Origin of the sequence: Chryseobacterium binzhouense, assembly GCF_007474545.1 — a bacterium.
Lineage (GTDB): Bacteria > Bacteroidota > Bacteroidia > Flavobacteriales > Weeksellaceae > Chryseobacterium > Chryseobacterium binzhouense.
Genome location: NZ_VKOG01000006.1, coordinates 1 through 115,343, shown reverse-complemented (window position 1 = coordinate 115,343; position 115,343 = coordinate 1). Strand labels below are relative to the sequence as shown.

Here is a 115,343-nt window from a genome sequence, read left to right as displayed (position 1 = left end):
TTTAATGGCAAGAGCTTTATCTTCTTTTCTGATGGAATTTACATCATATCTTAAATTTCCTGTAGGTCTGAATCTGCTGATGACCACTTCCTGAATGTCATGATATGCCACCTTTAATTCTATCAGGTTTTTTGAATTCAGCATTTGTGGAGTAAGTGTGATATCTTTCCTCTCGGTAACAATAGAAGTAAATCTGATTACGTCACCCGGCTCAGCATACAGCTTAAAATCTCCGTTATAGCTTGTAAGCACAGTTTTGTGCTTATTAATATTGGTAACATAAACCTGATTAAGGTACAGTACCGAATTGTCTCTTAAAAAGACCTCTCCAGTAAAAATCTGCCCTTGAAAGTTGCTTACCAATACAAGTAATAAAATTGTAATGAGTTTATTCATATCTTATGCAAAAGTACATAAGATTACAGTAGTCTTTGCTGATATTATTCAACCGAAGGGTTAAAATTTTATTAAACTTTAAAAATAACTGTTAAGGAATGTTATAAAATTATCTGTCCCAAAGACTATTGTTTCTATGCTTTACCAAAAGCCAGCTTGAATATTTTACGGTCGTTACGCCTCCAAGTTCTGTCCAGCTTATAAAATACCAATAGGTTGCTGTAGGAACAGGTCTTCCTTTCATTGTTCCGTCCCAGGTAAACTTATTAGTGGGTGTACCTCGGAAAACTTCCGCTCCGTAACGGTCAAAAATTCTGAACTCCAGATTTTTCTTATTCATTAACGAAGAATAATTGATTACATCATTTCTGCCGTCATCATTTGGTGTAATAGTATTAATCAGGTCAATGATCACAAATTCTTCTTTTACAACTTCACATTTCAGGGAATCTCTTACATAAACGGTATATGTTCCTCTGGTTACATTTGTGAAAACATTTGAAGATTGCCAGTTGAAGCCATCCAGAGAATATTCATAGGCAGGATTTCCTCCGCTCACGCCTATTGTTACGGTAGATCCGTTAATTTCAATAGAAGTAATCACGGGCAATATAGATTCTGCAACTGTAACAAACTGTTTATAAACACAGCCGTCGAAACTGAGCTCTACCCAATAATTACCTGCTGATACATTTGATATGGACTGAGTTGTTGCTCCTGTACTCCACATGTAAGCCGTAAATCCGGGACCGGCATCTAATGTTGTCTGTGTTTTTGCACAAATGATCTGGTCTGTGAGTATATCAGATTTTTTAGGCGTTTTAAGAGTGATTCTTAATGTTGCCACATCGGGACAAATTCCTGCTTTTTCAAATCTGATGAAATAAGTATGTGTTCCGGTGAGAGTAACAGTTCCATTAATAGGCGAGACATCATTTTGTGCATCTGCTAAAGTAGCGTGATAGCTTACAGAAACCTGCGGATCTGTCGTAAATTGACTGATGAACTGAGAAAGATTAACTTGTTTGCTGCCATCCAGATCATCATCACAATAGGTTGTTACCAGCAAGTTTGTCAGCAAGCTGAGCTTAGCTCCAACCGTAAAATTTACAGGTTGAATGACAGGTGCACATCCATCGGGAGAGTCTACGCGAATATATATTGTTGTATTGGCACTGAAACTCCAGTTATTTGGAAGTGTGTTATTATTACCAAGATTGGCATCTGAAAGCTGAGCATAATATCTTACAGTTGTAAAATAGGTCGGATTGTTAAGGATTTGCTGAGTAATATTTGATAATACAACATTTACCACTCCGTCTAAGTTGTCATCACATTGAATTCCTATGTTTGCTGCGTTTACAACAGCTAACGGAAATAAATTTAAAGTAATCTGAGCGATGTTTTTGCATCCCGTAGGATTTTTAACAACAACATAAACGAAGGTTCCTGCTGGAGCGGAATGAATGGTCGGATTGGTAATTTCTCCGGCAGCATTTTCTGTTTGTGCCGCCAGCAAACTCGTATAGTAAGTTTTCACAACGGGAGTATTCACAGTTACGTTTGCCGTAGTCAGGTCAAATATTCCTACACTATTGACATTGCATGATGTTAGTGTTGTATTGGTAACTGTTACCGGCTGTATATTGATGATAACTGTTATAGATTCACAATCCGGAAAATCGGGATCGTTACCGCAGAATGTGTAAGTAAAGGTATCTGTTCCTCCGGCAGAAGGGTTTGTTGCATTATAGGTAATAATTCCTGTTGTTGTATTTATTGTAGCAGTTCCTAACGAAGGCGGCGTAGTAATAGCAACGGTTGAAGGCACCGGAGTCTGTGTAGAAGTACTAAAAGTAGGCGGTATAGTTTTTACATCACATATATTTAAAGTCTCAGTCGTTTGTTTTAAACAGTTTAGCACCTTATATTGTACTGTAACGAGCGGAGCACAGCTTCCCATCGTTACTGAGCATGTATAGAAACCCGATTGTGTTGGAGTGAAGGTAGGAGAGGTGGCGCCAGGAATTATAATGCCATTTCGGTACCACTGATAAGTTTCGTAAATAACAGGATCTACAGTAAGGACAATTCCCGGAACGCAGTCACCACCTGATTTTAGAATAACTGGTTGAGTAGGGAATCCGGCAAAAAATCCGCCATATCCTACTGCATCACTTCCTGCATTGATTCCTGCCGTAATGGCTTTGGTGGAAGTAATGGTGATTGTTCCTGTAGTGTTTGGGATTCCATAAGTTACCCAATTGTTTGTTCCTGTCATATTGAAAGGTCCTGTTCCTGCAGGTGGGGGAACTCCGTTTACATTTACTACGGCACCTCGTTCTGTGATTAAATTTAGTTTTGTCGGTATGTTAAGTATTCCCGAAGGATTCACATTAGTATGAACAAAATTTTCATTAATGAATCCCAGCTCATCAATTTGTTTTGGAAGATAGCAGTTGAGTCCGGGAATAAAATTAAATCCGCCGGTTGCCACTTCATTTCCTGTAGTAGAGGCTCCTGCAAGCATTTGATAAACATAAGCATTTTTATTGCTTACAATATACATATTATAGTGTCCGTTACCCTGAAGGATGTATTTAGAATCTGGAATAACGAAATATTGTCCTGTATTGATTGTAGCAATAGGCAAGGTCTCATTGTTTACAAAGATGGTTGTATTGTCTTCGGTTGCAATAACCAGAGCACCTTCCATGTTACTTCCGATGTTACCGTTACCTTTTACCAGGGCAAAAGTATTTCCAAGCTGTGTCACCGGTATTGATTGATCCATTAAAATATCTGAACTCAAAGGCTGATTTCCTGCATATTGACCATTGAAATTTCCGTTGGTGACATTGACCGGTTTTGTAGCAACTATCTTGGCACCGATAAATCCGTCAAAGTTTCCTGTGATATTACCAATTCCGTCCAAAATATAGGATTGCCCTTTATTTAATGTGAAAGTTAAAGTAGGATTGGTAAGACCGGTTGTTCCGTTGGAAAACTGTACGGTTGGTTTATAACCTGAAATAGTAACACTAGTATTATCTTCTGTTGCAAGTATACTGGTCATAAAATTGAGAATTCCATTGCTGACAGTAATTGGAGCAGATGCTGCGTAAAATGTATTGCCCTTTGATGCTGTACCTTTCGACGTGATAATTTCAGCATGATTAAAAACTGAAAACCTCAGATTAGCATAAAAAGGAAAATCTGCCTGAAGATAAAGTCCCTTGGTACCTGGCGTAAATAAGTCTGATTGCTGGGTTGTTATAATGTAATCTCTCAGAACATCAAATCTTTGCGGATTCGTTTTACTGATTGTTACCGTTCCAATTAATACATTATTATTGTAGATACTTACCGGAAAGGGAGTGGTCCGGTTGGTAGACAGATATAATTTCTGATATGGATTTGGATTTCCTGTTCTATCTATCATAGGCGCAAACCAATGTTCTCTATCCAGCTGGGCAAGGGTTGTAGAGAATATATAAAAAATAAGGAAAAAAGATAGAATTTTCTTCATTTTGGATTTGAGTTTATCACAAATTTAACAATAAAATATAGTATTGTTTTTAAAAATAATAAAAAAAACCGCAAAAAATATTGCGGTTTTTATGTGAATAAAAATTTTAAGCTGATTATTCTCTGTTTTTTACTAAAATCCAGCCCTGGAATTTAATTGGAGTCTGGTTTTTGTTATTTTCGTTCCAGCTGATGCTGTACCAGTAATTTCCTGTAGAAACTCTCTTTCTGCCATTTGTAGTCCCATCCCATTTGTATCCGTTTTCTTTATTACCTTGATGGATTCTGTTTCCGTATCTGTCAAAAATATCAAACACAAGATTTGGTTTGTTTGCCAGTGAAGAGTAGTCTAAGACATCGTTTAATCCGTCTGAGTTTGGTGTAATAACATTAACAATATTTGGAATCGTAATATTAACTTCAATTGGAACACATTTGAATGTATCTCTTACGTATACTTTCACATCTCCTCTCGGTAAATCTGTAAATACATTAGACGCTTGCCAGTTTGTATTGTCGATAGAATATTCATAAGGAGCAACACCTCCGGTAACATTCACAGTGATATTATTAGTTGATATATCAATGCTGGAAATAACAGGCTGCTCAGAAGCATATACTTTTACCGTTTGCTTGGTTACACAGTCTCCGGTTTTTAGTTTTACCCAATATGTTCCTACTCCAACATTTGTGATGGTCTGTGTTGTTGCTCCTGTGCTCCATTCGTAGCCATTGAAGCCAGGTCCTGCATCCAAAGTAGTTCTGGTTTCCATACAAATTACTTTATCTTCTAAAACAGTAGATTGTGTTGGCGGAAATACAATTAAAGTTACTTTCGCAACACGGTAACATCCGTTAGCATTGCTTACTCTTACATACACTACTCCATTTGGAGCAACGTAACTATCAGGAGTGGTAATTTCGTTGGTTTGGTTGTTGGCGTCAGTTAAAGAAGGGTAATATTTTTTGGTAACTCCTGGCTGGATGGTAACATTTGCCTGAGTTAGATTAAATAATCCCGTAGCAACATTATCTTCAAGGAAACATACTCTTAAAGTAGCTTCGTTTACAACAGGACTTTCACTTACTGTCAGAGTAAGGGTGATTTGCTCGCAATCCACAAATTCAGGGTCGTTTCCGCAGAATTTGTATACAATAGTATCATTACCTGCAAAACCAAAATTTGGGGTGTAAGATATAACTCCTGTGGTAGAATTTACTAATGCTGTTCCATTAGCAGGAGGCGTTACAATTTGTACTGTACTTGGAACAAATGTCTGCGATGATGTTGTAAATTCTGGTACGATATTCAGATAACCTTCACAAACTGTTTTTGTCTGTGTTGTTTCTTCTAAACAAGTGAATACTTTATATACGGGTGTTGTAGCAGGCAAACATGATCCTACAGTAATTCTTACGGTATAGTTGCCCGATTGTGTAGGTGTATATGAGTTGCTATTGGCTCCCGGAATAGGGATGTCATTTCTAAACCATTGATAAGTGTCGTAGCTGTCATCCACTTCAAGAACCAATCCCGGTATACAGTCTCCGGTTTGTTTTGCAATTAAAGGAATTGATGAGAAGCCTGCAAAATATCCGCCATACCCTGCGGTACTGAATCCTCCGTTGATTCCTGCAGTAACTGCTTTATCAGATACAACAGTTACATTTCCTGTAACTCCTTCCAGACTGTAGGTTACCCAGTTGGTATTTCCGGTTACAGGAAAAGGACCTTGTGCTGCTGTAGGAGCAACATTATTTACCGTTACTGTTGCACCTGCTTCAGTAAGAATATTCAATTTAATAATTGTTCCTGATGGAGTTGTACTTATACCTCCTGTTCCGGCAGGCATTTCATTAATTTTTCCAATTTCATCAATTTTTCGGGGTAAAAAACAGTTTAATGGCGGAATATAATTGAAACCACAGGTAGCGTTGCTGTTATTTACAGATACAAATTGGTATAGGTATACATTTTTGGTTGTGCTGATAAACATATTGCTGTGACCAGAACCCTGATTAATATAATTACTTCCGGATATTCTGTATGATTCACCCTGATCTAAAGTAGCGGCAGGAGTTGCAGATCCGTTTAAATAAACTTGAGTTCCGTTCTCTGTAGCAATAATCAATCCTCCTTCAATATCATTAGCCGTAGCAGATCTGGTTCTTACCATTGCGAAAGTATTTCCAAGTCTGTCTAAAGGTACAGACTGATCCAGAATAGAATCAGAACCACTGGATGATCCTGTTCCGAAATTACCGTTAATGTTTCCATTAGTTAAGGTAATTGGTTTATCTGAAACAATTTTTGCCCCAGTAAAAAGAGACATGTTGGAGGCAGGATTTCCTAAACCTGCAAAAATAAATGACTGACCTTTATTTAAAGTAAAGGTATGCGTATTAGTTGCCGGAGTTGCGCCAATAAATGTAATATTTGCAGTAGGGCTCCATGTAACTGTAACATTGGTATTATCTTCTGTCGCTAAAACGCCCGCTGTGAAATTGTTGCTTGAGCTGTTGAAAGGTGAAGGAGTTGTAGCCACAAAAAACTCTTTTCCAATACCAGCTTTCCCTTTACTTGTAACAATTTCAGCGTGGGTAGTACTGCTCGCAATTCTCAGAGTACAGTAAAATGGCTTTTCGCCTTTTAAATATAACCCTTTGTTGATTACTGTAAATGCTTCACTTGTACTAGATGCGCTGATAAATGCCTGAGAAACGGTAAAGGTCTGAGGTGATCCTTTACTGATGGTCACTGTTCCCCGAACGATATTGTTACTGTATATGGTAACATCGAATGGTTGTACTGAATCTGTTGAAAGATACAGCATTCTTCCTGAATAGGATGTAGATTCATAGAAGGGTGCAATCCAGTGATCTGTATCTCGCTGAGCGAATGTTAAATTGCCCCCTAAAATAAAAAGTAGAAAAATAAGTAGAAATTTTTTCATAATGTAGAATTAGGATTATTGCAAAAATAAAAGAAAAATTTAGATATATTACAAAATAAGTGTGTAAATATTTGGTCTCAATCAAAAAAAAACCACAATTGTTATATTGTGGTTTTTTTAATTTTAATTATTGTCTGTCTATTCTCTGTTTTTCACTAAAATCCAACCCGTGTATTTTATTGGGGTCTTAGCAGCATTTGGTTCATTCCAATTAATATGATACCAATATGTACCTGTAAGGATTTTTTTGTCTTGATGAGTTCCGTCCCATCTGTAATTATTAAACCTGTCGCCTTTGAAAATAAGGTTACCATATCTGTCATATACTGTAAACGTAAGATTTTCTTTATAAGCTAATTCTTTATAATCAACATAATCATTTACTCTGTCACCATTTGGTGTAATGGCATTTACTAAGTTTGGAATTGTAATTTCCACCGAAATTGGTGTACATTCGAACGAGTCTTTTACAAAGAAAGTGTGCTGTCCTCTTGATAAATTAGTAAATACATTGGAGTCCTGCCAATTGGTGGTTCCGTCTACAGAATATTTGTAAGGTGCAGTTCCGCCATTCACCATTACGGTAGCAGTATTGTTTGAAATTTCAATAGATGTGATTACCGGATCTTCTGCTTTTTTAACGCTTACATACTGCGTCACGTAACACCCGTTGCTTTGAAGTGTAACCCAGTACTCCCCAACTCCAACTCCCTGAATAGACTGAGTGGTTGCTCCGTTGCTCCATAGATAAGACTGATAACCAGGTCCTGCATCTAAAGTAGTTCTGTCATCAATACAGATGGATTGATTTTTTAAAACGGTAGATCTGTTTGGTGGAGTAACCTGAAGGTTAATTTTTGCAATAGCATAACAGTCATTAGAGTTGAAAACTCTCACATATACAGCTCCATTTGCTGAAATATAGTTGTCTAAAAAAGTTGTAATTTCATTAGTTCCATTGCTTGCATCTGTGAAAGTGGGGTAGAATTTTTTAGTTACGGGACTTTCTGCCGTTACATTTGCAGCGGTTAAATTAAACTTACCTTTTGTTTCATTATTTTGAATAAAGCATTCTGTAAGAGTAGCTTCATTAACAACTGGTGTCGGATAGAAAGCTAGTGTAATTTTTGCATTACCAACGCAGCCTTCAACAGTAGTTACATTTACATATACAGATCCCGCTCCCGAGAAATAATTTGTAGGGTTAGTTATCTGATTGGTTCCTGCATTAAGATCTGCAAGAGTGGGGTAAAATTTCTTTGTAGTCTGTACTACGCCATCAGTTACCGTAGCACTTGTAAGGTTAAAATATCCTTTTCCTGCATATTGACAAGCATAAATAGTGCGGTCGTTCACTACAAAAGGGACCAAGCTTAAGTTTAAAGTTACTTGCTCACAGTCTACAAATTCAGTTGCATTTCCACAGAATCTATATACAATAACATCCGTTGTACCAGGAGGATTACCAGGATTTGGAATGTAAGTAATAACACCAGTATTTGGGTTTAAAGTTGCTGTACCTTTTGTTGGCTGAGTGAGAATTTGTACTGAGTTTGTCTGTAATGCCTGTGATGAATTGGTGAAAGTTGGAGTAATAGTTTTAGCTCCGCAAATGAACAACGTTTTTGTGGTCTGTTGTAAACAGCTGAAAACCTTGTAAACAGGTGTAGTTACCGGAGGGCATGTTCCCATGGTTACTTTTACCGTATAATTACCAGCTACCGTTGGAGTATATGTATGAGATGTAGCACCTGCAATTGGAGCATTATTTAGAAACCATTGATAAGTTTCATAACTGTCATCTACCTCTAATATAATTCCCGGAATACAATCTCCTATTTGTTTAGCAATGATAGGAATAGAAGAGAATCCTGCAAAATAACCTCCATATCCTGAAGTGGAGTAGCCGCCGTTAATACCTGCAGTAACAGCTTTTGTAGATTCAATAACAAGATTTCCTGCCACTCCTTCAATACCGTAGGTTACCCAAGCTGTATTACCCGTAAGAGGGTGAGGTCCTTGCGCTGCAGTTGGAGCAGCATTATTTACTAAAACTGTAGCTCCAGCTTCAGTAAGAATATTTAATTTAATTAATGTTCCAGATGGTGTAGAGCTTGAATTATTCAGAGGCATTTCATTAATAAGCGGAATCTCATCAATTTTTCTTGGAAGAAAACAATTTAACGGCGGGATATAATTAAAACCGCAGGTTGCACTGCTGTTATTTACAGAAACAAGTTGATATAAATATACATTTTTAGATGTTGATACCAACATATTATAATGGTCAGAGGTTCCTTGCTGTAAATAATTGTCTCCTGAAATTCTGTACCATTGTCCTTCGTTTAAAGTAGCTATAGCTACTCCTGATCCGTTTAGAAAAACCTGAGTGTTATTTTCAGTAGCAATTACAATGGCTCCTTCCAAATCAGATGTATTGGATCTTGTTCTTACCATTGCAAAAGTACTTCCTAATCTTTCTACAGGAACAGATTGGTCTAATATGGCATCAGATCCTGCAGCAGTACTGGCTCCGAAATTACCATTTACGTTTCCATTTGTAAGTGTTATAGGTTTGTCAGAAACAATCTTTGCTCCCATAAACGGAGCAGTTGCAGTGGTGTTTCCGGCAAATATAAAAGACTCACCCTTATTCAAAGTTACAGTATGCGTATTCCCAAGACCTGTAGGAGCTCCAATGAATGTAATACTTCCGTTCCACGTAACTGTTACCACAGTATTGTTTTCTGTAGCAAGAATCCCGGATGTGAATGTGTTGAATGTTGCAGTAGATGGGGTGTTAGCAACATAAAATAATTTTCCAATTCCAGCCTTTCCTTTACTGGTCACAATCTCTGCGTGTGTGGTAGAACTTACCATTCTCATAGTACAGAAAAATGGTTTAGATCCGTTCAGATACAAACCTTTTGATATTACATTGAATGCCTCTGATGCAGAGTTGGTTGCGATATAAGTATTAGGCACCTGAAAAACAACAGGGTTACCTTTACTGATTGTTACAACTCCACCAGGCAAAACAGCATTGTTACTGTAAATTGTTACATCAAAAGGCGTAATAGAATCAGTAGATAAATACAGAGCCTGTGTGTAAGAAGTAGAGTAATAGTAGGGTGCAATCCAGTGTTCGGTATCTCTTTGGGCAAAGAGAGAACTGAATGACAAAAATATTAATACTAAACTGAGTAGAAATCTTTTCATAAGTTAAAGAATTAGGATTTCTACAAAATTAGTATAATATTTAATATATTCTTAATAAATCATAAATAAATTGAAAAAATTATTCTCTATTCTTAATTAAAAGCCATCCTGAATAAGAAACTGGCAATTTTGTATCGGGTTCAATCCATTTTATTATGTACCAATAAGTTCCGGTAGATAAGTTGCGTCCTCCCGATTTTCCGTCCCATATATAATTTTTCCCTGAAGATTGATAAACGGCAGCGCCATATCTGTCAACTACTTCTATGCTTACCTGATCTTTGATTTTAAGATCAGAGTAATCTAAAACATCATTCTTACCGTCATTATTAGGAGTGATGGTATTAATTAAATTTAATAGTAAAAAATCTTTTGTAACCGGCTGACATCCATCTCGCCCGATGACATACACTTTATAAGGACCTCTTACCAATCCTGTGAAAACATTAGAGCTTTGATAATCAATTCCATTTAATGAATATTGATAAGGAGGAGTTCCTCCTGTTACGTTAATCGTTGCTGTATTTCCTGTAACCGTTACGCTGGTTACTACAGGTAGTGGGGCATTGGTTACTGTAACTGTTTGTCTGTAAACGCAACCATTAAATCCTAGATCTACAAAATAAACACCTTCTCCTGCACTGATGGATTGCGTTGTTGCTCCTGTGCTCCATGAATAAGAAGTAAAGCCTGCTCCTGCATCCAGTAAAGCTTTTTGATCTGCGCAAACTACCTGATTTTTTAGAACCTCAGATTTCTTTGGAGATTTTAAATTAACTGTTAAAACTGCTGTATTTGGACATCCATTATTGCTGGTGAATCTGATGTAGAATGTTGAAACAGAACTGATGTTTTGATTGGGAGTAATGGTATTTGTACCTGCCTGCGCATTGGCTAAAGTATTGTAAAATGTTAATACAACGGAAGGATCTGTACTGAATAGATTTTTATAATCATTAAGATTAACGGCTTGAGTTCCATTCAGATCATTATCACATACATCTGTAGTGGCATTGGTTGCCAATAAGGTTATTCGGTTTCCAATCTGAAAGTTGATCTGCCCAAAAGCAGGAGTACAATTGGTGCCGATTCCGTCAACTCTTACATAAACTGTTGTATTGGCAGTATATGTCCAGTTATTAGGAAGTGTATTGTTGTTTCCTGCATTTGCATCTGTTTGGTTCAGGTAATATCTTACAGTAAAACTTCCTGAATTGGTAACAATTTGAGGTGAAACTGTTGAGAAATTTACATTGATTATTCCGTCAAAATTATCATCGCAAAGTACAGCGTTGTAATTAGCTGTATTGATATTAGGTAACGGATTGATGACTAAATTGATCTGTGCTGTTTTTGTACATCCGAAACCTGAACTCACCTGTGCATAAACTATTCCCCCGGAAGAATTGTAATTTGTAGGCGTTGCAATAGGAGCAGTGAGCAAAGCATCTGAAAAGAACAAAACTGTTGCTCCCGGAGTTGCTGTAACAGTAGCTGTAGTCAGATTAAAATTTGCTGTTCCGTTGGCATTGGCACAAGCAGATAAGTTAGCATTGGATGTTGAAAGCTGATCCAGTGATAAGGTAATCTTTGCTATATTAGGGCAGCTTCCTGAAGCCTGAAATCGAATAAAAAACACCTGAGAAGGAGCAATGATCTGATTTGAATTGATAGCGTTGGCCGCATTTTGCGCATTAGCAAAAGTGCTGTAAAAGTTCAATGTAACAGCAGGATCTGTAGTGAAATTATTTTTATAAGTATTTAAGTTAACGGTTTCTGTTCCGTCCCAGTTGGTATCGCAAACTAACGTGGAATAATCTAATGTGGATAAAGATATTTTTGATCCTACAGAAAAGTTGATCTGTCCAAAAGCAGGAGAACAATTGGTATTAATTCCGTCGACTCTTACATAGACTGTTGTAGCTGCAGTATACGTCCAGTTGTTGGGAAGAGTATTGTTATTTCCGGCATTTGCGTCTGTTTGATTCAGATAATATCTTACGTTAAAACTTCCTGAGTTGGTTACGATTTGAGGTGTAATCGTTGAGAAATTTACATTAATAATTCCATCAAGATTATCATCACAAAGATTTGCGTTAAGATTGGAAGTATTGATATTTGGTAACGGATTTACTGTCAATGTAATCTGTGCGGGTTTAGAACATCCGTAAGCAGAAGTTATATTAGCATATATTGTTCCTGCAGGACCTGTGTAATTGTTTGGAGTGTTGATCTGACCTGTCAGGTTAGAATTGGTATAATATACAACCGATGCGCCTGAATTTGTAGTAAGATTAGCCGTGGTTAAATCAAATGTTCCGTTACCTGCAGAATTGGCACAAGAAACCATACTTGCATTATTGGTCTGAAGAACGTCTGTGTTAATAATAATTTTAAAATATTCAAAATCAAAAGGATTACCATTTCCCTGAATATAATAAATGAAAGTATCTGTTGTATTACTAGTTAAAGTTGAGTTTGGAGTATAGGTAATCTGACCGTTTGCCGGATTTACAGTTGCTGTACCGGAAGTTGGCTGCAAAATAATTCCTGTAAGCGACGGAACAATATTCTGAGTTGAATTGCTAAACGAAGGAGTAATTACTTTTGTATTACAAGAACCGATTGTATATGTTGTTGTAGTAATTGGCGGACATAATGTGTAATTATAAATTGCAGTCAGCTTGCTTTCGCAATTGTTTTTTGTAATCTGACACGTGTAATTTCCTGCTCCGTAAAGTTCTGGGTTTATTGAGAAAGAAGTCGCTCCCGGAATAGGATTTCCATTTAAAAACCATTGGTAAGAGTCATAAGAATTATCTACCTGTAAAAGTATGCCGGCATAACAGTCACCTGTTTTAGAAATTGCAGGAACGGACGAGAACCCCGCAAAGTAACCACCGTAGCCGACAGCACCGCTTCCTGCTGCAATTCCTGCAGTTACAGATTTGGTAGAATTTACAGAAATAATTCCGGAAACATTCGGTACAGAATAGGTCACCCAGTTAGGGTTCCCTGTTACGGGATAAGGTCCGTTGTTGGCAGCAATAGGATTTCCGTTTAAAGTAACTATAGCTCCGGTTTGGGTAATAATATTCAGTTTTGTGTTAAAAGCTTGTCCTCCAATCATATTGATGAATCCGATTTCATCTACTTTGTTGGGCATGAAACAGCTTAATGGCGGAATAAAATTCATTCCTCCTGTTGCAAATTCGTTATTAGATCCGCCGCCCATAATTCCGGCAAGCAATTGATAAACATAAATATTTTTGTTTGAAGTAATATTCATGTTATAATTTCCGCTTCCCTGATTAATGTAATTACCAGTCGGAACCATGTAATATTGTCCCGCATTCAATGTGACTGCAGTTCCGGCTCCGTTGAAAGCAATTTGAGTATTATCTTCTGTGGCAATGATAAGTGCCGTTTCCATTTCATTAGCTACATTACCGTTTCCTTTCACCATGATAAAATCTTTTCCCAATCTGTTGACAGGAACAGCCTGATCCATCAGAACATCATTATTGCTGAAATTAAGATTGGTATAAATTCCATTAAAATTACCATTGGTCACCGAAATAGGTTTTGTAGATACTATTTTTGCTCCTACAAGTCCGGTAGGATTAAAAGGGCTGTCTGTACTTCTTGCATCTACAATATAAGATTGTCCTTTGTTTAATGTGAAAGTTTTGGTTGGAGAAGATGTGCCGTCAGAAAACACTACATTAGGATTATATCCTGATATTACAACAGTTGTATTATCTTCGGTTGCGGTAACTCCGATTGTAGAGTTTACATAAGTTGCGCTTCCTGTAATGGGAACTGTTCCTGCAAAAAAAGTTGTTCCGAGTCCTGCCAAACCTTTTGAAGTGATGATTTCAGCGTGATTTTGCAGTGAAAATCTATAATTTGCAAAAAATCTTTTAGTTCCTTTTACATTCAGTCCCATAGAATTGGGCGTAAAAAGATCAAACTGATTTGAGGTAATCAGAAAATTGTTTGGAATAATAATCTGCGCAGGATTTCCTTTGCTGATCTGAGTACTTGTATATAAAGTATTGTTGTTGAATATCTGGACTGTAAAGGGAACTGTTTCGTCGGTTGAAAGGTAAAGATAACCTTCTAATCCGCTATTTCCTGCCTTTGATGCCATTGGCGCAAACCAGTGCTCGGTATCAAGCTGGGCATTAAACAATAAACATAAAAATGTGCATATTAATAATAAAACTCTTTTCATACAAAAATTTCAGGGCGACAAATTTAAGTATTAATAATCAAATTTTTACGTTATTTTTTTAACATTATGTTAATATTTTTGAAATTATAAATAATGAATGAATATTGCTATGTTATTCATATTATGTGAAATATAGCATAAATAAAAATCCCGATGAAAAAAATCACCGGGACAGTATTTTAAAAATTTAAAAAGATTATAAGCTAACTCTTATAAATCCTGTTACTTTAAGATCTGAGCTTACAGATTTTACGTAGTCTGCAACAGAAATAGCGTTATCTTTAATGAAAGATTGGTGTACCAAAGTGTTGTCTTTGTAGAATCTCTGCATTTTACCTTTCAAAATATTATCAATAATATTTTCTGGCTTACCTTCTTTAGTTAATAGTTCTCTTTCAATTTCCAATTCTTTGTCAATTGTTTCCTGAGAAACCTGAGTTTCATCAAGAGCGATTGGGTTCATCGCAGCAACCTGCATAGAAACAGATTTTGCAGCCTCATCAGCTCCGTCTACTTTTGCAGAAAGAGAAGTGATGGCAGCAATTTTGTTACCAGCGTGGATGTAAGCTCCAAGGAAAGGTCCTGTAATTCTTTCAAATGCACCGATTTCAATTTTCTCACCGATAACACCTGTCTGCTCAATTAATTTTTCAGCTACAGTCATTCCGTGGAAATCTGTTGCCAATAATTCTTCTTTAGTTGCAGCAAAAATTGCCATTTCAGCCAATTCGTAAGCCAATTCAACGAAAGCTTCGTTTTTAGCAACAAAGTCAGTCTCACAGTTTAAAGAGATGATCGTACCTAAAGTATTATCTTCGTTTACTCTTGCGATTACTGCTCCTTCTGCAGATTCTCTGTCAGCTCTGTTAGCAGCAACTTTCTGACCTTTTTTTCTAAGGATGTCAACTGCTTTTTCAAAATCTCCTTCTGCTTCAACTAGAGCTTTCTTGCAGTCCATCATACCTGCACCTGTTTGGTTTCTTAATTTTGCTACGTCTGCAGCAGCTGGTGTATAAGACATAATATTTATTGTTTATTTATTTAAAATTATGATTAACTTTAATAGTTTATTTTTAAGTCGTGCAAAGATAATGATTTTAATGATAAACTAAAAAATGACTTTTAGCGTTATAGTATTTATTTAATAAATTTTTAAAGATTAATTTGATGAAAAAACTTTTTCTCATTATATTTCTAAGTATTTTCAGTTTGGGTATTGCCCAGAAAAAGAAAAAAAGCACCTCTAAAACAAAAGCAGTTGCTGAAAAGGAAACAGTAATTATTTATACTCTCGAAGAAGCGGAAAGTTCTTCCGAACCCCGAATTATTGCCGGGTTTATTAAGCAGAATCCTGGTCACGAAAAAACAGATGCTCTTAAAAGGAGACTGATGGATATCATCATGGCAGATAATTCTATTGAAGCTAAACCTACGATAAAGCCTTTAAGTAAAAGTAAAGTTGAAAAAATTGTAAGCAATAATGAGCTTAATAAAGGTAAAAATCTTGCAGTTAACACATCTTCTGAGCAAAATGTGAATTTAGCATCTACAGGAAGCAGCAAAAAATCTGAGCCGAGTGAGCATGCCAAAAAAACGGCTTCTATGCTGAGTCATATTTTCAATCATGACCCCAATGATAAAGAAGCCTACATCAATATCAAAAATAAATCGAAATGTAACCTCATCGTTAAGATCAGCGGAAACAAATATTACAATGTGGATGTTCCGGCGAGAGGGCAGAATTTTATTATGGTAGATAAAGGAGAATATGTTTTGACGACTCAGGTCTGCGATGCAAAATATTCTTCTCTGAAGAAAATCCAGCGGGATATTCAGATTGAGCTGAATGTTGCGGATTAGGATTAATCAAATAATTTTAGATCAAAAAAAACCGGTACGCTCATTAAGTGTACCGGTTTTTTATTTTATCCTTTAAATTGCCCCATAGCAATAAATTTTTCTTGTCTGTGAGTTTCAAGCTCTTTTCCTGTGAATTTTGAAAAGGCTTTGATGTTTTGAAGAATAGAAGCCTTTAAATTCAGATAAGCAACTTCCGGATCGTAATGTGCGCCACCAAGTGGTTCTTCAATGATTCCGTCGATGAATTTTTCTCTTAAGGCATCTTTCGGAGTTAGATTTAAAGCATTTGCAGCATCTTCTTTATGATCCCAGTTTCTCCAAAGGATTGATGAGCAGCTTTCCGGTGCAATTACAGTATACCATGTATTTTCCATCATGTATACTTTGTTTCCGACACCAATTCCTAAAGCTCCACCGCTTGCTCCTTCACCAATAATATAAGTGAAAATAGGAGTTTTAAGCATGGTCATCTCAAAAATATTTCTTGCAATAGCTTCACCCTGTCCTCTTTCTTCAGCTTCAAGACCAGGATAAGCTCCCGGAGTATCTACTAAGGTAACTACAGGAATTCTGAATTTTTCTGCAAGCTTCATCAGTCTTAAAGCTTTTCTGTATCCTTCGGGATTCGGCATCCCGAATCTTCTGTGCTGTCTTTCTTTTGTAGTTCTTCCTTTTTGGGTTCCTATGATCATCACTTTCTGGCCGTCTAAAGTTGCCAAACCACCGATCAATGCGGGATCATCTGCAAAATTTCTGTCCCCGTGAAGTTCCAGAAAACTGCCTTTGTCTACCATTCCGTTGATATAATCCAATGTATAAGGACGATCCGGATGACGGGAAAGTTGTACTCTTTGCCAAGGGGTAAGATTTCCATAGATTTCTTTTTTCTTTTCTATGATTTTATCCTCGATCTGGCTGCATGCTAATTTTACATCAACACCACTTTCTTCTCCTACTAAAGAACAGGTTTGGTATTGATCCATTAATTCTTTTATAGGAAGTTCGAAACTTAAATATTCCATTCTTGAAGTAAATTAAATCTTTCAAATTTATGAAAAATTATCAAAATCTATTTAAAATTATTTATTGCATTGTTTATTCTGGAGGTAGTTTCCTCTTTTCCAAGAAGTTCCATGATGTCCGGAACATCCGGTCCTTTAAGTTCTCCTACTAAAGACAAACGCAGCGGCATCATTACTTTACCCATTCCCAAACCTCTGTTTTCCGCAAAATCATGAACGATCTGCTTTAGATTTTCAGCATTAAAATCTGCTTCCTGAAGACTTGAGGATAATTCTCCTAAAATTGCCGAAGTTTCGTCATTCCATGCTTTTTTAGATGCTTTTTCGTCATAGGAAGTGGGAGCTTCGAAGAAAAATTTTCCGCTTTCGTAGATATCTTTCGGGAAGGTAGCTCTTTCTTTCATCAGCTTGATTACTTTTAACAGTTTCTCGTCTGAAAGTGTTAAATGTAAGTTTGAATTTTTAAGAATATTCAACAGTGCTTCATCCGAAGTTTTCTGAATATACTGATGGTTGAACCATTCTGCTTTTTCTTTGCTGAATCTTGCTCCGGCTTTATGAACTTTATTAAGATCAAATTCTTTTGCCATTTCATCCAAAGATAAAATTTCTTTATCGTCTGCAGGAGACCAACCCAAAAGTGCCACCATATTGATGAATGCTTCAGGAAGATAACCGCTTTCTCTATACCCTTTAGAAACATTTCCTGTTACAGGATCTGTAAAATTCAAAGGAAATACAGGAAATCCGAACTTGTCGCCGTCTCTTTTGCTTAATTTTCCTTTTCCTTCAGGTTTTAAAATTAAAGAAAGATGCGCAAATTGAGGTGCTTCCCAACCCATTGCTTCATACAATAAAGTGTGTAAACCTAAAGAAGGCAGCCACTCTTCACCACGGATTACGTGAGAAATTTCCATTTCGTGATCATCAATGATGTTGGCGAAATGATAAGTGGGCATTCCGTCATTTTTTACCAGAACCTTATCGTCTAAAGTATCTGTATTGACCGAGAAATTCCCACGAATAATGTCCGTAAGTCCTAAAGTGCGGTCAACCGGCATTTTGAATCTTACAACATAAGGCGTTTTTTCATCCAGTAATTTCTGAACTTCTTCTTCAGAAAGCGTTAAACTGTTTCTAAGCTGATTTCTTGTTCTGTTATCATAAGAAAAAACATCTCCTCTGGCTTCGTATTTGGCACGGATGGCATCCAGTTCTTCAGCAGTATCAAAAGCAATGTACGCATAATCTGTTTTTAAGATCTGTGCGGTATATTTATCGTAAATATGTCTTCTTTCAGATTGTCTGTAAGGTGCAAATTTGCCTCCTTTTTTCGGGCTTTCATCGGCGATAATGCCGCACCATTCAAGAGCTTCCTCAATATATTCTTCTGCTCCTTCCACATATCTTGCGGTATCTGTATCTTCAATTCTCAACACAAATTCGCCTCCTTGGTTTTTAGCAAAAAGATAATCGTATAATGCAGTTCTTACGCCTCCCAAATGTAAAGGTCCCGTAGGACTTGGAGCAAAACGTACTCTTACTTTGTCCATTTTTAAATAAAATTTTTGCAAATTTACTCAAATTAAATGTTTTTGATGAGCTTTAATCTAAATGAGATTTGGATTTTTAATCTTATTATCTACATTTGTAAAAATTTAGAATTCACAGATTATGCTAGAAATAGGCGAAAGACCTTGGGGAAAATATTATGTTTTGGCAGACGAACCCAAATATAAACTGAAAAGAATTGAAGTAAATCCGGGGCAGAAACTGTCTTATCAGTATCATCATCAAAGACAGGAACAGTGGACAATTGTTGAAGGAGATGCTACTGTGGTTTTGGATGATAAAGAAATTCATTTAAAATATGGCGAAAGTATTTTCATTCCTTTGGGAGCTAAACACAGAATGATGAATCTTTCTCAGAAGCCGGTTGTTTTTATTGAAGTTCAGACAGGAACTTATTTCGGTGAAGACGATATTGTAAGAATTGAAGATGATTATGATCGACAATAATCTGATAATATTGTCTAAATGAATTGTAAAATTTGCTCTTCAGCTGCCGAAACTGTTTTTTCTAAAATGATACTGCTTAAATATAAAGTAGATTATCACCAATGTCAAAACTGCGGATTTATACAAACAGATCAACCTTTTTGGTTAGAAGAGGCGTATAATAGTGCAATTACTTCGTTAGATATTGGTATTTTGAAGAGAAATAATGAATTGGCTGAAGCAATACCAAAATATATAGATACATTTTTTCCAGATTCTCAGAAATATCTTGATTTTGCTGGTGGTTATGGCATATTTGTCCGTTTAATGAGAGATTTGGGTTACGAATTTTACAGACAGGATTTGTATTGCGAAAATATTTTCTCAAAACATTTTGATATTACCGATACTAAGCTTAAAAAATTTGATGTAGTAACTGCATTTGAAGTTTTTGAACATCTTGAAAATCCTTTACAACAGATTGAAGAAATTTTTGAATATTCTGACAATCTTATTTTTTCGACCGATATAGTTCCGCAATCGGAATCTGTTGAAGATTGGGTTTATATAGCCAATGAAACAGGGCAGCATATTGCTTTTTATACTGAAAAGGCATTAAAAATAATTGCAGAAAAATTCAACAAAAATTATTACAGATACAAAAACTACCATATTTTCTCCAAAGAAAAATTTTCTCATGAGCAGATAAATTTTGCGTTTTATGGTATCACAAAGTACAGGAGTTTTTTCGGATTGAAAAAGAGAAGGGTTAATTTCAGAATTATCAGACAAAGTCTTTTAGAAAAAGATTATGCTAAGATTCAGCGGATTTTGCAAAGCCAAAGTTCTCACACTTCTAAATGATTAACAGTGTGTTATATAAAACCAGTCAAATCCAATTAAATATTTAATGAAAATATTATTAGATCCACAGATCTTTGATCAGCAAACTTACGGCGGAATATCGCGATATTATACGGAAGTTTTTTCGGTATTGTCAACAAGAAATGATATTGAGGTAATACTCCCTATTTACAGTTCTGATAATGCTTATGTAAATGAAACTGATTTGATGGTGAAAAATAAAAGTCTTCATCTTCTGTACGGGGTTTTGGCTTTTTTTAAAATAAGTACCAGAACATTAAGAAGAAAAAATTCTGAAAAATTACTCAATCAGGCTTTTGAAAACAAGAATTATGATGTATTTGTGCCGACTTATTACAATCCTTATTTTTTAGATAAAATCGGTGACAAGCCATTTGTCCTTACTGTTTATGACATGATTCATGAGATTCTGCCTGAATATTTTATTGATGATCCGTTTAAGGTAGTAGAGCGTAAGTTATTATTGATGGAGAAAGCTGCAAAAATTATTGCCGTTTCACACAATACCAAAAAAGATATTACTAAAATATATCCGCATATTGATCCTGCTAAAATAGAAGTAGTACATCATGGAAGTTCCATAAAAATACACCCTGATGTAAAGGTTAATCTGCCTGAAAATTATATTTTATATGTAGGATCCCGCTCAAATTATAAAAATTTTCAGTTTTTTCTGAGAGCAACAGTTCCTTTGTTGAAACAGAATCATGATCTAAAGATTATCGCAGCTGGTGGAGGGAAATTTGAGGAAGAAGAAGTTAAGCTTTTAAAGGAATTTAACGTTGAAAAACAGGTTTTTCAAAGAAAATTTAACGAAAATGAATTGGGACACTTCTACCAAAAAGCCAAATGTTTTGTTTTCCCGTCACTATATGAGGGTTTTGGAATTCCTGTTCTGGAATCTATGGCATGCGGATGTCCGATCATTTTAACCAAGCACGGTTCATTTCCAGAAGTTGCAGGAGATGCCGGAATCTATTTTGATTCTGATTCCGAAGAAGATTTGCGTACAAAAATAGAGATGCTGCTTTTTGATGAAGACCTTAGAAAGCAATACATCCAAAAAGGATTGGAACATGTAAAGATATTTGACTGGAAAGACGCTGCAGAACAATGTTTGAAGGTTTATTCTGATGCTGTGAAACAATAATTTAAAATAATGCAGGTAATGAGCATGAAGTTAACCATAATTACAATCAATTTTAATAACAAGGAAGGATTGGTCAAAACTTTTGAATCTGTCAAAAGCCAGACGTGGTCAGATTTTGAATACATTGTTATTGATGGCGGAAGTACAGACGGAAGTAAAGAAATAATTGAAAATAATTCTCAGGTAAATTATTGGATCAGCGAAAAAGATTCCGGAGTTTACAATGCTATGAATAAAGGCATCCGTAAAGCTTCTGGTGATTACATTATCTTTATGAACAGCGGAGATTTTTTCTACGATTCGCAGGTTTTGGAAAAAGTGCAGCAGGAGCTTAGCTCTGATGTGGGAATTCTCTATGGAAATTCAATATACTTTAATGATGAAGGCTATCGAAGAGAAGAAGTTCCGCCAGAAAAACTGACTTTTAGTTTCTTTTACTATGGAGGAATCAATCATCAGGCTGCTTTCATCAAACGAAAACTTTTCGATGAGTATTTTTATTACAGAGAAGATTATAAAATCTGTGCAGACTGGGAGTTTTTTATTGTTCTTATATGTTTGCACAATGTAAGCTATAAACACTTAGAACAGACCATCTGCTATTATGATTATTCGGGAATTTCAGCAAAACCTGAAAACTTAGCTCTTTATCACGCTGAAAGAGAGATTACGCTGAATAGATATTTTGGTGCGTTTCTTGAAGATTTGGCGTTAAGTCATGAAGCTAGAGCAAGAAGAATTCAACATGTACTTCATATTAAAAAATTTCCTGCTGCCTGGAGAATTCTGAAATGGATGATCAGCCTTGTGTTGCTTTTTGTACCTAAATTTAAAATGAAAAAAGATTGATTTTAAGGTAGAATTCTGTTGATATAATTTATAAAATAAAAAAAGTGACTTACAGGCTTTCCATAATTACGATCAATTATAACAATGCAGAAGGTTTAAAAAAAACTTTGCAAAGCATTGTCAATCAGAATTCTAAAGAATTTGAATATATCGTTGTAGACGGAAACAGCAGCGACGGAAGCAAAGAACTAATTTCCCAAAACAATCCATACATCAGTAACTGGATAAGTGAGCCCGATACCGGTGTTTATAATGCGATGAATAAAGGAATCAGAATGTCAAACGGAGAATATCTTTTGTTTCTGAACAGCGGAGATCAGCTTGCCAATGGAAATGTAATTGAGAAAATTCTTCCTTTTCTGCAAAATGCAGATCTTATTTCAGGAAATTTAATTTACAGTTTAGATGGTATTCCTCAAACACTTTTTACGCCGCCGGAAAATATTAATCTGACTTATTTCCTTCATTCATTCTTACCTCATCCGTCTACTTTTATTAAAAAAGATCTTTTTGAAAAAATAGGTTTTTATAATGAAAATTTAAAAGTTGTTTCAGACTGGGAATTCTTTTTAAAGTCTTCAGTAATTCAACAGGCAAAATATATGCACATTGATTTGGTAGTGAGTGACTTTGATAATTCAGGTCTTTCCAGTAATCCCCAGAATGAGCATCTTATCCAACAGGAAAAGCAATCTGTATATGAAACGCTTTTTCCTCATTTGAGAGAGGAAATTGAGATGATCAAGTTTGCGGGCTCTAAAAGAATGCTCCAGATCCGGTATATCCATAAAAACCATTCTTTCTTGTGGAAATTACTGAAAGGATTTTTAAATATATTAAATCTTTTTTCTTCGGAAAAACAAGTGAAGCAGTTTCAGAAGATTAAATAAAATGGTTATTCTTTATTGATAACCTCCGTGTAATAACTCACTGTTTCCTCAAGCATTTTCTCCAGAGAAAATTTTTCAACGATTGTCTTTCGGGCATTCTGAGAAAGATACTGAGCAAAAGGCTGATCAGAAAATATTTTAAGGATTTTTTCTGCAAAATCATCTTCTGACTTGGCAATTAATCCATTTTTGTCATTTTCTACAATTTCTTTGAAAACTTCGAGATCAGAACATACAACAGGTTTTTCCAAAGCCATTGCTTCGGTAAGCGCTAAACCAAAAGTTTCGCCTTTAGACGGAAATATTACAACTTCAGCTTCCGAAAGCAGTTTTATAACTTGATTTTTATCTTTTCTTCCGTGAAAAACAACTTTATTATGAAGGTTATTTTGCTTAATTTTTTCTTTTAGTTTTTCAGAAATTTCAGTTTCTCTGCCAATAAAATGCATGCTGGCTGCAGATTCACTCTGATTAATTTTTATAAAAGCATCCAATGCTGTTTGCGCACCTTTTTCCACAGAAACATTTCCGATGTAGAATATAGATTTTGGCTTGACAGGATTATTTTGTTGAGGTCTAAAAAAATCTGTGTCGATTCCGTTGTAAATAAGATGGTAATTTTTAGATCCGAAAACCTTTCTTACGATATTTTCATTGCTTTCAGAAATCGTGATAATATAATTTGCTTTTTCAAAAGCCTTTTTCTCATTATCAATTTTACCTTTTGCAGCACCATATCCAAAAAATTTATGTAAAACCGACCACGAACCGTGACAACGGATGATGTATGGAATATTTAAATCTTCTGTTACCTGGCTCATACCTTCCCAGTCATGAGTTTCTATGACGTCAATTTCTTTATCTCTGATGAAATTTTTAAGTTCTTTGTGTAAATAATTTATTTCCCAATTATAGATTTTGAAATGTAAATTTTGCAAAAAAGAAATTTTTCCGGTAACAGAGCGCAGCAGTTCTGCAAGTTTATTTTTCTTAAAATAATCTTTCACAAAAAACACCGAAAGGTTCTCTGCTGTTTGTTCAAAAGGCTTTTTAGATGAACCGAAGACAGAAACTTTTATCCCTTTTCTTATAAGACCTTCAGCAAGGTTTTGATAAAAAACACCCGTTCCTCCGCTATTAACCTGAAATTCTGACTGAAATTCTTTTGTGACAATCAATACATGACTTACTTTTTTCATCTATAGCTTTTATTGTTTTTGAAGGTCAATATTATTGTCAATTTTTGGAATTTATTGTTGGCTGTCATGACGATTTTATAAGCTGAAAACAGTATTCACCCAATTATCCAATGTGTATTTGTAATAAATTTCATCTGGAAGCTTTTCATAATCAGTTTCAAAAAAACTTTTATCAATGTTGCTGAAATCCTCGTTGAGGATTAAAATATTGTTGGGATTATAAAAATCGTAGTTTTTAATATTTTCGTTATCAGCAATAATTTTTTTCTCCAAAGCCATAGCTTCAAATATCCGGAAACTCAGCCCGCTCTGGTTTTCACGTTGCAGATCTAAGATTGCTTTAGAATTGCTGTAAAGTTTAGGCAGAGATTTTTGCGGAATATTGGTTCTTCTGAATTTCAGAATATCAATGTTGTTTTGATTAATAGCCTGACTGAAATGTTTTTTCCAACCTTTTTTACCGGCAATAATTGTTTTAAATGAAATCTGAAGCGGCTCCAGTTTATTTATCAGCAGATCAAGCTTTTCCAGACGTAACTTATCATATGAAGTAATATAAAATAAATCCAGTTCGGGATTTTGTTTTTCGGCAGGAAGATATTTCAGATAATTATAATTGGTGATTTTTTTGAAACCGAACTGTTTTACATCATGATCATCAAAAGAATAAATTTCGTCAAAGAAATGCAAAATATGTTCTGCAGGGTTTCTCAACATACTGTCATACAGATACGCAATATTTTTTACAGTATATTTTCTTATCACTTCATGCACGCGTTCTTCGATAGCTTCGGGATTAATCACCAAAATCTGATCCTGCTTACCTATTTTTTCTAAAGACTCTATAATGAAATTCTGTCTTTTTTCGTGCTTTGGATTTTTACCTGTAAACACTTTGCTCATCGTGTTTTTCACTCTTGCCCTGAAATCTTTATGAGTAAAGGCTCCAATGTTGATATGGTGAGCTTCTATGCCTTTTTCTTTTAGTGTTCGGACAATGTGCTCATCGTAATGCCAAAAATCAAAACTTATTAAACAAATTTTCATATAACAAAAGTAAAGATTTTAAAGATTAAATTTCTATTTTTGACAAAAAGCCATTTCTTAGTGAAAAAAAATATTTTAATAGATGTTGAAAGACTAAAATATCCGCATTCGGGTATTGCTAATGTCTGTCTTGCTCTTATTAAAGGATTAGACGAAAAATTATGCCGTTTTGATTATACTTTTTTCGGTCCCGAAAAGAATATTCCTTCTACTGAGAAATTTTTCAGCATTATCAACTGGCATTTCTGGCATAAGTTTTTCCCGGCAAATACAGCCAGATTTTCTCTTGTTCATGTCACGCATCAGCTTTCAGATTATTTTCATTCAATTAATAAAAATCAAAAAAAAGTTGTTACCCTTCATGATCTGAATTTCCTTCATGACAGCAGTTCTGAAAAGAAGATCAAAAAATCTATCCGGAAAGTTCAGAAGAATATTGGTAATGCTGATGCAATTGTATTCATTTCTGAGTTTGTGATGAATGATTTTTTAAAAAATAAACATTTGTTTAAAATAAAAGATGAGGTGAAATTTCAGGTAATTTATAATGGACTGACTTTTCCCGAAAGAAAAGAGTTTCAGTCTCGCCAGCAATATAATTTTATCAACAAAAAATATATTTTAAATATCGGGGTGCTTTTTCCTAAAAAAAATCAGGAAGTTCTGCTGGATCTGATTTCTGCTAATGACCGTGACCTTGTTCTGGTTACATCATCTGCAAAATCAGATTATAAAGAAAGATTTTTACAAAAAATAAAGGATTTGCATCTGGAAAACAGGGTTCATATTCTGGAAAATTTAGACAATGAAGAGAAATATTATCTTTTACAAAACTGCGAATCTTATTGTCATCCTTCACTGGCAGAAGGTTTTGGAATTCCGCCTGTAGAAGCCATGTTTTTTGGTAAGCCGGTATTTCTGAGCAATCTTACAAGTCTCCCGGAAATTGGTGGCGATCTGGCTTTTTATTTTGATGATTTCAGTACGGAGACGATGTATAATATTTATGAATCCGGAATGAAAATTTATCATCAACGTGTTGATGATTATAATGATAAGCTGAAAAAAAGAGCCATGAATTTTGGCTATAGAGAAATGGCAGTTGCTTACGAGAAACTATATGAAAGCTTGCTGAGTTAGAACCTTATTTTCCCTAGTTTTAATTTCCATTTAAACACAGGAAGATTATCACTTCCTTTGATATCTATTCTTTGGATCTCATATTTGTTTTTCCATGGATAAGAATCAATATTGTTACCGATTCTTAAAGCAGCAATGATTCCTGCATTTTCAAGCATATTAAAGAATTCATTCTTTTTTTGCTTTGGAAACTTGCCATAAGGATAAGCTAAAATTTTTGTAAAACTTATCTCGTGTTTTTCCAAACTTCTTATATTTTCCATAATGTCCTCTTCAGCTTCCTGTAAAGAAATTTGAGCATAATTTCTGTGAGAGTGGCTGTGAAGAGCAATTTCGATCAGATCAGGATTTAGATCTTTGATCTCCTTAAAACTCATAAAAGAGCGGTTCGCATCATCATGAACGAGTTGTGTAGGGATGAAAATAGTAGCTTTTAATCCATATTTTTCAAGGAGAGGGACTACATGCTGTAAGTTATTATAATATCCGTCATCAAAAGTTAAAATAAGTTTATTTTCCAGAGACGCATTGTTTTCCAAATCTTTGAAAAAAATGGTCCTGTAGTGGTTTTTGATGTATAGTAATTGTTTTTCCAGATTTTCTTTGCTTACAATAATATCATTTTTTTCTTTGATTTCTTTTTCTGGCAAAACACTGTGATACATTAGGATACGAACACTTTTAGTCTTCGAAAACCGCAGAATTTTATTGGTCAACCTAAACACGGTTACTTAGTTTTAAGAATCTCATTCATTTTAATATATTTTAAAAAAGTATAGAAAGCACCGGTGATGGATATGTAAAATCCCGCAATGCCGTCTAAAAACCCCAGTCTTAGAAAATATGTTTTCAGAAACTCATAAAAAGGTGAAAGCACAATTTTAAACAGTGAAACACTTTTCTGATGCAATACTTTTTTTTCTGCCATCAGCTGAGTATAATTATTAATTTTCTCAACATGATGAGCAATGCTTTCATAAGTATAATGGTTGATGTTTCCATCAAGTTTTCCTTTTTTATCTTTTGTTATAAAAGTTTCATGAACCAGATCATCAGAGTATTTTCCATGTCCTTTTCTGAAAAATCTTTCCCGCCATACATTGCCCCAGCCTCCGTAGCGAATCACCTTATTCAGCAAGATATTATTAAAGTGAATCTCAAATACATTGAAGGAAGAATGATGGCTGTGTAAAACCTTCTTGATAGATTTTATGGCATCTGCATCCGGAATTTCATCTGCATCTAAAAACAAAATCCAGCTGCCACTGCAATTGTCGATCGCAAAATTTTTCTGTTGACCGAAACCTTCAAATTTTTTCTGTATAAACTTTACTTTTGAATATTTTTCACAGATTTCTCTTGTTTTGTCGGTAGAAAAACTGTCAACAATAATGATTTCATCTGCTAAAGCATCAATGGCTTGCAGGTTTTTTTCTATTATCCTTTCTTCGTTATAGGTAATTATTGCTACAGAAAGATTCATACACTTTTTGTTGTAAATGCAAAAATACTGTTTATTTTAAGATTGCAGAATATGTTATAAGACAGTTTTTCTTACAATGAAAAAGCACTCCGAATAATAAAGGAGTGCTTTAATTTTTTATAAAAAAATTTAGTTACGATACTCTAAAACAGTTTTTTCAATAATTTTCACACAGTCAAGAAGCTGTTCTTCTGTGATTACCAAAGGCGGAGCTAGTCTGATGATATTTCCGTGAGTAGGTTTTGCAAGAAGACCGTTTTCTCTTAACTGTAAGCAAAGATTCCATGCTGTAGAGCTTTCAGGCGTATCATTGATCAGAATAGCGTTTAGTAACCCTTTTCCTCTTACTTTCGTAATAAGATTGGTTTTTACGATTACTTTTTCAATTTCGTTTCTGAATAATTTTCCTAATTCTTCAGCTCTTTCAGAAAGTTTTTCTTCTTCTACAACGTCCAAAGCCGCTATTGCAACCGCACAGGCAATAGGATTTCCACCAAATGTAGAACCATGTTGTCCGGGTTTTATCACATTCATGATTTCATTGTCTGCCAAAACTGCCGAAACGGGATACATTCCGCCTGAAAGTGCCTTTCCTAAAATCAAAATATCAGGCTGTACCTCTTCGTGATGGCAGGCAATTAACTTCCCTGTTCTTGCGATTCCTGTCTGAACTTCATCTGCAATAAAAAGAACATTGTGTTTTTTACATAATTCAGAAGCTTTTTTAAGGAAGTTTTCATCCGGTACATAAACTCCGGCTTCCCCTTGAATAGGCTCTACCAAAAATGCTGCAATATTTGCTGAGTCTCCGTTTAAAACTTCTTCTAAAGCATTGATGTCATTATAAGGAATTTTTACAAAACCAGGAGTAAAAGGTCCGTAATTCTGGTTGGCATCTGGATCGTTTGAAAATGATACAATCGTGGTTGTTCTTCCGTGAAAGTTGTTTTCACAAACTACAATTTTTGCTGCATTTTCTGATATTCCTTTTACTTCATAGCTCCATTTTCTGGCTAATTTTACGGCTGTTTCTACCGCTTCAGCTCCGGAATTCATCGGCAAAACCTTATCAAAACCAAAAAGTGTTGTTATTTTTTTCTCATACTCTCCCAACTTGGAGTTGTAGAATGCTCTTGAAGTCAATGCTAATTTTTTAGCCTGATTTACTAAAGCATCAACGATTTTTGGATGTGAATGTCCTTGGTTTACAGCAGAATAAGCTGAAAGGAAATCATAATATTTTTTGCCTTCAACATCCCATACAAAAACACCTTCGCCTTTGTCTAAAACGACAGGAAGGGGATGGTAGTTGTGAGCACCGTGTTTATCTTCAAGATCTATAAAATATTGTGAATTTTTTGTTTGTTCTGCTGTTGACATATCTTTTTTACTTTTGACAAATTTAATAATTCCTGATCAAATGTTACGACAGAAGATTAAGATTGAATGTTTCCGGATTGTAGAAGGATATTGCATTAAAAGCTTAGAAATCAGTAATGTTTTGTAAGGTGCTGATAAATGATAGTTTTTATATCTTTTTTTATTCTGAAATTTTTTTAACAAAAAAACCGCCTCAATTTGAGACGGTTAAATTTTATTTAAAGTAATCTTAATGATTATCATACTTTCTGTCCATTACAAAATCCTCCATGAATTTTGTAGTGTAATTCCCTGAAAGATATCTTTCGTCTTCCATGAGCTGTCTGTGGAAAGGAATAGTGGTTTTTACACCTTCAACATAGAACTCTTCCAAAGCACGTTTCATTTTTGCAATCGCCTCTTCTCTTGTCTGAGCTGTTGTGATTAACTTCGCAATCATTGAGTCATAGTTGGAAGGGATTGTATATCCTGAATATACGTGTGTGTCAACACGGATTCCGTGTCCTCCCGGAATGTTTAATCCTGTAATTTTTCCCGGTGAAGGTCTGAAATCTGTATAAGGATCTTCCGCGTTAATTCTACATTCTATTGAGTGCAGTTTCGGATAATAATTAATTCCTGAAATCGGAGTTCCTGAAGCTAATAAAATCTGCTCACGGATCAGGTCATAATCTACAACCTGCTCTGTGATAGGATGTTCTACCTGAATTCTCGTATTCATTTCCATGAAATAGAAATTTCTGTGTTTGTCAACCAAAAATTCTATGGTTCCAACACCTTCGTAACCAATAAACTCAGCAGCTTTTACAGCAGCTTCGCCCATTTTTTCACGAAGCTCATCTGTCATGAATGGGGAAGGGGTTTCTTCCGTTAGTTTCTGATTTCTTCTCTGAACCGAGCAGTCTCTTTCGGAAAGGTGACAGGCTTTACCGTATTGGTCACCTGCAACCTGAATTTCAATATGTCTTGGTTCTTCAATAAGTTTCTCCATGTACATTCCTCCATTCCCAAATGCAGCTACTGCTTCCTGAATAGCAGATTCCCAATGTTCTTTAAGGTCTTCTGCCTTCCATACGGCTCTCATTCCTTTTCCACCGCCACCTGCAGTTGCTTTGATCATTACAGGATATCCAGTTTCTTCGGCAATTTTTACAGCGTGCTCATAAGATTCAATCAATCCGTCAGAACCAGGTACACAAGGTACACCTGCTGCTTTCATGGTAGCCTTAGCATTAGCCTTATCTCCCATTTTTTCGATCTGCTCCGGAGAAGCACCAATAAATTTGATGCCGTTTTTCTGACAGATTCTTGAAAAGTTGGCGTTTTCTGATAAGAAACCGTAGCCTGGATGAATCGCGTCTGCATTGGTAATTTCTGCAGCTGCAATAATATTTGGAATTTTAAGATATGAGTCTTTACTCATTGCAGGGCCTATACAAACCGCTTCATCAGCAAATCTTACATGAAGACTGTCTTTGTCTGCAGTTGAGTAAACTGCAACGGTCTTGATTCCCATTTCTTTGCACGTACGTAAGATACGCATTGCAATTTCGCCACGATTGGCAATTAATATTTTTTTGAACATCTTCTTTAATTTGAAAATTAGATAATTTGAAAATTAGACATGAGTACGAAACTTAAAAGTTAGCTATCTAACTTCTAACTTCTAACTTCTAACTTCTAACTAAATTATGATGGGTCTACCAAGAATAAAGGTTGATCGTATTCTACAGGAGTAGCGTCATCTACTAAAATCTTCACGATTTTTCCGCTTACCTCAGATTCGATCTGGTTAAATAGCTTCATTGCTTCAATAACGCAAACTACTTTTCCGTTAGAAACTTCGTCACCAACATTTACGAAAACATCTTTATCCGGTGATGGCTTTCTGTAGAAAGTTCCGATCATTGGAGACTTGATAGTTACATATTTACTATCATCTGCAGCAGCTTCTGTTTTTTCTGCAGCGGCAGGAGCAGCAGGAGTGGCAGGAGCCGGAGCAGCTTGCTGTGGAGCCGCCTGATACATTGCCGGCTGAGCAACATAGCTTACCTCATTACCCCCAAGTGGAGTTTTAATAGTAATTTCGAAATCTTTAGTTTTATATTTTACTTCTGAAACTTCAGCTTTAGATACAAACTTGATAAGATTCTGTATGTCTTTAATGTCCATAAAATTGATATTTGATTTGTTGCCAAAGATACCAAAAAAACATAAAAAACAACAAAAAACCGCCAAATTTTATCAAAATTGAGCGGTTTTTGTATTAAAACGAGTGTTTTCGGATGAAATCTACTCTTAGTTTTCTTCTGTAGCTGTTACTTCTTTTTCCAATACTACTTTTCCTCTGTAGTATAGTTTTCCTTCATGCCAGTGAGCTCTGTGATAAAGGTGAAGCTCACCTGTTGTAGCATCTTTAGCTAATTGAGGAACTACAGCTTTGTAGTGAGTTCTTCTCTTATCTCTTCTTGTAGACGACTGTCTTCTCTTTGGATGTGCCATTTTCTGATAACTTTTTTAATTGATGAGCGATGAGATTCATCATCTCATCATTAAACTATTTAATTTTTATTCTTTAAATTTTTCAGTGCATCCCATCTTGGGTCGCTCTTAGGTTCTTCATTCTCTTCAGACTCTTTAGGACTGAATTTTTCGAGAATTTTTAAATCTTCTTCACTGAGATCAGGTGATATTTTTTTCATCGGTATTGCCAATGCTACGTTTTCGTAAATAAGCTGTGCTACGTTGAAATCGTGATCACTGGCTAGAATGGTAATAACGTCTTCTTCGCTGTCATCATATTCTTCCCCAAACTTTACCAGAATATCAATCTGGTTTTCTATGGGATGGCTGAAGATTTCGCTCGAAATATCACATGCCAAATCTACTGTACCATTCACTTTTATTTCAAATTCTAAAAAAGTAGTGTGCTTATTAAGAAAAACATCTACGGTTATTTTAGGATTTGTAAATTCCTGATCAGTGTCAAATAATTGAAAGAACTCTTTATCTATCTCAAATTTGAACTCGTGTTTCCCGGTTTTTAATCCGGAAAAGCTTATGTCATAGTTTCTTAACTTGTCCATAAAATGAGTGTGCAAAAATATGCATTTTTTTTAATATTACAAATAAATTCAAAACAAATTATTTTATTTGTTTTTATGATTACTTTTCTGTTTCTACAGGCAGATCTTCATCTACGCCGTTATCCGAAGGCATTCTTCTTGGCTGTAGTCTGTTGCTCATCAAATCATTATAATCATTTCTGTTGTTAAAGATTTTAATGGCAGTAAAGATAGCTTCCATAAAACTTTGCTCGTCGGCTATGTTTTTTCCGGCAATATCGTAGGCAGTTCCGTGATCGGGAGATGTTCTGATGAATGGCAGTCCTGCTGTGTAATTCACTCCCTCTTCATACGCAAGAGTTTTGAACGGAGCAAGACCCTGGTCGTGATACATGGCTAAAACAGCATCATAGTTCCTGTATTTTTCTGGCTGAAAAAAGCTGTCGGCTGGGTATGGTCCAAAAGTAAGAATTCCCTGGTCGGAAAGTTCTTTAATTGCCGGAGAGATGATTTCGATTTCTTCATTTCCGATCACACCACCATCTCCTGAATGAGGATTGAGCCCTAAAACCGCAATTTTTGGTCTGGAGACAGAAAAATCTTCTATCAGACTCTGATTAAGAATTTTAATCTGTTTTTTGATTTTTTCTTTTGAAATATTTTCAGCAACCTGAGAAATAGGAATGTGATGTGTAGAAACAGCAACTTTTAAATCTTCAGTTACCAAAAACATCAAGCCTTTTTTGTTGAATTTTTCTTCAAAATATCCGGTATGTCCTGCGTGTTTAAAGCCCATTTTCACCATTTCATCTTTGTTGATAGGTGCTGTCACGAGTACGTCAATTTCTCCTTTGATTAAAGCTTCTGTTGCTGCTTCCAGAGAATCAATAGCCATTTTGGTAGATTCTTCTGTGGGAGTTCCAAGCTCTACATTCACATTTTCTTTGGTAAGATTTACCATATTCAACTTTCCATTTTGGGCTTGAGAAGCTTCTGTGATGTAGTTGAAATTAAGATTTAATTTAAAAATATTTTTCTGGTACGTAAATAATTTGCCCGAGCCAAAAATAACAGGAGTAAAAAAATCTGTAATGGTTTTGTCTTTCAGACATTTCATTATGATTTCCGGACCGATGCCGTTAAAATCACCTATTGAAATTCCTACTCTTACTTTATGGTTTTTTGAGCTCATTTTGATTATCTTTGAAGATTATAATTTACAAATTTAGCAAAAATAATATGTTCACAGGAATTATTGAATCAGTAGGAGTTATTGAAAGAATACATCAGAACGGAACCAATATAGATTTCACTCTCAGCTGCCCTTTTACACATGAGCTAAAAATAGACCAAAGTCTTGCTCATAATGGATGTTGTCTTACGGTAGTTGATATCAAGGAGAATCAATATGTAGTAACCGCCATCAATGAAACTTTAGAAAAGACAAATTTAGGTAAGTGGCAGGTTGGAAGTGTCGTCAATCTTGAACGTTGTACGGTGATGAATGGAAGGCTTGACGGACATATTGTGCAGGGACATGTGGATAAAACCGGAGAGATTATCAGTATTGAAAACAAAGATGGCAGTTATTTTGTTACTGTACAGTATGATTCAGAAGGTAACTTTGTTACGGTTCCGCAGGGTTCAATTACCATGAATGGAATTAGTTTAACGGTGGCAAAAAGTGAGGATTATCAATTTTCAGTAGCCATCATCCCGTATACTTGGGAATTTACCAATATGAATACATTGAAAGTTGGAGATAAAGTCAATCTTGAATTTGATATTATCGGTAAATACATTACAAAACTAATTAGCAGGCAGAATGGCGTTTAATATTTATAAAGGATACAGTTTAAGAAACCGCGTTTTTTTCGGTTTTTTGCTGGTTTGCCTTTTAAGTGTTGCTGCATCTTCTCTTGTTCCTTATTTTGTTTTGCGAAATAATGCACTTCAGCAAAGCAAAATTGATATGCAGGAGAAAACCAATGCTGTAATACGTTTTTTAGATTATGCCGTAAGTTCTACTACTATTCAGACCAATGATCTGCAAACGGTTTTAAAAAATAAAATCTTTGAAATTGCTGATATTAATCAGCATGATATTGCCATTTATGATCTTCATGGGAATTATCTTGTCTCTAGCAAAGATAATGATGCAATTTTGAGAAAAAAAATTCCGCTGAAAATTGTTAATAAGATTTTATCGGACGGTGCGAGATATGATGTCCGCGGATATGATGAATCTAAAGATGCAGTATATACTTCATCGTATTTGGTGCTTAAAAATAATGTTCTGAAGCCTATCGGCATTGTATATATTCCTTTGTATCATAATGAGTCTGCATATTTGGATGTACTTCACAAATATGTAATGTATATTTTGATTGTAGATCTTCTGATTATCATTTTCAGTATATGGCTCAGTTGGGTAACCTCTAATAATCTTGCTAAAAATATCACTAAGTTTTCTGACATGATTACCAGAATCACGCTGTTTGAAAACGAAATGCGCCCAATTAAGTATTATAAAAATGATGAGTTGAATGCTTTGGCGCGTGCTTATAACCGTATGATTTTGCAAATTCAGGATCAGAAAGAAAGATTGAGGTTTAAGGCTTCAGAAGAAGCCTGGCGTGAAATGGCAAAGCAGGTTGCTCATGAAGTAAAAAATCCGTTGACACCTATGAAGCTTACTATTCAGAATTTTGAAAGGAAATTTGATCCTGAAGATCCTAATGTAAGGGAAAGGGTAAAACAGATGAGTAAAACTATGGTAGATCAGATTGATGTCATTGCGACCGTAGCTTCTGCGTTTTCTGAATTTGCCAAACTTCCGGAAAAAAACAACGAAGTAGTAAATCTTAATGCAGAAATTGAAGATATTCTAAGGGTTTTTAATGATGATCAGATTTTTATTCATGCGAATAAGAATAATATCATGATGACGATTGATAAGGTTTTTCTTTCAAGAATCATTACCAATCTGGTTACCAATGCAAAACAGGCAAAAAGTGATGACAGGGAATTGATGATTAATGTTGATCTGGAGCAGCATCAGAGAAGAGTGATTATTTCTGTTCAGGATAACGGAACGGGTATTCCTGAAGATATGTTTGAGAGAATTTTTGAACCGAATTTTACGTCTAAAAACAGTGGAATGGGATTGGGGCTTTCTATGGTTCGGAAAATGGTGGAAGATTACAAAGGGGAAATTACTGTGAAATCTGAAGTAGGAAAAGGTTCTACATTTACAATTACTTTACCTACAAATTTATAGTGAAGCCTTTTCGTTTTAAACAATTTGAAATTCAACAGTCTAAAGATGTTTTCCGGGTAGGAACAGATGGTGTGCTTCTCGGAGCTTTTTCAGATGTTGTTAATGCTTCTCATGTTTTAGAAATTGGAACCGGTACAGGTTTGATTTCTTTAATGCTTGCACAGAGAAATCTATCAGCAGAATTTTTGGGAATTGATATCAGTCAGGAAGCTGTATATCTTACCAGAATTAATTTTGAAAGATCACACTTTGCATCAAGACTAAATAATGAATGCATTGATTTTAAATATTTTCAAACAGAAAATAAATATGACTTAATTGTTTCAAATCCTCCATATTTTGAAGTTTCCGGCTCTGAAAAAGATAAAATCGCAAGACAAACCATAGAATTAAATTTCAGACAGTTAATTTCAAAATCATCCTCTTTGTTATCTGAAGAAGGGGTTTTATCGGTAATCATTCCGGTAGAATCCGGGACAGATTTTATAAAAACAGCAAAAGAAAATAATTTATATTTGGTCAGAAAGATTAATATCCGAGGAATAAAAAACTCAAAAATTAAAAGATTGATTCTTGAATTTTCTTTAGCTGAAAAAATATTGCAGGAGATTGATTTTACGATAGAAAAAAGTCCGAGAATGTACTCGGACGAATATCTTGAACTCACTAAAGAGTTTCATGTTTTTAAAGAAATTAGAAATAAGATTTAAAAGTTAGTAAGATCACAAACTCTAAATTTCTTCATTTTCCATCATTCAAATAATTCTGAAGTATCCAAAACTGAAACTTTACCGTCTTCACATCTTATGGCTTCTCCCGGAAAATTCTGAATCATGTGATAGTCATGAGTTGCCATCACTACTGCAGCGTGATTGTCTTCAGCTACTTTTTTCAGAAGGGTCATAATTTCATTAGAAGTTTCAGGGTCAAGATTTCCTGTCGGCTCATCTGCCAGAATAAGATCAGGATGATTCAATAGAGCTCTTGCAATGGCAACACGCTGTTGCTCTCCGCCTGAAAGCTCGTGTGGCATTTTATGTTTCTTTCCTTTCATATTTACGCTGGATAGAACTTCATTGATGCGATCGTCTATTTTATGCTTGTCGTTCCAGCCTGTTGCTTCCAATACAAATTTCAGGTTTTTTTCTACCGTTCTGTCTGACAGAAGCTGAAAGTCCTGAAAAACAATGCCGAGTTTTCTTCTCAGATTTGGTATGTCTGAAGCTCGAAGTTTGGCAAGATCAAAGCCCACAACTTCACCCTTTCCCATTGCTAAAGGAATGTGACCGTAAAGCGTTTTCAGAAGAGAACTTTTTCCGGAACCTGTTTTACCGATAAGATAACAGAATCTTCCTTTTTTTATATTTAAATTCACATCGGAAAGTACTGTGAAATTTTTTTGGGAAATTTTTGCGTTTTGCAGATGGATGATGCTGTCTCCTGAGATATTTGTATGTGGCATAATCTTGATTTTAAGAAGCTTTTCAAAAACTTTTTTTCAGATTTTAAAAGTAAAAAAAGATATTTTATAAACCTAAAGAATTAGCAAATTTTAACAACAAAAAATGCCTGAAAAAGTACTTTTCAAGCATGATTTGTATATTGTAAAACTAAAGAATTATCTTTTAGCTCTTGCAGAACTTACAGTAAGGCTTTTTCTGCCTTTAGCTCTTCTTGCAGCCAAAACTCTTCTTCCGTTTGGCGTAGACATTCTTTCTCTGAAACCGTGTTTGTTTCTTTTCTTTCTTTCTGATGGCTGGAATGTTCTTTTACTCATTACTATATGTTTAAATCGTAATTATCTATTATTTTTTCAGGTTGCAAAGATATAGATTTTTTTATAAGATACAAATTTCTTTACTTTTTTTTTATAATTATCATCTTTTCATTTAAGGTTAAATTATTACAATAAATATTCTTCTGTATTGAAACATGTTATTTAAAACAATAGTTCTATAATTATAAGAATCAACTTGTAAAAGTTACTAAGTTACAGTATCTCTTGTTTTTAAAAACTTTATCTTTGGAAACTCAAATTTAAAGAAAATGTTTACACCTGCAGAGCTTTTAGAAATCAACACACTTCTTATCCCGGAAAATAAAATCGTAATTCTCACCCACTATAATCCGGATGGTGATGCTATTGGCTCAAGCTTAGGATTGAAACATTATCTAAAGGCAAAAGGCATTGAGGCAGATGTTGTCGTTCCCAACGACTTTCCGAAATTTCTTAAATGGATGCCTGAAGCGAAGAAAAGTGTGATCGGAGAATATAAAAGGAAATTTGCTTTTGATCTGATTAATGAGGCAGATGTTATTTTTTGTCTGGATTTTAATTCTCCTTCCAGAATCGGACTTTTAGGAGACTGGCTGATGAAAGCAAAAGCAAAAAAAATTCTTATTGATCATCATCAGCAGCCTGAAGATTTTGATTTTGTTTATTCTGATACTGTGATTCCGGCAACCTGTCAGATGATTTATCATTTTATTGAAGCCATGGATGACGAAAAGCTTGTCAATAAAGATATTGCAGACTGCCTGTATACCGGAATAATGACAGATACGGGCGGATTTCGTTTCCGGTCAACAAGTGCAGATACACACAGAATTGTTGCAAATTTGATTGAGAAAGGAGCTGATCCTTCTGTTATTACTTCAAACACATGGGATACCAATACGGTTTCCCGACTGCATTTACTGGCTTTGATTTTAGGTAGGATAGAAGTGGTAAACAACGGAACAGTTGCCGTTTTATATCTTACCAGAAAAGAATTACAGGAGTACGGTTTTCAAAAAGGAGACACAGAAGGTTTTGTTAATTACGGTTTGAGCATTTTGGGAGTGAAAATGGCGGCCTTTTTCATGGAAGACCTATATGAAGACTTTATAAAAATATCTTTCAGAAGCAAAGATGATATGGATGTTAATCAGTTTTCGAGAAAGTATTTTAACGGCGGTGGTCACATCAATGCAGCAGGAGGTAAATCTCACGAAAATTTAATGGATACTATTGAAACCTTTAAAGAGAAAATAGAAGCCGAAGAAAGTTTATAGTTGATTTAGGAAACACGTTTATAGCCTTTTTCTTCGAGTTCCTTACATGTATATTCAAAAACTTCCTGAAACATTACATCCAGAAATTTTTTATTAAAAAGACTGAATTTGGTCATTTTTGGAGGATCCAGAAATATATCACAGGATTTAGCTTTAGAATAAACAGATTTTGAAATGGCAAGATGCAGAATCCGGTCAAATTCTTTCATCAGGCTCATGTTTTCAAGTTTGTCATAGCTGATTGAATTTACATGTGAGCCAATCAGAAAATCGCATTTATCAATAATGGGTTCTATAGGAAGATTGTCTAAAACACCACCGTCAACATAGATTTTTTGTCCTATTTTTACAGGCGGCAATACAAAAGGAACACTGGATGAAGCCAGAAGCGGAGCAAACAGTTCTCCTTTCGAGAAAAAATCTACAATCCCATGCGTCATTTCCGTAGCAGCAACATAGACGGGTATTTTCAAAACTTTGAAATCGTCTTCGGGAAAATGATCCGTAAAAAGTTTTAGGATAAATTTTGAACTGAAAATTCCGTTTTTTGAAAGCTTCAGATAAGATCGGGAAAAAAAAGTAGTCTGTTTTACGATTTCAAACATTTCGTCAGGTGTTTTACCCAACGAATAAAATGCGGCAACAATAGAACCAGCACTTGTCCCTGAAATAATATCAGGCTTCAGGTTATATTCTTCCAGAGCTTTGAGAACAGCGATATGGGCAATTCCGCGCATTCCGCCACCTGATAAAGTAAGACCGATAACCGGTTTCTTTTTTTTGAAAGAGAATATTCCCATTTACAGAACAAATTTTTTCGGTAGATGATGAAGAAGCTCTGTATTGATGATTTCGGCACAGATTGATGGCTTTTCCCAATGACCATTATGTCCGCAATCCAGAACATAGGATTTTATATTGGTTCTGTCCGGAAGATTCTTAATCATGGTTTCAGTTTTTACTGCATTGTCATGCTTGCCGGCAATAACCAGAATTTTAGAATCAAGCTTTTCCAGAATATGTTTTCTTTCAGGTCTTTCTACCATTCCTTTTACGCAGGCTAAAGCTCCGAGATTATTCGTAGAAAGAGCAACTTCAAGAGCGGTTTCTGTTTTACCTTCAAGAACATCTCTTTCATTGGGATTAAATAAATTAGGAATTCCCGCTTTTGCATAATGTGTGAAAGCATCTTTTATAATGCGGTAGCTTTTTCTGCGCTGCTCTTTTTTTTCTTCGTCATCTGCTAAAAAAGTTGAGAAAAACAAAGTTAAAGTTTTCAGGTCTTGAGGGAACTTTTCAGCAAATGCAAGGGAAACATATCCTCCCATTGAGTGTCCCAGAATATGAAAATTTTTTATTTTTTCCTGATCCAGAACTTTTTTTACCTCATCTGCCATTAGCTCCATAGTGTGGACTTCTGCGATGGTTTCAGACTTTCCGTGTCCGGGAAGGTCTATTTTAACCAAAGTAAAATCTTTGGAAAGCTTTTTTTCCAGATCATTCCAGATGGAAATATTTTCCATAAAACCATGAAGTAAAACGAGGGTTTCTTTTCCTTCTCCTTTTTTTTCAAAATTGAGCATGAGTTACAATTTAAAAGTGAATGTCAATGTAGTCTACAAATCCCGAACCGTTTACCATATCCTGTAGACGATAAGTTTTGCCTCCGTTTTTAGACATGAATGTTTTAGTACCTTTTCGGGTGTAGGATTTGCCATTGTCATTCACCGAAATCTTTTGTGTAATTTCTCCTGTGAAATTCATGTGTTTTGGTGAAACAACCTGAACAAAACCTTTGATGTTAACCGAGTTTTCTCCCGAATTTATACTTCCTGACAGATTATAATTATCTCTTTCTCCTTCAATTTTATCAAAAGTTACGGTACCCGAAATGGTGTTGAATGCCTGAGTTTCGTAGGTGAAACGGTGATTTCCGCTAAAGTCTTTGAAACGGTTTTTGCTGTTGAGAGTTTTTATGCTATCGTTACGCTTTGCCAGATTCACTGAATCAGCAATTTTAAGGCTGTCTTTTTGTTGATGTGTATTTTCGTCCGGACTTTTTTTTGAACATGAAAAACCAATGGTTAGAACGAATACAGGAAATATTATTTTTTTCATTCAGGATTAAAAATTTATTCTCAAATTTAAATAAAAAAAAAGAGCATTCTGAAAATGCTCCGGTTAATTTTATTTTATCATGTCTTCATATACTTTCTTTTCCCAGTGTTTGATGTCGGCAATTCCGTAGCGGTCTTTTTTTGCGAGCGAAATATTATCCATCATATCCACAAAATTTTTGTAATTAGCTTCATCGGTGAGTTTGACAATAATGGTGAAAATTTCTTTTTTCGGAGCATTTTCATACGCCTGAGAAATGATTTTGGCAACCTTGATGCCATTATAATCGGTTTCTGTTAAACCTGATTTTTCAATGTCCTTTTCATTGCTTTGATGATAAAAAATACGGTTGTTTTTACCGATAATAAAAGTGATTTGATTTTTATCACCAATTACACTGGTCGATTCAACAGGATCTTTTGCGGGTAAGCCAAGATCCATCACATTAGGTTTTGTAAAATTCGTGGTAAACATAAAGAAAGTAATCAGGAGAAAACCTAAATCTACCATCGGAGTCATGTCTATACCGATTCTTTTCTTTCTTTGGCGGGATTTTCCGCCTTGCTTTTCTTGGGCAATAATTTCAGCCATAATTCAGTTTTTTTAATGTTAATAAATTTTTGATAAAACTCAGTTTCATCTGAATTGGGAGCAAAGTTTATACCTAAATTTTATTTTAAATGTTAAATAGATGTTTTTGTTGAATTTTATAAAATAAATTCGGCATAAAATTGAAAAAGCCTTATCAATTGTCTGATAAGGCTGTGATTTTTGTAAATAAAGAAATTTTATTTTTTGTTCTTGTAATAATTAACTCCGCATTCAAGGAATTTTTTAAATTTTTCTTTTTCCATATATCCGGATACAGGATTATTGATCACTTTTCCATCAGGAGTCAAAAGCACGTAATGCGGCTGGGAATTGTTGTTGAAATTAGCCGTCTGAAACAGGCTCCATCGGTCACCAATGGTTTTTACTTTTTTTACCTGTCCGTCTCCCAAATCAATTTTGGTTTTCTGATCTTCAGGAAGCTCTTCTTTGTCGTCGACATAAAGAGAAGCCAGCACAACATCATTTTGAAGAATAGGTAAGATATCCGGCTCGCTCCATACGAACTCTTCCATTTTCCGGCAGTTTTCACAACCGTAACCCGTAAAGTCTATTAAAATTGGCTTATTTTCTTTCTTGGCTAATTCTATGGCATTAAAAAAATCATGTTCAGGCTTCATTCCCAAAATTCCGTCATTTTCATTGTGGAAATAGCTGACATTTAACGGAGGTAAAATTCCGCTCAGTAATTGCAGTTTTGGTCTTTCTGCAGGAATTAATCCCTGAATCAGATAAATTATAAAACCAATTCCTAAAACCCCGATGAACTTTCGTGTCGTAGAAATTTTAGGTTTTTTATCATCATGCGGAAATCGTATCAATCCGAATAAATAAATAACCAATCCGATCGCAATGATAATCCAGATCGCAATAAAAAGTTCTCTTTTAATAAGGAAGGTTTTAGAAACCAAATCAGCTTTTGATAAGAATTTTAAAGCTAAAGCCAATTCTACGAATCCTAAAACTACTTTCACGGTATTCATCCAGCCGCCGGATTTTGGTAAACTCTGTAAAGCTTGTGGAAATAATGCCAATAATCCGAAAACAATTGCCCAAGCCAATCCAAAACCTGCCAAAGCAAAAGTCAGCAGCATCGGAACATTTGCCGAACCTGTAATTGCACTTCCCAATAAGCTCCCTAAAATAGGACCTGTACATGAAAATGAAACGATAACGAGGGTCAAAGCCATGAAAAAAATACCAATCATTCCGCCTGCTTCTTCAGCTTTTGAAGATTTGTTGGCAATAGAACTTGGCAGTGTAATATCATAGTATCCGAAAAAACTTCCGGCAAAAAATATGAAGATCAGGAAGAATACGATATTCAGCCATACATTGGTGGAAATTTCATTGAAAATATTCCCTGCAATTCCGTCGATTAAATGAAAAGGCACGCTTAATAAAACAAAAATCAGTAAAATGAAAAATCCGTAGATGATTGCGTCTCTTTTTCCTTTTGCCGGATTTTTGTTTCCTTTGGTGAAGAAAGATACCGTAAGCGGAATCATCGGGAAAACGCATGGCGTTAGTAAGGCAATTAAGCCTCCGATAAATCCTAATAAAAGATATGTCCAATAATTTTCACTGATTTTTGACGAACCCGTTCCGCAGTCGGTTAAAGGATTGGCAATGTCAATTGAAGAAATTTTCAATTGTTTGGGATCAAGTTTAGGTGTTTCTGCAGATGTAATTTCTGTAGTTGCAGGATTTTTTGGTAAAAGCTGTGCAGCTGCAGAATCTTCTAAAGGTTTTGTTTCTTCTTCGGTGGCCGCTTCATCAGTGGCGCCTTTCGGAATGATTTTTTGATTAAATTCTAACGTGTTCGGCGCGAGACAAACCCTGTCGTCACAAGTCTGATACGTAATTTCAGCAATAACATCTCCCGGTTTTGTACCGTCTTTCAGTTTAAATTTCTGCTTAAACCCTGCGGAATTGGAGTAATAAATAATTTTTCCGCCAAAAGCTTCAGAAAATTCTTCATGCTTTTTCCCTACTTCCTGAAATTTACCGATCAGTTCGATATTTTTACCCGAAACTTTATATTCTGTAGGAATTCCCGTATCTTCAGGAATATCTCTGGAATAAATGTGCCATCCGCTTTCTAAAGTAGCATTCAGAACGGCTTCGTACTGATTGTTGCCGATTTCATTAATGGTAAACTTAAATTTTACGGGGTTTTTAATTTGTGCCGAAAAACTAAAAGTAATAAAGAAGAAAAGGAGAAACGAAATTTTATGAATAGAAGAGAATCTCATATTTTTATTTTATGTAAATACTATGATACAAAAGTAATTTTTTTTTGCAGATTAATCAACCGAAGAAATCCTTCTCAGTTTTTTTTCAATGGCCAGATTGCTTTTTAACGCCATGAATCCCTCTTTTATATCCAGATAAGGAAAACCTTTCTCGTGGTTTTTTCTGCTAATTTCTGCCATAATGTTCCAGTGTTTGGTGATTTCTTTCCACGCAAAAAATAAGGAATGTTTTGGGTCGTACATATGCGTTGGTTCACTTTTAGCACCGTTTATTTCTATGATTTTAAAGTTTTCTCCGTTTTTCAAAAGCTCTATATTTTCGTACATTATATCTAATCTTCCGAAATAAAAACCATTCACTTTGGTGCAGATTTCATCTATTTTCTGTGCTAAATTTTCTGTGATTTCATTTGAAATATCAATAAATTTTGCTCCTCTTGTATGACTTCCGAACGGAATTAAAACAATTTCCTCGTTTTCAGAAACTATTTTCTGCATTTCGCTTTCTAAGTTTTGTTCAATTGCTTTGATTTGAAATGCGCTTCTCGGATTTTCCATCACCAGTTCTCTCAATGTTTTTTTGCCGTCTCCTTTTACGGAAAGAAATTCTTTTTTTACCATTCCGGTAATTTTACCTTTCTTTTCATCTGGAAAGCGGTGGTAAAAAATCCCGACTTCATTTTGGAAATTTATTTTTTCCTGAATTAAAAAATCGAAACGGTTGTTTTGATGATACTTTTCTAACTCAGCAATATTTTTGATTTCGACAACGCCCAATCCTTTTAATCCTATATTAGGTTTTGCAATAATGGGAAAGTTGATGGTTTGTGATTTTAATTCAGATAAAATTTCGCTAAATGAAATTTCTGAAGACGCAAAAATGGTTTTTGGAATCCAATTTTCGGGAATCAGATCGTAGATTTCTTTTTTACTTTCCATCGCCATTCCGCCGTATTTTATCGAAGGATTTGCACCGTGGAAAAACAAAAGCGTTTTGGCGCGCCAAGCGCAATACAGCCAAACCGGAAAAAGCGGCAAATAAATGGTAGGAGTGGACCAATATTCCCAATGTGCAATTTTATGAAGCCGATGTTTGAGTTTCATTTTTCAGGAAAATTTTTTCAGTTTTTGAAGATAAATTCAGTCGGTCGTAGTGTTTCAGGGTAATTTCATCAGCAATGATAACCTGTGTTGTACTGATGGTTTGTATGGTATTTTGTCTTTTGATGGTAATTCCGTTTTCCAAGTCATCGGTTTTTTGCTGATGAAAATCCCAGATTTTTCCCTCGTTGATGGTTTCGTTTTCCAGAAACTTCTTAAAAATAGCGTTTCTTTTTTCTTGAGCTTCATTATCATACAAAGTTGCGGAAGACCAAATATAAGGCAGATTAGAATCTAATATTTTAAAATATTTTTCAGTTCCGTCCCAACGAAATTCTGCCAATTGTGTTTCCTGAAAAATCACCAACGTAAAAGGTTCAATATTTTGTAAATCAATTAATTCTAAAGATTTAAAAACATTTTTTGTTGATATTAAATCCAAAACAATCAGTCCACGACTTTTTCTGTATTCTGTTTTTCTTTGATGATTTTCAAAAGCACCATTCAGTAAAACAATAGCATTTCCACTTTTGGTAACCGCAAACCACGTTCCGTTTTTGGTGGCATCTTTCGGGTAAAAAATACCTTTTTCGTTATGAATTTCCTGTGCAGAACGATTGGGTTTTTCGTCCCGATTGGAAGTGAGAACAATTTTGTCTTTCAGCGGAAAATACGTTACCGTGCACATTTAGTTTAAATTTTGAGTTTCTCTGTATTGAATCGTTGATGGCGCAATTCCGAAATTTTTGTTGAGTAAATGACTCATTTTAATCTCGTTAAATGCCACTTTTATCAATGCCTGATGATGAATGCAATGTTCGATATTGTACAATAATTCCCGAAAGAAATTGGTCGGAATTTCCAAAGAAACAGTTCCCACGGTTTGCTTTAACATTAAATTTTTGTTCGGCAAGTCGATGTTGGAAAGTAGTTTGGAAATCACTTCTATCGCTTTTTCAGGATTTTCTTCTAATTCCAGATTTCTTTTTCTGTCGTCATAATTAATATCATTCGTATCATAAGAATGGAGTAGGATTTCCAGGAACTCGATAATATGTCTCGTGTGACCGCCAATCGTAGCATTGTCTAAAGAAGGTATTTTATAAATGTAAATTTCCGTCGAAATTTTTTGCAAAAGTTCTTTTTGTTCAGTTAGAATCTCGTGTAAGATGGCATAAACCGATTCGTCTCTGTTCATACTTTATTTTTTTTAAATTTAAACAAAAGAATTCCACAGAAAATAATAACGATAACGGCAAGATAAAACAGCTTTCCACCATCATTATTCGTTTCGATTCCTAAGATAAGCAAATGTGAAGCAATAGCACCTATCATTGTAAAAAATCCTAAAACAGCGCCCCAAAAAGTAGTTTTCGGGTTCAGAATTAAAACTGCCGTAATGAGTTCCAATACTCCTGAAAAAATCCTTCCGAAAGGTTCTGCGTGAAGTTTTGAAAAAATAGCAACCGATTCTGGATGTGCTGTAAATTTGAAAAATAGCGTTTGTAATAAAATGATTGCGGGAATTAATCGTAATGCCCAATTGATGTAATTTTTCATCGTGATAAATTATTGTTTTTGAAGTAATGCGTAAGAAAACAAATGGTTGTATTGTTGGCAATGAACAACGGCGTATTTGTATTCCTCAAAATTGACTGTACTCGTGAATGTGTACGTTTGTCCGCCATTTACCGATTTCAGTTTTCCTAAAGAAATAAATTGCGAAGGTTGCTGCTCTTTGCTTACATAAACGTATAGATCAGGACCATTGCTTACTGTAAACTTATCGTCGAAAACTAAAGTGTAGGTTCCATTTTTCTCGTAAATTTCGGCTTTTCCGTTCACATTATTTCCGTAAGGACCCTGCATAAAATTTCCGGAATATTTTAAGACCGAATTTTCGGGAGCCATTTCCATTAAATCTTCCGTAGAAGTATTTTCTCTGATGCAGGAAACCAAAAGAATGGCTGTAATGAAGGTAATGATAATTGTTTTCATAATTTCTGATGTTTTTATTTGTTATAAATTTTCTGATTGAATGATTTAAAATTTCACTCTATATTCTACATTGGCAATAAAGCTTCTCGTCAATCCGTCGGGTCTGGCTGTTCTTACAAGAAAAGGAACGCCCACATTAAGCTGAAGTCCATTTCTTCGGTTGATTTCGTAGTCCAGATAAACATTTCCGTTCAGCGTAAGTCCTTTTGAATTGTTAATCTCTAATTCTACATTATTTTGGTTCGTAAAACGGTCGTTTTTCAAGTGATAAATCGGCAAAATACTTGGCGTAAGTTTTATTTTTGAATTAATATTTAAAGGATAAGAAACTCTCAGCAAAACATCACCGCTTCTTTGGAATTTGTTGGTAGATAAAAACCCTCTCAACGGCGAACTTGCCGGATATTGCGAAGCCAGAAACTGATTCTCGTTCTGCGTTAAAGGCTGTTGAAGAGCAAGAACTAACTGTAGTTTTTTGACTTCATAACCCACTCCTGCAATCAAATCAAGCGTTCCTAAACTAGACTGATAATCCATTGGCAACGGCAGATTATTTTCAGAATTCCCGGCATCTGATAAAGGGATTTTCGCGCCCAAAGTAAACTTTAGTTTTTCATTAGCTCTGTAATTGGCATTCAAAAACAAGTCAGACAGTCCGAAAGAGGAAACATCGTTGCCGCTTTGCGCCAAAGTCGTCAGTTTTGCGTCAACTCCGAATTGATCATTGATTTGTCTGTTATATTCCACATAATTCCCGAAAACAGAAATAGAATTGTCTGCTTTACCAAAGAAAATTCCGGTTTTGAATTGATTTTGATACGCTTTTATGCTGTCATTATTATTCGGCTGAAAACTGCTTACCGTACAAAATCCGGCATCACTGCATCCCTGCGCAAAAATAAAATCATTTGACAGAAATAATAAAAATGCCGTTCCCAGTAAAATTTTAATTGTTTTCATAATTTTAATTTTTAATGAATTAATTGGTTAGTTTTTTCCAGTTTTGGTCGGCGCTTTTTTTAAGTTTGCCTTCGTTTTTATTCCAAGAAGTAAGGGTATTGTTGAAAAATTTGTTGTAAAACAGATGAGTTTTTCCGTCAACTATTTTAAAAGTGGCAGGATTTATTTCTACTTTTTCGCCATAATCTCCCAGTGCAAAAGCGCACCAACCACCGTAAACAGGCTCATATTTGGCTGGATCTTTTTTCAGAAGTTCCTTATTTTTTTCCGAAGAAGTGTAATAAATGGCTCCATTTACATTAACTGCAAATTCTTTTTTGCCTTTTACCGCTTTTTTCTGTTCGATGTAAGAAACAGGATCGTATCCCTGAATTGCCAGTTTATTTTCTAAATTTCGGTGTTCTGCTTTTTGAGAAAATGCAAAAAAAGGAAGCAGAAAAACGAGAATAAGTGTGATTGTATTTTTCATATCAAATGTTTTTGTTTTTATTGTTTGTTTTTGTTTACGATTTGCAGCCCGACTTGAGCGGAAATCCTTTTTTGCTGCTGGAAATGCTTTGGCAAAAAGATTGGAGCGGAAGGCGGAAAAAGCTGCCATAAAAAAATTAAAGTTGTTTTAGAATATCTTCCAAAGAAGCTCTTTCTTTGTAATCGGGACTGAAATGCCGCCAGATAATTTTTTGATTTTCGTCTAAAATGTAGGTGGCAGAAACGGGCAATCTTGAAGAATCATCGGAACGGCTTTTTTTGAAATCGTTTCCTAAGTGTTTTTCATACAAATCAATCGTATTCTTTTCGGGCGTGTAAAGCACATCAAAAAGTTCTGCAATTTTATAGTTTTCATCAAACAAAATGGAATAATGAGTTTTGGTTTTGCTAATGGTTTTTGCGATAAATTCCGGCTTTTCAGGTGAAATGATGACCAATCTTATATTTTTAGATTGCAATTCGGGAGCAAGACTCTGGAGGCTTTCGATGTATTTATTACAATAGGGACACCACTGTCCACGAATGAAAACCAACACCGTTTTCTTTTTTTCCTGAGACAAAGAAAATGTTTTATCAAACTGGTCTTTCGCCGTAAAATTGGGAATGGTTTCGCCCACCATTTTACCTTTTACTTCGTCTAGTGTTGGCGTTTTTTTGTTCGGATTTCTCTTTTCCAAAACTGATTGTCCGACCGTCAGAAATTGTTTGGCGTTGTAATATCCGTAATCGTATTGAACCAATTCTCCGTTTTCGTCTAAGAAAAGAAAGGAAGGATAATTAACGATTTTGAACTTTTTCGCAAGTTCAATTCCTTCTTTTTCGGCATCAATATATAGGCTGATGAAATTTTTATTGAAAAATTCTCCCAGTTCAGGATTCGGGAACGTATTCTTTTTCATCAGTTTGCACGGACCGCACCAAGTGGTGTAAAGGTCGATGAAGATAAGTTTGTTTTCCTGTTTTGCCAGTTTTTTAGCTTCTTCCAGATTTTTCGTCTGAAAGTTGATTCCGGTTTTGCTTTGCGCATTGAAGGAAATGGCAATTAGAAAAAGGAGCGTATAAATTGCTTTTGTGAACATAAGATAAAGTATTTACTTAGAAGTTCCCAAAAACAAAAAAAATCACCCAATGAAAAGGTGATTTTTTGAAAATTTTATTTAAAATATTGATAATCAGCTTAAAAATTATCCTCTTTTTTAATTTTTCTAATCTGTTCTACACATTTATGCTTCTGATTTTGCGCATTATGCTTGCTGGAATATTTATATTTTTCCTGAATTTCATCCATATTTTTATTCTTCATAAAAATATCCTGAATAAGGGTTTGGCAATGGGAAGAAATTTTGTTGATATAGTCATTGAGTTTATCATAATAATCCCGTTCATTTTCTATCGCTTGGTTGATTTCTTCTTTGTTTTCAAAATAATAACTTTCGTGCATTTCTACAAAAAAGTTTCGGTTGCGGAGTTTTTTTAGCCACAAGTTTTTAGAAATTCCGGTAACATAATTGGCAAGACAAGTGTAGGCTTTGAAATCGTCATCGTACAGTTTTTCGTACAGAATAATCAAAGCATCCTGAAAAACATCTTCCGCATCTTCCAGATTTCCTTTGTTTCCAAGAACAAACTTACGCGTGTAGCCGAAATATTTTTGATAGAGAACACCAAAAGCAACATTGTTATCTTTTTGGAAATCTTCTATCGCTAAGGAATTGGTTGCTCTTTTATTCATACAATTCTAAGAACTTTTTGTGTTTTTTCTGTCAGAATATATCTTTTATCCTGTCGCAATGGAATTACACCTAAAACAGCATCATTTCCATCCGTTAAAAGCCAGACTTTTTCTTTAGCTAAAATAGATAATTTTTCATCTCTAAAAAATTTAGAAACTTTCTTTTTACCTATCATTCCGATAGGATAAAAACAATCACCTTCTTTTTTTCTGCGTAGTTTTAATGGAAAAGTAAGTTTTTCTGCATCAAATTCCCATTGAAATGTTTTTTTCATTTCCTGAGCTGAACCTGTCCTTTCCGAAATATTAATTTCAGTTGTGTTTTCGTTAAAATCAAATGATTGAATTATAATTAATTCTTCTTCTATGATTTCTGTTTTCTTGTTTAATTCTTTAAAGATTAATTCGTTTCTATTAATGATTAATTGATAATCTGAAGAATAAAAAGAGCTTCCGGTTTCTGCGGTGAAAATTTTCTGAATTTCTTCACTCTTGTTAAAACCATATTTTTTCAGGATTTCAAATTTCACCAAATCACCCTCCTGACGAAGTTTTTCTTTATCTAAAATTATATTTTCGTTTTTTGAAATCCATATTTCATCTTCAATTTTTTCAATCTGCTGCTGAACAAAATCTTTAGTTTGATTAAGATACAACAATGATTTTTGGAAGTTTTCCAGAAAATGATCATTTGTTTCCAAAAGTTTCGGCACAATTTCATTTCTGATTTTATTCCTTAAATATTCACTTTTTTTGTTGGAAAGATCTTCCCGGAATTCAATTTTGTTTTCTTTGGCAAAATCATAAATTTCTTCTTTAGAAAAATTTAAAAGTGGTCTTACAATATGATTGTCATTTGCCGGAATTCCGCTCAGACCATTTATTCCTGAAGCTTTGGATAAATTAATAATAAATGTTTCCAGCTGATCGTTCAGGTGATGTGCAGTTACCATAAAATCAATATTTTCCTGTTCCTGAATGTGTTTGAAAAAATTATATCTCAATTCTCTCGCCCAAAGCTGAATAGAATTTTCAGGTTTTTGATCTTTTTCTGAAACTTCATATAAATGAAATTTAATATTATTTTGCCTGCAAAAATCTTCTACTGTTTTTTGATCAAGATCAGAATCTTCTCCGCGCAGTTTGTAGTTGACATGAGCTACCTGAAATGAGCCACCTGAAATTCGTAACGCATTAAACAGGTATACCAAAACCATAGAATCTGCTCCTCCGCTCACAGCTAAAAGATAGGTTTTTTTCTCTGGATTTTTTATGAGCTTCTGAAGCTGATTTTGGAACGATAATTGTGTAAGCATAGAGCTTAGGATTTTCTTTAAGCAAAGATAATCCTTATTATTAAAATGAATTTTGTTACCTTTGAAACGTTTAAAAAAGTTTATTTATGAAGATTTTTAAAATTTTAGCGGCTTCGGCAGTGGTGTTGGGAATGACATCTTGTGTAAGTAAAAAACAGTATGACGCATTAAGCGGAAATTACAAACAGTGTATTGAAAATATCGGTGAAAGACAAAGAGAAATTCAAGATCTGAAAGGTCAGAATTCTAGTTTGATGGCAGAAAATAACTTATTAAAAAGTCAGCATGATGCTTTAAAATCATCATTGGATGCTTGTCTTTCAAACACAGGGAAAAGTTCTGCAAATATTGATAAGTTAGTGGGTGAGATTAATGCTTCCAATTCTTATATCAAGCAGCTTATTTCTGCTAATGCAAAAAATGACAGTCTTAATCTGGCGTTGTCAAACAAGCTGAAGAGATCTTTGGATAATGTAGCTGATCAGGATGTTCAGGTAAAAGTTCTTAAAGGTGTGGTAATGATTTCGCTTTCAGATAAAATGTTGTACAAAGTAGGAGATTACAATGTATTGCCTGCAGCTCAGGAAGTTTTAGGTAAAGTGGCAAAAGTAATCAATGATTATGATAAGTATTCTGTTTTAATTGAGGGTAACACAGACAACTCTCCTTTAAATTCTTCGAATTTACCGAGAGACAACTGGGATCTTTCTGCATTAAGAGGTACAGCAGTAGCTAAAGTTCTTCAGACTCAGTTTGGAGTAGATCCTGCAAGAATTACAGCGGGTGGACGTTCAGAATACAATCCTAAAGCAACCAACATGAGTGTTTCCGGAAGAGCTGAAAACAGAAGAACGGAAATTATCATTATGCCTAAACTTGATGAGTTTATGAAATTGATGGATATTGCTCCTAAGAAATAAATTATTTTTCAAATAGTCATAAAAAATCCCGGATACTTCCGGGATTTTCTCTTTTCTAAAATTAAAAATAAGTTAAAAGAAATCCTGCTTGTTTCTTTTTAAAAATTAATCCGTCAGAAAGGTAATGCAAGTAAGAATCTTTGCAATAAATTTTTTCTCATCATCTTTATAGCATTTTTACCTCATTTTGACGTTGCAGTATGGCAAATGTAGAACGTTTTTTTTAGCAAGACAATCCGTTTTTTTACGGATATTATTTGTTTTTTAAACGACCAGCATATTTTTAATTAATGTAAATTTGAAAAATAAATACTATCATGAGCTTTTTTGAAGAAAAAAATCCTGAAATGGATCGGTATCTGGAAAATCATGCTTCTTCGGAACCTGATATTCTGAAAAAACTGAGAAGAGAAACTTTTCAGAAAACGACACAGCCACATATGATTTCAGGTTACCAGCAGGGTAGATTTCTTACCATGATTTCCAAAATGCTGAATCCTGAAAAGATTTTGGAAATAGGAACTTTTACAGGATATGCCACTCTTTGTCTGGCGGAAGGTTTACCGGATCATGGAAAAATTACTACACTGGATGTAAACGAGGATTTGGCTTATCTTCCCAAAAAATATTTTGCCGAAAGTAAATTTTCTCAGCAGATTGATTTTAAAATTAGTGATGCTAAAGAGTTTTTAAAAAACTCCGAGGATTTTTTTGATCTTATTTTTGTAGATGCTGATAAAGAGAATTATGCTGAATATTTCAGATTAATAAAGCCAAGAACAAAATCAGGTTCTGTAGTTATGTTTGATAATGTATTATGGTACGGGAAAGTTTTAGAAGAAAATCCTAAGCAAAAATCTACCCAGGCGATAAAAGAGCTCAATGATTTGATTGCAAAAGATGAAGATTTTGAAAATCTTATTCTACCTTTGCGAGACGGAGTAAATTTTCTTAGAAGAAAATAATTTGAGGCTGAAATTGAGTTTTTTTAACCTGAGCCTTAATCTTTTAATTAAAATATAAATGAATAAAGGAATTTGTATTGTAACAGTAGCACCCGTACGGGCGGAAAATTCGGATAAATCTGAAATTGTTACAGAAATTTTGTTCGGTGAAAGTGCTGATATTTTGGAGGTCAATAAAAACTGGACCAAAATAAAAATGCACTATGACGGCTACGAAGGCTGGATGGATACTAAACAGATTAAGCCTGTTTCTGATGAATATCTTGCGAATAGAAAGACAACCATTATTACAGAAGACTTTGCGTCAATAATGACCAATGATGGAAAAACACTTTTATCCATGGGTTCAGAAGTTGAATATCCTGCTGTAGCTTCCCGCAGAAGCCATGATGTGAGAGAAAGTATTGCATTAACGGCAAAAGAGTTTCTCAATATTCCTTATTTGTGGGGCGGCAAAAGTTTTTTTGCAGTAGACTGCTCCGGCTTTACACAGTTGGTATACAAAATTCATAATATAAAACTTCCACGTGATGCTTATCAACAGGCTGAAGTAGGAGAACTGCTCAGTTTTGTAGAAGAAAGTCAGCCGGGAGATCTGGCGTTTTTTGAAAATTCTGAAGGAAAAATTATTCATGTAGGAATTATGCTTGACAATCAGAAAATCATTCATGCATCAGGAAAAGTGCGAATTGATACACTTGATTCCAGCGGAATTTTCAATAAAGAACTTAATAAACATACCCATAAACTGAGAGTTATCAAAAGTGTCATTTAAACAATGAAAGTTTCGTCTCTGTTATTAACGATTAATATCATTCTGCTTATTTTTATCTGGATTTTTGTAGGAATAAATTATTCAGATTTACCTGAAATAGTTCCTTCCCATTTTGCAATAAATGGTAGTGTAGATGGTGTGAGCGAAAAAAAAGCAATCTGGATTTTGCCAGTAATTGCTACATTTTTGTTTTTACTTTTGGCCGGCATTTCGAGAAATCCTGATTCCCCAATGCTCAATGTTCCCAATAGCTATAGAAATAAAGAAAGTCTGAAATTTTTTGCAAACAGTACATTGCTGCCGATTTTGCTTTTGTTGGCAGATACTGTTGTGGAAAGTACTCTTATTGCACAGGCTAAACTGCAGGAAATGAGCAGCGTTGTTTTTATTTTATTAGCGCTTGTCTTTATTGTAATAAGCATCCATATTTATAAAATGATCAAAGAAAGTAAATCCGAAACATCAAAAGCCTAATATTGAGTTTTCTTTACAATATATTTATTCATCTTCTCATTTTCGGAATGAGGTTTTTGTCATTGTTTAATGATAAAACTAAAAAAGGCGTTGAAGGCAGAAAACATTCTTTGAAAAAAGTTCAGGAAAAATTTTTATCATCAGATAAAATCATTTGGATGCACGCTGCCAGTTTAGGAGAGTATGAGCAAGGGTTGCCTGTTTTGGAAAAATTGAAAGAAAGCTTTCCACATCATAAAATTCTGATTACTTTTTTCTCTCCTTCAGGTTATGAAAATGTAGTAAAAAAAAAGCATATTGCAGATGTTGTTTGTTATCTTCCTTTTGACCGAAAAAAAACTGTTAGTAAGTTTTTATCTCAGTTTGATTGTGAAATCTTCTTTACCGTAAAGTATGATTACTGGTATCATCTTTTAGCCGAACTTAAAAACAGAAAGGTAAAGACATTTGTGATTTCTGCATTGTTTTATGAAAATCAGTCTTTTTTTGCTACGTATGGAAAATGGTTTACGCAACAGCTCAAAAGAAATATTACCTGGTTTTTTCACCAGACACAGCAATCTTATGTTTTGGCTAAAAGTATTGGTCTACTAGATTCTTCGGTGAGTGGGGATACGCGTTTTGATAGGGTAAAACAATTGAAAATTAGGGATAATCATGTAGATTTTGTTGAAGACTTTATTTCAGGCAAAAAAACAGTTGTCTTTGGAAGTTCGTGGCAGGCGGAAGAGAGAATTGCCCAAATGATTTACCTTGAAAACAATAATGTTAAGCTCATCATTGCTCCACACGATTTAAAAAGAGTAGAAAACTTAAAAGAAATTTTTCCAGATGCAATTCTCTACAGTAACCTAAAAAACTATCAAACTCAAAAACTATCAAACTCAAAAACTCTCATCATCGACAGTATCGGTTTGCTTTCAAAAATATATTCGTATACAGATATTGCCGTTGTCGGAGGTGGTTTTCACAGTTCGGGATTACACAATATTCTAGAAGCCGCTACTTTTGATGTTCCTGTTGTTTTTGGCAATCAATACAGGAAAAATCCCGAAGCAGATAATTTAATTCAGTCCGAAGGCGGAAAATCTTTTGAGCATGAGAATGAAGCTGCTGAATTTGTCCTTTTTCTTTTAAATAATGAAGAAGAACTCAAAAAAATGTCTGAAAATGCGGGAAATTTCGTTGCTGAACAGCCAGATTCTTCAAAACTTATTTTGAAGAAAATATTATCATTTTAAAAATCCCTGGCTCTTAATATCTTTTATGATGAGGTCAAAATGTTCCGGAATTCTTTCAACATTCAGCCAGTTGAGATCTATACCGTTGTTGATAAAAAGCTTTTCAAGATAAATATTGCCGGTAATTTTATTATAAACTGCGGAAAGATAGTCGTCAATTTCCATCCAGTAGTCTTCGTCTAGTTTTTTCGTTAAAATTAAAGCTTTTACCACTTTATTAATTAGGTAAAGATATAGTTTGTAAACATCATTAAATCTCAACCGGCTGAGTTTATCATTAAATTTTAAGATTTCGGTTACTAAGACAAGATTAAGAGAAACGTCACCGAACTTGTCAGATGTTACCTTTACGTGTTCTGTAATTTCTGCACTGATTTTTCTGATCAGAATAAGAAAATATTTTTGGTTGCTGAGATATTTAGATGCATATTCAACTTTGTCTTTTACCGTTTTTTCCATTTGATCCCGCTTTTGGTCAGCGGTTTCTTCATCTATTAATTCAAAGAATAATTTTTTTGAGAGAATTTTGTCTTTTTTAAGCAATCTGAAAATAAGCCGGTCTTTTTCAATGCCGGAAAGCTGGCTTAGCGCAGTTTTAAACTCTTTAGAATATTCCATCAGTTAAATATTTTTGAATATTTCAGAAATCCGTTCAAAGCCCAGTTTCCTGTATAATACAAAGATTTTATAGTAGAGAATTTCATAAAATCCTTATAAACAAGATATTGATCTTTTACGATATTTTGTTTTTTTCTGGAAATACTTGTTGGGTGCATTCTGTACTTTGCCATGGTTTTTGGAAGAGGCTTTCCGACCGGAATTTTTTTCAGCAGGTTGAGCCACATCACATGATCTTCGCGTTTGCTGCCTTCCGGGAAAAACTCTTTTCCTACTCTTTGAGAATCATACATAGATGAAAGTAAGGAAAGTCTGCATGTTTTTAATAAATTATTAAAAGTAACTTCTTTATCTGCCTTAAAGTCTTCAATTTTCGGAATCAGATTTTCGTCACATCTGGCGTAATTGGAATAGGCAATTTCGGCATTATGCTTTTTCATAAAAGCCACCATTTCTTCCAGAAAGTTTTTTTCCCAGAAATCGTCGGCATCCAGAAAAGTAATAAACCTTCCTTTTGCTTTTTTCAGAGAAATATTTCTTGCGTGTCCTGCACCTCCGTTTTTTTCGGCAATGATAAGCTGTATTCTGGGATCAGAAATTTTTTGAATGATTTCCACAGAATTATCGGTAGACTGATCGTCGGTAATGATCCATTCCCAGTCGGTAAAAGTTTGATTCAGAACAGATTTGATCGTTTCTTCCAAAAATTGGGAAGAGTTGTAACAAGGTGTAATGATAGAAACTTCCGCCATGTGTTTTTTTGCAAATATAAGGCTTTGAATTGGCACTGTTGGGTAGATATTTTCAATAATTTACAAATTATACTTTCAAAATGTAAAAAAAATGAGGTGATTTTTAAAAAAAGTCATAATTTTAAGCCTTGAAAAATTAGATCTATGAAGAAATTAGCCTTAATATTTGCCGGATTATCATTATTAGCTTTTACGGGATGTAATGATGACGAAACTCCAGAGCAGGTATTTCCCCTTGTAGGAACGTGGTCTCCTACCAAGGAAGTGAGAACGCAGGTTCCTGCTGACAACGCAGGATTTTCAGATGAAATTGCATATACAGACTGCCAGAAAGAATCAAGATGGGTTTTTAATGAAAATTCTTCGGGACAAAGAACCAATAAAGATTTGGCGGGTTCCACTCCTACATGCAGCACAATTTCCCAACGCAATTTTTCATACGTATATAATCCATCAACCAAAGATCTGGAAGTAAAATATCAGGGAACAATAGTTGTAGAAAGAGCTAAAATTATTTTACTGGACGCCCAAACCATGAATCTTAAGTTTGAAGATACAACAGATCCTACAGTTTATAAATCGACAACATATACTTTTAAAAGAATTGTACCTTAATATATTAAGATACTCAGCTATATCATCCCGTTTTTCCAGCGGGATTTTTTTATGCTAATCTTAGTATTTAATTTTAATTCTATTTCCATTTCTTTTAAAATCATTATTTTTGTGAAAATTAGAATGGGAATTAATGAGAAAAATTAAATCTAATTTCTAAAGTCTAACATCTAACATCTATTATAAAAAAGTGTTTTACGATCATCAGCAGATAGAAAAAAAGTGGCAGAAATACTGGAAGGAAAATCAAACCTACAAAACTTCCGACAACACAGACAAACCTAAATTTTACGTTCTCGATATGTTTCCGTATCCATCCGGAGCGGGACTTCATGTGGGGCATCCACTTGGTTATATTGCTTCTGATATCTATGCGCGATACAAAAGACATCAGGGTTTCAATGTGCTTCATCCGGTTGGATATGACAGCTTTGGGCTTCCTGCTGAGCAATATGCAATTCAGACAGGGCAGCATCCTGCGATTACGACTGAACAAAATATTACGAGATACGAAGAGCAGCTTAGAAAAATTGGTTTTTCTTTCGACTGGAGCAGAGAAGTAAGAACTTCTGATCCTTCTTATTATAAATGGACACAGTGGATTTTTATTGAATTGTTTCATTCATGGTATAATAAAGCTACCGATAAAGCTGAACCGATTTCATCTTTAATCAAACATTTCGAAGAAAAAGGAACGGAAGGGTTAAATGCCAATCAGAATGATGAATTAAATTTTACGGCTGAAGAGTGGAATGCAGCTTCTGAAATTGATAAAGAAGATATTCTTTTAAATTACCGCTTGGCTTACCGGGCAGAAACAACTGTGAACTGGTGTCCTGCATTAGGAACTGTTCTGGCAAATGACGAAGTGAAAGACGGAAAATCTGAAAGAGGAGGTTTTCCTGTTTTCCAAAAGAAAATGATGCAGTGGAGCATGAGAATTTCTGCGTACTCTGAAAGATTATTGCAAGGCCTGAAAACTCTTGACTGGCCACAGCCGCTGAAAGATTCACAAGAATATTGGATAGGGAAGTCTCAAGGCGCACAAGTGAAATTTTTAATTGATGGTTTACAATCATCAGATGAAAACTCCGCCAACCAACAACCGACAACCAATAACTATATAGAAGTTTTCACAACAAGACCTGATACAATTTTCGGAGCAACTTTTATGGTTTTAGCTCCTGAAAATCCTTTAGTGGAAACAATTACTACAGATGCTCAAAAGGCTGAAGTAGATACTTATATTGAAGAAACTTCAAAGAAAACTGAACGTGATAGAATGGCAGACGTGAAAAATGTTTCAGGAGCGTTTACAGGAAGTCATGCGATCAATCCTTTCAGCGGAGAAAAAATGCCGATTTATATTTCAGATTATGTTTTGATGGGTTACGGAACGGGTGCTGTAATGGCAGTTCCTGCACATGACGAACGTGACCACAGATTTGCAAAGAAATTTAATCTCGAAATAAAAAAAGTGGTGGAAACGGACGAAGACGTTCAGGAAGCTTCTTTTGATTCTAAAGATTCGGTTTGTGTGAATTCTGATTTCTTGAATGGATTAAATTATAATGATGCGAAAGCAAAAATAATTTCTGAAATCGAAAACAAAGGAATTGGTCACGGAACAACGAACTACAGACAGCGTGATGCGATTTTCTCAAGACAACGATATTGGGGAGAGCCGGTTCCTATATATTATAAGGATGGCATGCCTTATACATTGCCGATTTCTGCTTTACCTTTGGAACTTCCTGAAGTTGAAAAATATCTGCCGACTGAAGACGGAGATCCACCATTAGGAAATGCAAAAACTTTTGCGTGGGACGAAGCCAACCAAAAAGTTGTTGATACAAATTTAATTGATGAAAAAACGGTTTTCCCTTTAGAATTATCTACCATGCCGGGATGGGCGGGAAGCTCTTGGTATTTCCTTAGATACATGGATCCAAACAATGATGAGGTTTTTGCGAACAAAGAATTATCAGATTATTGGGGACAGGTAGATTTATATATCGGAGGAAGCGAACACGCAACTGGTCATTTATTGTACTCCCGTTTTTGGAACATGTTCTTAAAGGATAGAGGATATATTAATCATGGCGAGCCTTTTCAAAAATTGATCAATCAAGGGATGATTTTGGGGATGAGTGCGTTGATTCATAGAATAGATGGAATTAATAAAATTGTGTCGAAGAATCTTGCTGGTGAATATCAAACTCAACGAATTCCTGTAGATATTTCAATGCTAATTGGAGCTACAGACGAAATTGATGTTGAAAAACTTAAAGTTTGGCGACCTGAATTTAATAATGCAGAATTTATTCTTGAGGATGGAAGATTAATTACAGAAAGGGAAGTTGATAAAATGTCTAAGAGGACATACAATGTGGTAAATCCTGACGATATTTGTGAAGAGTACGGAGCAGACGGTTTAAGATTGTATGAAATGTTCTTAGGACCGCTGGAACAATCGAAGCCTTGGAACACGCAAGGTTTGAGTGGAGTTTACGGTTTCCTGAAAAAATTCTGGAATTTATATTTTGACGGAGATACTTTCTCGGTTTCTGATGAAGAGCCGACCAAAGCGGAATATAAAGTTTTACATACCTTAATAAAGAAGGTAGTTTACGATATTGAAAACTTCTCTTTCAATACTTCGGTATCTTCTTTTATGATCGCTGTAAACGAATTGCAAAAAATAAAATGCAACAAACGCAATATTTTAGAACCATTAGCCGTTATAATCTCTCCGTATGCTCCACATATTTGTGAAGAGGTATGGAATTTGCTGGGACATCAGTCATCAATAGAGTTTGAAAAGTTCCCTGCTTTGAATGAGGAGTATCTGGTTGAAGACGAAATAGAGTATCCGGTGAGTTTTAATGGTAAAATGAAGTTTAAATTAGCTCTTCCGGCAACATTATCTCCTAAAGAAATAGAAGATCTTGTAATGGCAGAAGAAAAAACAAAAGATATTTTAGCAGGAAATTTACCTAAAAAAGTGATCATTGTCCCCAAAAAAATTGTTAACATTGTAATGTAAAAAAAAATTAACATTGATAATTTAAAAAAATTAGATAGTTATTTTTTTAAATTTTTTAATGTATTTTCCAATTGAGACAATAATTAATAATTATTTTTAATTTAATTACAATATCGAAACCGGATTAAATTATCCTTATCAAAAAAAGGTAAAATCTTATTTGATGCTATTGCATTTTAATTAATTTTGCCTTTATTTTACAACTTTAAAAATTTAAAACAATATAATTTAGTTAAATATGGAAATGAATGTTTCAAAAAGTGATGAGCAAGTAGTTGCTAAAAAAGCAGGAGGTCTTAACCCTGCAATTATTTTACCAATTCTTTATGTAATTGCATTAGCAATTTACTTATTCTTATTTGGTAACCCAAGTAATTTTAAAGCAGATCCTAATATCAGTGGAGCTTCTGTGGCATTTGCAGATGTAGAATCAAAACAATTACATCCTGAGTCTTTCATGGGAATTATTTATATGGGAGGTCCTGTAGTTCACATTTTGGTTTTGTTTATGATTACTGTAGTGGTTTTCTCTTTAGAAAGATTCTTTATCCTGGGTAAAGCAGCTGGTAAAGGTAACTTAGACAATTTTGTTGTAAAAGTAAGAAGCCTTCTTAACCAGAACAAAATCAATGAAGCTTTAGAAGAGTGCGACAGACAAGAAGGTTCTGTAGGTAATGTTGTGAAAGAAGGTCTTACGACTTATAAAGCTCTATCAACAGATACTACGCTTAACAAAGAGCAGAAAATGGTGGCTTTAAACAAAGCTATTGAAGAAGCTACAACTCTTGAAATGCCAATGTTGGAGAAAAACATGATGATTCTTTCTACATTAGGTACTGTAGCAACATTAGTTGCGTTATTGGGAACTGTAATCGGGATGATTAAGGCATTCTTCGCTTTAGGTTCTGGTGGAGGTACTCCGGATGCAGCAGCGTTGTCAATTGGTATTTCTGAAGCTTTGATTAATACTGCTTTAGGTATTGGTACTTCTGCAATTGCAATTATACTTTATAACTTCTTTACTTCTAAGATCGATGGATTAACTTATAAGATTGACGAAATCGCGATGAGCATCCAGCAGTCTTTTGCTGAATTCAACTAAGATTCAGGAATTGTAAAAGTATAGTAATAAAGTTCAATTTAAAATAAGTAAAATAATGGCGAGAGTCAAACCAAAAAGACACGGAGTAGTAACCGACATGACAGCGATGTGCGATGTTGCGTTTCTTCTACTTACGTTCTTTATATTGACCACTCAGTTTAAAAAACCTGATGTGGAGCAGATAAAACCGCCATCTTCAATCTCTGAGAAAATTCTTCCTGATGGTAGTTTGATGACTATCAACGCAACACCAGACGGAAAGTTTTATTTTCAGCCTGTAGACAACGCTGCTGAAAGAGTACAGCTGTTGGAAAAAATGGGTGAAAAATATAACATGACTTTTGATAATACTCAAAAGGCAGCATTTCAGAGAGTTCAGGCAATAGGTGTTCCTATGAATCAGCTTAAAAGCTACTTAGCATTGCCTGAAGATGAGCAGAAAGATTTTAAGAGTCCTACTGGGATTCCTATGGATAGTGTAAATAGACAATTAGTAGATTGGGTACAACAAAGTTTAAGCGTAAATCCGGATTACAAATTAGCTGTAAAAGGAGACGTTACTACAGAATACCCTAAGGTTAAAAGTCTATTTGAGGGTTTAAGAGATATAAAATTCTTAAACTTTTGGTTGATAACGTCACAAGAAGGTAAACCTAATGAATAATATCATTTAGAAATGGCAGAAGTACAAGTACAGGAAAAAGGCGCCAAAGGTGGCAAGGTACGCTCCAAGAAACAGAGTACCAGAGTTGATATGACTCCGATGGTGGACTTGGGTTTTCTATTGATTACCTTCTTTATGTTCACAACCACATTCTCTAAACCGAATGTTATGGATTTAGGGCTTCCGGCAAAACCGGATCCAAATGCGCCTAAACCACCTCCTACAGAAATTGATTTATCAAATTCAGTAACAATTTTATTAGGAAAAGACAATAAAATTTTTTGGCACCAACAGGATCAAACTTCCCTTAATGATGAAAATCTACAGGAAACAACGTTTGACAGAGAAGGGTTGAGAAATGTAATAAAGCAAGCAAAAAGTAGAGCAAAAAAACAGGATTTATTTACTGTAATTATTAAGCCTACTGATGATGCGGTATATAAAAACTTTGTGGATGTTCTTGACGAAATGGCTATTACCAAAAGTGAAAGATATGGGGTAACTGATCTTAAGCCTTGGGAAAAAGCAATCTACGACAAGAAAGTTGGTAACTAATGAGTCCAACAACAAAGTAGTTTTAATTATAAAATTTGCAGAAAATGGCAGATGAAAATGTTTACAATCAAAATCTTAGCTTAGACGAGATTGTATTTGAAAATAGAAATAAAGAATACGGTGCGTATGATTTAAGATTCAATTATTCCAGATTGCTGACTAAATCTTTTATCATCGGAACTTCAGTTTTCTTGGTTGCTGCTTTAACTCCTTTTATTTATATCACCATTCAGAAAATGAATGAACCGCCACCGCAAGAGGTAAAGGCTGATTTGGTAGAGATATTAGAAGATGATCCAATCATTGAAGAAGTAAAACCTGAAGAACCACCTCCACCACCTCCACCAAAAGAAGAAGAGCAGATTGAGATTATTCAGAATGTTGTACCGGAACCGGTAAAAGCTCCTAAAATTGAGACTCCACCGCCTCCGATTTCTAAACAGATAGAGACAACAACTGGTTTGGTAGCTCAGGAAGGTATTAAAGCTCCGGCTTACACACCACCGCCGCCACCGCCGTCTACAGGAACAAAAGCTTCAACTGCTGAAGTAAAACCTCAGGTAACAAACGATGTATATGAATCGGTTGACCAGGCAGCTGATTTTACTGGTGGAGGACTAGCTGGTTTCAGAAAGAAATTTGAAAATAGTTTTGATCCAAGTTCTGTGGAAGGTGAAGGATCTCTAAAAACTCAGATCACTTTTGTTGTAGAAAGAGATGGTACTTTATCTCAAGTAAAAGCAACTGGTTCTAATGCTGATTTTAACAGAGAAGCTGAACGAGCAGTTAAAAGCATTAAGATCAAATGGAATCCCGGTAAGGTGAATGGAGAACCTGTGCGTTCAAGATTCAGATTCCCTGTTTCCATGAATTTTGAATAACTTTGTATATATTACAAATTATAAATAAAAAGAGAAGTAATTGCTTCTCTTTTTATTTTTTTTATATTTTTGTTGTATGATGTTTAATTGGTTATCAATAGTCACAGGATTGTTCTATATCGTTTTAGGAATTGTTGTCGTTACCTACAAATTTTTCTTTATTGTACTAGAACCTTCGGTTGCCTACGCTCTTGGAGCTATTTTAGTACTTTACGGTGTTTTCAGAATAGTAAGAGGTATATTAAGATTAAAAAAGTCTAAAGATGAATAAATTTTTTATAGCAACTATTCTGTTTCTAAGCATAATAAGCTGTTCAAAAAAAGAAGAATCTGCCTCTTATCATAAAGGTCAAATGAATATTATCACAGATGAAGCTTTTAAGAGTGTAGTCGAGGCTTTAGCAGAGGGGTATATGATTAGCTACCCGGAGGCAAAAATTAATGTCATTACCAAAAAAGAAGATTTAGGATTTATTGATTTTCTAAATGATAAAGCAAAAATTGCGGTTATGTCTAAAGATTTAACACCTGAAGAGATAAAAGCATACGAAGACAAAGTAGATTTGAAAGTTTTACCGGCAAAATTTGCTGCGGATGCGGTAGTATTTTTTGTACCTAAAGACTCTGAAAAATCCCAAATTACGTTTGAGGAAATACAACAAGGATTACAGTCTGACGAAAAAACTTTTGTTTTCGATGGTACCAATTCCAGCAATCTTAATTTTGTGGCTCAGAAACTAAATAAAAAACCGGGTGAACTTAAATTTTCAATCATACCGGGAAGTACTAATGTTATCGAAGAGCTTAATAAGTATCCTAATAAAATTGGAGTAATTGGTCTTAATACGATTAGTCGTCCTTATGATAAAGATGCCGAAAAGTTAAGGTCTATGATCAAAATTTTGCCCGTGAAAAAAGATGGAAAATCTTTTTTGCCCGACGCTGACGGTTTGCGCGAGATGAAATATCCATTTACTAGAGTTTTATATTTCTTAACAAATGAGGGGAGTTTCAATATTGCTAATGGATTTATCAGATATTCGTGTACACAACTTGGTCAAATGATAGTCGAAAAAGAGGGGCTTCAGCCATACAACATCTACAGACGCGAAGTACAGATGCGTTAAAAATTCTTAATAATGCCTTTTAACCAAAATAAAACTCTTATTTTGGTCTGAAAATTGTGTAAATATATTTCGTTCAACGAAATAAGGTATAAATATAAATGAAAGATATAATGATTATGAATGTTAGAAAGCTTGCTATAGGAGCTTCGGTAGTTTTTTTCACCAACTTTGCATTTGCTCAGACTTTGCAGGATGGTATCAATAGTTTAGATAGTGATAAATATGCAGCAGCAAAAAATAATTTTTCTCAAATGATTGCAAAAGAGGCAACTGCGGAAAATTATTTTTACTTAGGAAATACTTTTTTGAAACAAGGTGAGCCTGATTATGCTAAAGCTACAGAAAATTTTAATAAGGGTTTGGCAGCTGACAGAAAAAGCTACTTAAACCAAATTGGTTTGGCAACAGTTAAACTTGGTAAAGGAGATAAATCGGCTATTGCTGAAATTCAAAAAATTGTAAGTGATTCAAGAGAAAAAGACGCTGAAGTTTTATTCAGAGCAGCTGAAGCTTTAACGTTGTTTGAAAAAAATAATTCTCCGGATCTTGCAATACAATATCTTAATAAAGCAATAGAAAGAGCTAAAAAAGACATTCCGGCTTATTACTACTACACATTAGGTGATGCTTACAGATTGAAAAGAATTCCGGGTGATGCAATGACTGCTTATGATAAAGCACTTCCTTTAGCTAAAAATAAATCATCTGTATATACAAGAATGGGTACTTTATGGATGGCAGCTCAACAATGGCAACAAGCTAAAACAAATATAGATAAAGCAATTGCTACCGATCCTACATATGCTCCGGCGTACAAGGCTCTCGCAGCTTATAATATAAAGTATCAGGAAAATGCTAAAGCAACTCAGGATTTGATTAATTATACAAAATATGCTGATGAAGATCCGTATACTCAACTTGAGATTGCAAAATTATATTTCACGAATGAGGACTATGCCAATTCAAAAGCAATTCTAGATAAAATCTTTGATAAAATAGATGATCCTATTAAATTTAAGTTGAGAGCTTATGTAAACTATGCTGATGGTGAATATGCTATGGCTAAGCAAAACATAGATACCTTTGTATCTCAGGTAGAAAAATCAAGAGTTCAGCCTGCAGATCAGGGTTTAATGGGACTTATCGCAGCAGGTCTGGCAAAAACAGAAACTGATGAAGCGAAAAAGGCTGCATTAAAAGCTGAAGCTCAACAAAAAGTAGGTTTAGCGAAAGCTGCTAAAGACGAGACATTGAAATGGGATATGGAGTTGGTAAAAATTAATGGAGGAGGAGCTTCTCAAGCATCTGTTGATGCAGGTCCTACAAGTCCGGAAGTTGAATCATTGAAGAAGTTAGTCGCTTCAAATCCTCAGGATTCAGACGCTTTGTACAAACTGGCGAATGCATATCAGGATGTAAAAAACTGGAACGGGGCAATCCTTACTTGGCAGAAAATGAGCAATCTTCTACCTGATTGGGCACCTGCATATTACAGTCAGGGGTATGCTTATCAGCAGTCAGGAAATAATGATGCAGCAAAGTTGGCATACGAGAAGTATATCTCGACCTTAAAGCCAGCTGATGTTGAAGCCAACAAAAAAACATTGGCGTACGCTTTGTTTGCAGTGGCATTTCTGGAAAAAGATAATGATGTAGAGAAAGCAAAAACATATCTATTAAGATCATTAGCGCTAGATCCAACATATCAGGATGCTATTAATCTTAATGCAGAGCTTAACAAGTAATAGATTTTTTCCTAATAATACACTTCCCATTCATGAATGTTTGGGAAGTTTTTTTTAAACACTTAATTTTATAGTATGAAAATAGATATACTCGCTATTGGAGCTCATCCTGATGATGTGGAATTGGGTTGTGGAGGAACGATCGCCAGATTGATTTCTGAAGGAAAAACTTGTGCCATTGTAGATTTGACAAAAGGTGAACTTGGAACACGGGGTACAGAGCATATAAGAAAGACAGAAGCTGAAAATGCAGCAGCAATCTTGGGCGTTACATTTAGAGAGAACTTAGGATTAAAAGATGGTTTTTTAGTTAATTCCGAAGAATATCAATTAGAAATTGTAAAAGTTATCCGTAAATACTGTCCTGATATTGTATTGTCAAATGCAATAGATGACAGGCATCCTGATCATGCTAAAGCTTCTAAACTGGTTTCTGATGCTTGTTTTCTTTCTGGCTTAATCAAAATAGAAACTCAATTGAGTGGATCTGAGCAGAAAGCATGGAGACCTAAACATATTTTTAATTATATTCAATGGAAAAATATAGAACCAGAATTTGTTATAGATATTTCTAATCATCTGGATAAGAAACTTGAAGCCTGTGCAGCCTATAAAACGCAGTTTTACAACGCTGATTCAGAAGAACCGATAACTCCTATTGCTACAAAAGATTTTTTTGAAAGTTTAACTTATAGAGCGCAGGATTTAGGAAGATTGTCTGGAGTAGCGTATGCAGAAGGGTTTACTTCAGAAAAATTAATTGCATTGAAAAATTTTGATGGAATTGTTTTGTAAATAAAAAAATATTCCTATATTTGCACTCACAAAACGGTGATTGTAGCTCAGTTGGTTAGAGCGTCGGATTGTGGTTCCGAAGGTCGTGGGTTCGAGACCCATCATTCACCCAAAAAAGTACACTTTTAAAGTGTACTTTTTTTATGGATTATTGTTTCGATTATATAAAAAAAGCATCCGTAAAGATGCTTTTGGTGATTTATTCTTTAAACTTCGTCGTCAGAATCTATTGTATAAGATCTGCTTTTGAAGTCTTTGTCATGTCTTTCTGATATTACATCTTCACCTTTTTCATTGATAATGAAATCTGTTGACTCATTAAACATCTCCTGAAAGCTTTTAAAATCTTCTTTGTAAAGATAAATTTTGTGCTTTTCAAATGTAGCCTCTCCGTTTTCCCCGAAATTCTTTTTGCTCTCGGTAATTGTAAGATAATAATCTCCCGCTTTCGTCTCGCGCACATCAAAGAAATAAGTTCTTCTTCCTGCTTTTAGCACCTTCGTGAAAATTTCATTTTCATGGCGTTCCTTGTATTCACTCATTATTAGATAATTTTTAATCTTGTTAAGAACAAATATAAAATTTTTCTTTTAATCACAAAATTTTTTTTATGATTTATTTAACAATTCCGAAGTTTTTTGTTAAGCCGTTGCAGAATCGTCAATATCACTTAAGTTAAGTATTTTATCTGCTCTTTGTGCGCTGGATTCTCTATGGGTTATAATAATAGAAGTAGCGTTACTTATTTTTGAATCTATATTTTCAAGGATATTCTGCTCAGTTTCAGTATCTAAAGCGGAGAGTGAGTCATCAAAAATAATAATATTCGGTTTTTTGATTAATGCTCTTGCAATGCAGATTCTTTGCTTTTGTCCGCCAGAAAGCATTACGCCACGTTCTCCCACTAAAGTTTTATACTGATCTTTAAATTCAACAATGTTTTTGTCTACATCTGCAATTTTTGCATATTCAACTACCTTTTCATGGGAAGGATTGTCAATAGAAAAACCAATATTATGCTCAATCGTGTCAGAAAAAAGATAACTTTCCTGTGGAATATATCCGATAAACTTCCGGTAGTTGGTTAAATTATGATCTTTTAAATTCTTACCGTCTATTAAAATTTCACCTTCTGTAGGATCAATCAGGCGGCAAAGAAGCAGTGCAATGGTAGATTTTCCGCTTCCGGTTTTCCCCATAATCGCTAAAGATTTTCCGGCTTCAATTTTAAAACTTAAATTATCAAGCGCTTTAATTCCTGTATTGGGATAAACGTAAGAAACATTCCGGAACTCAATATTTCCTTTTATTTCGTATTCTTCAAAGTTCTTATTGTAAATTTCAGATTGTTTATCTAAAAATTCATTAATTCTCTGCATAGAAGCTTCTGCTCTTTGATTGATAGATGTTACCCAGCCTACCATAGAAAAAGGCCAGATCAGAATATTGATATACATAAAGAAATCTGCGATTTTACCAACAGACAATTCGCCCTGAATGTATTTCTGACCGCCAATGAAAATTACCACAACATTCAGCAGACCAATCACAAAAAGTATGATGGTAAAAAAATAAGCTTCTGTTTTTGCTAAATCTAATGCCTTGTTTTGATAATCACTTACTTTTATTCCGTAATTTTTTTCAATGTATTTTTCTTTTGCAAAATATTTTACCACTCGTATTCCTGAAAAACTGTCCTGCACAAAAGTTGAAATAGCAGACTGGCTTTTCTGCATTACTTTAGACTTTTTATTGATGATAGAACTTACTTTGAATATAATGTACGATAAAACCGGCAGCGGAAGCAATGTCCATAAGGTCATAGAAACATCAGTTTTAATCATATAGACGCTGGTTATCAGCAGTAGAACCAGTAAATTTACAACATACATCACACCCGGACCAAGGTACATTCTTACCGCAACAACATCTTCGCTGAGACGGTTCATTAAATCTCCTATGGTTGTTTTCTTATAATCAGTAAGAGATAGATCCTGATAATGTCTGTAAATTTTATTTTTCAGTTCATATTCAATCCTTCTGGAGGCTACAATAATAGTCTGCCGCATCATAAAAGTAAAAAATCCGGTAAGAAGCGAGCATCCTACAATGATGGCAACATAGATTAAAACCTGTTTGTTGAAACCCAGATTTCCCTGTTGCGCAAGTTCATCTACAGACTTTCCGACAAACTGTACTTTGTATATGTTAAAAAAATTACTGGCGATGATGAATAGTAACCCCCAAAACAATAGTATTTTGTGCTTCCAAAAATAAGGGTTGAGTGTTTTCAGTGCTTTCATAAACTTTCACAAAATTACAAAAATTGAAACACTTCCGGAATTTAGTAAATTTTAAATTTCATATCTTTGCACCCATAAAAAGCTCTTTGAATGTTAGGAAGAAGACAAATCCGTGAAAAAGTGGTAGAAACCGTTTATTCGTACTACCAAAATCCTGTAAAAACAGATGTTTTAGAAAAGAATATGTTTACAGGAATAGAGAAAATCTATAATCTCTATATTTTTCAGCTTAATTTTCTGGTAGGTTTAAAGCAACTTGCCGAAAATCAAATGGAAATTGGTAAGAATAAATATTTCAAAACTGATTCTGACGTAAATCCCAACCAGAAATTTATCAACAATCAGGTTCTGAAAAAGCTTGAAGAAAATCCTGAGAGATTATTTTTTACAGGTCAGCACAAAGATCTTAAATGGGATCTGCATGATGATATGCTGGTAAAAACATTTCAGAGAATGACTGCGGGAAAGCGTTATCAGGATTTTATGAAAGAAGAAGGGTATTCTTTTGAAGAAGACCAGAAGTTCATCGGAAAGCTTTTCCTGCGTTACGTTGCGGAAAATGATGATTTTCATGATTATATCAGCGACAGGGAACTTACCTGGGCAGATGATATTCATATTGCCAATTCGATGATACAGAAAACGATTGGCTTTATGAAGGAAAATGAAGAAAGCCGTACGCTGATTAAAATGATGAAAGATGAGGATGATAAAAATTTTGCAAGTAAACTTTTGAGAGATACTCTGAATAATTGGGAAGCCAATGAGAAGAAACTCTCTGAGCGTCTTGAAAACTGGGATCTGGAAAGAGTTTCACTGATGGATAAAGTGATTTTAACAACCGCTTTTTCTGAGCTGGATCATTTTCCTCTTACCCCTTCAAGAGTAATTATCAACGAATATATTGAAATTGCTAAAGTTTTTGCAACCGATAGATCCAATATATTCATCAATGGTATTTTAGATAAATATTGTAAAGATTTAAACAGAATTTAAACAAAATAAAAATGAAAAAAACGGTATCAATATTAGCTTTATCCGTAATCGGATTCGCATTGGTTTCTTGTAAAAAAGAAGAGAAAAAAGAAGTTGAAAATGCAGAAATTATGAATGTAGATTCTACAAATGCTCCTGCAGATACAACTTCTATGCAACAGATGAACCCGGCGAATGCTGAAATGTCTGCCAATACTGCCGTTACAGGAGATGCTGCTGCACCTGCGAAATCAAACCAGCCTACTACAACAGTAGCACTTTCTGAAAGTAATTTTGATTTCGGAACTATTAAAAAAGGTAAAAAAGTAGATCACGTTTATGAAATTACCAATACAGGGACTAATCCTTTGATTATTTCTGAAGTAAAGCCTGGATGCGGATGTACTGCTCCTGATTTTACAAAAGATCCGATCATGCCGGGCAAAAAAGGTAAGATTACTTTAAGTTTTGATTCTACCAATTTTGACGGTGCTGTTAACAAATACGCAGATGTTTTTGCCAATGTTGATAAAGCTCCTATTAAATTGACATTTACTGCGAACATTCAACCATAATATAATGAATTTACAAACAATATTTTTGCAGGCTGCACAGGGAGGAAACTCTTCAACGATGCTAATCATGATGGGGGTAATGTTTGTCGGGTTTTATTTCCTGATGATCAGACCTCAAATGAAAAAGCAAAAGCAAGAGAAAAAATTTCAGGATGACTTAAAAGTAGGAAGCAGAGTAGTGCTCACTTCCGGACTGCACGGAAGAATTGCTCAAATTCAGGAAGACGGAGTTGTGATTGAGACTCTTTCCGGAAAACTGAAATTTGAAAAAGCTGCGATCTCAAGAGAATTTACCGAAAACCGTTTTGGTGAAAAAGCAACGAAAGCTGCAGCTGAAAAAACAGCAGATAAAAAAGAAATTGAAACCGAGAAAAAATAATTTTCCGTTTTTAAAATATTCGTTTCGGCGGGGTGAGCAAAGTTCACCCCGCCGAAATTTTTATACTGATTATTCATTATTGTATTGTAATATTCTTCATTTAAAGATCAAAAAAAATATCTTTGTCACATGAATCAAAACACAAACAAAACGGTTCTTATTTTAGGGGCGAATTCTGATGTAGCAAAGCAATGTATTCTGCAATATATTGAAAAAGGATTTTCCGTTATTGCAGCATCCAGAAACACAGCATCATTGAAAGAATTTGTTCAGAGAAATAATCTTGATAGAATAGTGACGGTTTTACATTTCGACTCAACAGATTTTGATTCTCATCAGAAATTTTACAATGAACTTCCAATAAAACCTCATATAGTAGTGTATGCTGCTGGATTTTTAGTTGATAACGAAAAGGCTTTAAGAGATTTCAAAGGTGCTCAACAGATGATGCTGGTCAATTATATGGGAGCAGTTTCTATTTTGAATATTATTGCAACGGATACAAGCAATCAGAATTTAGAAAGAATCATTGGTTTGTCTTCGCTTTCGGGAGTGAGAGGACGAAAAAGTAATTTTGTTTACGGAAGTACAAAAGCTGCGTTTACCACTTATTTAGCGGGTTTAAGACAGGAATTAGCTCAACAAAATATCAAAGTCAACGTTTTGATAAGCGGATATATTAATACCAAAATAAACGCAGGATTAGATTTGAATAAAAATCTTTTAATGGAACCCGATTATGTGGCAAAACATATCGTAAATGCAGGAAATTCTTTCACAATTGTTCCTAATTTTAAATGGATAATCATTTATCTGATTTTGAAAATATTACCTGAAAGTTTGGTAGCGAAACTTCCGTAATATCTTTTTCTATATTGAATTTTCAGACAATCGGCGATCTGTTTGTCATTCCGGTAGGAATCTCAACAACGTTTCATAAAGTATAATTTAGATTCCTACGGAAAGACAAACAGACTGTTAATTGATTGCTTTGTAAAACTCATAAATCAAATTACATATTCTGCAACAATTCCAAAGCCTTCATCATATCAATTCCTTTTCCCAAAACTGGCTTAAACAAATCTCCTTTTTCTTTAATTCTTTCTAGCGCATTATGAATCGTATAATCAGTAGGTTTCAGACCGGGTTTCAGTTCGTCCCACTCCAGAGGCATAGAAACGGATGCTCCTTCTTTCGGACGGATGCTGTAGACGCTCGCTAAAGTCTGTCCAGATCTGTTTTGAAGATAATCAAGATAAATTTTAGTATCGTCTCGTTTCTTTAAACTTCGTTCTAAAGTAGTAAGTTCAGGAAGATGGGTGTTTACCTTCTTCATTAGAATATGGGCAAAATCTTTTACCTGATCAAAATCGTACTGCTTTTTCATCGGAATATAAACATGAATTCCTGTACTTCCGGAAGTTTTGCAATAACCTTTCACTTTAATTGATTTTAAAACTTCATTTACCTGTAAAGCTGTTTCTATGACATCATCAAAACTGTTTTTCTTTGACGGATCAAGATCCAAAACCAGAAAATCAGGATTTTCTAAATCCGGAACAGAAGCATTCCAAGGATTAAGATCGATACAGCCCAAATTATTGAGATACGCTAAAGTTGCTTTATCATTACAGATGACATAATCAATGTATTTATCGGTAGAATCTGAATGTACTTTTGTTGTTTCAATCCAATCCGGAAGAGAATCTCCTGCATCTTTTTGATAAAATCCCGATTCTTCAATTCCGTTGGGAAAACGATTGAGAGAAAGCGGACGGTTTTTCAGATGGGGTAAAATATATTGTGCGACAGATTGATAATATTCAATCACATCACCCTTTGTAATGCCGTCTTTTGGGAAATATACTTTATCCTTATTGGTGAGTTTTACTTTGTGTCGGTTGAGGGTGATTTCTTTATCAGATTCAGAATCAGACTTTTTTACGGGTTTTTTTGTCATTTTTTCAGGTTTTTGAGGTGTGGTGTTTTGAAGGTCGTCAATTGTTTTATCTTCTCTTATAGCGACAAATACAGGATGGCGGAACATTCCGTCTTTGGTGATTTCAGAAAATTTTACTTCACAGATAAGCTCTGGTTTTACCCATGTAACGGGCATATTTGTTTTTGGAGCGGTTTCAAAAGGAGATTCTTTCTGTTCTATTTTTGTTAATTTAGAATGAATTTTTTTCAGCAATTCAGCATTGAATCCTGTTCCGGTATGTCCGGCGTAAATTAATTCTCCATCAATATATTTTCCTAAAATTAAAGCTCCAAAGCCGATTCTGGAACCTTTAGGTTCGGTAAAACCGCAAATAACTGCTTCTTCAGTGTTGGTAAATTTTATTTTCAGCCAGTCTGTACTTCTGCTGTTTTCTGTATAAATACTGTCGGCTTTTTTAGCAATCATTCCTTCCAGATTCATTTTTTTCATCTGATCGAAGAAATCAATTCCGTTTTCCGGAACATGATCACAATATTTAATCAAATTAGTTTCTACCAATGCATCTTTCAAAAGTTCTTTTCGTTGAAATAAGGGAAGTTCTTGAGTAGAATATCCATTCAGCCAAAGCAAATCAAAAACCTGATAAGTAAGTGCTAAATCAGGATTATCGCCAATCTGCTGAAGCAATTGAAAGCTTGGTTTTCCGTTTTCATCGTAAGCTACAATTTCACCATCAAGAATCATATGGTGCTTCTGTGCCTTAAAATCTTCGCTTATTTTTTTGAATTTACTTAAAAAAGAAATTCCGTTTCTGGAATAGAATAGAGGTTCTTTCTTGCTGAGATCAGCAACAGCTCTGTAGCCGTCCCATTTTATTTCGAAGATCCAGTCGGGATGATCAAAGGCTTCCTCCGAAAGTTTTGCAAGCATAGGTTTGATGTAGCTTGTCAGCTTTTTCTCTTCGCCTAAAGTATTGAATTTTCTATAGTGGGATTCGGTTGTGATAGAGCTTACTTTTTTTTGCCTGTTTTTGGGCTTTTTTTTTCCTCTAAAAATTTTGACACCTGAGAGTTTTTTGAAACATTCTCCTCTGCATCATATTCTTCTTCAGCGAATTTATCTTTATGTTTAATTAAAAGCCATGCATTGTTCTCAGCATTTTTCATTTTAACCAAAGCAAATTCTCCTTTCAGTTTTTTTCCGTGCAAAATGAATTTTAATGAGCCGTCTTTTAATTCTTTTAACAATTCTTTTTCGTTTGAAAGTTTACTTGTTTCGTCTAAAGCTTCATAAGTTCCGCTGTCCCAGACTTCCACTTGTCCTGCTCCGTAATTTCCGTCAGGTATATTTCCTTCAAAATCTTTGTAATCATAAGGATGATCTTCCACCATCATTGCCAACCGTTTGTCATCAGGATTTAAGGAAGGACCTTTCGGAACTGCCCAGCTTTTCAAAACACCTTCCATTTCAAGCCTGAAATCATAATGAAGTCTGCTTGCTGCATGTCGTTGAACAACAAAAATTAACTTGTCGTCGCTTTTTTTTGTCGTTCCCTTCGGTTCGGTGGTTTCATCGAACTTTCTTTTATTATTGTAATCTTTTAAAGCCATAATTATGAAGCATTTTTAGATTTAGAACCTTGCAGACTGGCTTTCAGCTGAGCCATCAGATCAATTACTTTACCTTGTTTTGCAGGTTCAGATTTTTTGACTTTTACCGTTTTTCCTTTTGCTTTTTTCTTGATAATTTTCAAGAGTTCAGCAGAGTAAGTGTTTTTATAAACAGTTGGATCAAATGTTTCAGATAATTGTTCGATTAAATTTTTTGCCATTTTGAGTTCGGCGGGTTTTGGTGCTTTTTTAGCCGGAATTTTGAGATCTTTGTAATCCCGTATTTCTTCTGAAAAGCGGAGTCTGTTCAAAACCAGAATTTCATCATTATAAGGACGGATAAGACCGATTGCTTCGGTATCACGAAGGACAAATGTCCCGATTCCTACCATTTTGGTTTGCTCTAAAGCTTTGATTAATAATCTATAAGCGTTTTCGCCGTTTTTTTGCGGTTCTAGAAAGTAGGGATTCTCAAAATAAACCGAGTCAACTTCAGCTTCTTTTACAAAATGCTCAATAGAAAGAATCTTTGTTTTCTCAGGACTGGCGGCTTCGTAATCTTCTTCATCAAGAATGATGTATTTATCATCCATTAAATAGCCTTTCACAATATTCGCCCACTTAACTTCCTTTCCGGTTTTTTCATTGACTCTTTTGAATCTGATATTAGAATAATCTGATTTGTCAAGCATATCCAAATCCAGCTTGCTGGTTTCGGTTGCAGAATAAATTTTCACAGGGATATTAACTAAGCCAAAGCCGATGGCGCCTTTCCAGATTGCTTTCATTGTAATTTGATTTAATTAAAATCTACAATCATTGTGCCGAGTATTGTTTTAGAAAAGGTTATATTTTACGCTGAGACTGTAATTTTTTTATTTTATTACCTTTGTAACTTCTTCAGAATAGTCACTTTCTGTAAACATACACGGTTTCGGTGTATATTTTGCCTTTCATATGCCGGAATTCTTACTAATCAATGTAAAACTAAAATATTTTATGAAAGATTTAGATTTAACGAATGTACAAAACAACTGGGAAAACTTTGTTTCATCTGCGGTCACAATGGCTCCAAGACTTATTACAGCGCTCTTATCTGCTGTGCTTATATTTATTGCCGGACGATGGATTATCGGAATTTTGAAAAAACTCATCAGAAAAGCTTTCGTTAAAAAAGGAGTTGAAATTTCTTTGCAGAAGTTTATGCTGAATGTCATTACTTGGGCACTGAATATTTTGTTGTTTATCATTGTTGTTACCCAGCTCGGAGTACAGACTTCAGCTTTTGTAGCCATGATTGGTGCTGCAGGGTTGGCTGTAGGTTTAGCATTGCAGGGATCGCTTGCTAATTTTGCAGGCGGAATATTGATACTGCTTTTAAAACCTTTTAAAGTAGGCGATTATATTGAAGTGAAATCTGGTGAATCAGGAACAGTACATGAAATTGATATTTTCCATACCCGATTAATAACGCCTCAAAATCAGATGGTTGTGATTCCGAATGGTGATGTTTCCAACAACAGTATCACCAATTATACTCATTTAGGAACTCGTCGTACCTGGTTTAATATCGGAGTTTCATACGATACAGATCTGAAACAGGCTAAAGATATTCTTCTTGATGTTATTAAAAACAACCAATATGCTTTTGATGATCCTGCACCACAGGTGGTAGTTACAGAATTGGGAGACAGCGCAGTCAATCTTTCTGTAAGAGCAACAACTTCTCTGGATAATTTTTGGACAATGAATGAGGAGTTAATCATCAGCTGCAAAAAAGCACTTGACAATGCCGGGATTGAAATTCCTTTTCCTCAAAGGGATTTGCATGTTTATCAGCGTTCTTAAATTTACATTATCATGTTTGGATGGAGGAAATATTAATTGTGGTGTAATATTATTTGATTTTTGCAGAAAATGCCTCATTGGTTTTAAAGAAGTCAAAACCTATATCAAAAGTGTACAATTGATGATTTTTGCTTTCTAACTTAAAGTATCTTCCATCACTTTCTATATTTCTTTTCATTTGTGCATAGTCATCATAATCAAATTTTTCCGGAAGAATTAAAATTCCTCTTTGTTTATATTTTGATTTGAATTGAGTTTCTGTTTTCTTTGAATTCAGGAGTAAAGTTTGAAGATAGAATATCTCTGATTTTCGAAAATGATAATTTGAAAAAATGGGACTGAAAATGGGAAAGTCGTAGTCAATCTTTTTCAGGTTCGCATTCTGATATAGATATTTTATTTTAGTTAAAATAGATTTTAGTTGACGGGGTTCACTATGTCCATAAGCGTAGATAGTTTTGATAATTTTTTTATCATTTAAAAAAGATACGCTTATATCTGGCAAATCTGTTGCATCGATGCTGTATTCGTTTTTTAGTTCTGCGAACCTAATTTTATTTAGTTCTGAAACTAATTCCTGAAAAATTTCTTTATTGATATTTCCTTTAAATAATCCATTATATGGAGTATTGCTTTCTCCTAAATAGACAATGTTTCCATTGTTATCAACAGATATTGAACTTATAGGACAGTCTCCGAAACAAGGACCCAAAGATAAAGTGATTTGAGATAATTTAATTTTAGAAGAGGCTTCTGCTTTTCTTTTTCGAAAATAAAATGTTACTTTTTCCTCCTTATTGTAAAGGGCTAGAGTATTTTTTGATAAATATGAAATTTTTTGCGAAAAATAATGCTGAGTGATTGTATTAAGTATATAAAGACTATCATTTTCAACGTAAAATTTGCTTTTTTGTCCCATGTATTTATCCTCATTGTCCCTTTCTTCTCTTTGGAAAAATCCGTCATTTAATACAAATATTGAATCTTTACTGAACCTGAAATCAGATTGAATATAGACCATCGACGAATCAGAAACTCCTACAGTATTTGCAAATTCCCAATCACCTAAAAGCAATTCCGGATTAACTGTATTTTTTTTACAGCTTACAAAACAAAGAAAGCTTAAAAGGTAAACAAAATATTTTTGCATAAAAAAGCAGGATTCACTGTAGAATCCTGCTTCTAATATAATTAATTTTATATAAAATTTATCCTTTTAAATTCAATTTCAGTTCCAGTTCATCGAGCTGTTCATCAGCAATCGAAGAAGGAGCATCAATCATCACATCACGTCCCGAATTGTTTTTAGGGAACGCAATATAGTCTCTGATCACTTCGTTTCCGTCCAAAATAGCTACCAAACGGTCAAATCCGAAAGCTAAACCTCCATGAGGCGGCGCTCCGTATTTGAAGGCGTTCATTAAGAAACCAAACTGTGCTTCCGCTTCTTCTTTTGAGAATCCTAAAAGGTCGAACATTTTAGACTGCAAATCTCTGTCAAAAATTCTGATGGAACCACCACCGATTTCGTTTCCGTTTAAGACCATATCATAAGCGTTAGCTCTTGCTTTTCCGGGATCTGTTTCCAATAAATGAATATCTTCAGGCTTTGGAGAGGTAAAAGGGTGGTGCATTGCGTGGTAACGTCCGCTTTCCTCATCAAATTCCAAAAGAGGGAAATCAACGACCCAAAGTGGAGCGAATTCGTTTCCTTTTCTTAATCCCAAACGGTTTCCAAGTTCCATTCTTAAAGCCGAAAGTTGGGTTCTTACCTTATTTTCGTTTCCGGAAAGAATCAACATCAAGTCTCCTTCTTTAGCTCCGAATTTTTCGATAATTTTTGCCAGATCTTCTTCGTTATAGAATTTATTAACCGAAGAAGTTTTTACTCCGTCATTCTGGAATTTAACCCAAACCATTCCCGAAGCTCCGATCTGTGGTCTTTTCACCCAGTCAACAAGTTCATCAATTTGTTTTCTTGTATAATCTGCACACCCTTCTACATTGATTCCGACAACCAGTTCTGCTTCATCAAATATTTTGAAATCTTTTCCTTTTACTAAATCATTCAGTTCCACGAATTCCATTCCGAAACGGATGTCCGGTTTATCGTTTCCGTATTTCTGCATCGCATCAGCAAAAGTCATTCTCGGGAAATCTCCGAATTCCTGACCTGTAATGTCTTTCAACAAGGTTTTCGTCATTCCTTCAAAAACATTCATTACGTCTTCCTGCTCTACAAAAGCCATTTCGCAGTCAATTTGTGTAAATTCCGGCTGTCTGTCGGCTCTTAAATCCTCATCACGGAAACATTTCACGATCTGGAAATATTTATCCATTCCACCGACCATCAATAACTGTTTGAATGTTTGTGGAGACTGCGGTAAAGCGTAAAACTGTCCCGGATTCATTCTGCTTGGAACCACGAAATCTCTTGCTCCTTCCGGAGTGGATTTAATTAAAACCGGAGTTTCAACCTCGATAAAACCGTTGTCTGAAAGATAATTTCTCACTTTCTGCGCCATTTTGTGACGGAAAATCAATTTATCTTTTACAGGATTTCTTCTGATATCTAGGTAACGGTATTTCATTCTCAATTCTTCACCGCCGTCCGTTTCATCTTCAATGGTGAAAGGCGGAAGTTGAGATTCGTTAAGAACTTCTAATTTTTCAACTAAAAGCTCAATTTCTCCTGTAGGAATATTAGGGTTTTTGCTTACTCTTTCGATAACTTTTCCGGTAACCTGAATCACAAATTCACGTCCCAGTTTTTTAGCATTTTCCATCAGTTCCGCTGAAGAACGATCCTGATCGAAAACGAGCTGTGTAATTCCGTAACGATCCCGAAGATCTATCCAAATCATAAATCCTTTATCACGAATGGTTTGTACCCATCCTGAAAGTGTAACTTCTTCATTAAGATTTTTAAGAGATAATTCTCCGTTGGTGTGCGATCGAAACATTATAATTTAAGGTTTAAAGTTTATGGTTCAAGGTTTTGAACCTTTGACAATTTTTCGTTGGCAAAGATAAGGTTTTTGCAGGTTTTTAAAAACAAAAAAACTTCCCGAAGGAAGTTTAAATATTTTTAAATATAATGATTAAAGAATCGCTGTTATGGCAGACTGTTTAGATTCTGATGCGTAATCTTTTGCCGTTTTACCGTCATTATCTTTTGCGTTTTTGTTAGCTCCTTTTTTAAGAAGATTTTTAGCAGCGTTCATATTGCCGTATTTTGCAGCAGTCATCAAAGGAGTTACGCCGTCACAAGCTTTATTTACATCAGAATTATTGCTCATCAGAAAATTGGCAATATTGTTTTTCTGGTATTTTATACTGTAAGAAAGCATTGTTGTGGAAAGTTCTTTTACACTCATGCATTTATCATATTCTGCATTTGTGAAAGCTTTTTTGAAGGTTTCTACGTTGTCTGTCTGAATTGCTGCTCTTTGGTTTTTATTTAACTGTTGTGCAGAAACTAAACTTGTAAAAGCAATTAATCCGAATAGCAACGTTGAAGTCAATATTTTTTTCATGAATTTTATTTTTAATTTTATACAAATCTAAATAAATTTTTTGATACATTATCAATCGTTAATCCATTTCATTGCTTTTTCTAAAACTTCATCTTTACCATTTTTTATTCCGTCAATAGTAGGTTTTATTTCCTCGTCAGGAATGATCCCTATTCTTTGGGTTTCTTTTCCATCCGGATAATAAACTCCTATTCCGGTGATCATAGTTTTGATGTTGCCCGGAAGTACAAATTCGGAAACATTGCCATCTGCTCCTGCTGTATGGGAACCAAAAACTTTTGCATTTGGAGCTGTTCTGAAAGCCATGGTGTGATATTCTGCACTACTTTGAGTAGTCTCATTAATCAGAATTGCAATTTTTCCCTGATAAGCGCTCTTCTCTGATCCGGGAACTTCTAAATCTGAAGTAAATGTAAAAAGTCCTGGTTGATAATTTTTTGTTTTTGTGAATTTTACAAAATTGGAAGCGTTAGGCTTTAGTAATTTTCCCATCTTAAATACTACAAAGTCTGAAGGATAGCTTCTGAGATCAATAATTAATCCTCTCGTGTCTTTTATCTTATCGAAAATGGAAGGCACTTCATCTGCTTTTACACTACCCATGTAAAAATAAGCAATATCATTGTTAAGAGTTTTGAAAAATTCTTTTACCTTTTTCTGATAGTTTAATTCTTTGATTGTATATGTTTTAATTACTTTTTCTTGTGATTTTCCGTCATGTATGAATTTTATTTTAATTGACTCATTATTAGTTCTTAGCAGATAACTTGAAATATCTCTTAATTGAGCAGCATAATTTGAAGCAGGAACGTATTTTAGAATGTTTTTGATAAAGTCTTCAGTTTTTACACCATCAATTTCTGTAATAATGTCACCCTTCTGAATTCCGGTTTCTTTGGCTAAATTTTCGTTATAAAAATCATTAACAATAGCTTTGTCCTCAACAAAATTCATCTGTAAAGCTGAATAACGAGTTCCAAAAAATTCGTAAATACTTTTATTATGATTAATTACATAAGCATGCGAATCACGTACTCTTCCGATAATTTCGAGAGATACCAAAGCATATTCAGTCTCGTTTTCTGCATTGATAAATTTGGGAACAAATTCTTTCAAAACATCTTTCCAGTCTTCTTCAATAAGATATTTGTAAGGAAAATAATATTGAATAATATTCCAGTATCTGTAAAGAGAAAGTAAACGGAAACCTGCATCGGGATAGATCATGTTTTGATAAGACTTTTCGTTTCTGAAATCAGGATTGCCCACATTTTTAAAAAAATCTACGTAATAGTTAGCATGAGGTCTTTTCGCATATTTTAATTTGAGAAGTTCCTGAGAAAGTTCTTTTGAAAATCCTGAATTGGTAATCCAGTCTAAGTCTGGTTTTACTTTCACGTTTTGGATCTCTGAAGCTTTAATAACCTCATATTTGCCCAAATTTTTGATCCATTCAGTAATTACTGCGTCTCTTTCGTTTATTGGGATATTTTTTGTTTTTTCATATATTCTGAAAAGTTCGTAATCCCAGTTGTAATTTCCTTCTGCAACTGCCGGATGATAATATTTCAGATATCCCCAAATAAGACCTAGTTGAGTAAGTTTTTCCACATTATTTTTGTCTGTAGGGATATTTGAAATTTTAGAGCCAGAGTCAAACTCTTTATCTAAATCAACTTTAGTCATTTTTTTCTCAAAAACTTTAGCTTTACTTACGTCTTTTCCGTCAATAGAGATTTTTAAATTGTCAAACCATGCTTTTCCTTTTCCTGTAATCAAAGTTCCAAAAACAATTTTTTGAGTATTCTCAGGAGACATATTAACGGTTATCTCATACTTCTTCCAATCATTAGTACCTTTTAAATCTGTCTTTTTCATATTGTCAAAGGCGATGTCCGGATCAATCCGAATCCAAAGACCTGCAAATCCGTCTGTAATATTTTCAGTTTTGATGTACCCGGAAAGGGTAATTTTTTTTCCTTTATAATTTTCAGGAAGTGTATACATTAATGCTTTAAATTCAGAACCTTCTTCTGCATGAAAAACTACTGAAGTTTTTCCTTCCTGCTTTTCTTTATAATCTGAAGATATTGTTGCTGAACCATCTCCAAATGTTTCCCACTGTGAAGGGAAATTATTTTCAAATTTCTCAAAATTTAAATTGTCTATTTTTTTTTGAGCAAAAGAATTTAAGCTTAAAGATAATAAGATTGGAAGTAAAAACTTATACATTGATATTTTTTTTCCAAATCTAGTGATTAATATTATAAGTAATAATTTCTTAACATTTTTTATAAAAAATCAATCAGAATTGTATCGTGAAATCTTTTTGTTAATTTCTTTTTTGAAAATTTTAACAGTCTGAATTGTTGATTTTAGAAGAATGTTTTCTAAATTCGTGATAATCATCAAAAGAAATTTTTTATTATGGGAAAAGGAGACAAAAAATCAAGAAGAGGTAAGATTAATAATGGTAGCTATGGTAAAAGAAGACCTAAAAAAAGTGCCAAATCTCATAAATCCTCTGAAAGCGAAAAAGCTTAAAACAAAAAGACCGAATTTTCTTCGGTCTTTTTATATTGTAGATCAATTGAGTTTATTTAAACAAACCACCAAGTAAGTCGCCGATTCCGCCGCTTTGCTGCTTCTGCTGTTGTCCGCTTCCAAGTACGCTTCCTAAAATATCATTCAGCGGATTTCCCGACGATTGAGATTGTCCGCCACCTAAAACACTTCCTAAAATATCATTTAAAGGATTTGATTCCTGTTGTTGAGCATGGTTTTGTGCGCCGCCTAAAATGCCGCCTAAAAGATCGCCAAGTCCTCCGGCTCCTACATTATTTTGCTGCTTTTCCTTACCTATGTAACCCATAATGACCGGAGCAAGCATTGCGAGAATTGGTCCTATTTTGTCGATAGAAATTCCTGTGTTTTGAGAAAGCTGATTTTCAACGGTTGATTTTTGGTTTCCGAAAATGTGCGACAGAATAGAGCCTCCTTCATTTTGTCTGGATTCAAGCTGTGCGGTATCATCCAGAATACTTCCGTCATGATCTTTATCCAAAGCATTATTCAGTGCTTCTGCTTCTTTGGCATCCTGAGATTTGTTTCTCAGATAAGAGATAATCAAAGGAGTAGCTACTGCTAAAAGCGCGATGATCTGATTTTTGCTGATTCCGAATTTATTTTCAGCCTGTTGTGCTACCTGATTTCCTGTGTTTCCTGTTAAAAGGTCGATTAAGTTCATTTTTTGTGTTTAAATTAATTGTTACAAAACCAAAGGTATTAAATTTAGTTCATTAAAACTTAAATAGAGAAAAATTACCGTTAATTTTTCAAAATAGGAACGTTTGAACAAGCTTCGCCAAACATCAGAGATTTTACGACAGGCTTTAATTTTTCTACCAGTTCAACGTATGCATTTTCAGGAATAGCCTTGTCTGTGCATCCTTTCACTAAAACACGCTTTCCGTTCATTTCAGAAAAATCATAGTTTTGTATTGCATCGTGCATGAGGATGATTTCAAGATTTTCTGCATCCCCAAATACAATTTTTTTAGCAGTATCTGCAAGTTTTGCCGTGATGAGAAAATACGCCCAGAGTGGTACAATAGCATCTGCGGAATTATAGATGTATACGTAGCTGTCTTTATATTCTTCTCCATTGATTGCTGCTACTTTTTCCCGGAAATCTTTTTCTTTTAAAACCATTTCCATGAATAGAAAGTCTTTCAGGTCAATACCTCTTCTTTCACCTTTCGAAACCAGATCGGCAATATCAAAATTGATCAGTCCGCTTTCTGCAACTTTGTTTCTGATTTCAAATTCTTCTGACATTTTTATCATTATCTTTGGAACAAAATTAATTAAATATAATCTTAAATCTGAGGTCTGATAGGTAGAATTGATAAAATCACTTATCATTCGTCACTCATTTTTTATGAAATATTATATCATTGCCGGTGAAGCTTCCGGAGATCTGCATGGGAGCAATCTGATGAAAGCTTTAAAAGAAAAAGATCCGTCTGCAGAATTCAGATTCTGGGGCGGTGACCTGATGCAGAAGCAAGGCGGAACTTTGGTAAAACATTACCGCGATCTGGCTTTCATGGGATTTCTTGAAGTGGCTATGAATCTGAGAACAATTCTTAATAACATTAAGTTCTGCAAAGAAGATATCAGAAACAGTAAACCAGATATTTTAATTTTGGTAGATTATCCCGGCTTCAATCTGAGAATTGCAAAATTTGTCAAAGAATTGGGCATAAAAGTGGTTTACTATATTTCTCCACAACTTTGGGCGTGGAAGGAAGGCCGTGTGGAAATCATCAAAAAATATGTTGATGAAATGATGGTTATTCTGCCTTTTGAAGAAGATTTTTATAACAAGCACGGCGTAAAATCTCATTTTGTAGGACATCCGTTATTGGATGCGCTTTCTTCGCTCAAGGAAATCAATACAAATGATTTTAAAACTGAAAACGGCTTAAACGAAAAAGAAATTATTGCGCTTTTACCAGGTTCCAGAAAACAGGAAGTCGAAAAAATGCTGGAAATCATGCTTTCTGTTCGTCCGAATTTTGAAAATTATCAGTTTGTGATTGCAGGCGCCCCGAGTTTGGATAAAGAATTTTATCAAAAATATGTAGATGAAAATGTGCATTTTGTTTCCAATAAAACGTACGATCTATTAAGGTGCTCAAAAGCCGCTTTGGTCACTTCGGGAACGGCAACTCTGGAAACCGCTTTGCTGAATGTTCCGGAAGTGGTTTGCTATCGCGGAAGTAAAATTTCTTATGCTATTGCCAAAAGACTGGTTAAAAATATCAAATATATTTCTTTGGTCAATTTGATAATGGATAGGGAAGTGGTGAAAGAATTGATTCAAAATGAACTTAATACCCAAAATCTTATCAAAGAGTTAAATTCTATTCTGAATGGCGAAAAAAGAAATCAGATGCTCAATGATTTTGATCTTTTGCGCGAAAAATTAGGAGGAAAAGGGGCAAGTGAAAATGCAGCAAATGTGATTTTGAAACTGAAATAGTAAAAACAGTTTTTCGTTTCATAAAAAATTTCTAATTTAGTTTGCTCAAACACAAATGATTTGAACAAACAGCCATTTCTCATTGCGGTTTTTTGCTTTATTCTTGGGATTTTCTTTCAGGATTATTTTCTTTTAACAGAAAAGATTGTTTTTATTATCGTTCCCATTATTGCCACTTTCTGTGGATTATTTTTCATCAATCGTTCTGATCTTTTTAAAATCAGAATTTTGCTTTTCTCAGCCATGTTCTTTTTATCTGGAATTGCCTTTCATGGTTTTAATATCCATCATTCTCAGTCTTTTAATTTACAAGCAAATGAGGTAATTGTATTTAAAATATCAAAAAAGCTCAATTCAAACGAAAAATATAAAAAATATGAGGTCTTAGCTGAAGCTGACAATCAAACTTTTAAAGCAATTGTAAATATTAAAAGAGAATCGGAAGATTTAGATTTTAATCATTACTATAAATCGCAGGCTTATATTACTCAGCCTCAGAATCCTGAATATGATTTCCAATTTGATTACAAAAAATATCTTTCAAGAAAAAACATTTTTTATCTGGTCTATGTGAATGGGGAGGTTTCATCCGTAGCCAGAAATGACCTCAGTTTTGCTGAAAAGTCCAAACAAAAAAGATTAGAAGTTCTACAGGAAATCAATAATTCGAAAATGTCATCAAAAAGCCGTGAGTTTTTAAAAGGAATTATTTTGGCAGACCGCACCGAAATTGATGCTGAAACTGTTAAGGACTTTAACCGCTCAGGATTGGTGCATTTGCTGGCAATTTCGGGAACTCATATTGCGGTTATTTTCGGAATTTTTTATTTTTTGTTGACTAAATTTTCGCCTTTTAGCCTTAGGAGATATGCGGTTCTTTGCAGTCTTGTCTTTATATGGATTTTTGCATTTTTTATTGGTTTTGAAAATTCAGTAGTTCGGTCATGCATTATGCTGAGTATCTATTTCATCTATGTAATTCTGCAAAGAAAGCCTGATCTGCTTCACTCTCTTTCAGTTTCGGCGTTCATTATTTTGGTTGCTGATACTCATCAGATCTTTGATGTTGGTTTTCAGCTGAGTTTTCAAGCGGTTTTAGGGATTTTTTGGCTGAATCAGCCTATTTTAAAATATTTTCCCAAGCAGGATTCTTTTATGAAAAAACTTTTATACAATACCGTTTCCATCTCCGTATCTGCACAATTGGCTACTCTGCCTTTGGTTTTGTATTATTTTCACCAGTTTTCGTTTGTTTCTATTGTTGCCAATTTTGTTATTGTTCCTTTTTCTCAGTTGATTATCATCTTTTCTTTTGTTATGACGGGCTTAATTGCTGTAGATCTTGAATTTTATATATTAAATACCGTTTATGACAGCCTGATCAAGATTTTATTGAAAGTTATCCATTGGTTTGCAGAATTCGATGTACTATTTTTTGAGAATATTTCTTTTAATTTAGCTGAGGTTTTTGTGTTCTATATATTTGTTTATTATGTGAGATTTTATTTTAATAAAGCATGTCTTAAAACTGCCTATAGAGTAATTTTTGTCGTTTTTGCTTTTCTTTTTGTGAGAATTTCATTTCAAATTTATTATAATTTTCAGAATGAAATTCATACTTTTACCTATAGAAAATTGAATGTAGTGGTAATAAAAAACGGTGACAATGCTGTTTTTCTGTTGAAAAACTCATCTGAAGAAAACAAGATCAGGCAGTTTATTATTAATCCTTACATTTCGTCCAGAAGAATAAATAATTTTGAAATAAAACATATTCCCGATTCTGTAAAAACAGTTAAAATTGGACATAATCAGTATGATGTAGATTAATAGATCTGCTTTCTCAAGAGTTCTTTTTTTGTTCTTATTTAGAAAGATTACAAACTATCTAATAGTGAGATTTCTCAGTTTCTTGTATTGTTAACATTTCCTAATTTTGTGGAAAATCAAATTTAAACTTAATATGGCAGGTTTAACAAGTTCTACAATTGGTAGAAAATATGCAATGGCATTGTCAGCAATGTTTTTGCTAATATTTCTAGTGATGCACCTTTCTGTAAATCTATTATCGGTTTTCGGACAAGATGCTTACAATAATGCTTCTCAGTTTATGGGGTATAATCCTCTGATTCAGTTCTTAATGCAGCCTGTTTTAATGTTTGCTGTGATATTCCATTTTGTAATGGGATTTGTGCTGGAAATAAAAAATAATAAAGCACGTCCTGTAGGTTATAACGTAAACAACGGATCGGCAAACTCTACGTGGATGTCAAGAAACATGCTGATTTCAGGAGCTGTAATTTTAGCTTTTATTTTTCTACACATGTACGATTTCTGGGTACATGAGATGAATTATAAATACATAGACGGATTGCCTGTAGAGGAGACACGCTTTTGGGGAGATTTGCACGCTAAATTTGCAGATCTTTGGAGAGTAGTACTATATGTAATTTCGTTTATTTTATTGGGATTGCATTTGGCTCACGGTTTCCAGTCTTCTTTTCAATCGATAGGAGCAAGACATCCGAAATATACTCCGATAATTAAAGCTTTTGGGAACTGGTATTCTATTCTGATTCCTCTAGGTTTTATCTTTATTGCAATTTTTCATTACGTAACTCAATAATATCACTATACTAATATGAGTAAATTAGATTCAAAAATTCCAGCAGGTCCTCTAAAGGATAAATGGAAAAATCATAAAGACCATATGAACCTCGTTGCACCAAACAACAGAGATAAGATTGATATTATTGTTGTTGGTACAGGTTTGGCAGGTGGTTCTGCTGCTGCAACTTTGGCAGAGCAGGGATATAATGTTAAGGCTTTCTGTTATCAGGATTCTCCAAGAAGAGCGCATTCTATCGCAGCTCAGGGAGGTATTAATGCAGCTAAAAATTATCAGGGAGACGGTGACTCTACTTACAGATTGTTCTATGACACCATCAAAGGCGGTGACTACAGAGCAAGAGAGGCAAACGTTTACAGATTAGCTGAAGTTTCTGCAAATATTATCGACCAGTGCGTTGCTCAGGGTGTACCTTTTGGGCGTGAGTACGGAGGTCAGTTAGATAACCGTTCATTTGGTGGGGTTCAGGTAAAAAGAACATTCTACGCAAAAGGACAAACGGGTCAACAGCTATTGTTAGGAGCCTATTCTGCAATGAGCCGACAAATCGGTAAAGGCAGAATTAAAATGTACAACCGTCATGAAATGATGGATCTTGTTATCGTAGACGGAAAAGCAAGAGGAATTATTGCAAGAAATCTGGTAACAGGTGAAATCGAAAGACATTCTGCACATGCAGTGGTTATTGCTTCAGGAGGTTATGGGAACGTATATTTCCTTTCTACTAATGCAATGGGTTCCAATGTTTCTGCAGCATGGAAAATTCACAAAAAAGGAGCGTATTTTGCAAATCCTTGTTATGTTCAGATTCACCCGACATGTATTCCGGTTCACGGGACTCAGCAGTCTAAACTTACTTTAATGTCTGAATCTTTAAGAAATTCCGGAAGAATCTGGGTTCCTAAAAAGATTGAGGATGCACAGGCTATCAGAGAAGGGAAACTAAGACCTGAAAATATTAAGGAAGAAGACAGAGATTATTATCTGGAAAGAAGATATCCAGCATTTGGTAACCTTGTACCTCGTGACGTTGCTTCAAGAGCAGCTAAAGAAAGATGTGATGCCGGATATGGAATTGAAAATAACGATACTCAGGAAGGTGTTTACCTTGATTTCTCTACGGAGATCATGAAAAAAGGTAGAGAAGCTGCTATTGAGAAGCATATCAATAATCCTACAGATCAGCAGATTTATGATTTAGGAAAAAGCTGGGTAGAGGAGAAATACGGAAACTTATTCGTCATGTACGAAAAAATTACAGCAGACGATCCTTACAAAACTCCAATGAAAATTTATCCTGCGGTTCACTATACTATGGGTGGTGTTTGGGTAGATTACAATTTACAGTCTACAATTCCGGGATGTTTCGTTATCGGTGAAGCAAATTTCTCAGATCACGGAGCCAACAGACTGGGTGCTTCTGCCTTGATGCAAGGTTTGGCTGATGGATATTTTGTGCTTCCTTACACGATTGCAGATTATCTTTCTGCGGATATCAGAACGGGACAGATTTCAACCAATTCTTCGGATTTTGAACAGTCTGAAAAAGAAATTAAAGAAAAAATTGATTTCTTCTTAAATAATAAAGGAACGCATTCAGTAGACTATTTCCACAAAAAGTTAGGAAACATTATGTGGAATAAAGTAGGAATGGGAAGAACTCCTGAAGGTCTGCGTGAGGCGATCAAAGAAATTGAAGAAGTAAGAAACGATTTCTGGAAAAACGTAAAAGTTCCGGGAGACAATAACGGAATGAATACAGAGCTTGAGAAAGCTTTCAGAGTTGCCGACTTCTTAGAGTTAGGACAACTGATGGCAATTGATGCACTGCACAGAAATGAGTCTTGCGGAGGTCACTTCCGTGAAGATCACTCAACTCCGGAAGGAGAAGCAGAAAGAGATGATTTAAATTTCAAATACGTAGGAGCTTGGGAATATAAGGGTGGAGACATCAATCAGGAAGTGCTTCATAAAGAAGATCTGGTTTATGAAAACATCGAAGTTAAAACAAGAAGCTACAAATAATCTCCAACCTATAAATATATCATTATGAGTGCAAAAAAAGGATTACATCTTACACTGAAAATTTGGAGACAAAAAAATAATAAATCTAAAGGTCAGTTTGAGACTTATAAAATATCGGATGTTTCTACAGATTCTTCATTTTTGGAGATGTTGGATATCCTTAATGAGAATTTAATCAACGAAGGTAAAGAGCCCATCGCTTTCGATCACGACTGTCGTGAAGGAATCTGCGGAATGTGTTCTCTTTACATCAACGGTAGAGCACACGGTCCGGATACGGGAATTACCACTTGTCAGTTGCACATGAGAATGTTCAAAGACGGTGAAACGATTGTTATTGAACCTTGGAGAAGTGCAGCATTTCCTGTAATTAAAGATTTAATTGTTGACAGAAGTGCGTTTGACAGAGTAATGGCAGCGGGTGGATTTATCTCGGTAAATACATCAGGAAATACTTTGGATGCCAATGCAATCCCGGTTCCGAAAGAAGATGCAGACAAAGCTATGGATGCTGCAGCTTGTATCGCTTGCGGAGCTTGTGTGGCTTCTTGTAAAAATGGTTCAGCAATGTTATTTGTGGGAGCTAAAGTTTCTCAGTATGCATTGTTGCCACAAGGTAGAGTAGAAGCAAAACGCAGAGTTTTGAATATGGTAAAAGCAATGGATGATGAAGGTTTCGGAAACTGCTCTAACACCGGAGCTTGCGAGGTTGAATGTCCTAAAGGAATTTCTTTGGAGAACATTGCAAGAATGAATAGAGAATATATGTCAGCTTTTGTTGACCGAGGATAAAACCACTTGTCAAAGTTCAAATCTTTGACAAAATTTTATAAAAAATCGTCTTCACAAGCTGGAGACGATTTTTTAGTTAATCTTTCATAAAATCAGACCTTGTTTTATCTTTAATACAGTATAAAAACCTATTTTTGCTAAATTATTTAAATTAAAATGAAATCGAAGATTCAGTTATTCAAAAAAAATATTAATACAATAATGATTAAAAAATATCTTTTGTTGTTTGCCATTGCACTATTTGTAATGTCTTGTTCAAAAAAAGTTGAAGTTAAAGGAAAAATTGCAGGAAGCTCTCCGCTGGAAAGAATAGAATTTGTGGAAGCTTCAGGAGTAGCTACTTTGCCTCTTATAAATATGAGTCTTGATAAAGACGGTAATTTTGCAGGTGAATTTGAAGCTCCTAAAAACGGAATGTATGTTATAAACTACGCTGGAAAGCAAAATCTTATTTTCCTGAAAGGTGGTCAGAAGGTAAACATTTCCGGTTCTGCAATGACTTTCCCTAATGAATATGTAGTAACCGGCGATGCCAAAAATGATAATGACTTCTTCCAGGCGAGTCAGAAATTCCTTACGAGTTATGGACAAACCTTAAATATTCAGGAGCTTATTTCCGGAGATGAAGCAAAGTTTGTAAAAGGAATGCAGAAAATTGAAGCAGACATTAATAAAAATATTGATGAAAATGTAAAAAAATTCAATCCAGGAAAAGAAGTGATAGAGTGGAAAAAAACAGATGCTAAAGTTGCAATTCTTAATTTGATGGTCAATTATGAAATGAGTAAAAAGCAGACTTCAGGAAATCCTTCTTTCAAAATGGGAAAAGCTTTTACAGATTATGAAAATAAGCTTCAGGAAAATAAAGATGCGATGGTAAAAATAAGTCCTTTTTACAGACAGTATCTATTAACAAAAATGAGCAGCGATTTCCAGAAATTTGCGCAGTCTAAATCACAGGGTAAAACAGATATTACCACTTCAGAATTATTCAGCCAGTTTTTAAAAAATAAAAAAGAGGTTTCTCAGACAGAGAAAGATTATTTATTGGCTTATGTAATTGCTCAGTCTGATATTCACCCACAAACTCCGGCTAAAACAACAGATAAGATCAAAAAAATTATCGAAGAGGAAATTAAAGATTCAACCATAAAGTCCGACCTTAAAAAGATGCAGTTTACGATCAACGGATTTAAAGTTGGGGATGATGCTCCTGAAGCATCATTGGTAAAACAGGATGGCAAATCTTATAAGCTGAATGAAAATAAAGGGAAACCTTATATGTTGGTTTTTTATGCATCATGGAATCCTTACATTGCGGAAGGTACAGTTCCTGTGCTAAAAGAAGTAGCAGATTTTTATAAATCAAAAATGAACTTTGTATATGTGAACCTTGATGACACAAAAGAGCAGTTTGTAAAAACAAGCAATGCAATGCTGAAAGGAATTCCGGGAACTAATGTATATGGAGAAGGAGGTTTGAACTCTGATATTGCTAAAAAGTACGGGATTTATGGATTTAAACTACCAAACTTTATTATTGTTGATAAAAACGGTAAAATTGCAAGCAGACCATTTGTAAATCTTGGTGATCCTGAACTGGTAACTATTTTGGATAAACAAACAGGTCTTTCTGCTCCGAAAGTAGAACCACAGGCACAACTTCAGCTTGATCCATCGGCTTTTCAGCAGGCTCCGCAAACAGAAGAAGCCCCAAAAGCACCTCAGACAAAATAATTATTAAAATAGTATAAACAAAAACCTTGTCTTCGGATAAGGTTTTTTTTATTGTACTTTTGCAGTCAGTAAAAAACTGGCTTTTAGTTTTTAAAAATTAATTTTTTAAAGTAGGTTATAACCTGATATCATCAATGAAAAGAAATAAAAAGAATATCATTCTTGAAAATATACAATTAGTTTCTGCAGGTGCAAAAGGAATTGCCATTGGAAGAACTGAAGAAGGCAAAACAGTAATGGTTTCCGGAGCAATTCCGGGAGACATTGTGAATGTAAGAGTAAAAAAGGCAAAATCAAAATATTTTGAAGGAGAAGCTTTGGAGGTTATCCAAAGATCACCTTACAGAGCTGAGCCTAAATGTATTCATTTTGGGACTTGCGGTGGCTGCAAATGGCAGAACATGAGCTATGAAAAACAGCTTGATTTTAAGCAGGAAGAAGTTTATAACAATATTAAAAGAATTGGCGGAATCGATAATTTTGATACTTTGCCGATTTTAGGTTCAGAACAGCAGTATTTCTATCGGAATAAAATGGAGTTTTCATTTTCTAATTCACGCTGGCTTACCCAATACGAAATCAGTTCTGAAGAAAATTTTGGAAACCGTGATGCGCTTGGTTTTCATATTCCCGGAATGTGGAGCAAAATTTTAGATCTAAAAGAATGTTTTCTGCAGGAAGATCCTTCCAACGCTATCCGTTTGGCTGTGAAAGAATATGCTGTTAATGAAGGATTAGATTTCTTTGATGTAAAAAATCAGGAGGGTTTTCTGAGAACTTTAATGATGAGGCAAAACTCAAAAGGAGAGTGGATGGTTCTTTTTCAGCTGTACAGAGAGGAAAAAGAAAACAGGGAAAAGCTTTTCGCTTATCTGCTTGAAAAATTTCCGCAGATTAAAACATTAGTATATGCCATCAATCCGAAGCAGAATGACTCAATCTATGATTTAAACATCAATATTTATTTTGGTGAAGGCTTTTTAATGGAAGAAATGGATGGTTTGAAATTTAAAATCGGACCTAAATCTTTTTTTCAGACCAATTATAAACAGGCTTTGGAACTATACAGGAAAACACTTGAGTTTGCTGACCTGAAAGGGGATGAAGTAGTATATGATCTATACACAGGAACAGGTACAATCGCACAATATGTTGCAAGAAACGCCAAGCAGGTGATCGGTATCGAATCTGTGCAGGAAGCCATCAATGCAGCAACAGAACACGCACAGTTAAACGGACTTACCAATACAACATTCTATTGTGGAGATATGAAAGATGTTTTCACCGAAGAGTTTTTGGCAAATCATCCTAAAGCGGATGTTTTGATTACAGATCCGCCAAGAGACGGAATGCACCAGAAGGTAGTAGAGCAGATTTTAAAGCTGGCTCCGGAAAAAATTGTGTACGTAAGCTGTAATTCAGCAACTCAGGCAAGAGATTTAGCTCTGATGAAAGAGCAGTATACGTTGGTTAAAATCCTTCCTGTTGATATGTTTCCTCAGACACATCACGTAGAAAATATTGCGTTGCTGATAAAGAAATAATTTAATTACATTTGTTTAATTCCAAATATCACATATATGACCCAATTCTGTAAGACTGTTTTCCTTTTTGCTTTTTTGTTATTTTGCCAGCAAAATGCTTTTTCACAAACTAAAGATTCTGCTGCGGTAAAAAACGATACAATTAAAGCAAAAAAGGATGATAAAGACAAAAAGAAAAGCCCTGTAAAAGCGTTCAAGGAGATTATTACTGATAAAGCAGTTTCGGATCAGGGAGTTTTTACAGTACACAAAGTGGATGATAAATATTATTTTGAAATTCCCGATGCTATTCTGAAAAAAGAATTTCTGTTGGTAACAAGACTTACAAAAGCAGCTGCAGGAATGCGTTCCGGTACTTCTGGCTATGCAGGAGACCAGATTGGTCAACAGGTAATTGCTTTTGAAAAAGGTCCGAAAGATAAAATCTTACTGCGTTCAATTTCTTTTGTCGATTATGCTAAAGATTCTACTTCAGATATGTACAGCTCGGTGACAAGAAACAATGTGCAGTCGATTATAAAATCATTTGATGTAAAAGCTTACGGAATCAACAAAAATTCTTCGGTAATTGATGTGACAGATGTATTGAACTCCGATAACGAACTGACTTCTTTTTCTGTTTACACAAAAGACAACTATAGAATTGGTGCTTTTCAGAAAGATATGTCATTCATTAATTTTGTAAAGTCTTTTCCTACGAACGTAGAAATCAATACTACCAAAACTTTTGCGAGAACTTTAGGCACGCCCTCAACTCCGGCTGTTCCAGGAAGACCTGCTCCTAAAGTGAGCGGAAATTACACCGTAGAAATCAATTCTTCTTTTGTGCTTTTACCTGAAAAGAAAATGCAGGCAAGATATTTTGATCCCAGAGTTGGTTATTTCACAGTTGGCTACACAGACTTTGATTTGGATCCTCAAGGTGTGAAGAAAATTTCCCTGATCAAAAGATGGAGACTGGAACCAAAACCTCAGGATGTTGAAAAATACAATAAAGGCGAATTGGTAGAACCGGCTAAACCTATTGTTTTTTATATTGATCCTGCAACTCCTAAAAAATGGGTTCCTTACTTGGTTCAGGGTGTGAACGACTGGCAAAAGGCTTTTGAAAAAGCAGGTTTCAAAAATGCCATTTATGCGAAAATTCCAGATCCGAAAACAGATCCGGAATGGAGTCTCGAAGATGCACGGTTTTCGGCTATTGTTTATAAACCTTCGGATGTTCCGAATGCTTCAGGACCTTCAATATCTGATCCTAGAACGGGGGAGATTTTGGAAAGTCATATCAATTGGTATCACAATGTGATGATGCTTTTGAGGAACTGGTATTTTGTGCAGGCGTCACCAAATGATCCGAGAGCCAGAAAAATGGAGTTTGATGAAAAACTGATGGGTGAGCTTATTCGTTTTGTATCTTCACATGAAGTAGGACATACTTTAGGTTTAAGGCATAATTACGGTTCCAGCTCTACAGTTCCGGTAGAGAAACTGCGAGATAGAAAGTGGCTTGAAAAAAACGGACATACGCCGTCAATTATGGATTATGCAAGATTCAATTATGTGGCGCAACCGGAAGACAAAATTGGTGATTCCGGAATTTTTCCAAGAATTGGTGATTATGACGACTGGGCAATTGAGTGGGGTTATAAGAGATTCAATCAGTTTAAAACTCCTGATGCTGAAAAAGAGTTTTTGAACCAGTGGGTGATGAAAAATCTTAAAAACGAAAGATTATGGTTTGGAACCGAAACTAATCCTTTAGACCCCAGATCACAAAGCGAACAGGTAGGAGATAATGCCATGATTGCAAGTACATACGGAATTAAAAATCTGAAAAGAATTGTTGATAACCTGAATGACTGGACAAAAACTCCTAATGAGGATTATGAGAATCTGGGCATGATGTACGACCAGGTAACGACGCAGTTCAGAAGATATTTAGGTCATGTTTCAAAATATATCGGCGGACAGATGGAAACGCCTAAAACTGTAGAGCAGTCCGGAAGTGTATATGAAGTAGTCGCCAAAAAAGACCAGCAGGAAGCCATGAGATTTTTATCTGAAAATATATTTACCACTCCTCAGTGGCTCATTAAAAATGATATTTTCGAAAAAACAGGTAAAACTCCTGTAAAAACGGTTGAAGAAATTCAAAATGGTGTTTTCGGAAGGATTTTGAGTCCGATGGTACTTCAAAGTCTTTATCAGACATCGGCAATTGATGAAAAAGCATATTCACTGATGGATCTTTTCTCCGATCTGAATAATTCAATCATCAAAAAAGATAATGTGGATATTTACGGAAGAAATCTTCAGAGAAATTATGTGGAACACCTTCTGAAATATTCGGATTTGAAAAATATGGATAAATCTGATGTTTCTTCTATTGTGAGAGGAAATTTAAATACCATTAAGAAAGATCTTTCGGCTAAAGCATCTTCAGGTGATTTAGTAAATAAATATCATTATGAAGATTTGGTTTTCCGCATAGAGAAAGCTTTAGATCCCAAATAATCAGTTAAGCTGACTATAATTTTTTATATAAATTATGAAGTATTCTAAGTTTATCATATTATTTTTTATAATCTTATCTGTAATTTCCTGCGGAGGAGATGATGATATTTGTGAGAGCGGAGAAGGCACCCCTCGAATGAAGATTATGTTTAAAACAGGCGGAAAGATTACTGTTGTAGATTCTATAAAAATCTTTGCAGATCTCGGAACTTCCATTGTCGATTTTGGCTGGAACAGGAATGTAGATTCGGTATTTGTTCCCCTTCGTGTAGATGAGTCTCCTTTTACAGATATCTACATAAAAACATCCGCTAAAGAAGATTCATCAAAAGTTCGCGTAAACTACACTACCAAGTCTATTTATGTTTCCCCCGGATGTGGTGTTAAAAGAAATTATGAAAACCTGAACTCAGTATTATTATTGCCAAATTCAGTGAAAGGTGTTGAGCAGGGACAAAATTTTATACAAGATGAAGAAAAAACCAATTTATATCTTAATTTTTAGCATTTTAATTATTTTCAATGCTTTTGGGCAGGAAAAAGAAGAATCTGTAAAAGTAAAGCGGAAATATGAACCCAACTTTATGGTGGGGGTAGATGTCCTGAATGCAGGAGTTGCTTTTTTTTCAGATAGACAGCTTTTTCAGGGATTTATTTCGTCGAAAGTCAAAGACAATTTACACGGAGTTATTGAGGCGGGTTTTGAAAAGAATATTTACCAGAATAATGGTTATGATGCAAAAGTGAACGGGCCTTTTATGAAAATCGGAGCATTTTATATGTTGGCTCGTGACCGTGAAAATGACTTCAACGGGTTCTACGGTGGCGGAAAAATCGGAGGGTCTTTTTATAATCAGGAATATATGGCGATACCGGTTCGTGGTTTCGGGGGAAACAGTTCTTCGGTTTCTATGCCTTCATCTTCTCAATCTTCTTTCTGGCTTGAAGCCAATTTGGGAGGAAGGGTACAGTTGTTTGAAACTAATTTTTATATTGATGTGAATATGCAGCCACGTTATTTGGTTTACACAACCAAGCAGGACGAAGTTGTTCCGATGATCGTTCCGGGATTTGGAAGAAGCTCATCAAAATTTAATATGGGCTTTGCATGGAATATTGCCTATAAGTTTTAATCCAAAATACAAAAGAGCAGTTTTAATTGCTCTTTTTTGTTTTTATCAGCTTTTTCATTTCAAAATATAGATTTTTTAATTCTGCCGGAGGATTTCCTTCATCAAATGAAACGGACTCAAATTCTTTATTTTCATTCTTAACTTTTATGGTAGACGCTAAAGCAGCATCACTAAATCTTTTAGTTGTTGGAGCTTTGTAAGCAGATATTTCTTCCAGATTAATTGAGCTTGCAGCTTCTGCTATTCTGCTCCATTCAGCATGAGATACTTTGTAAGCGGACTTTTCTCCGTTGATCGCTATTTCCATATTTTCATTACTGATGTTATACATTCTTTGTGTTCCTCTCGTTCTTTCAGATAGGGTAATATTGTCAATCATTTGCTGATTTTTTTTAAGTTGGTTTGTGCAGTTGATACAAAAGAGTGCGACAAATGCGACTAAAATTAATATTGATTTCATTTCAAAAAAAATTAATAATTGTTTATTATAAGAGGCAAAGTAAAGACTTTTTATGAAATTTTAAGACGATGTTCTTTTAAAAAAACTTTATTTTTGAAATCTTTAACGAAATATATCTAATATGAAAAAAGTAATTACAACTTTGTTTTTCAGTATGCTGGGAGTTAGTGTTTTTGCACAATGGACTCCAACTACTGTAAAAAGAGATGTTGCAGGCTCATTTACATCTGAATCTTATTATAAACTTGATTTGAAAAAGATAAGAAATGATCTTAAAAATGCACAGGAAACGGGAACCAATGCAAAGGCTGTTGAAATTTTGGTGCCAACTTTAAAAGGTAAGCTTGAAGAATTTGCTGTATATAGTTTTCCGGTAATGGCAAAAGAGCTTGCCGAGCAATATGAATTAGGATCTTATGTAGGGGTTGGAATTGATGATCCGTCTAAGCAGATTAGATTTTCGGTAGCTCCAAATGATTTTCAGGCAATGGTCATTAAAGACGGGATGTATGAATTTATTGATCCTTTAGCTTCTGATAAAACCATTTATGCTGTACATCCTAAAACAAATGATACCCATGGTAAAAGTTTTGTGTGCAGTACGAAAGAGGGTTCTCATATGGCAGAACAGATAGAAAAATTAGCAGAAAAAGGTAATTTTTTCGCTAATCAGTCTAATAACTATGCTAAAAGTTCTGACAGAAAGTATAGAACAATGAGACTTGCTATTTCTGCAACAAGTTCTTATGTAGCTTATACAGGGGGTACCTTAGCAACAGCTTTAGCTCAGATCAATGCAACAATGACCAGAGCAAACGGAGTCTTTGAAAAAGATTTTGCCTTACATCTTAATGTTGTTAATGCACCGGGTATTATATTTGTAAATGCTGCTACCGATCCTTATCTTACTTTGCCGGGATCATTAAACTCTAAAGTTCAGCAGGTTCTTACATCAAATGTTGGAAATGCAAACTATGATATAGGACATGTTTTCAACGCAGCAGGTAATAATGGCAATGCAGGATGTATAGGATGTGTATGTATTGCTCCTACATCTTCAGCTCCTCTAGGTAAGGGATCTGGCTTTACACAAAGTACGGCTCCTTCCGGCGATGCTTTTGATATTGATTATGTAGCTCATGAAATGGGGCATCAATTAGGGGCTAATCATACTTTTTCATATTCTATTGAAGGATCTGGTGTAAATATGGAACCAGGATCAGGTTCAACAATTATGGGGTATGCTGGTATTACTAATGCTAACGTACAAATGAATTCTGACGCTTATTTTCATGTTGCAAGTATTGTGCAGGTTCAGCAAAATTTAACTGCAAAAACTTGTGATACAGAAGTTTCAGTAACGAATAATCCTCCTGTGATTGCTGCCTTGCCAACCTATACAATTCCAAAAGGTACTGCATTTGTTCTTACCGCAACAGCAACTGATCCGGAAAATGATCCTCTGACGTATACATGGGAGCAGTTTGATGATGCGGGAGCTATTGTAAACGGTCAGATTACGGGCGGTACCATCACGTCTGCCAATTTAGGAAATACTACTTACGGAGCTTCATTCAGATCTGTTTTGCCATCTACAAGTCCTACACGTTATTTCCCTAAACTTTCTTCTGTATTGAACGGGGTTTTGACTTCTGCTTCACAGTGGGAATCTGTTTCTAATGTTGCAAGAACATCTCGCTTTGCAGTAACAGTTAGAGATAATAATCCTAATTCTGATCAGCAGCAAACTCAATCTGCTCTTCAGGTAATTAATGTAGGGAATAATGGTCCATTCAAAATTAATACACAATTTGCCAATATCTCTGTGCCTACACCTATACAGTGGGATATTGCAGGGACTAATGCTGCTCCTTACAATGTAACAAATGTGAAAATTGATTATACAACAGATAATGGAAATACTTGGACATTGCTGACTGCTTCAACAGCAAATGACGGTTCAGAAAATTTTACTTTTCCCGCTTCTATGAACGGACAGATTATAAAAGTAAGGGTTTCTTCAATTGGAAATGTATTTTATGCTGTTAAAGCAATAACCATTACTGCTTTTGGAAACTGTGGTTCAGCTCCAACAGGAATTACAACAACTAACATCACTTCAAGTTCGGCTGATGTTTCTTGGGTGCCTGTTGCAGGAGCTTCATCTTATGTAGTAAGATACAAAAAAGTTGCAGATGCATCTTGGATGGTTATAAATACTACCAACAATAATGTTGTTCTGGCTAATTTATTAGATAATACAGCTTATGAGGTACAAGTAGCTGCAGTTTGCTCTGGAGTAACCGGATCTTTCTCCTCTTCTTCTAATTTTAATACGTCACAGATGGCTGTATATTGTCCTGTAAGCTCAGGAAATGCATCGGATGATTATATTTCTAATGTAACTTTAGCTAACGTAAACAATTCTTCTGGCGCAAGCACGTATACAAGCTATGTTGCCAACCCATCATTACAGATTAATCTTAATGCAGGTGCTAATTACACGCTTTCTATTGCTCGTGCTTACCTAACGAGTCAAGGAGGTCCTTATCCGGCTGCAACTTCAGCTTGGATAGACTTTAACAGAAATGGCGTATTTGAAACTTCAGAGAGAATTTTAACATCTCCGGTTGCAAACGGAACTCCAAATCCTGTTACTGTTTCATTCACTGTTCCTGCCAATGCTGTTCAGGGGCTTGGTTTAAGAATGAGAGTAGGAATGCTGTATTCTACTACAGCTGGAATAGCTATACTTGATGGCTGTGATAATTATGCTAATATTTTAGGAGAGTTTGAGGATTACAATGTGGTAATATCAGCAGGGGCACTATCAACCAATGAGAACATTACAAAAAATAATGAAATCAAAATATTCCCTAACCCCGCTACAGATGTTTTAAATATTACGAAAGTTTCAGATAAAACAAAATACGAAATATATAATGCTGTAGGGCAGTTGGTTAAAGCCGGTGAAATAAATGGAAATCAGGTAAGGATAAGTGAACTAGTAAAAGGCACATATATTATTTCTATTAAAGACAAAGAAATTTCAGAAAACCTGAAATTTATTAAAAAATAAGTTTTTATTTTAAATGTTTATCTAATCCTCAGAATTGCTCTGAGGATTTTTTTTATCAAGGTAAGAATATTGAAATTCATGAGATTATAACAAAAAAATAAATAGATATATCTGAATAATTACAAAAAATTATTAAATTTGTACTTAAAATATAAAAAAATAAAATGCCTATGGTATATAATTTACTCTTTTTTGATGATTAGTTAATTTTCTCTAAATTTACTTGATTAATTAGAATTTTTATAACTCATTATTTACAACTTATTATAACTATCCAATTGGATTTAATATTCTTAAAATATGAATAAACTTTTATTAACGTTTGCTTTTATGTTTGCTTTTTTTGCAAATATGAAATCCCAAACAGGACAAATTGGAGCAGGCACGGCCACGTCCACTTATCTTCCAATTTATTCCTGTTACGGCTATAATTATTCTCAGCAAATTTATACTGCTGCTGAAGTAAACACGGCCCTAGGTGCAAATACTTACATTACTGCCATAAGGTTTTATGTAGGTTCAACAGCTTCAACCCAAGCGAATTACAATGATTGGGTGGTATATATGGGAAATACAGCCCAAAATGATTTTGCCACAACTACTAGTTGGATTCCTTTAGGAAATTTGCAGCAGGTGTACTCGGGAACTCTTCCGAATATGACAAATGGTGCTTGGGTAGAAATACCTTTAACAACTCCATTCATTTGGGATGGTACAAGTAATTTAGTAATTGCTGTTGATGAAAACTCTGCAAACTATTCTTGCACACAAAGCTGGGGAGCGTATGCTGCTGGAACAAATAGAGGTATTCTTTATTATTCTGATGGAACTAATCCAGATCCGGCTTCACCTCCATCTGCAAATAGAAGAGAAAATTCTATTCCTAGAGTACAGTTTACTTCGTTTAATCTTCAGCCTTGTACTACTGCACCTCCTTCGAATATTTCGGTAGGAAATATGACATCAACATCAGCTACCGTGTCTTGGACGCCTTCAACAGGAGCAACTTATGTTTTGAGATATAGAACTTTGCCGGGTGGCGCTTGGACATCAGTAAATATCACTACGCCTCTGGCGAATAATTATACTATTCCGGGGCTTACTGAAAGTACTCAGTATGAAGTTGAAATAGCAACAGTCTGTGGTGGTACTCAAGGAGCATTCTCAACAGCTGTGCCATTTACAACACCTTCATTAGGCTACTGTACGGCTAATCCTACAAGTACTTTTGTCTATGAATATATATCAAATGTGACGGTTACGCCAAATGGTCTTCCTACTATGGTAAGTACATCCACCGTACCACCACCATTTTATTCTGATTATACTACTGATCCTGCAAGATTGGTAAGATTGTACAGAAACTCCGTTCAAAATTCAATTACAGTTTCTAAAGTTTGGCCTGGATTCAATTATAATGCAGGAACTAGAGCTTGGATTGATTTTAATAGAAATGGTGTTTTTGAAGATAGTGAAAGAATTTTAAATGATCCTTCTAATACCAACGCAACAGCAACGGCTAATTTTGTTGTACCTCCTACAGCTTACACTGGAAATAACACACTTAGAATGAGAGTTATTTTAAGAGAAGGAGGTGACCCGAATGCTTGTGGAGCTTTCACATATGGTGAAGTTGAAGATTACTCTGTACAATTGTTAGATATGCAGCCTTGTACTGTTGCACCCCCTACACCTATAGTAGTCAGTAATATTACGGTTTCAACTGCAACTGTATCTTGGGCGGCTTCGCAAGGTGCCACTTATTTAGTGAGATACAGAACAGGTACCGGAGCATGGCTTACAGCAACTGTACCTGGTCCGCAATTGAATATTGCTTATTTATCTTCTTTACTTGAAGCTACTACATACGAAGTTCAGGTTGCTACCGTTTGTAATGGTACTCAGGGCGCTTGGTCACCAAGTACCAGTTTTACAACTGCTACATTAACTTATTGTACAGCAAATCCAACAAGTACAACAGTTTATGAATATATATCTAATGTAACAGTTACACCTACTGGAGGAACACCGATGGTTAGTAACTCTCCATCTCCGCCGCCTTTTTACACAGATTACGGAAGCGATCCGACAAGATTAATAACTTTATTCAGAGGAACTGCAAATAACAGTATTTCTGTAACAAAAACGTATCCTAATTCTTTATGGAATGCGTCAGCAAGAGCTTGGATTGATTTTAACAGAAATGGTGTTTTTGAAGACAGCGAGAGAATTTTAGATACACCTTCAAACCAAATCACTCTAGTAAATGGAACATTTACAGTTCCCGGAACAGCAGCGCAAGGTGCATACATGGGGAATCTTCCAGTAAAGATGAGAGTTATCTTAAGAGAAAGCGGTCTTCCGAATCCTTGTGGAACTTTTACTTATGGTGAAGTTGAAGATTATAATGTTGTACTAGCTGACCTTCAACCGTGTACCACTGCTGCACCTACTCCAATTACTGTAACTACCCCAACCCACAACACGGCATTAGTTTCGTGGACTCCGACTTTAGGAGCCAATTATGTTATCAGGTGGAGACTGAGTCCAAGCGGACCATGGCTTCCAACTGCAGCGGGACAGGTTTTACCAACAGGAACCCCAACTGGTCAGAGTTTTTACACGATTACAGGACTTACCGAGCAGACCGCTTATCAGGTTCAGGTTCAGACGATTTGTAACGGGACACCGGGTGCATTTGGTCCTTCTGTCAACTTTACGACACCGCCACTGTCTTACTGTCCGATGGTAGGAACGGGCACCAATGATTATATTGCCAATGTAACGGTAACGCCTGTTAATTTCCCTGTGGTAAGCAATACGACTCTTCAGACCAACTACACGAGCTATACAACTCCGGTGATTAACCTTGAAATAGGTTCTACAGGAAATCAGATTTCAGTTGGAAAAGGATGGGACGGAACTACTTACAGTGAAGCAGTAACAGCATGGATAGATTTTGACCGAAACGGAGTTTTTGCAGATAATGAAAGAATCTTAATTTCAGCAGCAAGTACGACCACTCCTGTAACTGCAACATTTACAGTTCCAAACCAGCCAAGTACTTACACCGGACCGTACACTACTACTATGAGAGTAGCACTTAGACGTACAAGTGCTCCGGTAATGTGTACAGGACCTATCAATGGAGAGGTAGAAGATTATGCGGTAAGACTCAGACCATGCAGCAATGCAACGCCTGGAACTCCTACCTTCAATACCATTACGCACACTTCAGCTAATATCGTATGGACACCGGCAGCAAATAACCTGAGCTATGTTATTCAGTACAGACCTGTAACGACTCCTGCTTCTGCATGGACTTCAGTGAATGTATCATCCATCAGCGGTATTCCTCCTTATCAGCTGACAGGTTTAACGCCTGCCACGCAGTATGAGGTACAGATTGCAGCTGTTTGTAATACTTCAGTAGGAACTTTCACGCCAATCAGAACCTTTACCACACGATGTGATCCTACGCCTCCGAATGTAGTGGTGAGCAATGTTACTGCTAACTCGGCAGTAGTAACATGGAATCCTGTTGTAGCAAGTGCGAATTATATTTTGAGATACAGAGAAGTAGGGACAGGAACATGGATCACTATTTCAGCTCCTACATTGCCACAGCCGCCATTGAACTCTTACACCATTACCGGATTAAGTTCATTTGTAACGTATGAAGTACAGGTAGCGAATATCTGTGTTGGAGAAACCACACCGAATAACTTCTCCAATCCTCAGGTGTTTCCTCAGGTGTTTACTACGGTAAGACTGTGTCAGGTACCGCCACCGGGACTTACCATTACTCAGCTTAATCCTACCAGTGCAGTAGTGATTTGGGATGCATTTACAGGACCTGGAGCTACGAACTCTTATATCTTCAGATACAGAAAAGTTGGAATTCCTGGCTGGAATACGATTACGGTAAATACCAATACGTATACTGTTACGGGTCTTCTTGAATTGACGAAATATGAGATGCAGGTAGCCAATGTTTGCAGTGGTACACCGGGTAACTTTACTCCACCATACTACTTCACAACACCAACGGTTACTTACTGTCCGATGCAGTCTGCTAATTCAACTACTGAATATATTTCACAAGTTACAGCCAGACCAACGGGCAAACCTGAAATGACTAAAGTTTCTTTGGCATCCACGTATACGAATTATACTAATGATCCTGATGCTTTTATAGAAATGGTTCAGGGTTCTGCAGGTAACCAGATTGTGATCAATAAAACTCAGGCATCTGATTCTGGTATAGCTGTTTGGATTGATTTCAACAGAAACGGAGAGTTTGATCTTAATGAGAGAATTCTTGCAGACGGACCAAACTCCAATCCTACGGCAAGTGCTACATTCACCGTTCCTGCTGATGCATTTGTAAGCATGACAGACTACAAATATGTAGTAATGAGAGTAGCAATGTCTAAAGGTTCTATACCTGTAAACTGTACAAGTTTTGCAGATGGTGAAGTGGAAGATTATACAGTAAGAATTTCTAAGCTTCCTGTAGATAATGCAGTAAACCAGACAGATATTCTTATCTATCCGAACCCAGTAAGCACCATACTGAATGTTAAAAACATCAGTAAGAAAGCGAATTACAAGATTTACAGTGCTTCGGGTCAGTTAATCTCAAGCGGAATCATCTTAAACAATAAGATCGACGTAAGCAGACTAATCAACGGACTTTATGTAATAGACATTGATGACGTAAAAGGTACTGCTCAGAAAAAATTCATTAAGGAATAATCAAAATTAATTGAATATATTAAAGAAAGGCTGTCCAGAAATGGGCAGCTTTTTTTTGATAGCAGATTATGAAATTTCTTTGATGATTTGAAAATTTTCATATACGATTGAGCCTGTTTTAGGTAAATTATTAAACTGGTTTATAGTTTATTATTTAATTATTGTAAAATTTCAATACTAAATATTTTGGATATATCTAAAAACATTTTATATTTGCACCACTGAAAACAACGATATAATCGAAGTTTAGGGAGAGTTGGCAGAGTGGTCGATTGCGGCAGTCTTGAAAACTGTTGACTGTAACAGGTCCGGGGGTTCGAATCCCTCACTCTCCGCCAGGTTAGAAACCAAAATAAGTTAAAACGCTGTAAACATCAATGTTTACAGCGTTTTTTGTTTTGTGCTTGTATCAAAGGAAAATTAAGATGGAAATACCTAATTTCTCTTTATGCAAACTTACATCTAACATCGTCTTATATCTGAAACTATATATAATCTTTTGGATTCAAAACGCTGTATTTGCTGATATTTGTTTTTGGATCTTTAGTAAAATAAGACAATGTTAAATGTGTTTAATTTGATAAATTCTTATTAATGTTAAAGTTTTATCTATCAGAGCTTGGTTTCTACTTTAATTTTTCAATATCTATTTCTTTTTTTTAATGATTGATTTATAAAAAAATCCCTTGATAAAAGCAAGGGATCTGTTTAAGTTTTATTTCTTAATAAATTTCATGGATTTGATAAAATCTTTATCTTTATAAGTTCTGACATAATACACTCCAGGGATGAAATCTCTTACATCAATTTTGTCAGTTTCATTTTTTATGGTAACTTTTTTTACCATTCTTCCTTCCGCATTAAATATTTCAATTTCATTAATGTTAACTAAAGGTGAGGCTATTGATATGTATTGTGTTGTAGGATTTGGAAAAATATTAATAGAGTTTGCTTTTTCAACTTCATTTACAGACAAAAATGTACAAGCGTTTGAATTGAGTAAGCTGGCTCTTGGACCTGCTAAAGTATTTGTTTTAATTATTTTTTGGTCATTAGTAAATAATGCCATTTCGCTATCGGTAACATAGTCCATAAAGTTCATAAACATTGCTCCGTTTGCGGACCATACGCAAGTGTTTGTGTTATCCGGAAAAACATTTCCTCCGCCATGAGCATCGTCAATTGCAGGTGTATCTGCACATCCATCATCATTATCTAATGTGCCGCATAAACTACCGTCTTCTCCCCACGGATGAAGAAATCCAAAATAATGTCCTATTTCGTGTGTTGCAGTTCTTCCACCGTTGTAAGGATAAGTGGCTGTACCTGTTGTTCCAAAATAATTATGTCCAATTGCTAAACCATCCATAGGAAAACCCGCTGCGTCTGGCAAATAAGCCCAACCTAAATATGGGCTTGGCATATCTCCAACCCAAATATTTAAATATTTTGTAGGATCCCATGCTAGAAGACCTGATGACTGATAGTAATTGTTAGCAAAGTTAAAATTCGAAGGTACTTGTTTTCTCTCAATACCATTTGTAGGGGAACCATCACTTTTTTTAGTTGCTAAACAGAAAACCATTTCCATATCTGCTGCAAAAGGTTGAAAAGCTGTAGGAACAACGGTATTAAAATCAGCATTTAATTTCCTGAAATCGGCGTTTAAAACCGCAATTTGCGAAGCGATTTGTGCGTCAGAAATATTTTGGCTAGGATCATTTGCCTTATGCAAAACGTGTACAACAACAGGAATTGTAACCACAGTCTGGGGAAGTTTAGCTGTATTGTTTTTTGAGGTCAAATAATTTCTAAGATCTTGTTTTTTAGCAAGTGCATCAGGATTTTTTGCAAAAAAATCATTCATTTTTTGGTCTGTTCCACAAACTCTTTGTGCACTTAGATTTGCAACAATACATACTGCAAGTGTTAAAATATATTTTTTCATTAAAATTAATTATTTTGCTAAATTACTATGTTTTTTATGTTTTTACCAAATTAAAATTAAATACTGATTTTAAAGATTTGAAATTGCAGTACTAAATCTATTTTCTCAATTTTGAGTGAATGTCCAGACTGTTTTAAACATTATACTATTTTCTTCTGTGTCCGCCACCTACAAGAATAATTTTCACAGAAATTAAAAATAGACTAAAATTATCAGTAGCTAAATTTTTAAACAGATCCCTAATCGTTAATGAAATTTAACGTACTTAAAATCAAAAAACTTAATATATTTATCGGAGTTTTTTAATATATCAGTTATAGTTTTTAAAATTATTTTTTTGTTAAACAAAATGTTTTTTATTTATTTTTGGTAAATATTATTTCTTATGTCATTACACTTTAATCCGAGAGATATCACATGGCTTGCTTTTAATGAAAGAGTTTTACAGGAAGCGATGGATGAAAATGTGCCTCTTCATCTTAGGATCCGTTTTTTGGGTATTTTTTCTAATAATCTTGATGAGTTTTTCCGGGTGAGAGTTGCCGGGCTTAAACGTGCAATGGATTTTAAAGAAAAAATAATTTCAGAATCATTTTATCAGCCGCCTTCAAAAATTCTGCAAAAAATAAATGACATTGTCATCACACAACAACAGCAGTTTGATAAAACCTGGAAAAAAATTCAGGCAGAAATGGCTGAACAGCATATACACATCAAAACTTCAAAAAATCTTTCAGCAAAACAAAAAGAGTTTGTAAGAAAGTATTTTGATGAAATGGTAGAATCTAATGTGATTCCTATCCTAATGCATGAAAACACTCCTATGCCGTATATGAGAGATAAAAGTCTTTACTTGGGTGTTGCCATGAGAAAAAAAGACTGGAATTATCAAAGTAATTATGCTATCATAGAAATTCCATCCCGTTTTGTAGGAAGATTTGTCTTATTGCCAACAGAAAATTCCGAAGAGAAAAATGTTATGCTTTTAGAAGATGTCATTACCTTCAATCTTCCGCATATTTTCTCGTATTTTGGATATGATGAGTTCGCTGCAAATGCATTTAAGGTAACAAAGGATGCAGAAATGGATCTTGATAATGATATCAGAACAAATTTTGCTGAAAAAATTGAAAAAGGTCTCAAAAACAGAAGAAAAGGAAAGCCTACACGATTTGTATTTGACAAAGATATGGATAAAGCTTTGCTGGAATTGCTGATCAGAAAGCTGAATTTGAGCAAAAAAGACAGCATTATTCCTGGTGGAAAGATTCATAATTTTAAACATTTTATGGATTTTCCTGATGTGTTTGAAAAATATGCAAAGCCTGTTGAGAGAACTTCATTTACACATCCTGATTTTGAACAAGGCGAAAGGATTACTGATGTTATTCTGAAAAAAGATGTTCTTCTCACTTTTCCATACCATACCTATACTCCAGTAATTGATCTTCTACGTGAAGCCGCGATGGATCCCGATGTGAAATCTATCCAGATTACAGCCTATCGTTTGGCAGATAATTCTAAAATAAGCAACGCTTTAATTTATGCTGCCAGAAATGGGAAAGAAGTAACGGTAATGCTTGAGCTTCAGGCAAGATTTGATGAAGAATCTAATCTAAAATGGAAAGAAATGTTTGAGCCGGAAGGAATTAATGTTCTCATCGGAATTCCAAATAAAAAAGTACACGCCAAACTTTGTGTTATAAAGAAAAGAGCTAACAATAAAACGCTTCAGTACGGATTTATAAGCACCGGAAATTTTAACGAAAAAACGGCAAGGATTTATGGTGATCATTTGCTGATGACTTCAGACAGAGGAATAATGGCTGATATTAATAAAGTTTTCAATGTTCTGAAGAAGCCAAAAGAAGATTATCTGCCTGTTCTCAAGACTTGTAAAAGCCTGTTGGTATGTCCGGAATTTATGCGGGAAAAAATAGAACACCACATTAATAAAGAAATTGAAGAAGCTAAAGCGGGCAGAAAAGCCGAAATGATCGTGAAAGCCAATTCGGTAAGTGATCGTGCATTAATCAGTAAACTTTATGAGGCTGCAAAGGCAGGAGTAGTGATTAAGATGATTGTAAGGGGTATTTATTGCGCAGTTAATCAAAAAGATTTTAAAGAAAAAATAAAAGCTATCAGCATCGTAGATGAATATCTGGAACATGCACGTGTGATGTATTTTTACAATAAAGGAGCCGAAGATATCTACATTTCGTCTGCGGACTGGATGACAAGAAATCTTGATTACAGAATTGAGGCTGCAGCAAAAATCACAGATAAGAATCTAAAAAAAGAATTAAAAGATATTCTGGATATTCAACTTAAAGATAATGTGAAAGCAAGAATTCTTGATAAAAAACTGAGAAATGAGTATATACAAGATGATAATAAAGAATGCCGTTCACAAATAGAAACTTATAACTATTTGAAGTCTAAAGCATCAGAAAATATCAAAATCCGTAATTCGTGATTTTTTATCTTAATAAGATTATCCTTCATTTGTGTGATTGTTAAATTTTATATAGATCAATATTTCGTAACAATTTGGTAAAGAAATTGTATAGCTAATAATATTAATTAACAAAAATTAACAGCTATGAATATTTCTTTTTACGATTTTAAAAACCTTCCCAACCAGACTCAGTGGGATATTGCTATAACTGAAGGTAAGGTGATGAACGAAAGGGTTTTGGATTCCCTTAAATATGTTTTATATGAGTTATCTCATTTTACAGTAGAAATCATATACAATACTGCAAAAGATAAAATGGAGGGATTGAATGTTTATCCCAATCAGGCAGTTTACACAAATTTCTAGAAGTGCAGTAAGCTGTTATATTTATAATTTAAAGAGAGTTTTAGACTCTCTTTTTTTTGACTTAAATAGATTAAGTGTCTGTAATAATTCATCACAACATGTTTAAATATTGTATAATTGAGATGATTGTTTTTATAAAAAATAAAACTCCAATGGCAAATGCAGTACACTTTTATTCATTTATCACAAAAATGATCGGAAGATTTTCTTCCGATCATTTGCCGGATACCCGGCTTACTTTTAAAAATAAATGATTATTCCAAAGGTCTTCTTCCTGATATAATATTGTAGAGAACTACAATAACTGCAATAACTAATAATACATGAATCAAATAATTTGTACTGATTCCCGGAATGATATCTAACATTCCTAATAACCATACAACTATGCAGATCACTGCAACAAGCCATAATACACTTTTCATAATAATATTTTTTTAAGGTTGATTTATTATTTTGTTAGCATATTTTGTGCCTTTTTTAATTATAATACTTTTTTACAAGATTTCATGCTGCATTTTATCGTATATGAATATATATAAAAATTAAACCCCGCCAGTGTTGGCAGGGTTTAATAAAAACACAAATGATGAAAAAAAAATTTTCGAGTCAAAAATACTATCTTTTTTTGTGACTAGCAATATTTTTATCAATAAATATTATTTTTTTTACCTTTATTATTATTTGACAGATTTAAAATCAAATAAAAGTGATAAAATTTAGTTATCATATAAGTTTGGCAAGATTTATGATAAGTGTTACGGGCTTATAAAGGAATAATTTCTTGTATTATATAAAAAATGAATGATCAAATTTTTATCTTTTATGAGTGATATAATATTTAGTGGATTTTGTAATAATTTTAAAACACAAATTTTTAATGAAACACAAAAAAGTTCCCGGCGTTCCCAATCAGATTAAAGGAGGTTATCATGATACAGAAAATAAGGTTACATACCCAAACTCTGAAGATTTAGAGAAAAGCTTTAATACAGCTAAAAAAAAGCTTTTTGATATTAATAACTGGTCAAATTATACATCTGATGTTATAGCGGAATTTGTATTATGTGATCAGGAAGGCATTGTAGTAGAAAGAGATCCGCAAATAGGAGATTACGTAAAAATTCTTTTAAAGGCTAAACCCAATCCGCAAAAGAAAGACTACATCTGGGTACGGATTGATATGATAGATCACAGCAATCCTAATTCTTTTATGATGCAGATGAGACCATCAACATTACCAGGAAATCAATTTGGAGGAAATATTATGCATTTTTATTCTTCAGGTTCTACCTTAACTTTTATAGTTTCCAAAGGAAACAATTATGTAAAAGCGGCAGTTTATGGACGTAATGAAAAAGCAAATACGAATACTGATTTATTATCTGGGATCAAAAATAGATTAACAGCATTGGGTGCAAGATTCGGGAGTCAAAAAATTCAATGGAAAGCTTTTACTGAAATGCTTTTAAATAATGAATAAAAGATACCACATTTTATTTCATCAAAGGATTTAAGCACAAGATTTGCTTATTCATATTTTGAAAATAAACCAAACCAATTAAAATATGAATAAGTTGCAGCTTTATGGAAAAACAGCGTTAATTACTGGTGCAAACAGCGGAATAGGAAAAGCTACTGCATTACTTTTTGCTCAGGAAGGAGCTAATATTGCTATAATTTACTACAGCGGTGATGAAGATGCAGAAGAAACTAAAAATGAAATACTTTCTTTGGGCAGACAATGCATTATAATAAAAGGAGATATTAACGATAATGATTTTTGCGAAAAAGTTTCAAAGGACGTTTCCGATAAGTTTGGAGGTGTAGATATTCTTATTAATAATGCCGGAACGCAGTTTCCGTGTGATGATATATCTAAACTAAAGGAGGAAAATGTAAGAAAAACCTTCGATACCAATATTATAGGAATGATTCTTCTCACAAAAGCCGTTTTTCCTTATCTGAAAAATGGAGGCTGCGTAATTAATACAACTTCAGCAGTTGCGTATCAGGGACATGAAGAATTATTAGATTATTCCGCAACAAAAGGAGCTATCGTTTCTTTTACGCGGTCACTTGCACTGCAATCTAAAGAAAAAAATATCAGAGTCAATGCTGTTGCTCCGGGACCTGTTGCAACGCCTTTAACCAAAAAAACTTTTGGTGAAGAGGAAGCCGATGAAAGCAAACCGCCTTTTGAAAGAAACGCAACCACCGAAGAAATAGCACCAACCTATTTATTTCTGGCAACAAATGCTGCTGTACAGATTACAGGTCAGGTTCTGCATCCTAATGGCGGAATCATTGTTAACGGATAATTGCAACATATGAATGTAGACATTTTAGGTTTAATTGCAGGTGGTCTTACGTCAATTGCATCTATGCCCCAACTTATAAAAGTAATTAAGACCAGAAATGTGGAAGACCTTTCATGGCTCATGCTTGTAATTTTAATTACAGGACTTTCTCTTTGGGTATGGTACGGAATATTACAGAATGAGTTTCCCATCATATTATCAAATGCATTTGCTGTATTGGTAAACGTGAGTCTTTTAACGTGCTATCTTTTATTCAGAGATAAAAATAAAAAAGAGAAATAATAACATCATGATTTCAGTCATAAATAATAATGTGGAGAAGTTTTAGCTTTGAATATATAGATTATCACTGATCCACATTTGTCATATCTATGTTTTTAACTCAAGTTTTAGAACTGTCTGATTTATCGGACAGTTTTTTTATTATAATTATGTAAATTTTTGTTCTATGGCAGTAGATTTGTTTTAAACATAGATAGAATAACAAATAAGATCTTACGGAGGAGTTCCAAGAAATGATCTGTTAAATTAAACCAAACAACAAATTTATATATGAAAAATTCAGTAAAAATCGCATTAGGCGTAGCAGCAACAGGAATTTTAGTATTTCTGCAAAAAAAATGGAGAAACAGGTCTGAGCAATTTACTGCTCCTGACGGAAACCGTTACAAAATGAACGAAACTTACCGCACATCAAACGGTGAACTCTACAGAAACGGAAAAAAAATAAATCCTAAGACACCTGGAAATCCTTACCAGTCAGAACAGCGGGTTGATTCCAATCTCCATAACCAAAGTATTCATCAGTTACAGGATGCTCCCAATAATGTCTCCTATCATCACAAAGGTAACAGACATCATTAATTTCCCATCAATTAAAGCAGAAACGATTTCATTTCTGCTTTTTTTTGAAATCAAATGTGATTTCAATTCCCTGTCAGTTAGAATCTAAACATTGATAGGGTATGGCTTATTTTTTGGAACATCATTCTAAAATTAAATTGTGTTCTTATTAACCTTACTAAATATCGAATGGAAATCTTTGCTTCTAGGAAGCGAAGATTGGTCTTTTATACCTGAAATTGTTTTACGAACAGTAATCATGTTTCTTACCATTATTATAGGTTTGAGATTATTGGGAAAAAGAGGTGTAAAACAGCTTTCTATATTTGAGCTGGTGGTAATTATCGGTTTAGGTTCTGCGGCGGGAGATCCTATGTTTTACAAAGAAGTGGGGATTATTTCTTCAGTAGTGGTTTTTGTGGTGATCATTTTTTTATATTCTGCAATAACAAAATTAATCGGAAATTCTAAAAAATTTGAAAACCTTCTTGAAGGAAAACCTATTTGCCTCATAGAAAACGGAGTTTTTACCATAGTAAATTTTAGAAAAGAAAATTTAGGCAGTGATGAATTTTTTGCTGAGCTCAGGTTGAGGAGTGTATCACATCTGGGACAGATTGAATTTGCCATAGAAGAAGTTTCGGGAGAAATAAGCATATTCTTTCAGGCGGATGAAAATGTAAAATATGGTCTTCCCATTATGCTGGATTCTTTAAAAAATCCTGTCACTCATATACATGAATCAGGTTACTATTCCTGTACATTTTGCGGCTTTACAGAAGAAAAACATACGGGTGAAGCGGGTAAATGTCTACACTGCAGCCGTAAAAACTGGGTAAAAGCAAGCAATAAAAAAAGATTGGCATAATTTAAAGTAATTTAAAATATAAGATTGCTACCTGTAATTCTAGATAAAGTTATTTATCAGCAATATTATATAAATAGGTTTAATAGTCAAAAATAGTTGGTAAAATTCTTTGAAATGCTGATAATTAGTGATGATATAGAAAGTTTATTGAACTTTGTTTCAAT

Annotated in this window: 102 protein-coding genes and 2 tRNA genes (1 of these 104 running past the window's edge); 53 read left to right on the top strand and 51 right to left on the bottom strand. The window is 34.7% G+C overall.

The features are described from left to right. The 6 genes from FNE73_RS14115 to tsf form a co-directional block, all read right to left on the bottom strand. A protein-coding gene (locus FNE73_RS14115) for a hypothetical protein (protein WP_143885215.1) crosses the window boundary here: on the bottom strand, positions 1-396 show its 5' portion. The gene continues 393 nt to the left of window position 1, outside the view; the window shows 396 of its 789 coding nt (coding positions 1-396); it begins with the start codon at positions 394-396; its stop codon lies off the left edge, out of view. Positions 397-505: 109 nt separating this feature from the next. After that, the gene (locus tag FNE73_RS14110; protein WP_143885214.1) at positions 506-3,925 is read right to left on the bottom strand and encodes a T9SS type B sorting domain-containing protein; all 3,420 of its coding nucleotides are present in this window, start codon (positions 3,923-3,925) and stop codon (positions 506-508) included. Between the two features lie 115 nt (positions 3,926-4,040). After that, complete coding sequence (locus tag FNE73_RS14105; protein WP_143885213.1) at positions 4,041-6,878, bottom strand: T9SS type B sorting domain-containing protein; 2,838 nt, start codon at positions 6,876-6,878, stop codon at positions 4,041-4,043. 138 nt (positions 6,879-7,016) lie between these two features. Next, positions 7,017-10,097 (bottom strand): T9SS type B sorting domain-containing protein, encoded by a 3,081-nt coding sequence (locus FNE73_RS14100; protein WP_143885212.1) that lies wholly within the window; start codon positions 10,095-10,097, stop codon positions 7,017-7,019. Positions 10,098-10,176: 79 nt separating this feature from the next. Further along, positions 10,177-14,334, bottom strand: a complete 4,158-nt coding sequence (locus FNE73_RS14095) for a T9SS type B sorting domain-containing protein (RefSeq protein ID WP_143885211.1) — start codon at positions 14,332-14,334, stop codon at positions 10,177-10,179. Between the two features lie 196 nt (positions 14,335-14,530). After that, the gene (gene tsf / locus FNE73_RS14090; protein WP_143885210.1) at positions 14,531-15,355 is read right to left on the bottom strand and encodes a translation elongation factor Ts; all 825 of its coding nucleotides are present in this window, start codon (positions 15,353-15,355) and stop codon (positions 14,531-14,533) included. A 146-nt stretch (positions 15,356-15,501) separates the two neighbouring features. Between tsf and FNE73_RS14085 the strand changes: the two genes are divergently transcribed. After that, on the top strand, positions 15,502-16,194 hold the full coding sequence (locus FNE73_RS14085; protein ID WP_143885209.1) for a DUF6759 domain-containing protein: 693 nt from the start codon (positions 15,502-15,504) through the stop codon (positions 16,192-16,194). 65 nt (positions 16,195-16,259) lie between these two features. Here the strand turns inward: FNE73_RS14085 and FNE73_RS14080 are convergent, their stop codons facing one another. Together FNE73_RS14080 and gltX are read right to left on the bottom strand one after the other, a co-directional pair. Beyond that, entirely contained in the window at positions 16,260-17,216 is a 957-nt protein-coding gene (locus tag FNE73_RS14080) for an acetyl-CoA carboxylase carboxyltransferase subunit alpha (protein WP_143885208.1), read from the bottom strand. A gap of 47 nt (positions 17,217-17,263) precedes the next feature. Further along, positions 17,264-18,769 carry a glutamate--tRNA ligase gene (gltX, locus tag FNE73_RS14075; RefSeq protein WP_143885207.1) on the bottom strand — a complete coding sequence of 502 codons (1,506 nt, stop codon included), beginning with the start codon at positions 18,767-18,769 and terminating at the stop codon, positions 17,264-17,266. A 121-nt stretch (positions 18,770-18,890) separates the two neighbouring features. Between gltX and FNE73_RS14070 the strand changes: the two genes are divergently transcribed. From FNE73_RS14070 to FNE73_RS14050, 5 genes are all read left to right on the top strand, one after another. After that, positions 18,891-19,235 (top strand): phosphomannose isomerase type II C-terminal cupin domain, encoded by a 345-nt coding sequence (locus tag FNE73_RS14070; RefSeq protein ID WP_185147353.1) that lies wholly within the window; start codon positions 18,891-18,893, stop codon positions 19,233-19,235. A gap of 66 nt (positions 19,236-19,301) precedes the next feature. After that, positions 19,302-20,078 carry a class I SAM-dependent methyltransferase gene (locus FNE73_RS14065; RefSeq protein WP_160813576.1) on the top strand — a complete coding sequence of 259 codons (777 nt, stop codon included), beginning with the start codon at positions 19,302-19,304 and terminating at the stop codon, positions 20,076-20,078. Between the two features lie 46 nt (positions 20,079-20,124). Further along, on the top strand, positions 20,125-21,249 hold the full coding sequence (locus tag FNE73_RS14060; protein WP_143885204.1) for a glycosyltransferase family 4 protein: 1,125 nt from the start codon (positions 20,125-20,127) through the stop codon (positions 21,247-21,249). Between the two features lie 24 nt (positions 21,250-21,273). Further along, positions 21,274-22,098: a glycosyltransferase family 2 protein gene (locus FNE73_RS14055; protein ID WP_228430122.1), complete on the top strand. Its 825-nt coding sequence runs from the start codon at positions 21,274-21,276 to the stop codon at positions 22,096-22,098. 44 nt (positions 22,099-22,142) lie between these two features. After that, positions 22,143-22,988: a glycosyltransferase family 2 protein gene (locus FNE73_RS14050; protein ID WP_185147352.1), complete on the top strand. Its 846-nt coding sequence runs from the start codon at positions 22,143-22,145 to the stop codon at positions 22,986-22,988. Positions 22,989-22,993: 5 nt separating this feature from the next. Here the strand turns inward: FNE73_RS14050 and FNE73_RS14045 are convergent, their stop codons facing one another. Continuing rightward, a complete protein-coding gene (locus FNE73_RS14045) occupies positions 22,994-24,187 on the bottom strand; it encodes a glycosyltransferase family 4 protein (RefSeq protein ID WP_143885201.1) in 1,194 nt (397 codons plus the stop codon). Positions 24,188-24,262: 75 nt separating this feature from the next. Beyond that, positions 24,263-25,234, bottom strand: a complete 972-nt coding sequence (locus FNE73_RS14040; protein ID WP_143885200.1) for a glycosyltransferase family protein — start codon at positions 25,232-25,234, stop codon at positions 24,263-24,265. A gap of 60 nt (positions 25,235-25,294) precedes the next feature. Between FNE73_RS14040 and FNE73_RS14035 the strand changes: the two genes are divergently transcribed. Further along, complete coding sequence (locus tag FNE73_RS14035; protein WP_143885199.1) at positions 25,295-26,374, top strand: glycosyltransferase family 4 protein; 1,080 nt, start codon at positions 25,295-25,297, stop codon at positions 26,372-26,374. Here FNE73_RS14035 and FNE73_RS14030 read toward each other — a convergent pair. The 8 genes from FNE73_RS14030 to pdxA all read right to left on the bottom strand — a co-directional run bounded on the left by FNE73_RS14030 (position 26,371) and on the right by pdxA (position 33,494). Continuing rightward, the gene (locus tag FNE73_RS14030) at positions 26,371-27,039 is read right to left on the bottom strand and encodes a polysaccharide deacetylase family protein (RefSeq protein WP_143885198.1); all 669 of its coding nucleotides are present in this window, start codon (positions 27,037-27,039) and stop codon (positions 26,371-26,373) included. The two genes, FNE73_RS14035 and FNE73_RS14030, sit on opposite strands and share 4 nt — an antisense overlap. A 62-nt stretch (positions 27,040-27,101) precedes the next feature. Beyond that, positions 27,102-27,857 carry a glycosyltransferase family 2 protein gene (locus FNE73_RS14025; RefSeq protein ID WP_143885197.1) on the bottom strand — a complete coding sequence of 252 codons (756 nt, stop codon included), beginning with the start codon at positions 27,855-27,857 and terminating at the stop codon, positions 27,102-27,104. A 129-nt stretch (positions 27,858-27,986) separates the two neighbouring features. Continuing rightward, a complete protein-coding gene (gene rocD, locus FNE73_RS14020) occupies positions 27,987-29,237 on the bottom strand; it encodes an ornithine--oxo-acid transaminase (protein WP_143885196.1) in 1,251 nt (416 codons plus the stop codon). Positions 29,238-29,466: 229 nt separating this feature from the next. After that, positions 29,467-30,822 carry an acetyl-CoA carboxylase biotin carboxylase subunit gene (gene accC / locus FNE73_RS14015; protein ID WP_089744110.1) on the bottom strand — a complete coding sequence of 452 codons (1,356 nt, stop codon included), beginning with the start codon at positions 30,820-30,822 and terminating at the stop codon, positions 29,467-29,469. 104 nt (positions 30,823-30,926) lie between these two features. After that, on the bottom strand, positions 30,927-31,409 hold the full coding sequence (accB, locus tag FNE73_RS14010) for an acetyl-CoA carboxylase biotin carboxyl carrier protein (protein ID WP_143885195.1): 483 nt from the start codon (positions 31,407-31,409) through the stop codon (positions 30,927-30,929). Positions 31,410-31,535: 126 nt separating this feature from the next. After that, the gene (gene rpmF, locus FNE73_RS14005) at positions 31,536-31,739 is read right to left on the bottom strand and encodes a 50S ribosomal protein L32 (RefSeq protein WP_034746606.1); all 204 of its coding nucleotides are present in this window, start codon (positions 31,737-31,739) and stop codon (positions 31,536-31,538) included. Between the two features lie 59 nt (positions 31,740-31,798). After that, entirely contained in the window at positions 31,799-32,323 is a 525-nt protein-coding gene (locus FNE73_RS14000) for a YceD family protein (RefSeq protein WP_143885194.1), read from the bottom strand. Between the two features lie 79 nt (positions 32,324-32,402). Further along, positions 32,403-33,494, bottom strand: a complete 1,092-nt coding sequence (pdxA, locus tag FNE73_RS13995) for a 4-hydroxythreonine-4-phosphate dehydrogenase PdxA (RefSeq protein ID WP_143885193.1) — start codon at positions 33,492-33,494, stop codon at positions 32,403-32,405. A gap of 47 nt (positions 33,495-33,541) precedes the next feature. On the opposite strand from pdxA, the gene FNE73_RS13990 reads away from it, so the two are divergent. From FNE73_RS13990 to FNE73_RS13980, 3 genes are read left to right on the top strand one after another with little or no spacing between them, the layout of a single operon-like run. Continuing rightward, a complete protein-coding gene (locus FNE73_RS13990) occupies positions 33,542-34,138 on the top strand; it encodes a riboflavin synthase (RefSeq protein ID WP_143885192.1) in 597 nt (198 codons plus the stop codon). Beyond that, positions 34,128-35,582, top strand: coding sequence for a sensor histidine kinase (locus tag FNE73_RS13985; RefSeq protein WP_143885191.1), 1,455 nt, complete (start codon positions 34,128-34,130; stop codon positions 35,580-35,582). The genes FNE73_RS13990 and FNE73_RS13985 overlap by 11 nt, the downstream gene beginning before the upstream one ends. Next, positions 35,582-36,292 carry a tRNA1(Val) (adenine(37)-N6)-methyltransferase gene (locus FNE73_RS13980; RefSeq protein WP_143885190.1) on the top strand — a complete coding sequence of 237 codons (711 nt, stop codon included), beginning with the start codon at positions 35,582-35,584 and terminating at the stop codon, positions 36,290-36,292. The genes FNE73_RS13985 and FNE73_RS13980 overlap by 1 nt, the downstream gene beginning before the upstream one ends. Before the next feature lie 41 nt (positions 36,293-36,333). Here the strand turns inward: FNE73_RS13980 and FNE73_RS13975 are convergent, their stop codons facing one another. Together FNE73_RS13975 and rpmH are read right to left on the bottom strand one after the other, a co-directional pair. Next, on the bottom strand, positions 36,334-37,044 hold the full coding sequence (locus FNE73_RS13975) for a cell division ATP-binding protein FtsE (RefSeq protein WP_089744095.1): 711 nt from the start codon (positions 37,042-37,044) through the stop codon (positions 36,334-36,336). 156 nt (positions 37,045-37,200) lie between these two features. After that, complete coding sequence (gene rpmH, locus FNE73_RS13970) at positions 37,201-37,359, bottom strand: 50S ribosomal protein L34 (RefSeq protein WP_034679005.1); 159 nt, start codon at positions 37,357-37,359, stop codon at positions 37,201-37,203. 269 nt (positions 37,360-37,628) lie between these two features. Between rpmH and FNE73_RS13965 the strand changes: the two genes are divergently transcribed. Next, on the top strand, positions 37,629-38,636 hold the full coding sequence (locus FNE73_RS13965) for a DHH family phosphoesterase (RefSeq protein WP_143885189.1): 1,008 nt from the start codon (positions 37,629-37,631) through the stop codon (positions 38,634-38,636). A gap of 5 nt (positions 38,637-38,641) precedes the next feature. Here the strand turns inward: FNE73_RS13965 and FNE73_RS13960 are convergent, their stop codons facing one another. From FNE73_RS13960 to tilS, 15 genes are all read right to left on the bottom strand, one after another. Further along, entirely contained in the window at positions 38,642-39,436 is a 795-nt protein-coding gene (locus FNE73_RS13960) for a patatin-like phospholipase family protein (protein ID WP_143885188.1), read from the bottom strand. Continuing rightward, positions 39,437-40,219 (bottom strand): alpha/beta fold hydrolase, encoded by a 783-nt coding sequence (locus tag FNE73_RS13955; protein WP_143885187.1) that lies wholly within the window; start codon positions 40,217-40,219, stop codon positions 39,437-39,439. Positions 40,220-40,229: 10 nt separating this feature from the next. Further along, entirely contained in the window at positions 40,230-40,754 is a 525-nt protein-coding gene (locus FNE73_RS13950) for a hypothetical protein (RefSeq protein ID WP_143885186.1), read from the bottom strand. A gap of 69 nt (positions 40,755-40,823) precedes the next feature. Further along, positions 40,824-41,345: an ExbD/TolR family protein gene (locus FNE73_RS13945; RefSeq protein WP_143885185.1), complete on the bottom strand. Its 522-nt coding sequence runs from the start codon at positions 41,343-41,345 to the stop codon at positions 40,824-40,826. A gap of 197 nt (positions 41,346-41,542) precedes the next feature. Further along, positions 41,543-43,618 carry a protein-disulfide reductase DsbD family protein gene (locus FNE73_RS13940; protein ID WP_143885184.1) on the bottom strand — a complete coding sequence of 692 codons (2,076 nt, stop codon included), beginning with the start codon at positions 43,616-43,618 and terminating at the stop codon, positions 41,543-41,545. A gap of 51 nt (positions 43,619-43,669) precedes the next feature. After that, complete coding sequence (locus tag FNE73_RS13935; protein ID WP_185147351.1) at positions 43,670-44,722, bottom strand: ATP-grasp domain-containing protein; 1,053 nt, start codon at positions 44,720-44,722, stop codon at positions 43,670-43,672. Beyond that, the gene (locus FNE73_RS13930) at positions 44,697-45,407 is read right to left on the bottom strand and encodes an NRDE family protein (RefSeq protein WP_143885183.1); all 711 of its coding nucleotides are present in this window, start codon (positions 45,405-45,407) and stop codon (positions 44,697-44,699) included. The genes FNE73_RS13935 and FNE73_RS13930 overlap by 26 nt, the downstream gene beginning before the upstream one ends. Continuing rightward, entirely contained in the window at positions 45,408-45,917 is a 510-nt protein-coding gene (locus tag FNE73_RS13925; protein WP_143885182.1) for a DinB family protein, read from the bottom strand. It lies immediately after the preceding gene. Next, positions 45,914-46,279 (bottom strand): DoxX family protein, encoded by a 366-nt coding sequence (locus FNE73_RS13920; protein ID WP_143885181.1) that lies wholly within the window; start codon positions 46,277-46,279, stop codon positions 45,914-45,916. The genes FNE73_RS13925 and FNE73_RS13920 overlap by 4 nt, the downstream gene beginning before the upstream one ends. A gap of 9 nt (positions 46,280-46,288) precedes the next feature. Beyond that, positions 46,289-46,717 (bottom strand): DM13 domain-containing protein, encoded by a 429-nt coding sequence (locus tag FNE73_RS13915; RefSeq protein WP_143885180.1) that lies wholly within the window; start codon positions 46,715-46,717, stop codon positions 46,289-46,291. Between the two features lie 45 nt (positions 46,718-46,762). Continuing rightward, positions 46,763-47,677, bottom strand: coding sequence for a hypothetical protein (locus FNE73_RS13910; RefSeq protein ID WP_143885179.1), 915 nt, complete (start codon positions 47,675-47,677; stop codon positions 46,763-46,765). A 19-nt stretch (positions 47,678-47,696) separates the two neighbouring features. After that, positions 47,697-48,146, bottom strand: a complete 450-nt coding sequence (locus FNE73_RS13905) for a YHS domain-containing (seleno)protein (protein ID WP_143885178.1) — start codon at positions 48,144-48,146, stop codon at positions 47,697-47,699. A 136-nt stretch (positions 48,147-48,282) separates the two neighbouring features. After that, positions 48,283-49,245 carry a redoxin domain-containing protein gene (locus FNE73_RS13900; protein WP_143885177.1) on the bottom strand — a complete coding sequence of 321 codons (963 nt, stop codon included), beginning with the start codon at positions 49,243-49,245 and terminating at the stop codon, positions 48,283-48,285. Between the two features lie 98 nt (positions 49,246-49,343). Beyond that, on the bottom strand, positions 49,344-49,898 hold the full coding sequence (locus FNE73_RS13895; protein WP_143885176.1) for an RNA polymerase sigma factor: 555 nt from the start codon (positions 49,896-49,898) through the stop codon (positions 49,344-49,346). Then, positions 49,895-51,214: a tRNA lysidine(34) synthetase TilS gene (tilS, locus tag FNE73_RS13890; protein WP_143885175.1), complete on the bottom strand. Its 1,320-nt coding sequence runs from the start codon at positions 51,212-51,214 to the stop codon at positions 49,895-49,897. The genes FNE73_RS13895 and tilS overlap by 4 nt, the downstream gene beginning before the upstream one ends. 86 nt (positions 51,215-51,300) lie before the next feature. Here tilS and FNE73_RS13885 point away from each other — a divergent pair, with 86 nt between their 5' ends. From FNE73_RS13885 to FNE73_RS13865, 5 genes are all read left to right on the top strand, one after another. Continuing rightward, a complete protein-coding gene (locus FNE73_RS13885; RefSeq protein WP_143885174.1) occupies positions 51,301-52,134 on the top strand; it encodes an OmpA family protein in 834 nt (277 codons plus the stop codon). Positions 52,135-52,451: 317 nt separating this feature from the next. Continuing rightward, positions 52,452-53,099: an O-methyltransferase gene (locus FNE73_RS13880; protein WP_143885173.1), complete on the top strand. Its 648-nt coding sequence runs from the start codon at positions 52,452-52,454 to the stop codon at positions 53,097-53,099. A 58-nt stretch (positions 53,100-53,157) separates the two neighbouring features. Then, the gene (locus FNE73_RS13875; protein WP_143885172.1) at positions 53,158-53,874 is read left to right on the top strand and encodes a C40 family peptidase; all 717 of its coding nucleotides are present in this window, start codon (positions 53,158-53,160) and stop codon (positions 53,872-53,874) included. Between the two features lie 3 nt (positions 53,875-53,877). Then, complete coding sequence (locus FNE73_RS13870; RefSeq protein ID WP_143885171.1) at positions 53,878-54,348, top strand: DUF1648 domain-containing protein; 471 nt, start codon at positions 53,878-53,880, stop codon at positions 54,346-54,348. 2 nt (positions 54,349-54,350) lie between these two features. Then, on the top strand, positions 54,351-55,589 hold the full coding sequence (locus tag FNE73_RS13865) for a 3-deoxy-D-manno-octulosonic acid transferase (RefSeq protein WP_143885170.1): 1,239 nt from the start codon (positions 54,351-54,353) through the stop codon (positions 55,587-55,589). Here FNE73_RS13865 and FNE73_RS13860 read toward each other — a convergent pair. Next, complete coding sequence (locus FNE73_RS13860) at positions 55,581-56,207, bottom strand: DEAD/DEAH box helicase family protein (protein ID WP_143885169.1); 627 nt, start codon at positions 56,205-56,207, stop codon at positions 55,581-55,583. The two genes, FNE73_RS13865 and FNE73_RS13860, sit on opposite strands and share 9 nt — an antisense overlap. Beyond that, positions 56,207-56,959 carry a glycosyltransferase family 2 protein gene (locus FNE73_RS13855; RefSeq protein ID WP_143885168.1) on the bottom strand — a complete coding sequence of 251 codons (753 nt, stop codon included), beginning with the start codon at positions 56,957-56,959 and terminating at the stop codon, positions 56,207-56,209. Before FNE73_RS13855 ends, FNE73_RS13860 begins: the two co-directional genes overlap by 1 nt. A gap of 144 nt (positions 56,960-57,103) precedes the next feature. Here FNE73_RS13855 and FNE73_RS13850 point away from each other — a divergent pair, with 144 nt between their 5' ends. The 11 genes from FNE73_RS13850 to FNE73_RS13800 all read left to right on the top strand — a co-directional run bounded on the left by FNE73_RS13850 (position 57,104) and on the right by FNE73_RS13800 (position 67,600). Then, entirely contained in the window at positions 57,104-57,574 is a 471-nt protein-coding gene (locus FNE73_RS13850; RefSeq protein WP_143885167.1) for a lipocalin-like domain-containing protein, read from the top strand. Between the two features lie 190 nt (positions 57,575-57,764). Then, positions 57,765-60,620 (top strand): leucine--tRNA ligase, encoded by a 2,856-nt coding sequence (gene leuS, locus FNE73_RS13845; RefSeq protein ID WP_143885166.1) that lies wholly within the window; start codon positions 57,765-57,767, stop codon positions 60,618-60,620. A gap of 238 nt (positions 60,621-60,858) precedes the next feature. Beyond that, the gene (locus tag FNE73_RS13840; RefSeq protein ID WP_143885165.1) at positions 60,859-61,722 is read left to right on the top strand and encodes a MotA/TolQ/ExbB proton channel family protein; all 864 of its coding nucleotides are present in this window, start codon (positions 60,859-60,861) and stop codon (positions 61,720-61,722) included. A gap of 55 nt (positions 61,723-61,777) precedes the next feature. Beyond that, the gene (locus FNE73_RS13835; RefSeq protein ID WP_143885164.1) at positions 61,778-62,386 is read left to right on the top strand and encodes an ExbD/TolR family protein; all 609 of its coding nucleotides are present in this window, start codon (positions 61,778-61,780) and stop codon (positions 62,384-62,386) included. 12 nt (positions 62,387-62,398) lie between these two features. Then, positions 62,399-62,941 carry an ExbD/TolR family protein gene (locus FNE73_RS13830; RefSeq protein ID WP_143885163.1) on the top strand — a complete coding sequence of 181 codons (543 nt, stop codon included), beginning with the start codon at positions 62,399-62,401 and terminating at the stop codon, positions 62,939-62,941. A 44-nt stretch (positions 62,942-62,985) separates the two neighbouring features. Then, the gene (locus FNE73_RS13825) at positions 62,986-63,822 is read left to right on the top strand and encodes an energy transducer TonB (protein ID WP_143885162.1); all 837 of its coding nucleotides are present in this window, start codon (positions 62,986-62,988) and stop codon (positions 63,820-63,822) included. A gap of 76 nt (positions 63,823-63,898) precedes the next feature. Next, the gene (locus FNE73_RS13820; protein WP_312344153.1) at positions 63,899-64,093 is read left to right on the top strand and encodes a C4-dicarboxylate ABC transporter; all 195 of its coding nucleotides are present in this window, start codon (positions 63,899-63,901) and stop codon (positions 64,091-64,093) included. Then, positions 64,086-64,949 carry a PstS family phosphate ABC transporter substrate-binding protein gene (locus tag FNE73_RS13815; protein WP_143885161.1) on the top strand — a complete coding sequence of 288 codons (864 nt, stop codon included), beginning with the start codon at positions 64,086-64,088 and terminating at the stop codon, positions 64,947-64,949. Before FNE73_RS13820 ends, FNE73_RS13815 begins: the two co-directional genes overlap by 8 nt. A 98-nt stretch (positions 64,950-65,047) precedes the next feature. Continuing rightward, positions 65,048-66,694 (top strand): tetratricopeptide repeat protein, encoded by a 1,647-nt coding sequence (locus tag FNE73_RS13810; RefSeq protein WP_143885160.1) that lies wholly within the window; start codon positions 65,048-65,050, stop codon positions 66,692-66,694. Between the two features lie 75 nt (positions 66,695-66,769). Beyond that, a complete protein-coding gene (gene bshB1 / locus FNE73_RS13805; protein WP_143885159.1) occupies positions 66,770-67,489 on the top strand; it encodes a bacillithiol biosynthesis deacetylase BshB1 in 720 nt (239 codons plus the stop codon). 35 nt (positions 67,490-67,524) lie between these two features. Continuing rightward, positions 67,525-67,600, top strand: a tRNA-His gene (locus tag FNE73_RS13800). A gap of 95 nt (positions 67,601-67,695) precedes the next feature. Here FNE73_RS13800 and FNE73_RS13795 read toward each other — a convergent pair. Next, positions 67,696-68,031, bottom strand: a complete 336-nt coding sequence (locus FNE73_RS13795; RefSeq protein WP_089744034.1) for a DUF3276 family protein — start codon at positions 68,029-68,031, stop codon at positions 67,696-67,698. A gap of 99 nt (positions 68,032-68,130) precedes the next feature. Further along, entirely contained in the window at positions 68,131-69,792 is a 1,662-nt protein-coding gene (locus FNE73_RS13790) for an ABC transporter ATP-binding protein (RefSeq protein ID WP_143885158.1), read from the bottom strand. 90 nt (positions 69,793-69,882) lie between these two features. Here FNE73_RS13790 and nusB point away from each other — a divergent pair, with 90 nt between their 5' ends. The 4 genes from nusB (at position 69,883) to FNE73_RS13770 (ending at position 72,582) form a co-directional block, all read left to right on the top strand. Beyond that, entirely contained in the window at positions 69,883-70,788 is a 906-nt protein-coding gene (gene nusB, locus FNE73_RS13785) for a transcription antitermination factor NusB (protein ID WP_143885157.1), read from the top strand. 11 nt (positions 70,789-70,799) lie between these two features. Further along, complete coding sequence (locus tag FNE73_RS13780) at positions 70,800-71,342, top strand: DUF1573 domain-containing protein (protein WP_143885156.1); 543 nt, start codon at positions 70,800-70,802, stop codon at positions 71,340-71,342. A 4-nt stretch (positions 71,343-71,346) separates the two neighbouring features. After that, complete coding sequence (gene yajC / locus FNE73_RS13775; protein WP_143885155.1) at positions 71,347-71,721, top strand: preprotein translocase subunit YajC; 375 nt, start codon at positions 71,347-71,349, stop codon at positions 71,719-71,721. Between the two features lie 129 nt (positions 71,722-71,850). Then, complete coding sequence (locus FNE73_RS13770; RefSeq protein WP_143885154.1) at positions 71,851-72,582, top strand: SDR family NAD(P)-dependent oxidoreductase; 732 nt, start codon at positions 71,851-71,853, stop codon at positions 72,580-72,582. A gap of 151 nt (positions 72,583-72,733) precedes the next feature. Here the strand turns inward: FNE73_RS13770 and ligD are convergent, their stop codons facing one another. The 3 genes from ligD to ku form a co-directional block, all read right to left on the bottom strand. After that, positions 72,734-74,593: a DNA ligase D gene (gene ligD / locus FNE73_RS13765; protein ID WP_143885153.1), complete on the bottom strand. Its 1,860-nt coding sequence runs from the start codon at positions 74,591-74,593 to the stop codon at positions 72,734-72,736. Positions 74,594-74,673: 80 nt separating this feature from the next. Next, entirely contained in the window at positions 74,674-75,273 is a 600-nt protein-coding gene (locus FNE73_RS13760; RefSeq protein WP_143885152.1) for a DNA polymerase ligase N-terminal domain-containing protein, read from the bottom strand. 2 nt (positions 75,274-75,275) lie between these two features. Next, the gene (gene ku / locus FNE73_RS13755; RefSeq protein ID WP_143885151.1) at positions 75,276-76,061 is read right to left on the bottom strand and encodes a non-homologous end joining protein Ku; all 786 of its coding nucleotides are present in this window, start codon (positions 76,059-76,061) and stop codon (positions 75,276-75,278) included. 211 nt (positions 76,062-76,272) lie between these two features. On the opposite strand from ku, the gene FNE73_RS13750 reads away from it, so the two are divergent. Continuing rightward, positions 76,273-77,121, top strand: a complete 849-nt coding sequence (locus FNE73_RS13750; protein ID WP_143885150.1) for a mechanosensitive ion channel family protein — start codon at positions 76,273-76,275, stop codon at positions 77,119-77,121. A gap of 49 nt (positions 77,122-77,170) precedes the next feature. On the opposite strand, the gene FNE73_RS13745 is transcribed toward FNE73_RS13750, so the two are convergent. The 4 genes from FNE73_RS13745 to FNE73_RS13730 all read right to left on the bottom strand — a co-directional run bounded on the left by FNE73_RS13745 (position 77,171) and on the right by FNE73_RS13730 (position 82,889). Then, positions 77,171-78,271, bottom strand: a complete 1,101-nt coding sequence (locus FNE73_RS13745) for a DUF6438 domain-containing protein (RefSeq protein WP_143885149.1) — start codon at positions 78,269-78,271, stop codon at positions 77,171-77,173. Between the two features lie 58 nt (positions 78,272-78,329). Continuing rightward, positions 78,330-80,084, bottom strand: coding sequence for an aspartate--tRNA ligase (gene aspS / locus FNE73_RS13740; RefSeq protein WP_143885148.1), 1,755 nt, complete (start codon positions 80,082-80,084; stop codon positions 78,330-78,332). A gap of 138 nt (positions 80,085-80,222) precedes the next feature. After that, the gene (locus FNE73_RS13735; protein ID WP_143885147.1) at positions 80,223-80,657 is read right to left on the bottom strand and encodes an ankyrin repeat domain-containing protein; all 435 of its coding nucleotides are present in this window, start codon (positions 80,655-80,657) and stop codon (positions 80,223-80,225) included. A 51-nt stretch (positions 80,658-80,708) separates the two neighbouring features. After that, positions 80,709-82,889, bottom strand: coding sequence for a S41 family peptidase (locus FNE73_RS13730; protein WP_143885146.1), 2,181 nt, complete (start codon positions 82,887-82,889; stop codon positions 80,709-80,711). Between the two features lie 195 nt (positions 82,890-83,084). Between FNE73_RS13730 and FNE73_RS13725 the strand changes: the two genes are divergently transcribed. Further along, a complete protein-coding gene (locus FNE73_RS13725) occupies positions 83,085-83,201 on the top strand; it encodes a 30S ribosomal protein THX (protein ID WP_143885145.1) in 117 nt (38 codons plus the stop codon). 52 nt (positions 83,202-83,253) lie between these two features. Here the strand turns inward: FNE73_RS13725 and FNE73_RS13720 are convergent, their stop codons facing one another. Both FNE73_RS13720 and FNE73_RS13715 read right to left on the bottom strand, forming a co-directional pair. Continuing rightward, positions 83,254-83,904, bottom strand: coding sequence for a DUF937 domain-containing protein (locus tag FNE73_RS13720; RefSeq protein ID WP_143885144.1), 651 nt, complete (start codon positions 83,902-83,904; stop codon positions 83,254-83,256). Between the two features lie 80 nt (positions 83,905-83,984). After that, a complete protein-coding gene (locus tag FNE73_RS13715; RefSeq protein ID WP_143885281.1) occupies positions 83,985-84,494 on the bottom strand; it encodes a DUF2480 family protein in 510 nt (169 codons plus the stop codon). Positions 84,495-84,597: 103 nt separating this feature from the next. On the opposite strand from FNE73_RS13715, the gene lpxB reads away from it, so the two are divergent. The 10 genes from lpxB to FNE73_RS13665 all read left to right on the top strand — a co-directional run bounded on the left by lpxB (position 84,598) and on the right by FNE73_RS13665 (position 98,078). Next, positions 84,598-85,704 (top strand): lipid-A-disaccharide synthase, encoded by a 1,107-nt coding sequence (lpxB, locus tag FNE73_RS13710; protein WP_143885143.1) that lies wholly within the window; start codon positions 84,598-84,600, stop codon positions 85,702-85,704. A 60-nt stretch (positions 85,705-85,764) separates the two neighbouring features. After that, positions 85,765-87,534, top strand: a complete 1,770-nt coding sequence (locus FNE73_RS13705) for a ComEC/Rec2 family competence protein (protein WP_143885142.1) — start codon at positions 85,765-85,767, stop codon at positions 87,532-87,534. Positions 87,535-87,667: 133 nt separating this feature from the next. Continuing rightward, positions 87,668-88,330: a succinate dehydrogenase cytochrome b subunit gene (locus FNE73_RS13700; RefSeq protein ID WP_143885141.1), complete on the top strand. Its 663-nt coding sequence runs from the start codon at positions 87,668-87,670 to the stop codon at positions 88,328-88,330. 15 nt (positions 88,331-88,345) lie between these two features. After that, positions 88,346-90,358, top strand: a complete 2,013-nt coding sequence (locus tag FNE73_RS13695; protein WP_143885140.1) for a fumarate reductase/succinate dehydrogenase flavoprotein subunit — start codon at positions 88,346-88,348, stop codon at positions 90,356-90,358. A 24-nt stretch (positions 90,359-90,382) separates the two neighbouring features. Beyond that, on the top strand, positions 90,383-91,150 hold the full coding sequence (locus FNE73_RS13690) for a succinate dehydrogenase/fumarate reductase iron-sulfur subunit (RefSeq protein WP_089743998.1): 768 nt from the start codon (positions 90,383-90,385) through the stop codon (positions 91,148-91,150). 201 nt (positions 91,151-91,351) lie between these two features. Then, a complete protein-coding gene (locus tag FNE73_RS13685) occupies positions 91,352-92,887 on the top strand; it encodes a TlpA family protein disulfide reductase (RefSeq protein WP_228430119.1) in 1,536 nt (511 codons plus the stop codon). Positions 92,888-93,021: 134 nt separating this feature from the next. Beyond that, on the top strand, positions 93,022-94,431 hold the full coding sequence (gene rlmD, locus FNE73_RS13680; RefSeq protein ID WP_143885139.1) for a 23S rRNA (uracil(1939)-C(5))-methyltransferase RlmD: 1,410 nt from the start codon (positions 93,022-93,024) through the stop codon (positions 94,429-94,431). A gap of 36 nt (positions 94,432-94,467) precedes the next feature. Next, entirely contained in the window at positions 94,468-96,945 is a 2,478-nt protein-coding gene (locus FNE73_RS13675) for a zinc-dependent metalloprotease (protein ID WP_143885138.1), read from the top strand. Positions 96,946-96,979: 34 nt separating this feature from the next. Then, positions 96,980-97,450, top strand: a complete 471-nt coding sequence (locus FNE73_RS13670) for a DUF6452 family protein (RefSeq protein ID WP_143885137.1) — start codon at positions 96,980-96,982, stop codon at positions 97,448-97,450. Further along, positions 97,416-98,078: a DUF6048 family protein gene (locus FNE73_RS13665; protein ID WP_143885136.1), complete on the top strand. Its 663-nt coding sequence runs from the start codon at positions 97,416-97,418 to the stop codon at positions 98,076-98,078. The genes FNE73_RS13670 and FNE73_RS13665 overlap by 35 nt, the downstream gene beginning before the upstream one ends. Before the next feature lie 22 nt (positions 98,079-98,100). Here FNE73_RS13665 and FNE73_RS13660 read toward each other — a convergent pair whose 3' ends face one another. Further along, a complete protein-coding gene (locus tag FNE73_RS13660) occupies positions 98,101-98,457 on the bottom strand; it encodes a hypothetical protein (RefSeq protein WP_143885135.1) in 357 nt (118 codons plus the stop codon). A gap of 202 nt (positions 98,458-98,659) precedes the next feature. Here FNE73_RS13660 and FNE73_RS13655 point away from each other — a divergent pair, with 202 nt between their 5' ends. The 3 genes from FNE73_RS13655 (at position 98,660) to FNE73_RS13645 (ending at position 106,713) form a co-directional block, all read left to right on the top strand. Continuing rightward, positions 98,660-101,617, top strand: coding sequence for a reprolysin-like metallopeptidase (locus FNE73_RS13655; RefSeq protein WP_143885134.1), 2,958 nt, complete (start codon positions 98,660-98,662; stop codon positions 101,615-101,617). Between the two features lie 300 nt (positions 101,618-101,917). Then, a complete protein-coding gene (locus FNE73_RS13650; protein WP_143885133.1) occupies positions 101,918-106,375 on the top strand; it encodes a GEVED domain-containing protein in 4,458 nt (1,485 codons plus the stop codon). Positions 106,376-106,625: 250 nt separating this feature from the next. Continuing rightward, positions 106,626-106,713 (top strand) — tRNA-Ser (locus FNE73_RS13645). A 377-nt stretch (positions 106,714-107,090) separates the two neighbouring features. Here the strand turns inward: FNE73_RS13645 and FNE73_RS13640 are convergent. Further along, a complete protein-coding gene (locus FNE73_RS13640) occupies positions 107,091-108,323 on the bottom strand; it encodes a zinc-dependent metalloprotease (RefSeq protein ID WP_143885132.1) in 1,233 nt (410 codons plus the stop codon). Between the two features lie 385 nt (positions 108,324-108,708). On the opposite strand from FNE73_RS13640, the gene ppk1 reads away from it, so the two are divergent. Together ppk1 and FNE73_RS13630 are read left to right on the top strand one after the other, a co-directional pair. Further along, the gene (ppk1, locus tag FNE73_RS13635) at positions 108,709-110,799 is read left to right on the top strand and encodes a polyphosphate kinase 1 (protein ID WP_143885131.1); all 2,091 of its coding nucleotides are present in this window, start codon (positions 108,709-108,711) and stop codon (positions 110,797-110,799) included. Between the two features lie 126 nt (positions 110,800-110,925). Beyond that, the gene (locus FNE73_RS13630) at positions 110,926-111,147 is read left to right on the top strand and encodes a hypothetical protein (protein WP_143885130.1); all 222 of its coding nucleotides are present in this window, start codon (positions 110,926-110,928) and stop codon (positions 111,145-111,147) included. A 254-nt stretch (positions 111,148-111,401) separates the two neighbouring features. Here the strand turns inward: FNE73_RS13630 and FNE73_RS13625 are convergent, their stop codons facing one another. Continuing rightward, positions 111,402-111,572 carry a lmo0937 family membrane protein gene (locus FNE73_RS13625; RefSeq protein WP_143885129.1) on the bottom strand — a complete coding sequence of 57 codons (171 nt, stop codon included), beginning with the start codon at positions 111,570-111,572 and terminating at the stop codon, positions 111,402-111,404. Between the two features lie 455 nt (positions 111,573-112,027). Here FNE73_RS13625 and FNE73_RS13620 point away from each other — a divergent pair, with 455 nt between their 5' ends. The 5 genes from FNE73_RS13620 (at position 112,028) to FNE73_RS13600 (ending at position 115,179) form a co-directional block, all read left to right on the top strand. Continuing rightward, a complete protein-coding gene (locus tag FNE73_RS13620) occupies positions 112,028-112,630 on the top strand; it encodes a hypothetical protein (RefSeq protein WP_143885128.1) in 603 nt (200 codons plus the stop codon). Between the two features lie 85 nt (positions 112,631-112,715). Further along, positions 112,716-113,468: an SDR family oxidoreductase gene (locus FNE73_RS13615; protein WP_143885127.1), complete on the top strand. Its 753-nt coding sequence runs from the start codon at positions 112,716-112,718 to the stop codon at positions 113,466-113,468. Positions 113,469-113,477: 9 nt separating this feature from the next. Then, complete coding sequence (locus tag FNE73_RS13610) at positions 113,478-113,750, top strand: SemiSWEET transporter (protein WP_143885126.1); 273 nt, start codon at positions 113,478-113,480, stop codon at positions 113,748-113,750. A gap of 270 nt (positions 113,751-114,020) precedes the next feature. Then, complete coding sequence (locus tag FNE73_RS13605) at positions 114,021-114,332, top strand: hypothetical protein (protein ID WP_143885125.1); 312 nt, start codon at positions 114,021-114,023, stop codon at positions 114,330-114,332. A 139-nt stretch (positions 114,333-114,471) separates the two neighbouring features. Next, positions 114,472-115,179: a DUF421 domain-containing protein gene (locus FNE73_RS13600; protein ID WP_228430116.1), complete on the top strand. Its 708-nt coding sequence runs from the start codon at positions 114,472-114,474 to the stop codon at positions 115,177-115,179. The last annotated feature ends 164 nt before the right edge of the window (positions 115,180-115,343 follow it).

Coding starts and splice junctions, on each gene's coding strand:
- FNE73_RS14110 (WP_143885214.1), bottom strand. CDS start 3,925: ATGAAGAAAATTCTATCTTTTTTCCTTATTTTTTATATATTCTCTACA.
- FNE73_RS14105 (WP_143885213.1), bottom strand. CDS start 6,878: ATGAAAAAATTTCTACTTATTTTTCTACTTTTTATTTTAGGGGGCAAT.
- FNE73_RS14100 (WP_143885212.1), bottom strand. CDS start 10,097: ATGAAAAGATTTCTACTCAGTTTAGTATTAATATTTTTGTCATTCAGT.
- FNE73_RS14095 (WP_143885211.1), bottom strand. CDS start 14,334: ATGAAAAGAGTTTTATTATTAATATGCACATTTTTATGTTTATTGTTT.
- tsf (WP_143885210.1), bottom strand. CDS start 15,355: ATGTCTTATACACCAGCTGCTGCAGACGTAGCAAAATTAAGAAACCAA.
- FNE73_RS14085 (WP_143885209.1), top strand. CDS start 15,502: ATGAAAAAACTTTTTCTCATTATATTTCTAAGTATTTTCAGTTTGGGT.
- FNE73_RS14080 (WP_143885208.1), bottom strand. CDS start 17,216: ATGGAATATTTAAGTTTCGAACTTCCTATAAAAGAATTAATGGATCAA.
- gltX (WP_143885207.1), bottom strand. CDS start 18,769: ATGGACAAAGTAAGAGTACGTTTTGCTCCAAGTCCTACGGGACCTTTA.
- FNE73_RS14070 (WP_185147353.1), top strand. CDS start 18,891: ATGCTAGAAATAGGCGAAAGACCTTGGGGAAAATATTATGTTTTGGCA.
- FNE73_RS14065 (WP_160813576.1), top strand. CDS start 19,302: ATGATACTGCTTAAATATAAAGTAGATTATCACCAATGTCAAAACTGC.
- FNE73_RS14060 (WP_143885204.1), top strand. CDS start 20,125: ATGAAAATATTATTAGATCCACAGATCTTTGATCAGCAAACTTACGGC.
- FNE73_RS14055 (WP_228430122.1), top strand. CDS start 21,274: ATGAAGTTAACCATAATTACAATCAATTTTAATAACAAGGAAGGATTG.
- FNE73_RS14045 (WP_143885201.1), bottom strand. CDS start 24,187: ATGAAAAAAGTAAGTCATGTATTGATTGTCACAAAAGAATTTCAGTCA.
- FNE73_RS14040 (WP_143885200.1), bottom strand. CDS start 25,234: ATGAAAATTTGTTTAATAAGTTTTGATTTTTGGCATTACGATGAGCAC.
- FNE73_RS14030 (WP_143885198.1), bottom strand. CDS start 27,039: ATGTATCACAGTGTTTTGCCAGAAAAAGAAATCAAAGAAAAAAATGAT.
- FNE73_RS14025 (WP_143885197.1), bottom strand. CDS start 27,857: ATGAATCTTTCTGTAGCAATAATTACCTATAACGAAGAAAGGATAATA.
- rocD (WP_143885196.1), bottom strand. CDS start 29,237: ATGTCAACAGCAGAACAAACAAAAAATTCACAATATTTTATAGATCTT.
- accC (WP_089744110.1), bottom strand. CDS start 30,822: ATGTTCAAAAAAATATTAATTGCCAATCGTGGCGAAATTGCAATGCGT.
- accB (WP_143885195.1), bottom strand. CDS start 31,409: ATGGACATTAAAGACATACAGAATCTTATCAAGTTTGTATCTAAAGCT.
- rpmF (WP_034746606.1), bottom strand. CDS start 31,739: ATGGCACATCCAAAGAGAAGACAGTCGTCTACAAGAAGAGATAAGAGA.
- FNE73_RS14000 (WP_143885194.1), bottom strand. CDS start 32,323: ATGGACAAGTTAAGAAACTATGACATAAGCTTTTCCGGATTAAAAACC.
- pdxA (WP_143885193.1), bottom strand. CDS start 33,494: ATGAGCTCAAAAAACCATAAAGTAAGAGTAGGAATTTCAATAGGTGAT.
- FNE73_RS13990 (WP_143885192.1), top strand. CDS start 33,542: ATGTTCACAGGAATTATTGAATCAGTAGGAGTTATTGAAAGAATACAT.
- FNE73_RS13985 (WP_143885191.1), top strand. CDS start 34,128: ATGGCGTTTAATATTTATAAAGGATACAGTTTAAGAAACCGCGTTTTT.
- FNE73_RS13975 (WP_089744095.1), bottom strand. CDS start 37,044: ATGCCACATACAAATATCTCAGGAGACAGCATCATCCATCTGCAAAAC.
- rpmH (WP_034679005.1), bottom strand. CDS start 37,359: ATGAGTAAAAGAACATTCCAGCCATCAGAAAGAAAGAAAAGAAACAAA.
- FNE73_RS13965 (WP_143885189.1), top strand. CDS start 37,629: ATGTTTACACCTGCAGAGCTTTTAGAAATCAACACACTTCTTATCCCG.
- FNE73_RS13960 (WP_143885188.1), bottom strand. CDS start 39,436: ATGGGAATATTCTCTTTCAAAAAAAAGAAACCGGTTATCGGTCTTACT.
- FNE73_RS13955 (WP_143885187.1), bottom strand. CDS start 40,219: ATGCTCAATTTTGAAAAAAAAGGAGAAGGAAAAGAAACCCTCGTTTTA.
- FNE73_RS13950 (WP_143885186.1), bottom strand. CDS start 40,754: ATGAAAAAAATAATATTTCCTGTATTCGTTCTAACCATTGGTTTTTCA.
- FNE73_RS13945 (WP_143885185.1), bottom strand. CDS start 41,345: ATGGCTGAAATTATTGCCCAAGAAAAGCAAGGCGGAAAATCCCGCCAA.
- FNE73_RS13940 (WP_143885184.1), bottom strand. CDS start 43,618: ATGAGATTCTCTTCTATTCATAAAATTTCGTTTCTCCTTTTCTTCTTT.
- FNE73_RS13935 (WP_185147351.1), bottom strand. CDS start 44,722: ATGAAACTCAAACATCGGCTTCATAAAATTGCACATTGGGAATATTGG.
- FNE73_RS13930 (WP_143885183.1), bottom strand. CDS start 45,407: ATGTGCACGGTAACGTATTTTCCGCTGAAAGACAAAATTGTTCTCACT.
- FNE73_RS13925 (WP_143885182.1), bottom strand. CDS start 45,917: ATGAACAGAGACGAATCGGTTTATGCCATCTTACACGAGATTCTAACT.
- FNE73_RS13920 (WP_143885181.1), bottom strand. CDS start 46,279: ATGAAAAATTACATCAATTGGGCATTACGATTAATTCCCGCAATCATT.
- FNE73_RS13915 (WP_143885180.1), bottom strand. CDS start 46,717: ATGAAAACAATTATCATTACCTTCATTACAGCCATTCTTTTGGTTTCC.
- FNE73_RS13910 (WP_143885179.1), bottom strand. CDS start 47,677: ATGAAAACAATTAAAATTTTACTGGGAACGGCATTTTTATTATTTCTG.
- FNE73_RS13905 (WP_143885178.1), bottom strand. CDS start 48,146: ATGAAAAATACAATCACACTTATTCTCGTTTTTCTGCTTCCTTTTTTT.
- FNE73_RS13900 (WP_143885177.1), bottom strand. CDS start 49,245: ATGTTCACAAAAGCAATTTATACGCTCCTTTTTCTAATTGCCATTTCC.
- FNE73_RS13895 (WP_143885176.1), bottom strand. CDS start 49,898: ATGAATAAAAGAGCAACCAATTCCTTAGCGATAGAAGATTTCCAAAAA.
- tilS (WP_143885175.1), bottom strand. CDS start 51,214: ATGCTTACACAATTATCGTTCCAAAATCAGCTTCAGAAGCTCATAAAA.
- FNE73_RS13885 (WP_143885174.1), top strand. CDS start 51,301: ATGAAGATTTTTAAAATTTTAGCGGCTTCGGCAGTGGTGTTGGGAATG.
- FNE73_RS13880 (WP_143885173.1), top strand. CDS start 52,452: ATGAGCTTTTTTGAAGAAAAAAATCCTGAAATGGATCGGTATCTGGAA.
- FNE73_RS13875 (WP_143885172.1), top strand. CDS start 53,158: ATGAATAAAGGAATTTGTATTGTAACAGTAGCACCCGTACGGGCGGAA.
- FNE73_RS13870 (WP_143885171.1), top strand. CDS start 53,878: ATGAAAGTTTCGTCTCTGTTATTAACGATTAATATCATTCTGCTTATT.
- FNE73_RS13860 (WP_143885169.1), bottom strand. CDS start 56,207: ATGGAATATTCTAAAGAGTTTAAAACTGCGCTAAGCCAGCTTTCCGGC.
- FNE73_RS13855 (WP_143885168.1), bottom strand. CDS start 56,959: ATGGCGGAAGTTTCTATCATTACACCTTGTTACAACTCTTCCCAATTT.
- FNE73_RS13850 (WP_143885167.1), top strand. CDS start 57,104: ATGAAGAAATTAGCCTTAATATTTGCCGGATTATCATTATTAGCTTTT.
- FNE73_RS13840 (WP_143885165.1), top strand. CDS start 60,859: ATGGAAATGAATGTTTCAAAAAGTGATGAGCAAGTAGTTGCTAAAAAA.
- FNE73_RS13835 (WP_143885164.1), top strand. CDS start 61,778: ATGGCGAGAGTCAAACCAAAAAGACACGGAGTAGTAACCGACATGACA.
- FNE73_RS13830 (WP_143885163.1), top strand. CDS start 62,399: ATGGCAGAAGTACAAGTACAGGAAAAAGGCGCCAAAGGTGGCAAGGTA.
- FNE73_RS13825 (WP_143885162.1), top strand. CDS start 62,986: ATGGCAGATGAAAATGTTTACAATCAAAATCTTAGCTTAGACGAGATT.
- FNE73_RS13820 (WP_312344153.1), top strand. CDS start 63,899: ATGATGTTTAATTGGTTATCAATAGTCACAGGATTGTTCTATATCGTT.
- FNE73_RS13815 (WP_143885161.1), top strand. CDS start 64,086: ATGAATAAATTTTTTATAGCAACTATTCTGTTTCTAAGCATAATAAGC.
- FNE73_RS13810 (WP_143885160.1), top strand. CDS start 65,048: ATGAAAGATATAATGATTATGAATGTTAGAAAGCTTGCTATAGGAGCT.
- bshB1 (WP_143885159.1), top strand. CDS start 66,770: ATGAAAATAGATATACTCGCTATTGGAGCTCATCCTGATGATGTGGAA.
- FNE73_RS13795 (WP_089744034.1), bottom strand. CDS start 68,031: ATGAGTGAATACAAGGAACGCCATGAAAATGAAATTTTCACGAAGGTG.
- FNE73_RS13790 (WP_143885158.1), bottom strand. CDS start 69,792: ATGAAAGCACTGAAAACACTCAACCCTTATTTTTGGAAGCACAAAATA.
- nusB (WP_143885157.1), top strand. CDS start 69,883: ATGTTAGGAAGAAGACAAATCCGTGAAAAAGTGGTAGAAACCGTTTAT.
- FNE73_RS13780 (WP_143885156.1), top strand. CDS start 70,800: ATGAAAAAAACGGTATCAATATTAGCTTTATCCGTAATCGGATTCGCA.
- yajC (WP_143885155.1), top strand. CDS start 71,347: ATGAATTTACAAACAATATTTTTGCAGGCTGCACAGGGAGGAAACTCT.
- FNE73_RS13770 (WP_143885154.1), top strand. CDS start 71,851: ATGAATCAAAACACAAACAAAACGGTTCTTATTTTAGGGGCGAATTCT.
- ligD (WP_143885153.1), bottom strand. CDS start 74,593: ATGCTTGCAAAACTTTCGGAGGAAGCCTTTGATCATCCCGACTGGATC.
- FNE73_RS13760 (WP_143885152.1), bottom strand. CDS start 75,273: ATGGCTTTAAAAGATTACAATAATAAAAGAAAGTTCGATGAAACCACC.
- ku (WP_143885151.1), bottom strand. CDS start 76,061: ATGAAAGCAATCTGGAAAGGCGCCATCGGCTTTGGCTTAGTTAATATC.
- FNE73_RS13750 (WP_143885150.1), top strand. CDS start 76,273: ATGAAAGATTTAGATTTAACGAATGTACAAAACAACTGGGAAAACTTT.
- FNE73_RS13745 (WP_143885149.1), bottom strand. CDS start 78,271: ATGCAAAAATATTTTGTTTACCTTTTAAGCTTTCTTTGTTTTGTAAGC.
- aspS (WP_143885148.1), bottom strand. CDS start 80,084: ATGTTTCGATCGCACACCAACGGAGAATTATCTCTTAAAAATCTTAAT.
- FNE73_RS13735 (WP_143885147.1), bottom strand. CDS start 80,657: ATGAAAAAAATATTGACTTCAACGTTGCTATTCGGATTAATTGCTTTT.
- FNE73_RS13730 (WP_143885146.1), bottom strand. CDS start 82,889: ATGTATAAGTTTTTACTTCCAATCTTATTATCTTTAAGCTTAAATTCT.
- FNE73_RS13725 (WP_143885145.1), top strand. CDS start 83,085: ATGGGAAAAGGAGACAAAAAATCAAGAAGAGGTAAGATTAATAATGGT.
- FNE73_RS13720 (WP_143885144.1), bottom strand. CDS start 83,904: ATGAACTTAATCGACCTTTTAACAGGAAACACAGGAAATCAGGTAGCA.
- FNE73_RS13715 (WP_143885281.1), bottom strand. CDS start 84,494: ATGTCAGAAGAATTTGAAATCAGAAACAAAGTTGCAGAAAGCGGACTG.
- lpxB (WP_143885143.1), top strand. CDS start 84,598: ATGAAATATTATATCATTGCCGGTGAAGCTTCCGGAGATCTGCATGGG.
- FNE73_RS13700 (WP_143885141.1), top strand. CDS start 87,668: ATGGCAGGTTTAACAAGTTCTACAATTGGTAGAAAATATGCAATGGCA.
- FNE73_RS13695 (WP_143885140.1), top strand. CDS start 88,346: ATGAGTAAATTAGATTCAAAAATTCCAGCAGGTCCTCTAAAGGATAAA.
- FNE73_RS13690 (WP_089743998.1), top strand. CDS start 90,383: ATGAGTGCAAAAAAAGGATTACATCTTACACTGAAAATTTGGAGACAA.
- FNE73_RS13685 (WP_228430119.1), top strand. CDS start 91,352: ATGATTAAAAAATATCTTTTGTTGTTTGCCATTGCACTATTTGTAATG.
- rlmD (WP_143885139.1), top strand. CDS start 93,022: ATGAAAAGAAATAAAAAGAATATCATTCTTGAAAATATACAATTAGTT.
- FNE73_RS13675 (WP_143885138.1), top strand. CDS start 94,468: ATGACCCAATTCTGTAAGACTGTTTTCCTTTTTGCTTTTTTGTTATTT.
- FNE73_RS13670 (WP_143885137.1), top strand. CDS start 96,980: ATGAAGTATTCTAAGTTTATCATATTATTTTTTATAATCTTATCTGTA.
- FNE73_RS13665 (WP_143885136.1), top strand. CDS start 97,416: ATGAAGAAAAAACCAATTTATATCTTAATTTTTAGCATTTTAATTATT.
- FNE73_RS13660 (WP_143885135.1), bottom strand. CDS start 98,457: ATGATTGACAATATTACCCTATCTGAAAGAACGAGAGGAACACAAAGA.
- FNE73_RS13655 (WP_143885134.1), top strand. CDS start 98,660: ATGAAAAAAGTAATTACAACTTTGTTTTTCAGTATGCTGGGAGTTAGT.
- FNE73_RS13650 (WP_143885133.1), top strand. CDS start 101,918: ATGAATAAACTTTTATTAACGTTTGCTTTTATGTTTGCTTTTTTTGCA.
- FNE73_RS13640 (WP_143885132.1), bottom strand. CDS start 108,323: ATGAAAAAATATATTTTAACACTTGCAGTATGTATTGTTGCAAATCTA.
- ppk1 (WP_143885131.1), top strand. CDS start 108,709: ATGTCATTACACTTTAATCCGAGAGATATCACATGGCTTGCTTTTAAT.
- FNE73_RS13630 (WP_143885130.1), top strand. CDS start 110,926: ATGAATATTTCTTTTTACGATTTTAAAAACCTTCCCAACCAGACTCAG.
- FNE73_RS13625 (WP_143885129.1), bottom strand. CDS start 111,572: ATGAAAAGTGTATTATGGCTTGTTGCAGTGATCTGCATAGTTGTATGG.
- FNE73_RS13620 (WP_143885128.1), top strand. CDS start 112,028: ATGAAACACAAAAAAGTTCCCGGCGTTCCCAATCAGATTAAAGGAGGT.
- FNE73_RS13615 (WP_143885127.1), top strand. CDS start 112,716: ATGAATAAGTTGCAGCTTTATGGAAAAACAGCGTTAATTACTGGTGCA.
- FNE73_RS13610 (WP_143885126.1), top strand. CDS start 113,478: ATGAATGTAGACATTTTAGGTTTAATTGCAGGTGGTCTTACGTCAATT.
- FNE73_RS13605 (WP_143885125.1), top strand. CDS start 114,021: ATGAAAAATTCAGTAAAAATCGCATTAGGCGTAGCAGCAACAGGAATT.